At 62.2% G+C, this 112215-nt stretch carries 109 protein-coding genes and 1 tRNA gene (2 of these 110 only partly in view); 49 read left to right on the forward strand and 61 right to left on the reverse strand.

Annotated features, from left to right (window positions below):
• The 3 genes from BHD07_RS15885 to glpK form a co-directional block, all read right to left on the reverse strand.
• Nucleotides 1-74 carry the beginning of an SRPBCC family protein gene (locus tag BHD07_RS15885; protein ID WP_338281528.1) on the reverse strand. 358 nt of this gene lie to the left of the window's left edge, so the window shows 74 of its 432 coding nt (coding positions 1-74); it begins with the start codon at nucleotides 72-74; its stop codon lies beyond the left edge, outside the window.
• Entirely contained in the window at nucleotides 71-394 is a 324-nt protein-coding gene (locus tag BHD07_RS15890) for an ArsR/SmtB family transcription factor (protein WP_003528544.1), read from the reverse strand. Before BHD07_RS15890 ends, BHD07_RS15885 begins: the two co-directional genes overlap by 4 nt.
• Before the next feature lie 217 nt (nucleotides 395-611).
• A complete protein-coding gene (gene glpK / locus BHD07_RS15895) occupies nucleotides 612-2105 on the reverse strand; it encodes a glycerol kinase GlpK (protein WP_338281538.1) in 1494 nt (497 codons plus the stop codon).
• Between the two features lie 297 nt (nucleotides 2106-2402).
• Between glpK and BHD07_RS15900 the strand changes: the two genes are divergently transcribed.
• From BHD07_RS15900 to BHD07_RS15945, 10 genes are all read left to right on the forward strand, one after another.
• Nucleotides 2403-3179 carry a 3-hydroxybutyrate dehydrogenase gene (locus BHD07_RS15900; RefSeq protein WP_338281540.1) on the forward strand — a complete coding sequence of 259 codons (777 nt, stop codon included), beginning with the start codon at nucleotides 2403-2405 and terminating at the stop codon, nucleotides 3177-3179.
• A gap of 27 nt (nucleotides 3180-3206) precedes the next feature.
• Nucleotides 3207-4694, forward strand: a complete 1488-nt coding sequence (gene xdhA / locus BHD07_RS15905; protein ID WP_338281542.1) for a xanthine dehydrogenase small subunit — start codon at nucleotides 3207-3209, stop codon at nucleotides 4692-4694.
• 195 nt (nucleotides 4695-4889) lie between these two features.
• On the forward strand, nucleotides 4890-7223 hold the full coding sequence (gene xdhB / locus BHD07_RS15910; protein ID WP_338281544.1) for a xanthine dehydrogenase molybdopterin binding subunit: 2334 nt from the start codon (nucleotides 4890-4892) through the stop codon (nucleotides 7221-7223).
• A gap of 324 nt (nucleotides 7224-7547) precedes the next feature.
• Nucleotides 7548-8447, forward strand: a complete 900-nt coding sequence (locus BHD07_RS15915; RefSeq protein ID WP_338281546.1) for a LysR substrate-binding domain-containing protein — start codon at nucleotides 7548-7550, stop codon at nucleotides 8445-8447.
• A gap of 87 nt (nucleotides 8448-8534) precedes the next feature.
• Nucleotides 8535-9767 carry a urate hydroxylase PuuD gene (locus tag BHD07_RS15920; protein ID WP_338281548.1) on the forward strand — a complete coding sequence of 411 codons (1233 nt, stop codon included), beginning with the start codon at nucleotides 8535-8537 and terminating at the stop codon, nucleotides 9765-9767.
• Nucleotides 9764-11080, forward strand: coding sequence for a guanine deaminase (guaD, locus tag BHD07_RS15925; protein ID WP_338281550.1), 1317 nt, complete (start codon nucleotides 9764-9766; stop codon nucleotides 11078-11080). Before BHD07_RS15920 ends, guaD begins: the two co-directional genes overlap by 4 nt.
• 114 nt (nucleotides 11081-11194) lie before the next feature.
• Nucleotides 11195-12331 carry an alpha-hydroxy acid oxidase gene (locus BHD07_RS15930; RefSeq protein ID WP_100670100.1) on the forward strand — a complete coding sequence of 379 codons (1137 nt, stop codon included), beginning with the start codon at nucleotides 11195-11197 and terminating at the stop codon, nucleotides 12329-12331.
• A gap of 568 nt (nucleotides 12332-12899) precedes the next feature.
• Nucleotides 12900-13856 (forward strand): helix-turn-helix domain-containing protein, encoded by a 957-nt coding sequence (locus BHD07_RS15935; RefSeq protein WP_338281552.1) that lies wholly within the window; start codon nucleotides 12900-12902, stop codon nucleotides 13854-13856.
• Nucleotides 13857-14257: 401 nt separating this feature from the next.
• Nucleotides 14258-15088 carry an alpha/beta fold hydrolase gene (locus BHD07_RS15940; RefSeq protein ID WP_275599265.1) on the forward strand — a complete coding sequence of 277 codons (831 nt, stop codon included), beginning with the start codon at nucleotides 14258-14260 and terminating at the stop codon, nucleotides 15086-15088.
• 93 nt (nucleotides 15089-15181) lie between these two features.
• Entirely contained in the window at nucleotides 15182-16387 is a 1206-nt protein-coding gene (locus BHD07_RS15945) for an NAD(P)/FAD-dependent oxidoreductase (RefSeq protein ID WP_275599266.1), read from the forward strand.
• 424 nt (nucleotides 16388-16811) lie between these two features.
• Here BHD07_RS15945 and BHD07_RS15950 read toward each other — a convergent pair whose 3' ends face one another.
• The 4 genes from BHD07_RS15950 to BHD07_RS15965 form a co-directional block, all read right to left on the reverse strand.
• Nucleotides 16812-17828, reverse strand: coding sequence for a mechanosensitive ion channel family protein (locus BHD07_RS15950; protein WP_338281556.1), 1017 nt, complete (start codon nucleotides 17826-17828; stop codon nucleotides 16812-16814).
• A gap of 72 nt (nucleotides 17829-17900) precedes the next feature.
• The gene (locus BHD07_RS15955; protein ID WP_100670095.1) at nucleotides 17901-18326 is read right to left on the reverse strand and encodes a cupin domain-containing protein; all 426 of its coding nucleotides are present in this window, start codon (nucleotides 18324-18326) and stop codon (nucleotides 17901-17903) included.
• 62 nt (nucleotides 18327-18388) lie between these two features.
• Nucleotides 18389-19141, reverse strand: coding sequence for an SDR family oxidoreductase (locus BHD07_RS15960; protein WP_100670094.1), 753 nt, complete (start codon nucleotides 19139-19141; stop codon nucleotides 18389-18391).
• A gap of 145 nt (nucleotides 19142-19286) precedes the next feature.
• Nucleotides 19287-20240, reverse strand: a complete 954-nt coding sequence (locus BHD07_RS15965) for an MBL fold metallo-hydrolase (protein ID WP_100670093.1) — start codon at nucleotides 20238-20240, stop codon at nucleotides 19287-19289.
• A gap of 533 nt (nucleotides 20241-20773) precedes the next feature.
• On the opposite strand from BHD07_RS15965, the gene BHD07_RS15970 reads away from it, so the two are divergent.
• The 3 genes from BHD07_RS15970 (at nucleotide 20774) to BHD07_RS15980 (ending at nucleotide 25638) form a co-directional block, all read left to right on the forward strand.
• On the forward strand, nucleotides 20774-24463 hold the full coding sequence (locus tag BHD07_RS15970; RefSeq protein ID WP_338281561.1) for an MASE1 domain-containing protein: 3690 nt from the start codon (nucleotides 20774-20776) through the stop codon (nucleotides 24461-24463).
• A gap of 94 nt (nucleotides 24464-24557) precedes the next feature.
• Nucleotides 24558-24935, forward strand: a complete 378-nt coding sequence (locus BHD07_RS15975; protein WP_338281563.1) for a response regulator — start codon at nucleotides 24558-24560, stop codon at nucleotides 24933-24935.
• A gap of 1 nt (nucleotide 24936) precedes the next feature.
• Nucleotides 24937-25638, forward strand: coding sequence for a response regulator transcription factor (locus BHD07_RS15980; RefSeq protein ID WP_338281565.1), 702 nt, complete (start codon nucleotides 24937-24939; stop codon nucleotides 25636-25638).
• Between the two features lie 17 nt (nucleotides 25639-25655).
• On the opposite strand, the gene BHD07_RS15985 is transcribed toward BHD07_RS15980, so the two are convergent.
• Nucleotides 25656-26588, reverse strand: coding sequence for a LysR family transcriptional regulator (locus BHD07_RS15985; RefSeq protein WP_338281567.1), 933 nt, complete (start codon nucleotides 26586-26588; stop codon nucleotides 25656-25658).
• A 58-nt stretch (nucleotides 26589-26646) separates the two neighbouring features.
• On the opposite strand from BHD07_RS15985, the gene BHD07_RS15990 reads away from it, so the two are divergent.
• The gene (locus BHD07_RS15990; protein WP_324763563.1) at nucleotides 26647-27396 is read left to right on the forward strand and encodes an SDR family NAD(P)-dependent oxidoreductase; all 750 of its coding nucleotides are present in this window, start codon (nucleotides 26647-26649) and stop codon (nucleotides 27394-27396) included.
• 164 nt (nucleotides 27397-27560) lie between these two features.
• Here BHD07_RS15990 and uraH read toward each other — a convergent pair whose 3' ends face one another.
• The 6 genes from uraH to BHD07_RS16020 form a co-directional block, all read right to left on the reverse strand.
• A complete protein-coding gene (uraH, locus tag BHD07_RS15995) occupies nucleotides 27561-27923 on the reverse strand; it encodes a hydroxyisourate hydrolase (protein WP_338281570.1) in 363 nt (120 codons plus the stop codon).
• Between the two features lie 5 nt (nucleotides 27924-27928).
• The gene (locus BHD07_RS16000) at nucleotides 27929-28432 is read right to left on the reverse strand and encodes an ureidoglycolate lyase (RefSeq protein WP_338281572.1); all 504 of its coding nucleotides are present in this window, start codon (nucleotides 28430-28432) and stop codon (nucleotides 27929-27931) included.
• A gap of 96 nt (nucleotides 28433-28528) precedes the next feature.
• Nucleotides 28529-29032 (reverse strand): 2-oxo-4-hydroxy-4-carboxy-5-ureidoimidazoline decarboxylase, encoded by a 504-nt coding sequence (gene uraD, locus BHD07_RS16005; protein ID WP_100670086.1) that lies wholly within the window; start codon nucleotides 29030-29032, stop codon nucleotides 28529-28531.
• On the reverse strand, nucleotides 29032-29961 hold the full coding sequence (puuE, locus tag BHD07_RS16010; RefSeq protein ID WP_100670085.1) for an allantoinase PuuE: 930 nt from the start codon (nucleotides 29959-29961) through the stop codon (nucleotides 29032-29034). The genes uraD and puuE overlap by 1 nt, the downstream gene beginning before the upstream one ends.
• Before the next feature lie 78 nt (nucleotides 29962-30039).
• On the reverse strand, nucleotides 30040-30837 hold the full coding sequence (locus BHD07_RS16015) for a DUF1045 domain-containing protein (RefSeq protein ID WP_338281576.1): 798 nt from the start codon (nucleotides 30835-30837) through the stop codon (nucleotides 30040-30042).
• Nucleotides 30838-30972: 135 nt separating this feature from the next.
• Nucleotides 30973-32103, reverse strand: a complete 1131-nt coding sequence (locus BHD07_RS16020) for an NAD(P)/FAD-dependent oxidoreductase (RefSeq protein ID WP_338281578.1) — start codon at nucleotides 32101-32103, stop codon at nucleotides 30973-30975.
• 39 nt (nucleotides 32104-32142) lie between these two features.
• Between BHD07_RS16020 and mnmD the strand changes: the two genes are divergently transcribed.
• The gene (mnmD, locus tag BHD07_RS16025; RefSeq protein ID WP_324763559.1) at nucleotides 32143-32862 is read left to right on the forward strand and encodes a tRNA (5-methylaminomethyl-2-thiouridine)(34)-methyltransferase MnmD; all 720 of its coding nucleotides are present in this window, start codon (nucleotides 32143-32145) and stop codon (nucleotides 32860-32862) included.
• 20 nt (nucleotides 32863-32882) lie between these two features.
• On the opposite strand, the gene BHD07_RS16030 is transcribed toward mnmD, so the two are convergent.
• Entirely contained in the window at nucleotides 32883-33335 is a 453-nt protein-coding gene (locus tag BHD07_RS16030; protein ID WP_018098317.1) for a host attachment protein, read from the reverse strand.
• Nucleotides 33336-33933: 598 nt separating this feature from the next.
• Between BHD07_RS16030 and BHD07_RS16035 the strand changes: the two genes are divergently transcribed.
• A complete protein-coding gene (locus BHD07_RS16035; RefSeq protein ID WP_100670081.1) occupies nucleotides 33934-35448 on the forward strand; it encodes a DEAD/DEAH box helicase in 1515 nt (504 codons plus the stop codon).
• A 140-nt stretch (nucleotides 35449-35588) separates the two neighbouring features.
• On the opposite strand, the gene BHD07_RS16040 is transcribed toward BHD07_RS16035, so the two are convergent.
• The gene (locus tag BHD07_RS16040; protein ID WP_100670080.1) at nucleotides 35589-36044 is read right to left on the reverse strand and encodes a DUF411 domain-containing protein; all 456 of its coding nucleotides are present in this window, start codon (nucleotides 36042-36044) and stop codon (nucleotides 35589-35591) included.
• A 270-nt stretch (nucleotides 36045-36314) separates the two neighbouring features.
• Complete coding sequence (locus BHD07_RS16045) at nucleotides 36315-37235, reverse strand: DMT family transporter (protein ID WP_338281582.1); 921 nt, start codon at nucleotides 37233-37235, stop codon at nucleotides 36315-36317.
• 380 nt (nucleotides 37236-37615) lie between these two features.
• Here BHD07_RS16045 and BHD07_RS16050 point away from each other — a divergent pair, with 380 nt between their 5' ends.
• From BHD07_RS16050 to BHD07_RS16060, 3 genes are read left to right on the forward strand one after another with little or no spacing between them, the layout of a single operon-like run.
• A complete protein-coding gene (locus BHD07_RS16050) occupies nucleotides 37616-39010 on the forward strand; it encodes a circularly permuted type 2 ATP-grasp protein (RefSeq protein ID WP_018098310.1) in 1395 nt (464 codons plus the stop codon).
• Between the two features lie 4 nt (nucleotides 39011-39014).
• Nucleotides 39015-39956 (forward strand): alpha-E domain-containing protein, encoded by a 942-nt coding sequence (locus tag BHD07_RS16055; RefSeq protein WP_338281584.1) that lies wholly within the window; start codon nucleotides 39015-39017, stop codon nucleotides 39954-39956.
• A gap of 16 nt (nucleotides 39957-39972) precedes the next feature.
• Nucleotides 39973-40791 carry a transglutaminase family protein gene (locus BHD07_RS16060; RefSeq protein ID WP_102762470.1) on the forward strand — a complete coding sequence of 273 codons (819 nt, stop codon included), beginning with the start codon at nucleotides 39973-39975 and terminating at the stop codon, nucleotides 40789-40791.
• Between the two features lie 180 nt (nucleotides 40792-40971).
• On the opposite strand, the gene BHD07_RS16065 is transcribed toward BHD07_RS16060, so the two are convergent.
• The 7 genes from BHD07_RS16065 to chvE form a co-directional block, all read right to left on the reverse strand.
• Complete coding sequence (locus BHD07_RS16065) at nucleotides 40972-41682, reverse strand: hypothetical protein (protein WP_324763555.1); 711 nt, start codon at nucleotides 41680-41682, stop codon at nucleotides 40972-40974.
• Nucleotides 41683-41866: 184 nt separating this feature from the next.
• Entirely contained in the window at nucleotides 41867-43606 is a 1740-nt protein-coding gene (gene araD, locus BHD07_RS16070) for an L-arabinonate dehydratase (protein WP_338281587.1), read from the reverse strand.
• 57 nt (nucleotides 43607-43663) lie between these two features.
• Nucleotides 43664-45097 (reverse strand): aldehyde dehydrogenase family protein, encoded by a 1434-nt coding sequence (locus tag BHD07_RS16075; RefSeq protein ID WP_338281589.1) that lies wholly within the window; start codon nucleotides 45095-45097, stop codon nucleotides 43664-43666.
• A 72-nt stretch (nucleotides 45098-45169) separates the two neighbouring features.
• Nucleotides 45170-46165 (reverse strand): AraD1 family protein, encoded by a 996-nt coding sequence (gene araD1, locus BHD07_RS16080; RefSeq protein WP_338281591.1) that lies wholly within the window; start codon nucleotides 46163-46165, stop codon nucleotides 45170-45172.
• A 146-nt stretch (nucleotides 46166-46311) separates the two neighbouring features.
• A complete protein-coding gene (gene mmsB, locus BHD07_RS16085) occupies nucleotides 46312-47526 on the reverse strand; it encodes a multiple monosaccharide ABC transporter permease (RefSeq protein WP_100670074.1) in 1215 nt (404 codons plus the stop codon).
• Nucleotides 47526-49061 (reverse strand): multiple monosaccharide ABC transporter ATP-binding protein, encoded by a 1536-nt coding sequence (gene mmsA, locus BHD07_RS16090; RefSeq protein ID WP_338281593.1) that lies wholly within the window; start codon nucleotides 49059-49061, stop codon nucleotides 47526-47528. The genes mmsB and mmsA overlap by 1 nt, the downstream gene beginning before the upstream one ends.
• A 191-nt stretch (nucleotides 49062-49252) precedes the next feature.
• Nucleotides 49253-50320, reverse strand: coding sequence for a multiple monosaccharide ABC transporter substrate-binding protein (gene chvE / locus BHD07_RS16095; RefSeq protein WP_100670072.1), 1068 nt, complete (start codon nucleotides 50318-50320; stop codon nucleotides 49253-49255).
• Between the two features lie 272 nt (nucleotides 50321-50592).
• Between chvE and BHD07_RS16100 the strand changes: the two genes are divergently transcribed.
• The gene (locus BHD07_RS16100; RefSeq protein WP_100670719.1) at nucleotides 50593-51573 is read left to right on the forward strand and encodes a LysR family transcriptional regulator; all 981 of its coding nucleotides are present in this window, start codon (nucleotides 50593-50595) and stop codon (nucleotides 51571-51573) included.
• 64 nt (nucleotides 51574-51637) lie between these two features.
• Nucleotides 51638-52090 (forward strand): hypothetical protein, encoded by a 453-nt coding sequence (locus tag BHD07_RS16105; protein WP_338281595.1) that lies wholly within the window; start codon nucleotides 51638-51640, stop codon nucleotides 52088-52090.
• Nucleotides 52091-52093: 3 nt separating this feature from the next.
• Here BHD07_RS16105 and BHD07_RS16110 read toward each other — a convergent pair whose 3' ends face one another.
• Nucleotides 52094-52336, reverse strand: coding sequence for a hypothetical protein (locus tag BHD07_RS16110; RefSeq protein WP_338281597.1), 243 nt, complete (start codon nucleotides 52334-52336; stop codon nucleotides 52094-52096).
• Nucleotides 52337-52549: 213 nt separating this feature from the next.
• Between BHD07_RS16110 and BHD07_RS16115 the strand changes: the two genes are divergently transcribed.
• The 3 genes from BHD07_RS16115 to iolG all read left to right on the forward strand — a co-directional run bounded on the left by BHD07_RS16115 (nucleotide 52550) and on the right by iolG (nucleotide 54481).
• Nucleotides 52550-52804 (forward strand): type II toxin-antitoxin system Phd/YefM family antitoxin, encoded by a 255-nt coding sequence (locus BHD07_RS16115; RefSeq protein ID WP_018098297.1) that lies wholly within the window; start codon nucleotides 52550-52552, stop codon nucleotides 52802-52804.
• On the forward strand, nucleotides 52804-53211 hold the full coding sequence (locus tag BHD07_RS16120; RefSeq protein WP_338281600.1) for a type II toxin-antitoxin system VapC family toxin: 408 nt from the start codon (nucleotides 52804-52806) through the stop codon (nucleotides 53209-53211). Before BHD07_RS16115 ends, BHD07_RS16120 begins: the two co-directional genes overlap by 1 nt.
• Nucleotides 53212-53488: 277 nt before the next feature.
• A complete protein-coding gene (iolG, locus tag BHD07_RS16125; protein WP_338281602.1) occupies nucleotides 53489-54481 on the forward strand; it encodes an inositol 2-dehydrogenase in 993 nt (330 codons plus the stop codon).
• A 65-nt stretch (nucleotides 54482-54546) separates the two neighbouring features.
• On the opposite strand, the gene BHD07_RS16130 is transcribed toward iolG, so the two are convergent.
• Both BHD07_RS16130 and BHD07_RS16135 read right to left on the reverse strand, forming a co-directional pair.
• A complete protein-coding gene (locus BHD07_RS16130) occupies nucleotides 54547-56910 on the reverse strand; it encodes a bifunctional diguanylate cyclase/phosphodiesterase (RefSeq protein ID WP_338281603.1) in 2364 nt (787 codons plus the stop codon).
• Between the two features lie 119 nt (nucleotides 56911-57029).
• On the reverse strand, nucleotides 57030-58241 hold the full coding sequence (locus tag BHD07_RS16135; RefSeq protein ID WP_338281605.1) for an ROK family transcriptional regulator: 1212 nt from the start codon (nucleotides 58239-58241) through the stop codon (nucleotides 57030-57032).
• Nucleotides 58242-58626: 385 nt separating this feature from the next.
• Between BHD07_RS16135 and xylF the strand changes: the two genes are divergently transcribed.
• The 7 genes from xylF to BHD07_RS16170 all read left to right on the forward strand — a co-directional run bounded on the left by xylF (nucleotide 58627) and on the right by BHD07_RS16170 (nucleotide 63819).
• Nucleotides 58627-59664: a D-xylose ABC transporter substrate-binding protein gene (xylF, locus tag BHD07_RS16140; protein ID WP_100670065.1), complete on the forward strand. Its 1038-nt coding sequence runs from the start codon at nucleotides 58627-58629 to the stop codon at nucleotides 59662-59664.
• 115 nt (nucleotides 59665-59779) lie between these two features.
• Nucleotides 59780-61141 carry a sugar ABC transporter permease gene (locus BHD07_RS16145; protein ID WP_080636707.1) on the forward strand — a complete coding sequence of 454 codons (1362 nt, stop codon included), beginning with the start codon at nucleotides 59780-59782 and terminating at the stop codon, nucleotides 61139-61141.
• A gap of 14 nt (nucleotides 61142-61155) precedes the next feature.
• Nucleotides 61156-61941 (forward strand): ATP-binding cassette domain-containing protein, encoded by a 786-nt coding sequence (locus tag BHD07_RS16150; protein ID WP_338281608.1) that lies wholly within the window; start codon nucleotides 61156-61158, stop codon nucleotides 61939-61941.
• A 181-nt stretch (nucleotides 61942-62122) separates the two neighbouring features.
• Nucleotides 62123-62199, forward strand: a tRNA-Arg gene (locus BHD07_RS16155).
• 347 nt (nucleotides 62200-62546) lie between these two features.
• Nucleotides 62547-63065 (forward strand): hypothetical protein, encoded by a 519-nt coding sequence (locus tag BHD07_RS16160; protein ID WP_275599284.1) that lies wholly within the window; start codon nucleotides 62547-62549, stop codon nucleotides 63063-63065.
• 10 nt (nucleotides 63066-63075) lie between these two features.
• Nucleotides 63076-63297, forward strand: a complete 222-nt coding sequence (locus tag BHD07_RS16165) for a hypothetical protein (RefSeq protein ID WP_275599285.1) — start codon at nucleotides 63076-63078, stop codon at nucleotides 63295-63297.
• A 294-nt stretch (nucleotides 63298-63591) separates the two neighbouring features.
• Complete coding sequence (locus tag BHD07_RS16170) at nucleotides 63592-63819, forward strand: hypothetical protein (RefSeq protein ID WP_275599286.1); 228 nt, start codon at nucleotides 63592-63594, stop codon at nucleotides 63817-63819.
• Between the two features lie 90 nt (nucleotides 63820-63909).
• Here BHD07_RS16170 and BHD07_RS16175 read toward each other — a convergent pair whose 3' ends face one another.
• Both BHD07_RS16175 and BHD07_RS16180 read right to left on the reverse strand, forming a co-directional pair.
• On the reverse strand, nucleotides 63910-64191 hold the full coding sequence (locus tag BHD07_RS16175; protein ID WP_275599287.1) for a hypothetical protein: 282 nt from the start codon (nucleotides 64189-64191) through the stop codon (nucleotides 63910-63912).
• Nucleotides 64192-64778: 587 nt separating this feature from the next.
• Nucleotides 64779-65672, reverse strand: a complete 894-nt coding sequence (locus BHD07_RS16180; protein ID WP_275600145.1) for a LysR family transcriptional regulator — start codon at nucleotides 65670-65672, stop codon at nucleotides 64779-64781.
• Nucleotides 65673-65827: 155 nt separating this feature from the next.
• Between BHD07_RS16180 and BHD07_RS16185 the strand changes: the two genes are divergently transcribed.
• The 4 genes from BHD07_RS16185 to BHD07_RS16200 all read left to right on the forward strand — a co-directional run bounded on the left by BHD07_RS16185 (nucleotide 65828) and on the right by BHD07_RS16200 (nucleotide 69581).
• Nucleotides 65828-66481, forward strand: coding sequence for a hydrolase (locus tag BHD07_RS16185; RefSeq protein ID WP_100671585.1), 654 nt, complete (start codon nucleotides 65828-65830; stop codon nucleotides 66479-66481).
• A 170-nt stretch (nucleotides 66482-66651) separates the two neighbouring features.
• Nucleotides 66652-67536: a non-homologous end joining protein Ku gene (gene ku, locus BHD07_RS16190; RefSeq protein WP_338281614.1), complete on the forward strand. Its 885-nt coding sequence runs from the start codon at nucleotides 66652-66654 to the stop codon at nucleotides 67534-67536.
• 120 nt (nucleotides 67537-67656) lie between these two features.
• Entirely contained in the window at nucleotides 67657-68475 is an 819-nt protein-coding gene (ku, locus tag BHD07_RS16195) for a non-homologous end joining protein Ku (protein WP_275599289.1), read from the forward strand.
• A 176-nt stretch (nucleotides 68476-68651) separates the two neighbouring features.
• Nucleotides 68652-69581, forward strand: coding sequence for a LysR family transcriptional regulator (locus BHD07_RS16200; protein WP_275599290.1), 930 nt, complete (start codon nucleotides 68652-68654; stop codon nucleotides 69579-69581).
• Between the two features lie 48 nt (nucleotides 69582-69629).
• Here BHD07_RS16200 and BHD07_RS16205 read toward each other — a convergent pair whose 3' ends face one another.
• The 4 genes from BHD07_RS16205 to BHD07_RS16220 form a co-directional block, all read right to left on the reverse strand.
• Nucleotides 69630-71219, reverse strand: coding sequence for an MFS transporter (locus tag BHD07_RS16205; RefSeq protein WP_338281617.1), 1590 nt, complete (start codon nucleotides 71217-71219; stop codon nucleotides 69630-69632).
• Between the two features lie 89 nt (nucleotides 71220-71308).
• The gene (locus tag BHD07_RS16210; protein ID WP_338281619.1) at nucleotides 71309-73246 is read right to left on the reverse strand and encodes an amidohydrolase; all 1938 of its coding nucleotides are present in this window, start codon (nucleotides 73244-73246) and stop codon (nucleotides 71309-71311) included.
• Nucleotides 73243-73491, reverse strand: coding sequence for a XapX domain-containing protein (locus BHD07_RS16215; protein WP_324763538.1), 249 nt, complete (start codon nucleotides 73489-73491; stop codon nucleotides 73243-73245). The genes BHD07_RS16210 and BHD07_RS16215 overlap by 4 nt, the downstream gene beginning before the upstream one ends.
• Before the next feature lie 138 nt (nucleotides 73492-73629).
• Nucleotides 73630-74286, reverse strand: a complete 657-nt coding sequence (locus tag BHD07_RS16220) for a hydrolase (protein WP_338282302.1) — start codon at nucleotides 74284-74286, stop codon at nucleotides 73630-73632.
• Between the two features lie 256 nt (nucleotides 74287-74542).
• Here BHD07_RS16220 and BHD07_RS16225 point away from each other — a divergent pair, with 256 nt between their 5' ends.
• Both BHD07_RS16225 and BHD07_RS16230 read left to right on the forward strand, forming a co-directional pair.
• Entirely contained in the window at nucleotides 74543-76444 is a 1902-nt protein-coding gene (locus tag BHD07_RS16225) for a potassium transporter Kup (protein WP_338281621.1), read from the forward strand.
• A 129-nt stretch (nucleotides 76445-76573) separates the two neighbouring features.
• Nucleotides 76574-77374: a class I SAM-dependent methyltransferase gene (locus BHD07_RS16230; protein WP_338281622.1), complete on the forward strand. Its 801-nt coding sequence runs from the start codon at nucleotides 76574-76576 to the stop codon at nucleotides 77372-77374.
• A gap of 332 nt (nucleotides 77375-77706) precedes the next feature.
• Here the strand turns inward: BHD07_RS16230 and BHD07_RS16235 are convergent, their stop codons facing one another.
• From BHD07_RS16235 to BHD07_RS16255, 5 genes are all read right to left on the reverse strand, one after another.
• Entirely contained in the window at nucleotides 77707-77982 is a 276-nt protein-coding gene (locus BHD07_RS16235; protein ID WP_018098276.1) for a hypothetical protein, read from the reverse strand.
• 334 nt (nucleotides 77983-78316) lie between these two features.
• A complete protein-coding gene (locus tag BHD07_RS16240) occupies nucleotides 78317-78682 on the reverse strand; it encodes a DUF488 domain-containing protein (protein WP_338281624.1) in 366 nt (121 codons plus the stop codon).
• Nucleotides 78683-78762: 80 nt separating this feature from the next.
• Complete coding sequence (locus BHD07_RS16245) at nucleotides 78763-79230, reverse strand: EF-hand domain-containing protein (RefSeq protein ID WP_275599296.1); 468 nt, start codon at nucleotides 79228-79230, stop codon at nucleotides 78763-78765.
• Between the two features lie 172 nt (nucleotides 79231-79402).
• Nucleotides 79403-80824, reverse strand: a complete 1422-nt coding sequence (locus BHD07_RS16250; protein WP_338281626.1) for a pyridoxal phosphate-dependent decarboxylase family protein — start codon at nucleotides 80822-80824, stop codon at nucleotides 79403-79405.
• A 41-nt stretch (nucleotides 80825-80865) separates the two neighbouring features.
• Nucleotides 80866-82305 (reverse strand): FAD-binding oxidoreductase, encoded by a 1440-nt coding sequence (locus BHD07_RS16255; protein ID WP_338281628.1) that lies wholly within the window; start codon nucleotides 82303-82305, stop codon nucleotides 80866-80868.
• 242 nt (nucleotides 82306-82547) lie between these two features.
• Between BHD07_RS16255 and rfbF the strand changes: the two genes are divergently transcribed.
• The 3 genes from rfbF to BHD07_RS16270 are packed head-to-tail and all read left to right on the forward strand — an operon-like array spanning nucleotide 82548 to nucleotide 85621.
• Nucleotides 82548-83315: a glucose-1-phosphate cytidylyltransferase gene (gene rfbF, locus BHD07_RS16260; protein WP_100671623.1), complete on the forward strand. Its 768-nt coding sequence runs from the start codon at nucleotides 82548-82550 to the stop codon at nucleotides 83313-83315.
• Nucleotides 83312-84382 (forward strand): CDP-glucose 4,6-dehydratase, encoded by a 1071-nt coding sequence (gene rfbG, locus BHD07_RS16265; RefSeq protein ID WP_275599299.1) that lies wholly within the window; start codon nucleotides 83312-83314, stop codon nucleotides 84380-84382. Before rfbF ends, rfbG begins: the two co-directional genes overlap by 4 nt.
• A gap of 6 nt (nucleotides 84383-84388) precedes the next feature.
• Nucleotides 84389-85621, forward strand: a complete 1233-nt coding sequence (locus tag BHD07_RS16270; protein WP_338281630.1) for a class I SAM-dependent methyltransferase — start codon at nucleotides 84389-84391, stop codon at nucleotides 85619-85621.
• 518 nt (nucleotides 85622-86139) lie between these two features.
• Here the strand turns inward: BHD07_RS16270 and BHD07_RS16275 are convergent.
• The 3 genes from BHD07_RS16275 to BHD07_RS16285 are packed head-to-tail and all read right to left on the reverse strand — an operon-like array spanning nucleotide 86140 to nucleotide 88248.
• Entirely contained in the window at nucleotides 86140-86916 is a 777-nt protein-coding gene (locus BHD07_RS16275) for a cephalosporin hydroxylase family protein (protein WP_338281631.1), read from the reverse strand.
• A gap of 1 nt (nucleotide 86917) precedes the next feature.
• A complete protein-coding gene (locus tag BHD07_RS16280; protein ID WP_338281633.1) occupies nucleotides 86918-87760 on the reverse strand; it encodes an NAD-dependent epimerase/dehydratase family protein in 843 nt (280 codons plus the stop codon).
• Nucleotides 87760-88248: an acyltransferase gene (locus tag BHD07_RS16285; protein ID WP_338281635.1), complete on the reverse strand. Its 489-nt coding sequence runs from the start codon at nucleotides 88246-88248 to the stop codon at nucleotides 87760-87762. The genes BHD07_RS16280 and BHD07_RS16285 overlap by 1 nt, the downstream gene beginning before the upstream one ends.
• Before the next feature lie 201 nt (nucleotides 88249-88449).
• Here BHD07_RS16285 and rfbC point away from each other — a divergent pair, with 201 nt between their 5' ends.
• Entirely contained in the window at nucleotides 88450-88989 is a 540-nt protein-coding gene (gene rfbC, locus BHD07_RS16290; RefSeq protein ID WP_338281636.1) for a dTDP-4-dehydrorhamnose 3,5-epimerase, read from the forward strand.
• A 9-nt stretch (nucleotides 88990-88998) separates the two neighbouring features.
• Here rfbC and BHD07_RS16295 read toward each other — a convergent pair whose 3' ends face one another.
• The 4 genes from BHD07_RS16295 to BHD07_RS16310 are packed head-to-tail and all read right to left on the reverse strand — an operon-like array spanning nucleotide 88999 to nucleotide 93135.
• Complete coding sequence (locus tag BHD07_RS16295; RefSeq protein ID WP_338281638.1) at nucleotides 88999-89760, reverse strand: ABC transporter ATP-binding protein; 762 nt, start codon at nucleotides 89758-89760, stop codon at nucleotides 88999-89001.
• Entirely contained in the window at nucleotides 89754-90824 is a 1071-nt protein-coding gene (locus tag BHD07_RS16300) for a FecCD family ABC transporter permease (protein WP_033047834.1), read from the reverse strand. The genes BHD07_RS16295 and BHD07_RS16300 overlap by 7 nt, the downstream gene beginning before the upstream one ends.
• Nucleotides 90821-91957, reverse strand: a complete 1137-nt coding sequence (locus BHD07_RS16305) for an ABC transporter substrate-binding protein (RefSeq protein ID WP_338281642.1) — start codon at nucleotides 91955-91957, stop codon at nucleotides 90821-90823. The genes BHD07_RS16300 and BHD07_RS16305 overlap by 4 nt, the downstream gene beginning before the upstream one ends.
• A 53-nt stretch (nucleotides 91958-92010) precedes the next feature.
• Nucleotides 92011-93135, reverse strand: coding sequence for an ABC transporter substrate-binding protein (locus tag BHD07_RS16310; RefSeq protein ID WP_338281643.1), 1125 nt, complete (start codon nucleotides 93133-93135; stop codon nucleotides 92011-92013).
• Nucleotides 93136-93240: 105 nt separating this feature from the next.
• Here BHD07_RS16310 and BHD07_RS16315 point away from each other — a divergent pair, with 105 nt between their 5' ends.
• Together BHD07_RS16315 and BHD07_RS16320 are read left to right on the forward strand one after the other, a co-directional pair.
• On the forward strand, nucleotides 93241-94050 hold the full coding sequence (locus BHD07_RS16315) for a class I SAM-dependent methyltransferase (protein WP_338281645.1): 810 nt from the start codon (nucleotides 93241-93243) through the stop codon (nucleotides 94048-94050).
• A gap of 162 nt (nucleotides 94051-94212) precedes the next feature.
• A complete protein-coding gene (locus tag BHD07_RS16320) occupies nucleotides 94213-95133 on the forward strand; it encodes a LysR family transcriptional regulator (RefSeq protein ID WP_338281647.1) in 921 nt (306 codons plus the stop codon).
• A gap of 53 nt (nucleotides 95134-95186) precedes the next feature.
• Here the strand turns inward: BHD07_RS16320 and BHD07_RS16325 are convergent, their stop codons facing one another.
• The 5 genes from BHD07_RS16325 to BHD07_RS16345 form a co-directional block, all read right to left on the reverse strand.
• Nucleotides 95187-96431 carry a Zn-dependent hydrolase gene (locus tag BHD07_RS16325; protein WP_338281649.1) on the reverse strand — a complete coding sequence of 415 codons (1245 nt, stop codon included), beginning with the start codon at nucleotides 96429-96431 and terminating at the stop codon, nucleotides 95187-95189.
• 36 nt (nucleotides 96432-96467) lie between these two features.
• Entirely contained in the window at nucleotides 96468-97748 is a 1281-nt protein-coding gene (locus BHD07_RS16330) for a TRAP transporter large permease (protein ID WP_338281651.1), read from the reverse strand.
• Entirely contained in the window at nucleotides 97745-98221 is a 477-nt protein-coding gene (locus BHD07_RS16335; protein WP_338281653.1) for a TRAP transporter small permease, read from the reverse strand. Before BHD07_RS16335 ends, BHD07_RS16330 begins: the two co-directional genes overlap by 4 nt.
• A gap of 83 nt (nucleotides 98222-98304) precedes the next feature.
• Nucleotides 98305-99303, reverse strand: coding sequence for a TRAP transporter substrate-binding protein (locus BHD07_RS16340; protein ID WP_338281655.1), 999 nt, complete (start codon nucleotides 99301-99303; stop codon nucleotides 98305-98307).
• A 135-nt stretch (nucleotides 99304-99438) separates the two neighbouring features.
• The gene (locus tag BHD07_RS16345) at nucleotides 99439-99831 is read right to left on the reverse strand and encodes a RidA family protein (RefSeq protein WP_018098999.1); all 393 of its coding nucleotides are present in this window, start codon (nucleotides 99829-99831) and stop codon (nucleotides 99439-99441) included.
• A 306-nt stretch (nucleotides 99832-100137) separates the two neighbouring features.
• Here BHD07_RS16345 and BHD07_RS16350 point away from each other — a divergent pair, with 306 nt between their 5' ends.
• Entirely contained in the window at nucleotides 100138-100572 is a 435-nt protein-coding gene (locus BHD07_RS16350) for a DUF4168 domain-containing protein (RefSeq protein ID WP_100671545.1), read from the forward strand.
• A gap of 116 nt (nucleotides 100573-100688) precedes the next feature.
• Here BHD07_RS16350 and BHD07_RS16355 read toward each other — a convergent pair whose 3' ends face one another.
• The 4 genes from BHD07_RS16355 to BHD07_RS16370 form a co-directional block, all read right to left on the reverse strand.
• Nucleotides 100689-101057 (reverse strand): hypothetical protein, encoded by a 369-nt coding sequence (locus tag BHD07_RS16355; protein ID WP_338281658.1) that lies wholly within the window; start codon nucleotides 101055-101057, stop codon nucleotides 100689-100691.
• Nucleotides 101058-101130: 73 nt separating this feature from the next.
• Complete coding sequence (locus BHD07_RS16360; RefSeq protein WP_010976090.1) at nucleotides 101131-101571, reverse strand: CBS domain-containing protein; 441 nt, start codon at nucleotides 101569-101571, stop codon at nucleotides 101131-101133.
• A 75-nt stretch (nucleotides 101572-101646) separates the two neighbouring features.
• On the reverse strand, nucleotides 101647-101946 hold the full coding sequence (locus tag BHD07_RS16365) for a DUF2934 domain-containing protein (protein ID WP_338281666.1): 300 nt from the start codon (nucleotides 101944-101946) through the stop codon (nucleotides 101647-101649).
• A gap of 94 nt (nucleotides 101947-102040) precedes the next feature.
• On the reverse strand, nucleotides 102041-102205 hold the full coding sequence (locus BHD07_RS16370) for a hypothetical protein (RefSeq protein ID WP_018099003.1): 165 nt from the start codon (nucleotides 102203-102205) through the stop codon (nucleotides 102041-102043).
• Nucleotides 102206-102372: 167 nt separating this feature from the next.
• On the opposite strand from BHD07_RS16370, the gene BHD07_RS16375 reads away from it, so the two are divergent.
• Nucleotides 102373-103110, forward strand: coding sequence for a BON domain-containing protein (locus BHD07_RS16375; protein WP_102761718.1), 738 nt, complete (start codon nucleotides 102373-102375; stop codon nucleotides 103108-103110).
• 194 nt (nucleotides 103111-103304) lie between these two features.
• Here BHD07_RS16375 and BHD07_RS16380 read toward each other — a convergent pair whose 3' ends face one another.
• Together BHD07_RS16380 and glgX are read right to left on the reverse strand one after the other, a co-directional pair.
• Nucleotides 103305-104447 (reverse strand): DNA topoisomerase IB, encoded by a 1143-nt coding sequence (locus BHD07_RS16380; RefSeq protein WP_338281669.1) that lies wholly within the window; start codon nucleotides 104445-104447, stop codon nucleotides 103305-103307.
• Entirely contained in the window at nucleotides 104440-106536 is a 2097-nt protein-coding gene (gene glgX, locus BHD07_RS16385; RefSeq protein WP_338281671.1) for a glycogen debranching protein GlgX, read from the reverse strand. Before glgX ends, BHD07_RS16380 begins: the two co-directional genes overlap by 8 nt.
• Nucleotides 106537-106678: 142 nt before the next feature.
• On the opposite strand from glgX, the gene treZ reads away from it, so the two are divergent.
• Both treZ and BHD07_RS16395 read left to right on the forward strand, forming a co-directional pair.
• A complete protein-coding gene (gene treZ, locus BHD07_RS16390) occupies nucleotides 106679-108484 on the forward strand; it encodes a malto-oligosyltrehalose trehalohydrolase (RefSeq protein WP_338281673.1) in 1806 nt (601 codons plus the stop codon).
• A gap of 86 nt (nucleotides 108485-108570) precedes the next feature.
• Complete coding sequence (locus tag BHD07_RS16395; protein WP_338281674.1) at nucleotides 108571-109212, forward strand: UdgX family uracil-DNA binding protein; 642 nt, start codon at nucleotides 108571-108573, stop codon at nucleotides 109210-109212.
• 3 nt (nucleotides 109213-109215) lie between these two features.
• On the opposite strand, the gene BHD07_RS16400 is transcribed toward BHD07_RS16395, so the two are convergent.
• Nucleotides 109216-109938 (reverse strand): glutathione S-transferase, encoded by a 723-nt coding sequence (locus BHD07_RS16400; protein ID WP_324763511.1) that lies wholly within the window; start codon nucleotides 109936-109938, stop codon nucleotides 109216-109218.
• 139 nt (nucleotides 109939-110077) lie between these two features.
• On the opposite strand from BHD07_RS16400, the gene BHD07_RS16405 reads away from it, so the two are divergent.
• Nucleotides 110078-110617 carry a cupin domain-containing protein gene (locus BHD07_RS16405; protein ID WP_338281678.1) on the forward strand — a complete coding sequence of 180 codons (540 nt, stop codon included), beginning with the start codon at nucleotides 110078-110080 and terminating at the stop codon, nucleotides 110615-110617.
• Between the two features lie 16 nt (nucleotides 110618-110633).
• On the opposite strand, the gene BHD07_RS16410 is transcribed toward BHD07_RS16405, so the two are convergent.
• Nucleotides 110634-110849 carry a hypothetical protein gene (locus BHD07_RS16410; RefSeq protein ID WP_026169042.1) on the reverse strand — a complete coding sequence of 72 codons (216 nt, stop codon included), beginning with the start codon at nucleotides 110847-110849 and terminating at the stop codon, nucleotides 110634-110636.
• A 141-nt stretch (nucleotides 110850-110990) separates the two neighbouring features.
• Here BHD07_RS16410 and BHD07_RS16415 point away from each other — a divergent pair, with 141 nt between their 5' ends.
• A complete protein-coding gene (locus BHD07_RS16415) occupies nucleotides 110991-111323 on the forward strand; it encodes a hypothetical protein (RefSeq protein WP_338281681.1) in 333 nt (110 codons plus the stop codon).
• Between the two features lie 10 nt (nucleotides 111324-111333).
• Here the strand turns inward: BHD07_RS16415 and BHD07_RS16420 are convergent, their stop codons facing one another.
• The 3 genes from BHD07_RS16420 to BHD07_RS16430 form a co-directional block, all read right to left on the reverse strand.
• Nucleotides 111334-111510: a hypothetical protein gene (locus BHD07_RS16420; RefSeq protein ID WP_164866835.1), complete on the reverse strand. Its 177-nt coding sequence runs from the start codon at nucleotides 111508-111510 to the stop codon at nucleotides 111334-111336.
• Between the two features lie 76 nt (nucleotides 111511-111586).
• A complete protein-coding gene (locus BHD07_RS16425; RefSeq protein ID WP_086017526.1) occupies nucleotides 111587-111856 on the reverse strand; it encodes a hypothetical protein in 270 nt (89 codons plus the stop codon).
• A 129-nt stretch (nucleotides 111857-111985) separates the two neighbouring features.
• Nucleotides 111986-112215 carry the final stretch of a DUF763 domain-containing protein gene (locus tag BHD07_RS16430; RefSeq protein ID WP_338281685.1) on the reverse strand. Its footprint extends 1048 nt past the window's final position, so 230 of the gene's 1278 nt are visible here — the last part of the coding sequence; the start codon falls outside the window, past its right edge; the stop codon is at nucleotides 111986-111988.

Below are 112215 nucleotides of genomic sequence, written 5' to 3' on the forward strand. Positions count from 1 at the left end.
CAGATCTTCTCCGGCGGATGAGCGATCTCCCGCTCGACGACGACGGAACGTGTTTCGCTCGGCGTTTCGTTCATTGGTCCATCCTTTTCAGTAGGTCTTCGAGATCGTCGAAGCGGCTCTGCCAGAAACCGGCCATCTCACGCGTCCAGTCGACCAGCGGAGCAAGAGCACCGAGTTGCGCGCTATAATAGGTGTGGCGGCCTTCGTGGCGGTCGCGCACCAATCCAGCCTGCTTCAGGACGCCGAGGTGTTTGGAGACGACCGGCTGCGAGACACCCGCGCGAGCCGTCAGAGCCCCGACCGTCCTCTCCCCTTCGCGGCACAGCCGCTCGAAGAGAGCCCGCCGCGTGGGATCGGCAAGCGTTCTGAAGAGCATGTCGTGCGCGTCGGACATCTGGGATATATACCCGATTGACTATGGGTTAATCTATAGCCAATGAGCTATGGATGAGTCAAGGGCGTTCGTTCGAGACTTTACCTAGCTTGTCGCGGAGCACTGGAAGCAATACCCTGATAGCGATGCGTTGAATTGTTATCGATATCCTACCCCCCTCTGCCCTGCCGGGCAGAGGGGGGTGCCGCCTTCGCATCGTAGACAGACAGCGGCCTATTCAAGCCGCAATCAACGTCCGCTTGACCGCGCTGCGCCAGCCCTTGAGCTTCACCTTGCGCGTGGCCTCGTCCATATCCGGTTCGAAACGGCGGTCGCGGGCCCAGGACTTGGCGAACGCTTCCTGGTTCGGCCAGACGCCGGCGCGGCTGCCCGCAAGCCAGGCGACGCCAAGCGCCGTTGTTTCGAGAATGACCGGGCGGTCGACCGGAGCGTCGAGCAGATCCGAAAGGCGCTGCATCGTCCAGTCGGAGGCGACCATGCCGCCATCGACGCGCAGGACCGTATCATTGCCGTTGCGGCGCCAATCCTTGTGCATGGCCTCCAGCAGGTCGCGAGTCTGGTAGCAGACCGCCTCGAGGGCCGCCCGCGCGAACTCTGCCGGGCCGGTATTGCGCGTCATGCCGAAGATCGCGCCTCGCGCATCCGGATCCCAATGGGGCGCTCCGAGGCCGGTGAAGGCCGGCACGAGATAGACCTCCTGCGAGGGATCGGCGCTCTCGGCAAGCGAGCCCGTATCGGGGGCCGCCTTGATCACCTTGAGCCCGTCGCGCAGCCACTGTACCGCAGCACCGGCCACGAAGATCGAGCCTTCGAGCGCGTAGGTCGTTTCGCCGTCGAGGCGGTAGGCAATGGTGGTCAGGAGACGGTTCTTCGAGCGGACCATGTCCTTGCCGGTGTTGAGCAAGGCGAAGCAGCCCGTACCATAGGTCGATTTCAGCATGCCCGGCTTGAAGCAGGCCTGGCCGATCGTTGCCGCTTGCTGGTCGCCGGCAACGCCGAGGATCGGCATCGCGGCGCCGAAGAGGGAGGGCTCCGTGACGCCGAAATCGGCCGCGCAGTCCTTCACTTCGGGCAGCATCTCCTTCGGCACGCGCAGAATGTCGGTGAGCTCCTCGTCCCAGGCATTCTCGGCGATATTGTATAAGAGGGTACGCGAGGCATTCGTCGCGTCGGTGCAGAAGCACTTGCCGCCCGTCAGCCGCCAGATCAGGAAGGTGTCGATGGTGCCGAAGCAGAGTTCACCCCTGGCGGCGCGCGCCTGCGCGCCCTTGACATTGGAAAGCAGCCAGTTGAGCTTCGTTCCCGAAAAATAGGGATCGAGCAGCAGGCCGGTCTTCTTGACGAAGGTCTTTTCCAGTCCCTTCTTCTTGAGCTTGTCGCAGAAGGCGGCAGTACGGCGATCCTGCCACACGATGGCATTGTGTATCGGCTTGCCGGTCTCGCGATCCCAGACGACCACAGTCTCCCGCTGATTGGTGATGCCGATCGCGGCAATATCGTTCGCGGTGATGCCGGCCTTCTGGATCGCTTCCTTGACCGTGCTGACGACCGTCTGCCAGATCTCCTCCGGGTCGTGCTCCACCCAGCCCGATTTCGGAAAGTGCTGCTTGAACTCTTTCTGCCCGACGGCTGCGATTTTCTGGTTGCCGTCGAAAACGATCGCGCGCGTCGACGTCGTGCCCTGATCGATCGCGAGAATAAATCCGCCCATATGCCCCTCCTCGGCACGCGATTGAAAAGGCCGACCGGAATGCGAGCGGAAGCCCGCATACGCTTTCCTTATACCGCCCCCTCGCCCTTCCTCGAGGGCGACATTCGAAAGACTTCAATACGATAGAAAAACGAATGTCAAACGAAAACAAAACGCAACTTTTGCCAAGTGCTCCCGCGGACAGGGACTCTGCTTTGCGGGGCGGAAAAACACAATTGTCACTGCCGCGCATTTGCGCGTAGGCTGATGCTGTTGCGTCGCAATAACCTGTGCGGCATCAGGACGGAGAGAGCGGGAATGACCAGAACTGCGGTGATAACGGGTTCCACGAGCGGCATCGGATTGGCGATCGCCCGGACCCTGGCAAAGACCGGCGCCAATATCGTCCTGAACGGCTTCGGTGCGCCGGACGAGATCAGGGCCGTCACGGACGAAGTCGCAGGCCTGAGCTCCGGTACGGTGCTTCATCACCCGGCCGATATGACCAAGCCCTCCGAAATTGCCGACATGATGGCGACGGTTGCCGATCGCTTCGGCGGCGCCGATATCCTCGTCAACAATGCCGGCGTGCAGTTCGTCGAAAAGATCGAGGATTTTCCAGTCGAGCAATGGGACCGGATCATCGCCGTCAACCTCTCCTCCTCCTTTCACACTATTCGCGCCGCCATTCCGCCGATGAAGAAGAAAGGCTGGGGCCGGATCATCAATATCGCGTCCGCACACGGCCTCGTGGCCTCCCCCTTCAAGTCCGCCTATGTCGCCGCCAAGCATGGTATCATGGGATTGACGAAGACCGTGGCGCTGGAGGTGGCGGAGAACGGCATCAGTGTGAACTCGATCTGCCCCGGCTACGTTCTGACGCCGCTCGTCGAAAAGCAGATACCGGATCAGGCGAGAACGCGCGGCATCACCGAGGAGCAGGTGATCAACGAGGTGATGCTCAAGGGACAGCCGACGAAAAAGTTCATTACCGTCGAACAGGTTGCCTCCCTGGCGCTTTATCTTGCAAGCGACGATGCCGCCCAGATCACCGGCACGCATGTCTCGATGGATGGCGGCTGGACGGCGCAGTAATCGACGGCTGAGGGACAAGGAAGTGGCATGGCACAGGCATCCGACAGCATCCGCTTCATCCTGAACGACACCGAGATCGCCCTTTCCGACGTGGCGCCGACAGCGACGCTGCTCGATTTTCTGAGGCTGGAGCGGCGCCTCACCGGCACCAAGGAAGGCTGCGCGGAGGGCGATTGCGGCGCCTGTACGGTGCTCATCGGCCGGCTTTCGAGCGACGGCAGCGGAGCCGAAAACCTCGTCTATGAAAGCGTCAACGCCTGCATCCGCTTCACAGGATCGCTGAATGCCACCCATGTGGTGACGGTCGAGCACCTGGCTGCCGCAGACGGCGCGCTTCATCCGGTGCAGCAGGCACTGGTGGATTTTCACGGCTCCCAATGCGGCTTCTGCACTCCGGGGATCGTGATGTCGCTTTACGGGCTCTGGCTTACCACTGAAAAACCAAGCCGCGGGGCGATAGAAAAGGCGCTGCAGGGCAATCTCTGTCGCTGTACCGGCTACGAACCGATCGTGCGCGCGGCGGAAGCCGCGGCGGCGGAGCGCCCGGCCGCTCTCTTCGACCCGATCACCCGCGCGCGGGATGCGGTTACGGCGCGCCTCCAGGCGCTGGGGCAAACGGAGAGGATCGTCGTCCGCAGCGGCGCGGACTGTCTGATCGTACCCGTGGATGCTGCGGATCTTGCAGGCGTTCTCTCGGATCATCCCAGCGCGACGATCGTCGCCGGCTGCACCGATGTCGGGCTCTGGGTGACGAAGCAGATGCGCACGCTCAATCCGGTGGTCTTCATCAACGGCATCGCCGAACTGCAGCGGGTCGAAAGCTCGAAAGCAGGCCTGACGATCGGTGCAGGCGTAAGCTATACGGCGGCGCACGAGGCCCTTTCCTCAGCCTATCCGTCCTTCGGCCGGCTGCTCGACCGCATCGGCGGCGACCAGGTGCGCAACATGGGCACGATCGGCGGCAATATCGCCAACGGCTCGCCGATCGGCGACAGCCCGCCGCCCCTGATCGTTCTCGGCGCGACGGTTACCCTGCGCTCGAAGGACGGTCGGCGCACGCTTCCGCTCGAGGATTTCTTCATCGCCTATGGCAAGCAGGATCGCAGGCCCGGAGAATTCGTCGAGAGCCTCTTCGTCCCGGCTCTGCCCGCGGACGAGTGTTTTGCCGCCTACAAGATCTCGAAGCGTCGCGACGAAGATATTTCCGCCCTGCTCGGCGCCTTCCGCATTGCGTTCGACGGCGACCGGGTGAAAGCCGCACGAATAGCCTTCGGTGGCATGGCGGCAACGCCGAAGCGGGCGAAGACCGTCGAAGCCGCCCTTGTCGGTCAGCCATGGAACGAGGAGACGATCCGCAAGGCACAAGCCGCCTTCGAGACCGATTACCAGCCGATCACCGACTGGCGCGCCACCGGCGCCTATCGCATGCTGGCGGCGAAAAACCTGCTGATGCGCTTTTTCCTCGAGAGCATGGGGGAAACGGTGCAGCTTCAGCGGTTCGAGGAGGTGGCATGAGTACCCGTCGCAATATCGGCGAGTCGAAATTGCCCCTCACCGGTTGGCGGGAATGGCTGCCCACCCTAATTCTCTCCCCACTGGCGGGGAGAGCGGACGAGGGCGGCGCGGCAACGTCCCTTCTCCCCGTCAAAACGGTGAGAAGGTGGCCGGCAGGCCGGATGAGGGGCCTCTCCATGCATGGGAGCTCGCGGCATGGATAAGTCCACCCTCGAAGTCCGCACCATCACCGGCCCGATGCACTCACCGCTCCGTCACGACAGCGCCCACAAGCATGTGGCGGGCACCGCCGATTATATCGACGACATGCCGGAACCCGCCGGCACGCTGCATGGCGCGCTCGGCCTCACGGACCGGGCGCATGCGGAAATCCTGGAGATGGACCTCTCCGACGTCGCGGCAGTGCCCGGCGTCGTTTGCGTGATCACCGCCAGGGACATGCCGCATTCCAACGACATCAGCCCCACCCATCTGCACGACGAGCCGGTGCTTGCCGACGGGCGGGTGGAGTTCCATGGCCAGCCGGCCTTCGCGGTCATCGCCGAAACGCGCGACATCGCCCGCCGCGCCGCGCGGCTCGCCAGGATCACCTATCGTGACTTCCTGCCGGCGATCGATGTCATCGATGCCGTGGCAACCGGCGGCGAGCTGGTGACCCCCCCGCTGACACTCGAGCGCGGCGACGCCGAAGGGGAGCTGGAGCGGGCGCCCCGCCGCATCCAGGGGCACATGCGAATCGGTGGCCAGGAGCACTTCTATCTGGAAGGCCATATCGCGCTCGCTATTCCCGGCGAGGATGACGAAATGACAGTCTGGGTGTCGACGCAGCATCCGAGCGAAGTCCAGCGTATGGTCGCGCAAGTGCTTGGCGTTCCATCCAACGCCGTCACGGTGAATGTCCGCCGCATGGGCGGCGGCTTCGGCGGCAAGGAGACGCAGGGCAACCAGTTTGCGGCACTCGCCGCCGTCGCCGCGCGCAAGCTTCGCCGCGCCGTCAAGTTCCGCCCGGACCGGGACGACGACATGACCGCCACCGGCAAGCGGCACGATTTCCTGGTCGATTACGATGTCGGCTTCGACGCGGAGGGACGTATCCAGGCGGTCCAGGCGAATTATGCCGCGCGATGCGGCTTCTCCGCCGATCTCTCCGGCCCGGTCACCGACCGCGCCCTTTTCCATGCGGACAACGCCTACTTCTACCCGCATGTGAAGCTCACCTCGCAACCGCTTAAGACCAATACGGTCTCCAACACTGCCTTTCGCGGCTTCGGCGGGCCGCAGGGCATGCTCGGCGGCGAGCGGATAATCGAGGAGATCGCTTACGCCCTCGGCAAGGACCCGCTCGAAATCCGCAAGCTGAACTTCTATGGCGACGCGCATTCCGGCCGCAACGTCACGCCGTATCACCAGAAGATCGAAGACAACATCATCGGCCGGATCGTCGATGAGCTGGAAGCGAGCGCCGACTATCAGGCGCGCCGGGCGGCGATTATCGAGTTCAACAGATCGAGCCGCGTGATCCGCAAGGGGATTGCATTGACGCCGGTGAAATTCGGCATCTCCTTCACCCTTACCCATCTGAACCAGGCCGGCGCCCTCGTCCACATCTACACGGACGGTTCGGTCCACCTCAACCACGGCGGCACCGAAATGGGCCAGGGCGTCTATACGAAAGTGGCGCAGGTCCTTGCAGACAGTTTCCAGATAGACATCGACAGGGTGAAAATAACCGCGACGACGACCGGCAAGGTGCCGAATACCTCTGCGACCGCTGCCTCCTCCGGCTCCGACCTCAACGGCATGGCTGCCTTCGATGCTGCGCGTCAGATCAAGGAGCGGCTCGTCGCCTTTGCGGCCGAGCGCTGGCAGACGACGGCCGAAAACGTCAGCTTCATCGCCAATCATGTCAGGATCGGTGACGAGCTCGTGCCGTTTGCACAGTTCGTGCAGGAGGCCTACGGTGCACGTGTCCAGCTCTCCGCCGCCGGCTTCTATGCGACGCCTGGCATCCACTGGGACAGGGCCGCCGGCCGCGGCACACCCTTCTACTACTTTGCCTATGGCGCGGCCGTTTCCGAGGTCTCAATCGATACGCTGACAGGCGAATACATGGTCGATCGCGTCGACGTGCTGCATGACGTGGGCCGTTCACTCAATCCGGCGATCGATCTCGGCCAGATCGAAGGCGGCTTCGTCCAGGGGATGGGCTGGCTCACGACGGAAGAGCTCTGGTGGGACGAGAAGGGACGGCTGAGGACGCATGCGCCCTCGACCTACAAGATACCCCTTGCCTCGGATCGGCCGAAGATCTTCAACGTGCGCCTCGCCGAATGGTCGCAAAACGCGGAAAAGACGATCGGCAGGTCGAAGGCCGTGGGAGAGCCGCCCCTCATGCTGCCGATCTCGGTAGTCGAGGCCCTGTCGATGGCCGTCGCCAGCGTCGCCGACTATCGCGAGTGCCCCCGGCTCGATACGCCGGCAACGCCCGAGCGTGTCCTGATGGCGGTGGAGCGGCTTAGAGGGACCTGAACCGCCTCGAGGATATCCCTATCGCAGGATTTCATCGTCCGGCCGCGGTTCGCGACCATCCATGAAGCCCAAATCTCTCTTCATGTAATCGGATGTCGATTCCAGATCGAGCCGCGCGCTGCGCCCTCGCACCCGCCGCAGGGCGGATGCGGCAAGCCGCATCGCCCCGTTCAACGAGAGGAGCGGTTTTCTTTCAGTATATTCCAATGTATCGCAAGACATCTGAGCACCCTTTGCAAGCGGTGAAGTTGACTTGCAGGATGCCGGGAAAGATGCTCGAATTCCAATCGAACATCCGTCTGTATGCATCAAGAGACCTTATCCATGAAGATGTCGAAGCAGTTCCCGCTGAATGCGCTGAGGGTCTTCGAAGCCGCCGCCCGGCTCGGCAGCTTCACCAAGGCCGGCAACGAGCTCGGCATGACCCAGACGGCCGTCAGCTACCAGATCAAACTCATCGAAGAGAGCGTCGGCGAGCCGCTGTTCCTGAGGCGTCCCCGCCAGATCGCACTGACCGAAGTCGGCCAACGCCTGGCGCCGAAGGTGACGGAAGCCTTCGAACTGATGCAGGAGGCGGTCGCCTCCGCGCGCGGCGATGCAGCGTCGGCCCTGCTCATCAGTTCGACTGCGACCTTCGCCTCGCAATGGCTCGCCCGCCATATCGGCACCTTCCAGCTCGCCCAGCCGAACATGGCCGTTCGGCTGTCGGCGAATGATGCGATGATCGACTTCAGCAAGGAGGCAGTGGACGTCGCAATCCGGTCCGGGTTGGGCGTTTGGCCAGGTCTCGTCAGCCATCGGCTGATGAAAGTGGAATTTACGCCGATGCTCAGTCCCGCGCTCGCCGCGACGATCGGCGGCGTGAATGAACCGCGCGACCTCCTGAAGCTGCGCATCATCGACCCTCAGGACCGCTGGTGGCCGCAGTGGTTTCGCGCTGCCGGCGTCCACGACGCGGACCTCGACGGTCGGGTTCCGACACGGCTCGGCGCCCAGTCCTTCGAAGCAGGCGCCGCGATCGCCGGGCAAGGCGTTGCGATCCTCACTCCTCAATTCTATACCGATGACGTCGCGCTCGGTCGGCTTTATCAACCCTTCGATTTGCGCGGCAGCGATGGCCACGACTATTGGCTGGTCTATCCGCATGCCCGACGCAACGTCCCGAAGATCCGCAATTTTTGCGACTGGATTCTTTCAGAGTTCAACCAGGATTGCGGCGCCTGAACCTGCAGCGTGGATTGCCGAGAACGCCCCTTTCCCGTTTCGGCTTTTTCTCGCAAGCTGCGTCAACGGAGAGAAAAGGGACCCCGAATGTATGAATTCGCCATTGCCTGGGAATGGCTGGCCTTCGCCGTCCGCTGGCTGCATGTCGTCACCGCCATCGCCTGGATCGGCTCGTCCTTCTATTTCATCGCGCTCGATCTCGGTCTCGTAAAACGCGATCATCTGCCTCCGGGCGCCTATGGCGAGGAGTGGCAGGTCCATGGCGGGGGCTTCTATCACATCCAGAAATATCTCGTGGCGCCGGCCGCCATGCCGGAGCACCTCACCTGGTTCAAGTGGGAGTCCTACGCGACCTGGCTCTCGGGCTTCGCCATGCTCTGCATCGTCTATTACGGCGGCGCCGACCTCTTCCTCATAGACCGGCATGTCCTGGACATTTCGGCCACCACCGCGATCCTGATCTCGCTCGCCTCGCTCGGTCTCGGCTGGGTCCTCTATGACCTTCTCTGCAAATCGCCGATCGGGAAGAGCACCTGGGGACTGATGGCGCTGCTCTATCTGGTCCTGGTCGCCATGGCCTGGGGCTACACCCAGGTCTTCACCGGCCGCGCCGCTTTCCTGCATCTCGGCGCCTTCACCGCCACCATCATGTCGGCCAACGTCTTCCTGATCATCATCCCCAACCAGAAGATCGTGGTCGCCGACCTGATCGCCGGCCGCATGCCGGATCCGCGGCTCGGCGCGCAGGCGAAGCAGCGTTCGCTGCACAACAACTACCTGACGCTGCCCGTCATCTTCTTCATGCTCTCGAACCATTATCCGCTCGCCTTCGCGACGGCCTTCAACTGGATCATCGCGGCGCTCGTCTTCCTGATGGGCGTGACGATCCGTCATTGGTTCAACACCACGCATGCGCGCAAGGGCAAGCCTAGCTGGACCTGGCTCGTCACCACACTCCTGTTCATCCTGATCATGTGGCTCTCGACGGCGCCGAAAATACTGACGGGAGAAGAGCGAGCCGAGACGGCACCGGCCTTCAGGCGCTTTGCGGAAAACGCGCATTTCCCCGCAGTCCGGGAAACGATCTCGACCCGCTGCAGCATGTGCCACGCGGCCGATCCGGTCTATGAAGGAATCGTTCGGGCTCCCAACGGCGTCATGCTCGAAAGCGACGCCGAAATTGCTGCCCGTGCGCGGGAAATCTATATCCAGGCGGGGCGCAGCCATGCCATGCCGCCCGGCAACATAAGCGACATGACGGTGGAAGAGCGCAGGTTGGTGACGGCCTGGTTCGAAAGCGCCGTCGGGGAGACACGATGACATCCACCCTCATTCGCGGCCGCCTGCTGAGCTTCCATCGCGAACCTCAAGGCATCGAAGACAGTGCTGCCTATGCTTACGAAAGCGACGGCGCCCTTCTCGTCGAGAACGGCGTGATCATGGCATCCGGCGCCTATGCAGCGGTCAAGGCGGCAGCGCCCGAAGATGTCCCCGAGCTCGATCACCGCCCGCATCTGATCGTACCGGGGCTCATCGACACGCATCTGCATTTTCCGCAGATGCAGGTAATGGCTTCTTACGCGGCCGATCTGCTCGAATGGCTGAACACCTACACCTTTCCCGAGGAATGCCGCTTCGTCGAAACGGCGCATGCGGAGCGGATCGCCCGCCATTTCTTCGACGAGATGATCCGCCACGGCACGACGACGGCGACGGCCTACTGTTCGGTGCACAAGACCTCCGCCGACGCCTTCTTCGCCGAGAGCCTGAAGCGCGGCATGTGCATGGTTGCCGGCAAGGTGATGATGGACCGCAATGCGCCTCAGGGCCTGCTCGACACGCCGGAAATGAGTTATGACGAGACCCGCGCCGTCATTGCCGACTGGCATGGCAAGGGCCGCAACCATGTGGCGATCACCCCCCGTTTCGCCATCACTTCGACGCCGGAGCAGATGGAGGTCGCGAAATCGCTCGTCGGCGAGTTTCCCGACCTGCATGTCCAGACGCATCTCTCGGAGAACCGCGACGAAATCGCCTATACCTCGCAACTCTATCCGGAGGCGACCGACTATACCGACGTCTACGCCCGCTATGGTCTGCTGGGACCGAAAAGCCTGTTCGGTCATTGCATCCACCTCTCCGAGCGCGAGGCGGATGCGATGAGCGAGACCGGCTCGGTGGCCGTCTTCTGCCCGACCTCCAATCTCTTCCTCGGTTCCGGCCTGTTTCCGCTGCGGGCGCTGAAGCGCCGCCAAAAACCGGTGCGCGTTTCCGTCGCCTCGGACATCGGCGGCGGCACCAGCTACTCGATGCTGAAGACGCTCGACGAGGCCTACAAGATCCTGCAGTTGCAGGGCGAAAGGCTGAACCCCTTCGACAGCTTCTACATGATGACCCGCGGCAATGCCGAGGCGCTGTCTCTCGCCGACCGCATCGGCACGCTCGAGCCCGGATCCGATGCGGACCTTACGGTGCTCGACGTGGCGGCGACGCCCGCAATGGCGCTCAGGGCCGAAGTGGTCAATTCGCTGGCCGACGAACTCTTTCTGCTGCAGACGATGGGCGACGACCGCGCCGTGGTCGAGACCTACGTCGCCGGAAAGCCTTGCAAATCGACCCTTGGCGCCGATTGAGCAGCCCTGAAAACAAGAGGTAAGATTTTTTGACCTCTTGTTTTCTGCGTCTATTACAAGTCCTCCGAAATCATGATAAGGGCTCGCCTGTCATTCACTCGATTAGGCCGATCCATGACGCAGATTCTCGAAATACGGGACCTCAAGGCCCTGGCCCGACGGCGCGTGCCGAAGCTTTTCTTCGATTATGCGGACAGCGGCGCATGGACGGAGGGAACCTACCGCGCCAACGAGGAGGATTTCGCCGGGATCAAGCTGCGTCAGCGGGTGCTGGTCGACATGTCCGACCGGTCGCTCGAAACGACGATGATCGGGCAGAAGGTCTCGATGCCGGTCGCGCTCGCCCCCACCGGCCTGACGGGCATGCAGCATGCCGACGGCGAGATGCTGGCGGCCCAGGCGGCCGAGGCTTTCGGCGTCCCGTTCACGCTGTCGACAATGAGCATCTGCTCGATCGAGGACGTCGCCTCGGTGACGACGAAGCCGTTCTGGTTCCAGCTCTATGTCATGCGCGAGCGCGAATTCGTGCTCAATCTGATCGACCGGGCCAAGGCCGCGAAGTGTTCCGCGCTGGTCTTGACGCTCGACCTGCAGATCCTCGGCCAGCGCCACAAGGACCTTCGCAACGGCCTGTCCGCGCCGCCGCGACTGACGCCGAAACACCTCTGGATGATGGCGACGCGGCCCGGCTGGTGCATGAAGATGCTCGGCACCAACCGCCGTACCTTCCGCAACATTCTGGGCCACGCCAAGAGCGTGACCGACCTCTCCTCGCTTCAGGCCTGGACGAACGAGCAGTTCGACCCGCAGCTTTCCTGGAAGGACGTCGAGTGGATCAAGGAGCGCTGGGGCGGTCCGCTGATCCTCAAGGGCATTCTCGATCCGGAAGACGCGAAAATGGCGGCTAAGACCGGCGCCGACGCGATCATTGTCTCGAACCATGGCGGCCGTCAGCTCGACGGCGCGCATTCCTCGATCAGCATGTTGCCGCGCATCGTCGACGCCGTCGGCGACCAGATCGAGGTACACCTCGACGGCGGTATTCGTTCCGGCCAGGACGTCCTGAAGGCGATCGCGCTCGGTGCGAAAGGCACCTATATCGGCCGCCCGTTCCTCTACGGCCTCGGCGCGCTCGGCAAGGAAGGCGTCACGCTCGCGCTCGACATCATCCGCAAGGAGATGGATACGACCATGGCGCTCTGCGGCAAACGCCGCATCACGGAGGTCGGCCGCGACATCATCGCCGAGTAGCAGGTGCAGGAAGCGTGTGGCGGTTTCCGTCGGGAGTGCGTAGCTTCAAAGACTTAGAGCAGAACTGCACGATCAGCAATTGGCCGAGGCAAGCATTTCGCTGATCTGAACGAGCTCCCCTATCGGCTGGGCCAAAGTCCCTCGGGAGGCGCCTGACGTCTCCACCCCTGCCGCAATACGCTCACTTATCGCGTCAAGGCCGCGCCATCGTGATGGAGCAAACGATCGTCAGCGGTGGCTCCCGGCGTGAAACCGCCTAATGCCTTTACATCCGCCCCTCAGGCTGGCGGCGCATCGCGGGACGCTGAAGCCCGCGTGATCGAGAACGAGGTCCGATCGCGAAGGCAACCTATCCTGGAGGATAGATTTCCCCCCTCCGAGAGTTCTTATATTTTCCCCTGCATCACACAACGCGCGAACAACCAAAGCACCGCGACATTGCTCGCGACATTGGGGATATCATGGGCAGTAGGACTGGCAGTGTCGGCCATCACATGCGGATGCCCATCGATCCTGCAATTGTTGGCGGGGTCATATGTGAGCACCGTCAGTCGACGAGCGCGCAGTCATGAGCGCGCCTTACTCCCGCAATTCCCGCGAGAGCGAAGCGAATGCTCCAACCCGGGCGACCGCGGACGGCATGCGGGTTGCCGATCACGCACCTGCAACTGAGATGTCGCGCGTTCTGCGGACAGCCCCTATTCATCTTGCGGCGGATTCCTCCGGCGGTGCAATTGCCCATTGGAATCATGGCCCCTTGCATGACGTCGTCGAGCCCATGACCGACCACGTCATCATGGCTTACAACGGCACGGTGCAGCGCATGGAACGACGGTCAGGAAGATCGGTCGAGAGTGGCACGTTTCGTCGTGGGGTTGTGATAATCATCCCGGCCGGGTCGAGCTCCCGCTGGGATATTCCAAAGCCGGTCGATGTCGTTCAGCTCTATCTCCCTCACACGACACTGACACGCATTGCCGAGGCAGCCGATACTTTCACGCCGACCGATCTTCTGGAGCGAACGGCGCATCCGGACCCCATTACGTCTCGGTTGCTCCTGAGCGCAGCCGATGTCCTGGAAGGCAATAGGGCACTGGATACACTTTTCAGGCAACAGCTAACTGATCTTCTGGCCACACGCCTGCTGGCTGCGCATACCGGCAAGGCGCCGAGCTACCAACCAGCGCTCGGCGGCCTGGCGCCGAATGTGCTGCGCCGGGCCATCGAACGATTGCGGTCCGATGCCGATGCGGACGTCTCCCTCGCAGCCCTCGCAGCTGATTCCGGGCTGTCACGTTTTCATTTCTGTCGCGCGTTCAAGGAAAGCACCGGGCTCTCCCCGCACAGCTGGCTGCGTCAATATCGGCTTGAGCAGGCCATAAACATGCTGCGCAATCCAGCAAATTCGGTGGCTTCGATCGCGGCCTCCCTCGGTTACGCCTCGCAAACTGCATTCGCGGCTGCGTTCCGTAAATTGACCGGCGAAACACCGACCGATTGGCGGCGCAGCCACGCTGACGGTTAAGTTCCTCTCGTCTTCGTTTCCGAAACAGTTCGTTATTCTTCGATGCACTCGGCTCGACCGCGTGATTACTATGTCCGCACGCCCCCGTTTTTCCTGCGCGCCCAGTTTCGGCCACTCTTTCGAAAGCTGACCGATAAGGGACCGGGCGATGTGCGTCGGCGCAATCGCTAAACCGCAATTGCGCTTTAACGGCGCCAATCCCTCTGGCGCAGCCGCAGTCCTGCTTCGCTAAATCATCATTGCGCCCAAGCCAAATAATCCTGGCGACACGGGATGGTCTGGGCTCGGACTGCGGGTCGATCGCGTGCGGCGACCTGTAGCGGCCAGCATGGCCGATTTTAGCCACTGCCCCTTCACTTCGATGGGCGGCGTAAAACAAATATGTGCAAAGGATCAATACAATGGCCTCCATTACAACCAGCGACGGCGTTCAGATTTTCTACAAGGATTGGGGACCGAAGTCCGCGCAACCCATCGTCTTTCACCATGGCTGGCCCCTCAGCTCTGACGATTGGGATAATCAAATGCTCTTCTTCCTCGGTAAGGGCTTTCGCGTGATCGCTCACGATCGCCGCGGTCATGGCCGATCGAGCCAGGCGAGCGAGGGCCACGACATGGATCACTACGTCTCCGACGTCGCCGCACTGATCGACCACCTCGATCTTCGTAACGCGGTCCATGTCGGTCACTCGACCGGCGGTGGTGAAGCCGCGCGGTATGTCGCGCGCTATGGCAAGAACCGCGTTGCCAAACTCGTTATGATTGCGGCAGTGCCGCCCCTGATGCTGAAGACCGCCGCCAATCCCGGCGGTTTACCGCTCGAAGTATTCGACGGACTACGCAGCCAACTGGCCGCCAATCGTTCACAGTTCTATCGAGATTTTCCGAGTGGCCCATTCTACGGCTACAACCGCCCGGGTGCCGAGCCTTCGCAGGCGGTCATCGCAAATTGGTGGCGTCAGGGCATGATGGGCGGCGCCAAAGCGCATTACGAAGGTATCAAGGCATTCTCGGAGACGGATTTCACCGAAGACCTGAAGAGCATCTCCGTACCGACATTGGTGTTGCATGGCGATGACGACCAGATCGTTCCGATCGGCACCTCCTCTCTATTGTCGGCGAAGCTGATCAAGGCCGCGACACTGAAGATTTACGAGAAGCTGCCGCATGGGGTGTGCACGACCCATGCAGATATCGTCAACGCCGACATACTGGCCTTCGTCACGGCCTGAGCAACGTCACTTCAACAACCCGCGCGGCGTCAACCGTCTCCCATTCGGAGCGGCAACGGTGGCGCGCAAACCCCAGGACACGGAGTAGACATTATGAGACTTGTGATTGTAGGCGCCGGTTTCGCCGGCATGTACGCTGCACTTTCCGCAGCCCGTCTGCGCGATATCGAAGGCGTCTCGGCCGAAGAGCTTGAAATCGCGCTGGTATCCCCGGAACCGACGCTTGTCATCCGCCCACGGCTTTACGAGCCGAATCCCGAGACCCTGACGGCGCCTTTGCAGAATGTATTTGACGCCGTCGATATCGCCTACGTGCAGGGTAGTGTCGAAGCGGTTGATACGAAGGCCTGCACCGTAGAGGTCGTCAACGCCGCGGGAGAACGAAAGTCCCTTCAGTATCATCGCCTTGTGCTCGCAACCGGCAGCCGGCTGTTCCGCCCGAATATTCCGGGCCTCGCCGAATACGCCTTCAGCATCGACAATGTCGATGACGCCATTGCCCTCGATCGCCATCTCCACGAGCTTGCTAAGCTGCCGGCCTCGGCCGCGCGTGACACCATCGTCGTTGCCGGCGCCGGGTTCACAGGTATCGAGGCGGCGACCGAGATGCCTTCGCGGCTGCGGACCCTATTCGACAAAACCGCCAATCCGCGCGTCATCATCATCGACCGCAGCAGCGCGGTCGCTCCCGACATGGGTGAAGGGCCTCGCCCGATCATTGAGGAAGCGCTGCGCAGCCTCGGCGTGGAGACGCGGCTCAACGCTGGAGTTTCGTCGCTCGACAAGTCCGGCGTGACGCTGAGTACTGGCGAGCATATCGAAACCATGACCGTGATCTGGGCGGCAGGCATGCGGGCCAATCCGATTACCACTAAAATTCCCGGCGAACGTGACAAGTTCGACCGGCTACTGGTCGACGGCTGCTTGCGTGTACCGTCCGTGCCAGGCGTCTTCGCCACCGGGGATGCCGCGCGCGCTGCTTGCGACGACTGCGGCAACTACGCACTGATGTCGTGCCAGCACGCCACACGCATGGGCGCCTTCGCGGGCAACAATGCCGCTGCCGAACTGTTAGGCGTACCGGCACGGCAATACCATCAGAAAGCCTATGTCACCTGCCTTGACCTCGGCGATGCCGGGGCCCTCTTTACCCGGGGTTGGGATCGAAAGGTGGAGATGGTCGGCGAGAAAGCGAAGGCGACAAAGCAGGAGATCAACACCGTCTGGATCTATCCGCCGAAGCCCGAGCGTGCCGCTGCACTGGCTTCTGCCGATCCGGAGCGTGTGACGAACCTTTGATTGCGAGCTGCGCTCTGAGCAAGAGCGCAGCTTTCCACATTTGGGCCTGCTCGTGAGGCACCCCGTCGGTTCATGGATAAGCTTCTGTGGCGCGATGCGGAGCCGATCGGGGAGCATCTCGTGGATGCGATTCCAGCTTTGCGTGCATCACCGGCATCTCTATCCGTGGCTGCACCTACAACCATCGACATCGCAGGCAGGCCAGGGTTCGCGGCGAGACCGTCACTCCGCTCAAACTGGCCATATTGACGCGTTTGACAGCCCACAATCCCCCGACCGCTTTTTGCAGGTCGCACCGATGCTCACCAAACGGGCCATCCGCAGGGCGCATTTGCCGCGACGGCCTCCGAACATCAGTGAACCGCGTAATTCGGTTAGACTTCCTGTACCAGGGCAAGCGAGATCGCTACAACTGGCTACGATCTTATGAGCCGGTGACCCGGACCGGCCGGGATGATTGATCGTCGATCGGTGAAGGCATGAAAGCAAGGCTTTCAGCCGGTATAGCGAGCGAAAGCCCGTTCGCTCCGCATCGGTCATGAAGGAGGTCGATGATCTCATTCTTGGCAGGAGTTCGGATTGCCACGTTGTCCACGCGGAATTGAAGTTCTATTTCGATGGCGATGGCATCGATTGCTTTCAGGGCAGCGACCGGCGGCGGGCTCTTGTTGACGAGGACACTGGATTGCAGCACAGACCGCATGATTTCCTCGACGACACGCGGTCTTTGCGTTGCAGCGACGCGCACACGGAGCGTGATCAGGTGGGTCTCGTCGGGGCGGCTGAGATTTGTCATGCCCTGCTTTGCCAAGACGCTGTTCGGTAGCACGACGACATTGTGGGTAGCGGTCAACAGGTTGGTGGAGCGCCAGTTGGTTTCGATGACGCGTCCTTCGGTTCCGTCGGTCAACTCAATCCAGTCCCCTATCGCATAGGCTCTGCCGAGTGTCAGCGCGATGCCGGAGAAGACATCGCTGAGCGTATTTTGTAACGCAAGGCCGAAGATAACGGCGATGACGCCGGAGGTCGTGACCAAGGTGCCGACCGGCATGCCGAAGACGAAGCCTACAACGGAAAGCGCCACACCAAGATAGATGGTGGCAATGGCCATATCCTGGATGAGGTGTGCTTCCCGCGGCCTGCGGTTCAATCTGACGTAGATCTGGATGAAACCGATGACGGCCCAGGCGAGATGGGTCCACCACAGGATTCTGGCCGATTTTGAAAGCAGCGCTTCAATGCCCTGCAAATAGACGCCATCAGGCCGATACGGAGCGATACCCCCAAGGTAAAGCACCGCGCTCATGGCGCTGAAGAATAGAATCTGGACGATCAGACGGTCCGTCGGTCTGGTGACGCCCTGGATGTGCCAGACGACAATCCCGGCAACTCCCAGAAAGTTGACCAGGACAAGCGGTACGGCGTTGTCATCACCAAACATGGCACAGATCACCGATTGTGGTTGAATCAAAGATCAGGCCGGGCGCCAACAGTGGAGGCCCGGCCTGATGGTCTATTCCTTGATCGGGAAGGTCAGTTCCGTTTCAGCGGTATCGACCACAAAGACGGCGAGCAGCTTTGCCGGCTTGGTCTTGCTGACGTTTTCGCTGATTCCGTGGCGATCGCCTGGCAATTCCGAAAAACTTTCACCCGCACTATAGACAGTGACGGGACCGTCATTGACCTGACTGCGGATCGCGCCCTCGAGAACGGTAGCGTAAATGAAGGCGGATACTGGATGCGTATGGCCCTCCGAAAAGCCGCCCGGATCGTATTCGACGAGAACGCCCTTCACGCTCTTGCCAGGAACGTTCGGCAATTCATGCTCATAGACGAGCGTAACCTTCGCGCCCTCATCGCCACCTGGCGAATCATGTGCGAGCGCCGCACCTGAGAGAAGAGCCGCCAAGGCGACGGCAAAATGCAATGTCTTGATCATGTCTTCCATCCTTTCGTGACTGGGGCACCGGGCTGCTCAATAGACCGCCGGTGCGCCGATCGTTACTTGCTGCGCGTCGTCGCAAACCACTCATCGAAACCGATGCGGCCGACGCGAGGGTGCTTGTCGGAGACGAGTGAACCCTCTTCCAGCTTTGCCCCAAAATACCGGGCATCCGGATCTGCGATGACGGTGCGGGAATCTCCGATCGCCTTGAGATAGCGCGCGGCAAAATCGCAAAGACGAGCGTGCTCGGGCCCGCAGATTTCGATGATGCCGTTCGCCGGCGCGGCAACGGCCGCCTCCGTCACGAAATCGGCGACGTCTTCGGACGCTATCGGCTGCAACGAACCCGTCGACAGGCGAGCAGTGCCGTTGACCGTGCCCGCCTCGGCGATACCGCCGAGAAACTCCATGAACTGTGTGGACCGCACGATCGTATAGGGTATGCCGGCTGCCCGAATGATCTTTTCCTGAGCAATCTTGGCTCGAAGATAGCCACTTTCCGGCAACCGATCTGCGCCGACGATGGAGAGCGCGACATGGTGCTTTACGCCGGCTGCCAATTCCGCCGCCATCAGGTTCTTGCCCGCTTTCTGAAAGAATTCGAGCACGGCGTTGTCCTCGAAGGATGGGGAGTTCGCGAGGTCGATAACCACCTCTGTATGCTTCAGTGCCTCCGCCAAGCCCTCGCCGGTCAGGGTATTGACGCCGGTTTTCGGGGCAGCGGCAATGACCTCATGCCCTTTCTTGCGCAGGCGCTCTGCAGTCTTCGAACCGATCAGGCCGGTTCCGCCGATGATAACGATTTTCATAAGAGGCTCCATTTGCGAGCGCCTATACGGTGCGCGTCGTTCGACAGGGGAATTTGAGAAAGCCCGATGCGTCAGGGATTTGAAGGCCGCGCTGAACACGGCCTTCAAAGTTGCACGTCTGGTTCGACCTCAATTCCACAAGCGGTCAGTAGTCCCAGAAGACCGGCACCCAACGAAAGGCCTCGCCATCGACCGCGACATGGCCAACGGAAGGAAACGGCATATGTGTTGCCACCAGCAGTTCGCCGGTGGCCGCCAGCTCCTGCAAAAGCCGGACGCGAACGCGAGCCGCCTCCTCGGGGTCGTGTTCGAAACCGTTGTGCCAGTCGGGGTGGTCGAATCCGACCGCGAACACGGCGTCGCCGGCAAACATGAGACGGTCCTTGCCCGATGCCACGCGGACCACGCTGTGTCCGGGGGTATGCCCGCCGGTGCGAGACACGACCACGCCCGGCGCCACCTCATGCTCATCCTCGAACAGCCGCAGGTGACTCTGATAATCTTTGACGAACCGCTTGGCGGCCGCCCGAAGCGCGTCCGGGAACCCCTCCGGCATCACCGCGTGTGTGAAATCGGGCGACTCCCAGAACTTAACCTCGGCAGCGGCAACGTGGATCCGCAGATCCGGATTCAGCTGCTCCTTCACCCCGTCGACCAGCAGTCCGCCAACATGATCCATGTGCATGTGGGTCAGTACCACGTCGGTTACGGATGCGAGGTCGATGCCGGCGGCCGCCAGCCGCTTCATCAACTGCCCAGCACGCGGCAAGTTCAAATCGGGGTCGAGTCCCAGGCCAGCATCGATGAGAATGGTCTGCTCGCCGCTACGGACTACGACGACGTTCAGCGCCCAGTCGAACGCGTCCTGCGGCAGAAACATGTCGCCCAACCAGGCGGCACGGGCGGCCGGCTCGGCGTTATGGCCCAGCATCGCGGTTGGAAGAGGTAGCACACCATCGCTGATCACCAGGACTTCAATCTCGCCGATTTGTACGGCGTAGCGTGACGGCACCAGTTCCTCGGATGCGGACCTACCGATATGTGAGGCGCTCTCCAGTTTCACGCTTGCCTCCTGAGTATTGCTGCTCATCTGGTTCATCTTTGAACGCTCCTCTGTTCTATGTCGTGGATGGCTTCCGCTTCGTGGGTGGGAAGCGGAGTGAAAGTCGATCGCGACACACTCAATGCCGGCGTGTCCTCTTTGATCTATCGAAAGCGATCTACGGCTGCGCCAGAACGATTGCTGCCGCTGTAGAGCTATTGCTGCTGACGCATCCGCATGCGGCGATCGCCCGGTGTCGCGCTCGGTCGAATTCCTGTGCGCGACAAATGTCCGGCGATGATCATTGGGATCGTCATTCGCGTAGCGCTCGGCTGCTTTGCCGGCAGATGACAAGGCATCACTCGTCTGGCGACCTGGTGCTTGGGCCTTTCCCATAGCCTTCGTGATCAACGTCGCGGAGCGCGTTGAGGCTCGGCGCTATTTCTCAAGGAACGCCCAACCATGGATTTCCGCAAGTTGCGGCCGCACGGCTGCCAGACTAGGGTGCGCGCAACCGCCAGCACCAAACTCGAAGCTGACTCGCCCTGACGCTGGTGATCTTATGTTTCATCTGTTTGTCGGAGCAGCCGATGATGCTCATCTGGCCGTATCGTCCCCACCCCTGGCATCTGGGTCTCTTTGTCGTAGCCTACGTCCTAGGCTGCGGCTTTGCGCACGCCCTGGCAATCGTCCCTGGAACCGGGATCTCCTTTTGGGCTCCTAGCGGGCTCTTCATTGCCACGCTCGCTCTTGTCCAACGGCAGAGCTGGCCGTGGTGGCTTCTAGCGGGATGTTTCGCCGAGATGCTAAGCAATGTCCTGTGGTTCCACAGCCCGTTCCCTGCCGCCACGCTGATATATGTCGGCAATGCCCTGGAGGCAGTCATCGGTGCCTCGCTGGTCAATTGGGCCTTAAAGAAATCGATGCGGTTGGAAACCTTGCGGGAGGTTCTCGCTTTCATCGTGCCGTGTGCTGGAATTGCACCGGTGGTGAGCGCCACCGTCGGAAGTGCGACACTCGCCTGGTTCGGCATATTGTCGCAAACCTTCACCGGCGCTTGGCCGCTCTGGTGGATTGGAGACGCCACCGGCGTCTTGATCGTTGCACCGCTGACATTCATCGTAATCCAGAACCGGCGCGACAAGACCGAGCTTTCGGCCGCGCGTTTGGCGGAAGCCTGCGTTCTTGCGCTGATTTTTCTTGGAGTCGCCGCCCTCTCGCTCGGTGGCTACTTACCCTTTGCATACATCATCATGCCGCCGCTTCTTTGGGCCGCGGTGCGCTTCGAACTCGAGGGTGCGGTCGTCGCCCTGGTCCTCCTCACACTGATCACGGCGATATTCACGATATCCGGAACCAGTCCGTTTGCCGGCGACGACGAGACCCAGCGCCACAAGCAGTTCATGCTACAGCTTTTCTTGGCAGTTTCGGCCGTTTCAGCGCTTATCGTCGCCGCCATATCCCGCCAGCATCAACTGGCATTGTCGAATCTGCAACAAAGCGTGGCTGCTTTGCGGGAGAGAGAGCGGGAACTCTCTCAGATCGTGAACATGGTCCCAGTTCATATCCGGCGGCTGACCCCCGAAGGCGAGCCAACGTTCTTCAATAAGCGTCTTACCGATTTTTTCGGCCTTGACCTGCAACAGTTGCAAAAGCCGAATGCAAGCGGGCTGGTGACGGCCGTGCAAACCCTCGTCCATCCCGATGATGCCGATAGGTTGCTGCAAGCCGTTCGCCGGTCCATGGCTACGGGCGAACCGTACTCCATAAAATATCGCATGCGGCGCGCGGATGGCGCCTATCGGTGGGTCGATGGCAGGGCCGAACCTTTGCGGGATGAAAGCGGAACCGTCTTGCAATGGTTTGCAATCTCTATCGACATCGATGATGAGGTCCGAATGCAAGAGGCGCTCAAGCAGAGCGAGCGTCGCTACCGCGAACTCTTCCACTATATGCCCATCGGTCTTGCCCAGATAGATGCAGGCAAGCTTATCCCGATGTTCAAGGAATTGCGGGCACAGGGCGTCGTCAGTCTCGAAACTTACATCGACGAGAACCCCGAATTCCTCAGCCACGCGCTGGAAGCGCTGGAGGTCGAAGAGGCCAACCAGCATGTCGTCGACATGTTCCGCGCAAAAAGCGCGGAAGAAATGGGCGGCTCGATCACTCGCTATTGGCAGCCGTCCCTCGCCACCATCCGCCGCTCCATCGAAGCACGCTATCGCGGCGAAGAGGTCTTCCAGGAAGAAACCAGAGTGGCGCGAATGGACGGCAGCGTCATGGACGTCGTTTTCGCCACCGCTCGGCCCGGCGCCATTGCCGACAAGAGCCTCGTCGGCTTTATCGACATCACAGAGCGCAAGAGGGCCGAAGAGGCTCTGCGCACGCGCGAGCGGGAATTCTCGCTGCTTGTGAACATGGTTCCCAGCTATCTCTGGCGGTTGACGCCCGACGGTGTCCCGAACTTTCTAAACCAGCGACTGATCGACTTCCTGGGCCCGGACGTCGTTAACGCGAATGTTGAAGGCGTTCATCCTCTGGCTGCCATCATTGGGGCTGTCGTGCATCCAGACGACGAAACGCACATGAGAAACGCGCTGTTTCACAGCGTTGCGACCGGCGAACGATTCTCCATGAAGTATCGACTGCGACGCGCCGATGGCGTCTATCGTTGGGTGGAGGGGAGCGCTGAGCCGATGCGCGATGAGGAGGGACGTATCCTCCAGTGGTACGGCCTCTCGCACGATATAGACGATATTATGCAGGTAGAAGAAGCGCTGCGGAACAGCAAGCAGCAGCTGGAGCAGATGATCGAGGCCATGCCCTTCAGCACCTTGAGCTTCGCGCCAACGGGCGAACTGACCTATGTCAGCAAGCGATATCAGGATCAGGCTGGCGCGCCGGGGGCGCAGATCAAGGACTTCGATGCACTGGCCCGGGAAGTGGCTCACCCCGACGACTTTCCAACAATGTTTGCACGCGCAAGGAACGGCTTTGCGACCGGCCAACCCTTCGTCAATCGGTTTCGTCGGCGCCTGAAGGACGGCAACTATCGCTGGATTGAGGCGCGCGCTCAGCCTTTGCGCAATGCGCACGGCGCAATCGTACAGTGGTACTTTGCTTCAATCGACATCGAAGAGGAGATGCGCGCACAGGAGGCATTGCGCGAGAGGGAACGTTTCCTCTGGCAACTGGTGGAAACCCTGCCGGCCATGATCGATTGCGCTGCGCCAAACGGCGAGCCGGTCTATCGAAACCAGCAACTCCGTGATTTCCTTGGTTACGAGCTTGAAGAACTCGACGGAAGGGCGAAATCCCGACTGGATGCAACGTTCGATGCCGGCGTTCATCCGGATGACCTTGCGGGCGTCAAGGAGCAGTATGCGCTTTCGTTGGAAAGCGGAGAACCTTATCGCAGAAAACATCGTCTGCGGCGTTTCGATGGCGAATATCGCTGGATCGAGATGCGCGCGGCGCCGATGCGCGACGATAAAGGCGCCATCGTGCAATGGAATGTTATTTGTCTGGATGTCGAGCGAGAGGTTCGGATGCAGGAAGAATTGCGACTGGCAGAAGAACGGCTTGCGCGCGCCGGCCAGGCAGCGAGCCTTGCCGAGCTGTCGGCTTCCATCGCACATGAAGTAAACCAACCGTTGGCGGCGATCGTCGCCAATTCGCACGCATGCTACCGATGGCTTTCGGCAGACCCCGTCAACATCGAACGCGCCAAGATCACGACCGAACGTGTGATCCGCGACGCCAAGTCAGCGGCGGACGTCGTCAGCCGGATTCGAGCCCTCTTCAAGCAGTCGGTGGAGAATAGAAGCATTCTGGTTCTTTCGGACGTTATCTCGGAAGCGTCTAGTCTGGTCGCCGCCGAAGCCTTGCGCCGTCGCATCCGGCTCAACATCGACGTGGAACCCAACCTTTCGCCGGTTACAGTCGACCGGATCCAGGTACAGCAGGTGCTCGTCAATCTCATTCGCAACGGCATGGAAGCAATGGATCCCATTGAGGACAACAAAACTGTTTATGTGCGCATGCATGAAATGGACGACGAGGTACGGATCGAAATAGGCGACAACGGAAACGGGATCGCGTTTCCCGAGCGCATTTTCGAGCCATTCTTCACGACGAAGGAAAATGGAATGGGCATGGGTCTCGCCATCAGTCGCTCGATCGTCGAAGCACACGGCGGACGTCTATGGACGGAAAAAAACGAGCCGCGCGGCGCAAGGTTCGTTTTCACCTTACCAGTTGTAGCGAAGGGGGCGACATGACGAGGGAGTATGTGCTTTCCTTGTCTACGACGCGGCAGCATCAATGGGCGCTCGGCGAGCTCCTGGAGCGTACGATGCGGAAGGCATTCTAAACATGCACAAAACAAGACCGATGATCGCGGTTGTCGACGACGATCCAAGGCTGCTTGACTCACTGGAGGAGCTTCTGGAATCCGCTGGATATACCGCCCGTTGCTTTGATTCGGCGAGCGGCCTGCTCGATCACGGACTTTCGAGTCTGGACCTGCTCATAACCGACATCGGGATGCCCCGCATGAATGGCTTCGAACTTCGTGACCGGGTGAAGAGTGCCTATCCGGAGTTGCCGGTATTCCTGACTACAGGTCGCCACGAAATCGCTGACCAGGATCGCGCCCAGGGCGTTAACGGCTTTTTCCGTAAGCCCTTCGACGCTCCTGACCTGCTGGTCGCTGTCAGCAAAGCGTTGCAAAAATCGAGAGATAGAGGGTGACATGAGACTTGGCCAGTCGGCTGGAACATCAGCCCTCCTGTTGCCACAAGGCAAAGAAAGTTCAGCCGAATCAATTGTCGTCGTCGTCGATGACGATGCAGCCGTGCGAGAGGGTTTGTCCGAGTTGATCCTCTCGGCGGGCTTTCAGCCCGCCAGTTTCGCCTCGACTCAGGAACTGCTGAACGCCGTCGACATATTGGATGGCCCGGGCTGCCTGATTCTCGACGTCCACATGCCAGGAGAAAGCGGGCTCGATCTCCAGCACCACCTGGCCGAGCGCGGCATTGCCAAGCCCATCATTTTCCTGACCGGTCGCGGCGACATTCCGACGACGGTTCGAGCGATGAAGGATGGCGCAGTGGATTTCCTCACCAAGCCCGTGTCGGACCGGACGTTGCTCGATGCGGTCATAGCCGCTATCGCGTTGGATCAAAGCCAGCGAGCGGTAGCGGTCGTGGTCAAGCGCAATGTTGAACGTTTGAACACACTGACGCGACGCGAGCGGGAAGTCCTACGCGAGGTGGTGACGCGCGGACGCCTCAACAAGCAAATTGCCTTCGACCTTGGCATCAGCGAGGCCACGGTCAAGCTGCATCGTGCCAACGTAATGCGTAAGATGGAGGTCCGTTCCATTGCCGAACTGATCAGGGTATGGGAAACCTTGCCCCCGACGGTGCGCGAGAGGGCGGAAGCAGGGGCTTGACCACCCGACACCGCTGCTCAGATGACGGCGATGGCTTTTGCCTCCCGGGCGATAAAATCGCAGACTAGTCTTACCCGCGACGGCACCGTGCCTCCAAAGGCGTGCAGGGCACTAAACGGAGCGCTGGGGAACGAAAAACCTGTCGCGAGTGCAACAAGCCTGCCTCCTTCCAGGTCTTTCGCTACGAGACACCGCAAAAGATAGGCCGCTCCGAGCCCACTAAGCGCAGCCTGAATGAGTGCGGTTCCTGAGTCGCAATCGACGCGCCCCGAGGGTATGAAGCTCGTCCCATCCGGCAGACGCATTGGCTGAGTGATACCGCCCAGAACATAGCGGGCGAAGGGCAGAGCTGCCAGCGCTTCGGCGGTCGCAGGATTTCCCCAGGTTTCAAGGAAGGTCGGAGACCCGACAATCGTCATCGGCAGGTCAGCCAGGTGACGAACCATATAATCCCCCGGAGCGGAATTCCCGACGCGCAACGCAACATCGTAGTCCTCCCTGATCAGATCGACAAACCGGTCTGTCAGGCCGACTTCGATATGCAGGTTCGGATAGTCGGCTGCGAAACTTCCGAAGAGACGAGGCAGCAGTAGAGGGGCCATTTCGTTCGGCATGCTGATGCGCAAGCGGCCGGAGGGTACGATGTCTGATCTGATCGCCTCTTCACTTGCCCCCAAATCCCGCAACAGCGGCGCAACGCGCTCGAACAACAACTGACCATCCTGGGTAAGCATCAGGGCGCGCGTGGAGCGCAGGAAGAGCCGGGTACCGATTTTCTTTTCCAGGCGTGCAACCCCTTTCGACACCGCCGACGGTGTTGTTCGCAGGTCGCGGGCCGCAGCGCTGAACGATCCGGCCTCTACCGTCCGCACAAAAGCCATCAGCCCGGAAATTTCGTTGAGAAGGTTCGGCAATTGCGCCTCCGCGGCACATTTCATGTGCCCGCCCATGATCTAATTATCTCGGGCGGCACCGTTTATCTGGTTTCTCGTCGAAAGGAGATAAACAATGCACCACCTCAAAGACAAGGTCGCCGTGATCACCGGCGGTAACAGCGGGATCGGCAAGGCAACTGCTCAGCTGTTCGCGAAAGAAGGGGCGAAGGTCATCATTACCGGACGGCGCCAGGATGTTGTAGATCGGGCCGTACAGGAAATCGGTCCGTCGGCCATCGGCTTCGTGGGCGACGCGGCCGACCGTGCCGATCATCGCAGGCTCGCGGACACCGTGAAGAGCCGCTTCGGCGGACTGGACATCTACATGGCCAATGCTGCGGTCATCAATCTCACTCCCTCCGCGGACGTGACTCCGGAAGACTATGACCGGCATTTCGCAATCAATACGCGCGGCGTGTTTTTCGGCGTGCAGACGATGGCCCCTTTGATTCGCGACGGCGGAAGCATCATCGTCACAAGCTCGCTCGCGGCCACGAAAATTCTTCCGGATCACACCGTCTATGCCGGTTCAAAGGCAGCAACCGCCGCCTTTGCTAAGAACTGGGCGCTCGAATTCAGGTCGCGCAGGATTCGCGTAAACATCCTGAGCCCGGGACCGGTCGAAACCGAAATCCTCGCCAAACTGGGCGTATCGGAGGCCGAGCGGCCGGCTTTCGAAGAAAGCATGGCTTCCTTGATCCCCGCCGGCCGGCTTGGTCGACCGGAGGAGTTGGCGCGCGCCGCTCTTTTCCTAGCCTCCGATGCGGGAAGCTTTGTCAATGGGGTCGAGCTTCATGTCGATGGCGGCATGGCCCTGACTTGAGATGCGGCCCACGAGGGGTTGGCCACTCCATCGGCCAGCCGCATTTCTCGTAGTGGCTGTGCCACTCAGCAGCCCATCGTGGGCTGCTTTGCGGCTTGCAAAGGCATGGGCGTCGTAGTCTTCATCCGTCATGTCCTGCCGGCGACCTTTCCGCCGACGCGTTATCAACTGCCGCGATAGGTGGAATAGCCGTAAGGCGAGAGCAGCAGCGGCACGTGGTAATGGCTGTCGGCATCTGCAATGCCGAAGCGAAGGGGAACGAGCTCGAGAAAGGCGGGATCCGGAAGCGTCACGCCGGTTGACCTTAAATAGTTACCGGCATGGAAGACCAGTTCGTAGGTGCCGGTCGCAAACCCGTCCCCCGTCATGAGCGGCTCGTCGACGCGGCCGTCACTATTGGTATGGACCGTACGGACCAGGTGCCGCGCATCGCCTTCGAGCCGGTAGAGATCGATCTTCAGCCCGTGGGCGGGTCTGCCGAGCGCGGTGTCGAGAACATGGGTCGTCAGGCGGCCTGACTTGCTCATCGCGTTCACCCTTTGGATGGATCGGGAATGACGAAAGCCTCGTCGTAATGGAACTCTTCCAGGTTGTTGCCCGGCCCCTCGCGGTCGACAACGATGAACTCGCTGACGGCGCCCACTGACATCAACGGATGATGCCAGACATTGCGGCCGTAATTGACACCCTGCTTGCCATTCGCGAGGAAGACTCTCGGCCGGCCGGGACGGTCGCCTTCATCCTCGGCGACCACAACCAGCCACGGCCGGTCCCGGAGCGGCGAAAAGCTCTGGCTGCCGAGCGGGTGGCGCTCCATCATCGTCACGGTATAGGGAAATGCCCGGGGCTGCCCGCGAAAGATGTTGATGATGACACCGGCGCCCTCGCCCGCCGCATCGACACGTGCGAGCGCGTGAAACCGCTCGGTATTGCCGCCGTTGATGAAGCGCATCGAGGCCGGTTCGGCCTCGATGATGCTGCCGAACGGCGCGAAAGCCTCCCTGGTCAGCGGCTCGATCGAAAGCATATGCGACATCAGCCTGCCGTTCCGGCTCTCTGTGCGCTGGCGCCCGAAGGCTCGGACGCTGAACGCGTCATCCCCGTCGCGCGGTCGGACAGATCAGGAATGGTGTCAGGCATTGTCGTCTCCCGGAAGCATGGATCGGAGCCGCAGGCGGGCGATCCGCTCCACCTCGGCACAGGCCGTTTCAAATTCCTCTTCCTTGGAATTGTCAATGCGCCTCTCGAAAGCGGCGAGGATGTCTTCCTTGGTCAGCCCCTTCACCGCGATGATGAAAGGAAAGCCGAATTTCCTGGTGTAGGTCGTGTTCAGCCCGGTGAAGCGCGCATGCTCTTCGGCGGAGAGCCGGTCGAGACCGGCAGACGCCTGCTCGGCTTTCGAATCGGCCGTGAGCTCGCCGGCCACCGCAAGCTTGCCTGCGAGATCGGGATGTGCCCGCAATACCCGGAGTCGTTCGGCCGGGGAAGCCGCGCGGAATGCGTTGCAGAGCGCCGAATGGACATTGCCTGCGGTCAAGCCGGAGGAAGCCGCACGATCATAGGCGCGTTCCGCCACCCAGGGCGAGTGCTCGAAGATGCCGCCGAAGCGTTTGATGAAATCATCGCGCCCCGACATCAGCGCGTACCGTTGGGTTTGTGATGTTCGTACCAGTGGCGCGCGATGTCGATGCGGCGCGGCACCCAGACCTTGTCGTGGGACATCACATAGTCGATGAACCGCGCGAGCGCCGCAGCGCGACCGGGACGCCCGACCAGGCGGCAGTGCAGGCCGATATTCATCATTTTGGGGCTGCCTTCCTTGCCCTCCGCATAGAGCACGTCGAACGTGTCCTTGAGATAGGTGAAGAACTGGTCGCCGGAGTTGAAACCCTGATTGGTCGCGAAACGCATGTCGTTGGCGTCGAGCGTATAGGGAATGATGAGATGCGGATTGCCCGGCGTCAGTCCGGGGACCCAATAGGGAAGCTCGTCGGCATAGGAGTCGCAGGAATAGAGGAAGCCGCCCTCCTCCAGTACGAGCTTGAGCGTGTTTGCCGAGGGCTTGCCCTGATAGATGCCGAGCGGACGCTCGCCGGTCAGTTCGGTGTGCAGCCGCACGACCTCGCGGATGTGCTGGCGCTCGATGTCTTCGGGAACGTCCTTGTATTCGAGCCAGCGGAGGCCGTGGCTGGCGATCTCCCAGCCGGCCTCCTTCATGGCGGCGACGGCTTCCGGATTGCGTGCCATGGCAAGCGTCACGCCATAGACCGTCAGCGTCACGCCCCGGCTCGTGAACATCCGCCACAACCGCCAGAAGCCGGCGCGGGCGCCATATTCGTAGATCGACTCCATATTGAGGTTTCGCTGTCCAGCCCATGGCTGAGCGCCGACGATCTCCGACAGCAGACATTCGGACGCCGGATCACCGTCGAGAATGCAGCTTTCGCCGCCCTCCTCATAGTTCAGCACGAACTGCACGGCGATATTGGCGTCGCCCGGCCAACGCACCTCAGGCGGCCTGCGTCCATAGCCGACGAGGTCGCGCGGATAGGAATTCTCGGACATGATTTCACCCTTCGACTTTTCCGGAACGGTAGCATCCCGCACCGGATTGTCGAGATGGGAAAAATGGCGATTCCGAAGTTACGGCCCGCCGGGAAGCGAGGCGGTCAGCGCGACCGGCGGCGTGGCCCGAGTGTCGAGGCCGGGGCGCTGCCCGATCGACAGTCCTGCCTTGGCGCGCGGGCGCGCGGAAATCTTTCCAAGCGGATGCTGCGAATGCACGCGCATCGGCGCTCCGGGCTCGTGCTCGATGAACAGAGCGAGGCTGCCGATCAGGAGCGGTTCGGTCAGCAGCGGTTCGAACAATCCGCGCAAGGGTGCCTCAACCCGCCGCCCCACATCGGCGTTGAGGGGGCCGGTCAGCGGCATGTGGAAACGATACTCGTCCATCACATGGGGATCGCCCCAGCGATGCAGATTGGTGAATTGCGGAGCCGTGAGCCTGTCCGGGTCCGCCCGCTCGATATCGTCTTCACTCAGCGGAGCGCGGAACCGGTCCAGCGCCTGCAGGACGCGAGCGGCGAGCAGATGCATCGACTGGCTGGGCACCTCCGGCATCAACCCCCAGCACTGGCTGAGGCGTGCAACCTCCAGCCGCTCGATTTGAAACGGCGTCTCCCCGCTCGTGAAGAGCATCATCGCCTTGAGCAATTGCGCTTCGTCCATATCCGGCTTCAGGCGGAAGGGCGCCATGATCATCGCATGAAAGCCGAAGCGGCGTGGAACGGCCGTGTAGAAGGCCATCTCCGAAACGGCGAGGCCGGCAATCGACGGCAGTTCCACGGCCTCCCCGGAATAGACGCTGCGGCCGAGCCAGCTGGCAGCCGCCGCAGAAAGCGGGTCTCCCATCGGCGGGGTGAAACAGATCGCATAGCGCATGGCGCAAGCTCCGGAAGTCCGTGAAAGCGGAATGGCCCGCATCCCGTTCGAGATCCAATGGCGGCGTGTTAAGTGATTTGCGTGACAGATTGACGAATTGCACAGGCCATAACGGGGTCGTGAAGCCTGCCTCGCCTATCGCAATGCCGCGATATGGTGCGCACAGTGGAACGTTCCCGGAAGCGCGACGGCTGGACGGCCGGCAATCTCGTCGACCACGGATCGCGCCAGAGCATGCGCCAATCCGAAGCTCACCTTGAAGCCGCCCGTCAGCACGAAGACCCTTTCGTGATCGGGGTGACGGCCGACCATGGGTTCGCGCCCCGTAGATCTGGGGCGCAGGCCCGCCCAGCGCTCGACCACCGGGGCGCCGCGCAATGCGGGCGCAAGAGCGGTTGCGCGGGCAAGCAGTGCATCGAGCTGGCCATCGGTGGAAAAGGGTTCCTCGAACCGGTTCTCGCTCGTGCTGCCGACCGCCACGTGGCCGCTTTCATGCGGGACGACATAGAGACCGTCGGCAAAGATGATGGGCAAGGCCGGATCGATGTCGGTGCGAAGCAGCGCGGCCTGTCCTTTGACCGCACCGCCGCTCGGCGCCCGCCGCGGCTGGGTCAAACGGTCGATGAAGGAGAAGCTTTCGACGCCCGCGGCGAGGATCAGGCGCTCAAAGGTCAAATCGCGCCCGTCGGCTAGCGCAAGCCGGCCGACCGCCGGGTCGAGCGAGACGACTTCCGCCCCTTCCTCGCATCGGACATGCGGAAACTGGTCCAAGGCAGCCCGCAGCATCGCAAGCAGGCTGCGCGGCGCCAACCGGGCTGCCAGCGTGTCATTGACGACACCGAAGGGCGCCGCATCGGCGGCCGGCCAACCGACTGCATCGGCATCGCGGACTTGCCAATGGAACGGGCGTGCCGGAGTATGCCAATTCTGCGCCGCATCCTGCTCGCGACCAAGGGCGATCTCCCGCAGATGCGGGTTACCGAGGGGCATGACACGGCCACAGCGACGATAGCCTGCCGAGAGGCCCGTGGCTGTTTCAAGCTCGGCAATCTCGCCTTCGAGCGACACCAGGGCATCGAACTGGAACTGCTTCTTCTCGTTCCACCGGTCGGGCATATGCGGCATGAGCGCGCCGAGGAGACCGCCGCTCGCGCCGGAACCTATCAGCCTGCGCTCGAGGAGCCGCGTCGCGAACCCGGCGCGGGCGGCCATCACGGCGGCCCAGAGCCCCATGACGCCGCCGCCCACGATCAAAACTTCGCACATCGATTGACCTTCCCGGGCCGGAGAATTATCGGGTTCACCATGACAGGAACCGATCCCGGCCAGAGCCCTTCACCCTCGCGGCAAAACCTCGAATGGCACGAGGGCGATATGCCCTATTCGAAGGAATTTGGCGATCACTTTTATTGCCGCACCGACGGGCGGCTCGAATGCGGCCACGTCTTTCTTGCCGGCAACCGGCTGCCGGAACGCTGGCAGGCGGGCGGCCCGTTCACGATCGGCGAACTCGGCTTCGGCACGGGGCTCAATTTCTGCGAAACCTGGCGCCGCTGGAAACAATCGCCGGCCGCGGCCAGGAGCCTCCATTTCGTTTCCTTCGAGCGCTTTCCCATGCAAGCCGTGGATATCGGCCGGGCGCTGGCGCATTGGCCGGAAATCGACGAAGAGCGGCAGGCGCTCGTTGCCAATTGGCCCACGAACCCGGCCGGCCAGGTCGACATCGCATTCAGCGAAGAGGTTCGGCTCACGGTGGTGATCGGCACGGCGTTCGACGGCGTGTCAGCCTCCCCTCCGGACTTCGACGCCTGGTATCTCGACGGTTTCGCACCCTCTCGCAATCCGGACATGTGGTCGGAAGAGCTCATGCGGCTGGTGTTCGACAGGACCGTCTCAGGCGGCAGCTTCGCGACCTATGCCGCAGCCGGCTTTGTCCGCCGCAACCTGGCGGCGGCGGGTTTCACCGTCGAACGTCGTCCCGGCTTTGCCGGCAAGCGGGAGATGCTGCGCGGCGACAAAGCCTGATTGCCCGAATCCGGACGTGCTTATCCGGGGAAGACTACGGACTTGACCGTCGCGATCAACTGATCGGTCGGAACCGCGACGCAATTGCGGTCGATCTCGGCAAGGGTCTTTTCCTTGACCTGGTGCGAGAGCAGCTTCCTCAGGTCGCCGAGCGTCCTGGGTGCCGCGCAAATCACGAGATTTTCGAAGGCCTGGTCGTGGGCATAGTGTTCGAGCTTCCCGGCGATCTCCACGGCGAAGCGATGTTGCTCCTCACGTACGGGGTCGCTGCTATATTCCATCGCCGAACGGCCGTGACCGACGGACGAATGGCTGCGTCCGGGTTTGTCGGCCATGATGTCCTGGCGACGCTTGGTCTCGATTTGAAATGTCTCCTCCTCCGGCTGCTGCCTGCCATCCTTCAGCAGGTTGACGTCCTTCACGATGCGTGCCGTGTTTCCATCGGCTGTCAAAATCCAGATCCGGTTCCGCACTATTGTCTCCCCGTGTAGATGGCAGATAGGTTGGCGAGGTACACGGACAGAACGGCTGAGGCCGCGTCAGGTTCCTTGCCGCCGAACATCTGCGCATTCCGTGTCGCGCGGCCCGCTCGCATCACCAGCCCGTCAGCAGCCGACAATCGGCGAGGTCAAGCGGCTAGATTGTACGCTCAGGCCCTTCTTCTGCAAGGGGAACATAGGTGACGCGCTGCTTCTTTGCCGGCTATGGCGCGGATGCAGGCGTGTGGTCATGCCCTTTCGCCCGGGGGCGCCGTTTCGCGCCTGCCGGCGCGACGAGACGGCATGCTTTCGCAGCTGCGAAAAGATGCAGCTTGACTTTCCCGCGCAAAACAACGATCTAAGGCCTGCGTCACCTTCCGGCCGCCGCGTGAGCGCGCCCTCGGCATCACTTCGAAGCCGTGAAGAAGGAAAAGCGCGAAACATCGCCGCCCTCCGCGGCAGCACAGGCGCCTGACGATTTTCTATTAACCCACAAGTTCCCAATTCACGCGGGGTTCTTGACGCCAGATGACACCGGAACCGCATCCTGCTGTTCCGGCGAGAGCGTTTGGCGCCCCGAAAGGTATATGCATTGACCACTTTCAAAGAGCTTGGCCTCTCCGAGCACATTGTGGCGACACTCTCCGCCAATGGTTTCGAAAAGCCGACGCCCATTCAGGCTCAAGCCATTCCGCTGGTCCTGAAAGACCATGACCTGATCGGCCTTGCGCAGACGGGCACCGGCAAGACCGCTGCATTCGGCCTGCCGATGATCGAAAAGCTCGTCGCCGATGGCAGACGTCCCGATCCGCGCAACATCCGCGCGCTCGTGCTTGCCCCCACGCGCGAACTGGTGAATCAGATCGCGACCAACCTGAAGCTTTTCGTGAAGAAGAGCCCGCTCAAGATCGGCCTCGTCGTCGGTGGCGTTTCGATCAACAAGCAGACCGAACAGCTCGCCCGTGGCGTCGACATTCTCGTCGCGACCCCTGGCCGCCTGCTCGACCTCGTTTCGCGCAAGGCGGTGACGCTGACCCAGGCTCGCTATCTCGTTCTCGACGAGGCCGACCAGATGCTTGACCTCGGCTTCATCCATGACCTGCGCAAGATTTCCAAGCTGGTGCCGAAGAACCGTCAGACGCTGCTCTTCTCCGCAACCATGCCCAAGCTGATTGCCGAGCTTGCCGGCGAATACCTGACCGACCCGGTCAAGGTCGAAGTCTCGCCTCCGGGCAAAGCCGCCGACAAGGTCGAACAATATGTGCATTTCGTCCCCGGCAAGGACCTGAAGACGACGATCCTGAAGCAGACTCTGACTGCCAATCCCGATGGGCTGTCGCTGATTTTCAGCCGTACCAAGCATGGCGCCGAGAAGCTGATGAAGCATCTCGACCATGTCGGCTTCAAGGCCGCCTCGATCCATGGCAACAAGAGCCAGGGTCAGCGGGAGCGTGCGCTGAAGGCATTCCGCGACGGTGAGATCCGCGTGCTCGTGGCGACGGACGTGGCCGCCCGCGGGATCGACATTCCGGGCGTCACCCACGTCTACAACTACGACCTGCCGGAAGTGCCCGACGCCTATGTGCACCGTATCGGCCGTACCGCCCGCAACGGCCGCGACGGCATCGCGATCGCCTTCTGCGCGCCGGACGAAATCCGCCTGCTCCGCGACATCGAAAAGCTGATGGGCATTCAGATCGCTGTCGCCAGCGGCGAAGCGCCGGCCGACCAGGCCCGCCCCTCCAAGGGCCGTGGCGGCCGCGGCAACGGTCAGCCTCGCGGTAACGGCCAGCCTCGCGGCAATGGCGCAGGACAGCGCCAGGGCGGACCTCGCCGCGATCGGCCGCAGCGCCAGGCGGCAGCGGGCGGATTCGCCGGCGACGACCTGCTGCGCGACGAGCGCTCGCACGAGCGCCGCGACCAGCGCGCTGCCGGGCATGGACCGGCGGACGGAAGGCCGGAAGGCCACCGCAATCACAAGGCGCAGAAGCACCATGGGCGGCCCGGACCACAGCAGGCCGGCCGCCGCGGAAGCGAGCAGTCCGGCGAACGCAATGGCGGCGGCAATCGACCGCAGCGTGCCGACGGTCGCGGCCATCAGCGCTAGAGCACTTCGAGGATAAGTGCGTAGCGACAGAGACTTAGAGTGTTTGATGTTTCAATGCATTGAACGCTCTTAGGCGCCAAGCGTCGTGGAAACGGCGGGTAGATCCCCGCCGTTTCGACACCCTGCATCACCTGCGCCGGTCAGCCCTTGGGCCTGACAGACTGATAGATCGCGCTGGTGCCGTCCCTGTTCACCGCGAACACGTCATAGGATGCGCGAGGGTCGTCTCCCATGCCCAGCGATCCGACGGGCATGCCCGGGACCGCGATGCCGGCAATGTCCGGACGCTCGGCGAGAAGCCTTTCGACGGCATCGAGCGGCACGTGGCCCTCCACGTAATAACCGCCGACCACGGCGGTATGGCAACCCTGCATCTCATCCGGGATCGCATGGCGCTGCTTGATCGCAGACAGGTCGTCGACGTTCTCGATCTTTACCTGGAAGCCGGCTCCCTTCATCGCCGCGGCCCACTCATGGCAGCAGCCGCAATTGGGGTCCTTGTAGACGACCATTTCGCGCCCGGCTGCCAAGGCCGGCCCGATCATCCAAACCGACGCGGTCGCGGCCGCGGAAATCAGAAACGCTCTTCTTCTCATCGCTGCTCTCCATTGTACGCTGGTTGTGCGGCATTGGCCGGCTTTCGTCGACACACCCGGTGAGGGCAGCCGCCAGCCCTTCACGAGGCCATACACAGCCGGAATGACCACCAAGGTGAGGATCGTCGAGGATAGCATTCCGCCGATCATCGGGACAGCGACCCGCTGGACCCGGTCGGACCCGTTCGACCGCCCACACCATGAGTTGCGACCGACGATACCGGGCAGTGCGATCGACAGGGCTTCGAGTGCACCCCGTCATCCAGTTCGTCAAACCGCCTGCGCTTCCTTTGCGCTGTCGCTCGCGGCTGTTCCGTTGGCCGGCTTGCGGTTGGTGAGATAGACCCCTGTGACGGCAATTACCGTGCCGATGATCATCGGCCAGGTCAGCGCTTCTCCGAAGAACAGAGCCGCCTCGCCGGCGGCAAGCGGCGGCACCAGATAAATCAGCGATGCCGCTCGCGATACCTGCCCGCGCCGAATGAGATAGAGCAGGAGTGCGATCGCTCCCATCGAGAGGCCCAGCACCGACCAGGCGAGCGCCGCCACAAGTTCGATATTCCAGGTGACCCGCAGGTCCTCGAGCATGAGCGCCAGAGGAATGGTCACGAGGAGCGCTCCCACGTATTGCAACGCTGCAATCGACCGGATGTCGCCAGTCTGCAGATACCGTTTCTGATAAAGCGTCCCGTAGGTGACGGCGGCCATGCCGAGAACGTTGACGGCCAGCGGCAGCAGGTGGATCGGCGTTGCGGCCGAGTCAATCGCCAGCATTTTCGGCGCAACCGCAAGCGCGATGCCGCAAAAGCCGAGGATAAGGCCCAGCCTCTGCTGGCCCGCCAGCTTCTCGCCGATCAGCCAAGGCGCGACCGCAGCCGTCATCAGGGGCTGCAGGCCGGCAATGATGCCGGAGATCGCCGCGGGCACACCCTGCCCGATCGCCCACCATACGGCACCGAGATAGAGGCCGTGGAGGAAGATGCCGGACACGACGGCATGGCCGATCGCCGTCGCCGAGCGCGGCCAGCGCGCGCCGCTCAGGAGACAGAAGCCGATGAAGAGCAGAATGGCGAAGCTGTAGCGCAGCGCCAGGAAGGTCAGCGGTTCGGCGAAGATGGCCGCATATTTTGCAACGACCCAGCCTGTCGACCAGAGCAGCACGAAGATGGCCGGGGCCAGGCGGGCGAGCATGAAATCTTTCCTGAGCAAATGGATACGGGACGATCCGGCAGGATCGCCGCTGCCGCGATAGAGCGGCGACAGCGCCCGGTCAAAGGAATTTTTCTGATCGATAGTATCAGCGAATCGGAACGGCCGCTCCACAACCTGCTGAACGCGTTTTCGCGAATCCTATGGGCCTAAAATCCGGGCATCAGCCTGTTTTTTCTGCGCAGCCCGAAGTCCAGGCTGTGCGTGCCGCTGCCCCGGTTCTCGCCAGGAAACGCGGAAAACGGCCGCGCCGCCGCCCGCCAAAATTCTTCGATCGCAAATGTGCACGCTTCTTGCATTACACTCTGCGTTGTATTCAAATGGTCGAAAATAAGGGGATCACGCCTTTGGTATTTGACGAAATGATCAATGCGGACAGCAGTCCGCGCCAGCCATATTCGACCTATCATCAATGGTATGCCAGTCAGGACAGAAACCGGCTCATCGCGAAATCGAAGGAAGCCGAAAAGATTTTTCGTAAGACGGGCATCACCTTCGCAGTCTACGGACACGCGGACTCCTCCGAGAAACTGATCCCCTTCGATCTCATACCCCGCATCATCTCCGGGCGCGAATGGCGCCGGCTCGCCCAAGGCATCGAACAGCGCGTCATCGCGCTCAACGCCTTTCTCGACGACATCTATCACAAGCAGGAGATCATCCGCGCCGGGCGCATCCCGCGCGAACTGATCGAGAAGAACGACACCTTCCTTCCGCAGATGATCGGCTTCCGGCCGCCGGGCGGCGTCTACACCCACATCGTCGGTACCGACATCGTACGCACCGGCGAAGACCAGTACTATGTTCTGGAGGACAATGCCCGCACGCCCTCCGGCGTCAGCTACATGCTGGAAAACCGCGAAACCATGATGCAGATGTTTCCGGAGCTGTTTCACCAGAACCGCGTGCGGCCGGTGGAGAACTATCCCAATCTGCTTCGCCAGAGCCTTTCCTCGCTCGCCCCGGCCGGCTGCGAGGGCAAGCCGCGCGTTGCCGTCCTCACGCCCGGCATCTACAACTCGGCCTTCTACGAGCACGCGTTCCTGGCGGATATGATGGGCGTCGAACTGGTGGAGGGCTCGGACCTGCGCGTCATCGACGGCAGGGTAAAGATGCGCACGACGCGCGGCTACGAGGCGATCGACGTACTTTACCGGCGCGTCGACGACGATTTCCTCGACCCCCTCACCTTCCGCCCGGATTCCGCCCTCGGGATACCGGGGATCATGGATGTCTATCGCGCCGGCAACATCACCATCGCCAATGCCCCCGGCACCGGCATTTCCGACGACAAGGCGATCTATTCCTACATGCCGGAAATCGTCGAGTTCTATACCGGCCGCAAACCCCTGCTCGAGAACGTGCCCACCTGGCGCTGCTCGGAACCGGAGAGCCTCAAATACGTGCTCGAGCATCTCGCCGAACTCGTCGTCAAGGAGGTTCACGGCTCCGGCGGCTACGGCATGCTCGTCGGCCCGACCGCGACAAAAAAGGAATGTGCAGCCTTTGCCGAGAAGCTCAAATCCCGCCCCGGCAACTACATCGCCCAGCCGACATTGTCGCTCTCGACGGTGCCCATCATGGTCAAAAAGGGCATTGCGCCGCGCCACGTCGATCTGCGTCCCTATGTGCTCGTCTCCGACAAGGTTCAGATCATTCCGGGCGGCCTGACCCGCGTGGCCCTGAAAGAAGGCTCCCTGGTGGTGAATTCCAGCCAGGGCGGCGGGACCAAGGATACCTGGGTGCTGGAGGACTGAGGCCATGCTGGGAAGAACTGCGAACGGCCTCTACTGGATGTTCCGCTATATCGAGCGCGCGGAGAACAGCGCCCGCCTCATCGATGCCGGATTGCGCATGTCGCTCACGCGCAGCGAAGCGGCCGAGGACGACTGGGACGGGGTGCTGCAAAGCGCGGACGTGCGAGAGCTCTATGACCAGGTCCACGAAGGATTGACCAGCGGCGACGCGATCGACTTCCTCCTGCGTGACCGTGCCAACCCGTCAAGCGTGATGTCGTGCATCGAGGCCGGGCGCAACAACGCCCGCATGGTCCGAACGGCGCTCACGCGCGAGACATGGGAAGCGATCAACGAATGCTGGATCGAAATGAAGGGAATCCTCGCCAGGAGGGCGAAGACCACCGACATGCCGGAGATCATCGACACGATCAAGCGGCGGGCCGGGCTTATCCGGGGCGCCTTCCACGGCACGATGCTCAGGAACGAGATCTTCAACTTCTCTCGCATCGGCACCTTCATCGAGAGGGCCGACAACACCGCACGCATCCTCGACGTCAAATATTACGTGCTACTGCCGGCCGTCTCCGCGGTCGGATCGTCCATGGACAACGTCCAGTGGGAATCGATCCTGCGCTCGGTCTCCGCACACCGCTCCTATGGCTGGGTCTATGATGCCGAACTCAGGCCCGCAAATATTGCCGACTTCCTGATCGCAAACGGCCGCATGCCGCGCTCGCTGGCCTATTGCTACGACAAGCTCGTCTCCAATCTCGGTTATCTCGCGCGCGAATACGGCGAGCGGCACGCGGCCCACGAGACCGCCGAGCAGACGCTCGGCTTGCTGCGCAGCCAGTCGATCGCGGAAATCATGGATCAGGGGCTACACCAATATCTCAAGGAGTTCATCAGCCAGAACAATCGCCTCGGCCGGGAAATCTCAGATGGTTACCGGTTCTATCAATGAGCTCCAGGGGGCGTAGATGTATCTGAAAATCAGCCACACGACCGAGTATCATTACGACCAACCGGTACAATATGCATTGCAGCGACTGCGCCTCACGCCGGTAAATCTGCCGGGCCAGACGGTGCGGAACTGGAAGACGCTGGTGGACGGGGCAGCCATCGAAGTGAGCTATGACGACCAGTTCGGCAACCGCACGCATCTCGTCAGCGTCGACGCCGATCGAACGACCCTTTGCGTAGAGGCGAGAGGCGAAGTCGAAACGGAAGACCGGGCCGGCGTATTCGGCGCTCACCAGTCCTATGTACCGCTGTGGCTCTACGCCCGCGAAACCCCGCTGACCAAGCCGGGCAAGCGGATCCGCGAGCTCGCGAAAGCCGCCGGAGGCGCCACTGAACTCGAGCGCATGCACGCGCTTATGGCGATCATTCACGAGACCGTACGCTACGAACCGGGCGAGACCCAGGTCGGGACCTCCGCCGAGGAGGCGCTGGAGCGCGGCAAGGGCGTATGCCAGGATCATGCCCATATCCTGATCTCCGCCGCGCGCACCCTTGGCCTGCCGGCACGCTACGTCTCCGGCTATCTCATGATGGAGGATCATCCGCAGCAGACCGCAAGCCACGCCTGGGCCGACGTGCACATTGCCGGCCTTGGCTGGGTCGGGTTCGATCCCGCCAACAAGGTCTGCCCGGACGACCGCTATGTCCGTATCGCCTCGGGACTATGTTACCGCGATGCTTCGCCGGTGTCGGGACTGGTGCACGGTACAGGCACCGAGACCCTGAAGGTGGCCGTGACGGTCGAGCAGCAAGGACAGAGCCAAGCTCAGAATTGAAGCGGCCCTTAGAGCACTTCCGGGAGAAGTGTGTAACGGGTTTTCCGTCCGCAAGTGCGTCGATTAAAATGGGTAGAGCATTTCAGTGTTTCCATTGAAATGCTCTGTTGTGGAAGTACCTGGATCATTTCCCGTTTCATTGAAAGCGTGAAAGGATCCCAGGTAGCCCTTCAGCTCCACTTACCGCGATGCAGTCGACTGCAGGATCCGGCAAAGAGCGACCAGTCCCCGGTCATAGCCGCCACTGACGACATCACGGCAGCGCTTCAGTACCGTGCGCCGCTCGTTGGGGGACATGGCGTTGAAAGCTGCGATCGGGGTCTGGCCGGGGGTGCCTATACCGCCCGCGCCCCCACCGGCACCCGGTCCGCCACCGCTGCCACCGCTGCCGCCGTTGCCGGGACCACCTCCGCCGCCCGCGCTGCCGCCGCCAAGACCGAGGCCAACATCCAATCCGGCTCCGCTTCCGCCGCCGGCATTCGCACTCACATTGGCGTTGAGACCGCGGCTGCCTCCGAGCGAAACGTCCGCATCGGCGTCGATGCCGTTGCCGCCGCCGACATTTGCGCTGACAGTGCTGTTGAGGCCGCGGCTGCCGCCCGCATTTGCATTGGCATTGGCGCTGATGCCGCGGCTGCCGCCGACGGATGCCGTGGCCGAAGTGTTGACCCCGCGCGATCCTCCGACGGACGCATCGACGTCGGCGCTGACACCTCTGGATCCGCCAAGCGATGCGCCGACATTGGCGTTGACGCCCCGCGAACCTCCGAGAGACACTCCGACGTTCAGGCCACCATTGCCTCCGACGCTTTGGGCAAAGCCGGGAGTACTGGGAATAAAGGTCAGACTCGTCATGAGACCGACAGAGAGAACGAAGGCTTTCTTCCGCATGTTCACTTCCTCTTGCAACGGAAAGCGATTGCCCGATTGAGGATAATTCCGAACACGCGAATAAGTTTCACGAACAGGCGGAAGGCGCACAACTTGTCGAGGCGGCGCAGTGTGCAACCGCCCCGTCCGGTGATGAGGTCGCGGCGGAGATTCGTACCCGAACGCTCCGCCGCGGTTCATCGCATCAGTGGCTGTCGCGCTCGACCACCGATCCACGCGCGCCGACAAGGAAGTCCAGATCGGCGCCGGAATCCGCCTGCATCACGGTCTTGAGATAGAGGCCGCCATAGCCGCCCGTGAGCGGTTTTACCGGCGATACCCAGGCCGCACGGCGTCGTGCAAGTTCCTCGTCGGAAACATGGAGATGCAGCGTGCGGTTCGGGATGTCGACCTCGATCATGTCGCCATTCTCGACGAGCGCCAGGGGTCCGCCTTCCGCAGCCTCCGGCGCGGTATGAAGGATGACGGTGCCGTAGGCCGTACCCGACATGCGCGCATCCGAAATGCGGATCATGTCGGTGATCCCCTTCTTCAATACCTTCGGCGGCAGGCCCATATTGCCGACCTCGGCCATGCCCGGATAGCCCTTGGGACCGCAATATTTCAGCACCATGATGCAGGTCTCGTCGATGTCGAGATCCTCACGGTTGATGCGTGCGTGATAGTCCTCGATGCTTTCGAATACGACCGCACGGCCCTTGTGCTGCATAAGGTGCGGCGAGGCGGCCGAAGGTTTCAGAACAGCACCGCGCGGCGCCAGATTGCCGCGCAGCACGGCGATGCCGCCCGATTTCGTCAGCGCCTTTTCCCGCGGCAGGATCACGTCCTCGTTGTAGTTCACGACGGCCTTGACGTCGTTCCAGATCGTGTCGCCGCTGACGGTGATGGCGTCGTTGTGCAGGAGGCCCATCTCCGCGACCGACTTGATCACGACCGGCAGACCGCCGGCATAATAGAACTCCTCCATCAGATATTTGCCGGAGGGCTGGAGGTTAACGATGGTCGGCACATCGCGGCCGAGCCTGTCCCAATCGTCCAGCGAAAGATCGACGCCGACACGGCCCGCAAGCGCGAGCAGATGCAGCACCGCATTGGTCGAGCCGCCGACGGCGCCGTTGACGCGGATGGCGTTCTCGAAGGCCTCCTTGGTCAGGATGTCGGAGGGCTTCAGATCCTCCTTGACCATCTCGACGATTCGGCGGCCGGTAAGCTGCGAAATCACCCGGCGGCGCGCATCGACCGCGGGAATGGCCGCATTGCCCGAAAGCGTCATGCCGAGCGCTTCGGCCATCGACGCCATGGTCGAGGCCGTGCCCATGGTCATACAGCTTCCCGCGGAACGGGCCATGCCCTGCTCGGCGTCCATGAACTCCTCCAGCGACATCTCGCCGGACTTCACCATTTCGGAAAACTGCCAGATCGCCGTGCCGGACCCGACGTCCTTGCCGCGCCACTTTCCATTGAGCATGGGACCGCCGGATACGACGATCGCCGGTATGTCGACGCTGGCCGCACCCATCAACAGGCTGGGCGTGGTCTTGTCGCAGCCGCCGAGCAGGACGACGCCATCGACCGGATTGCCGCGGATCGATTCCTCGACGTCCATCGCCGCCAGGTTGCGGAACATCATCGCCGTCGGTCGCAACGTGCTTTCACCGGTCGAGAAGACCGGGAATTCCACCGGGAAGCCCCCGGCCTCGTAAACCCCGCGCTTCACACGCTCGGCGAGGTCGCGCAGATGCGCATTGCACGGCGTAAGCTCGGACCAGGTGTTGCAGATGCCGATGATCGGCCGCCCGTCGAAGGTGTCGGCGGGAAGCCCCTGGTTCTTCATCCAGGAGCGATGCATGATGGCATTCTTGCCAGTACCGCCGAACCACTCCTGCGAACGGAGCTTGCGCGGCCACTCAGCTTTCTTCTTCATTTCTTCCTTCCTTTGGCCCTGCGCGGGCTGGACAAGCCGGCTTTGCGCCCTGTTTCTTCAGGCAAGCGTGTAGGCTGTCTTGACGTTAGTGTAGAACTCTGCGGCGTATTTGCCCTGCTCGCGCGGGCCGTAGGAGGAAGCCTTGCGGCCGCCGAACGGCACGTGGAAATCGACCCCCGCCGTCGGCAGGTTGACCATCACCATGCCGGCCTCGGCATTGCGCTTGAAGTGCGTCGCATGCTTAAGGCTGGTGGTGGCGATGCCCGAAGACAGGCCGAACGGCGTGTCGTTAGCAACAGTGAGCGCCTCGTCGTAATCCTTGACGCGGATGACGGCCGCGACCGGCCCGAAGATTTCCTCGCGCGAGATGCGCATCTGGTTGGTCGCCTCGGTGAACAGCGCCGGCTGCAGATAGAAGCCGGGCGTGTCGCGCGAGATCACCTCGCCGCCGAAGGCGAGCTTGGCGCCCTCCTGCTTGCCGATGGCGATATAGTCGGTGTCCTGGTTGAGCTGGCTCTGATCGACCACGGGACCGATATGGGTGCCGGCCTTCAGCGCGTCGTCGACGACGAGACCCTTGATCCGCTCGCCCATGGCGGCGACGAACCGGTCGTGGATCCCCTCGGTGACGATGATCCGCGAGGAGGCGGTGCAGCGCTGGCCGGTCGAGAAGAAGGCGGAGTTGACCGCCGCTTCGACGGCGACGGACAGATCGGCATCGTCGAGTACGACGAACGGGTTCTTGCCGCCCATCTCCAGCTGGTACTTGCGGTTATGTTCGACCGAGGCGACGGCCACCCGCTTCCCGGTGGCGGTCGAGCCGGTGAAGGTGATGGCGTTGACGTCGGGGCTGTCGAGCATTGCCTGGCCGACGACGGAGCCCTGGCCCATGACGAGGTTCAGGACGCCCTTCGGCAGACCCGCGCGATGGAGGATATCGACGATCGCCCACGAACAGCCCGGTACCAGCTCTGCCGGCTTGAAGACGACGGTGTTGCCGTAAGCCAAAGCCGGGGCGATCTTCCAGGCGGGAATGGCGATCGGGAAGTTCCAAGGCGTGATGATGCCGACGACGCCGACCGGGTCGCGGGTGATCTCGACGCCGATCCCCGGCCGGACCGACGGGACGACCTCGCCCGCAAGACGCAGGGTTTCCCCGGCGAAGAACTCGAAGATCTGGCCGGCGCGCACGGTCTCTCCGATACCTTCGGCGAGCGTCTTGCCCTCTTCTCGCGAGAGGAGGCGCCCGAGCTCGTCCTTGCGCGCCAGGATTTCGTCGGCGGTCTTTTTCAGGATCGCATGGCGGTCGAGAATGCCGGAGCGCGACCAGGCGGGAAAGGCGGCCTTGGCCGCGGCGATCGCGGCTTTCGCGTCTTCGGCGCTGGCGCGTGCATATTCGCCGACGACATCATCGGTGTTCGACGGATTGATGTTCGCAACACCGTCTCCGCCGACCCATTCGCCGGCGATCAGGTTCTGGTGAAGTGTCATGGGCTTCAGCCTCCTTGTCTTCTTGCCGCAAGCGGCCGCGATCACTGCCTCGCGCTTGCCATTGGAGATATGTCAGAGCTGGTGGACAGTGACCTCTTCCTCCGCCGCGATCGCCAGGGGATTGCGCAGTGGCAGGCCGAATTCCTTGGCTTCGATCTCGAATACGTCTCCCTCCTCCGTGCGGATGCCGTCGCCGAAAGAGAGCGTCGCCGTGCCGAACATGTGGACGTGGATGTCTCCCGGTGCGCGGAAGAGGCCGTACTTGAAATGGTGATATTCGAGATTGGCGAAGCTGTGCGACATGTTCGCCTCACCGGAAAGGAAAGGCTTCTCCCACAGCACCTTGCCGCCCCGGAGAATGCGCGATGCCCCGCGGACATCCTCTGGGGCCGCGCCGACGCGGATTTCCGGCCCGAAGCTCGCCTGCCTGAGCTTCGAATGTGCGAGCCACAGATAATTGACCCGCTCGGTCTTGTGATCTGAGAACTCGTTGGCAACCGCAAAGCCGAGCCGGAAGGGGACGCCCTTGTCGGAGATCACATAGATGCCGGCCATTTCGGGCTCTTCGCCGCCATCCTCCGCAAAGGACGGAGACACGAGCGGCTCGCCGGGGGCCACAGCCGTGGTCCCGTTGCCCTTGTAGAACCATTCCGGCTGCACGCCCTTCTCACCGGACTTCGGCTTGCCGCCTTCCAGCCCCATGCGGAACATCTTCATCGAGTCGGTCAGCGTTTCCTCGGCGGCTTCGGTCGCCTTCTTGTGCATCGCGTCGCGGGTTGCAGCGGAGCCAAGATGCGTGAGCCCGGTCCCCGTCAGATGCAGATGGGCGGGATCGGGATGCGTGATCGGGGAAAGCAGCCGCCCCTGGGAATAGGCTTCCTCGAGATCGATCGTTTCGCTAAGGCCCTTGGCGTCGACGACGTCCCTGAGGCTCCTGCCGCTATTGGCCGCTTCCATCGCCAGAGCATAGACGCTCTCCGCTCCCCTGACGGCACGCGCCGTCTCGCCCGGGGCCCGCACGGCGACGATAACCGAACCGTCTTCTTTCCTGACCTGAGAAATCAGCACGTTCTGTCCTTCCTGATGAATTGGCTCCCACGATGCCTTCCCTTGCGGAAAAGCAACGCTTCGCCCGAGAGTGGCTTACGCCACCCGATTACGGCAAACATGCCGCGTTTTTCTGTTGCGATCATCGGGGGCCGAGCGGAGGCCGGTCAGCCCTTGCCCTTGTTCTTGTTGTAAACGTCGAAGAACACAGCTGCGAGCAGCACGAGGCCCTTGATCAATTGCTGGTAGTCGATGCCGATGCCCATGATGGACATGCCGTTGTTCATGACGCCCATGATGAAAGCGCCGATCACCGCACCGGTGATCTTGCCGACGCCACCCGAGGCGGACGCCCCGCCGATGAAGCAGGCCGCGATCACGTCGAGTTCGAAGCCGACGCCGGCCTTCGGGGTCGCCGAATTCAGACGCGCGGTGATGATCATGCCGGCAAGCGCGGCGAGCGCGCCCATGTTCACGAAGGCGTAGAAGGTTAGCCGCTCGGTATTGATGCCGGAGAGCTTGGTCGCCTTCTCGTTGCCACCCATCGCGTATATCCGCCGGCCGATCGTCGAGCGCGTGGTGACGAAGGTGTAGACGGCGATCAGCACGCCCATGACGACCAGGACGTTGGGCAGGCCCCGATAGGTCGAAAGCTGGAAGCCGAGGAACAGGGCCACCAGGCTGATGACCGCCATCTGGATCGCGAAGAAGGCGAACGGCTCGTTCTCCGTGCCGTGCTGGTCGTTGATCCGGCGGTTGCGAATCCCGGCAAAGACCGCATAGCCGACGAGCAACAGCACGGCGACCAGCGCGACCATGTTCTTGATCGTCTCCGGGCTCGGGTTGAGGAAATAAAGGAAGTCGGGAACGAATCCGGTCGAGAGAATCTGGAAATCCTTCGGAAACGGTCCGATCGGGCGGCCGCCGAGGACCACATAGGTCATTCCCCGGAACACCAGCATGCCGGCGAGCGTGACGATGAAGGACGGGATCTTCTGATAGGCGACCCAGTAGCCCTGCGCCGCGCCCATGATGCCGCCGACGATCAGGCAGGCGGGAATGACCACGAAGGCAGGCAAGCCCCATTTGACGAGCATGATCGCGGAAATCGCGCCGATGAAGGCCACTATGGAGCCGACCGACAGATCGATGTGCCCGGCAACGATGATCAACAGCATGCCCAGCGCCATGATGACGATGAACGAGTTCTGCAGCACCAGGTTCGTGATGTTGACGGGCCTGAAGAGGACGCCGTTGGTGACGAACTGGAAGAACAGCATGATTATGACGAGCGCGACCAGCAGGCCGTATTCGCGAATGTTGTTCCTGAGGTAGTCACCGATCGACGGTTTGGTGGTTTCGGTGCTCGTATCGGCGACCATTAGTGTTTCTCCCCTGAACGCATGATGGCGCGCATGATCGATTCCTGGCTTGCTTCCTCCTTGGAAAGCTCGGCCACAATGCGCCCCTCGTTCATGACATAGATGCGATCGCAGGTCCCGAGCAGCTCCGGCATCTCCGACGAGATCATCAGGATGCCTTTGCCCTCGGCCGCGAGCTGGTTGATGATGGTGTAGATCTCATACTTCGCGCCGATATCGATACCGCGCGTCGGCTCATCGAGTATGAGGACTTCGGGGTTGGTGAACAGCCACTTGGACAGGACGACCTTCTGCTGGTTCCCGCCGGAGAGGTTGACCGTCTCCTGATAGATCGAATGGGAACGGATGCGGAGCTTCGAGCGATACTCGGCGGCGACCTTGCGTTCCTTGCGCTCGTCGATGACGCCGTTCGATGCGACCGCGTGCAGGTTGGCGAGCGTGGTGTTGTGCATGATGTTGTTGATCAGCACGAGGCCGAGCTGCTTGCGGTCCTCCGTTACATAGGCAAGACCGGCCTTGATGGCCTTGGGAATCGTGCTCACGTCCACCGGCCGGCCATGCATCGTCACCTCGCCGGTGATCTTGTGGCCCCAGGACTTGCCGAAGAGGCTCATCGCCGTTTCGGTGCGTCCGGCACCCATCAGTCCGGCGATGCCGACGACCTCGCCGGCGCGGACCTTGAAGCTGACGTCGTGCAGAAACTGCCGGTCGCGGTGATGCTGATGATAGACGTTCCAGTTCTTCACCTCGAGCAGCGTGTCGCCGATCTTCGGTTCGCGCGGCGGATAGCGGTCTTCCATGGCCCGGCCGACCATGCCGTTGATGATCCGGTCCTCGCTGATGTCTTCCTTATGACAGTCGAGCGTCTCTACCGTTCCGCCGTCGCGCAGGATGGTGATCTGATCGGCAACCTTCTTAATCTCGTTGAGCTTGTGAGAGATGATGATCGACGTCATGCCCTGGCTGCGGAACTCCATGAGCAGCTTCAAAAGCGCGTCGGAGTCGTTTTCGTTGAGGGATGCGGTCGGCTCGTCGAGGATCAGCAGGCGGACTTTCTTCGAAAGCGCCTTGGCAATCTCCACCAGCTGCTGCTTGCCGACGCCGATGTCGGTGATCAGCGTTGCGGGAGACTCGTTCAGGCCCACTTTCTTCAAGAGTTCCTGGGTGCGGGCAAAGGTCTGCGGCCAGTGAATGACGCCCTTTTCGGCCACCTCGTTGCCGAGAAAGATGTTCTCGGCGATCGAAAGCAGCGGAACGAGCGCCAGTTCCTGATGGATGATGATGATGCCGAGCTCTTCGCTGTCCGAGATCGTGCTGAACCGGCGAAGCTCGCCGTCGTAATGGATCTCGCCCTCATAGGTACCGGCCGGATAGACGCCGCTCAGCACCTTCATCAAGGTCGACTTGCCGGCGCCGTTTTCCCCGACAAGCGCGTGGATCTCGCCTTCGCGGACCTTGAACGAGACATTGTCCAGGGCCTTGACGCCCGGAAACGTCTTCGTGATGCCCCGCATTTCAAGAATGATATTGTCCATACTCAGCCATTCCAGCTGCAGTCGGAGAGACTGCAGGCGCTCTCCCGTGCTGCGCGGTTCTTTCGACCGGCTCCGATACGAAATAAAACCACGCGGCGGGCCAAAGTGCTACAGCGACATTGCGACGAGACGCATGCCGCCTGGATTAAGAGGGTGCGCGAGCGTGTCGCGCACCCTCCCGGTTCGCCGCATCAGTTGTTGAGCTGATCTTCCGTGTAGTAGCCGGAACCGACGAGAACCTCCTTGGCATTGGACTTGTCGACGGAAACGGGCTTCAGGAGGTAGGACGGAACGACCTTGACGCCGTTTTCGTAGGTCTTCGTGTCGTTGACCTCCGGCTCCTTGCCATCCATGATCGCGTTGACCATGTTGACGGTGACCTTGGCGAGTTCTCGGGTGTCCTTGAAGACCGTGGAATACTGTTCGCCGGCGAGGATCGACTTGACCGACGGCAGTTCGGCGTCCTGACCGGTGACGATCGGCATCGGCATGTCGCCGGAGCCGTAACCGACGCCCTTCAGAGCCGAAATGATGCCGATCGACAGACCGTCATAGGGCGACAGAACGCCATCGACCTTCGCGTCCGTATAGGCGGACGACAGAAGATTTTCCATGCGGGCCTGGGCCACGGCGCCATCCCAGCGCAGCGTGCCGACCTGGTCCATGCCCATCTGGCCGGACTTGACGACGATCTTGCCGCTGTCGATCAGAGGCTGCAGAACGGACATCGCGCCGTCGTAGAAGAAGAAGGCGTTGTTGTCGTCCGGCGAGCCGCCGAAAAGTTCGATGTTCTTCGGCTCGGTGGCACTGTCGAGTTTCAGGCCTTCGACGAGCGAGGTCGCCTGCAGCACGCCGACCTGGAAGTTGTCGAAGGTGGCGTAATAGTCGACATTGCCGGAATCGCGGATCAGGCGGTCATAGGCGATGACCTTGACGCCGGCATCGGCCGCCTTCTGCAGAATGTCGGAAAGCGTCGTGCCGTCGATGGCGCCGATGACGAGAACCTTCGCGCCCTTGGTCACCATGTTCTCGATTTGCGCCAACTGGTTCGGAATGTCATCGTCGGCGAACTGCAGGTCCGGCGTATAGCCGGCTTCCTTGAACAGCTTCTCCATGGTCTCGCCGTCGGAGATCCAGCGCGTCGACGTCTTGGTCGGCATGGAGATGCCGACCATGCCCTTTTCCTGGGCGACTGCCGGCGCGGCAAAGCCGGCGACCGTGATCGCCGCAGCCGCGAGAAGCGAAGTAAAGAATTTCATCAGATCTCTCCCTGAGTGTTGAACCGGCAGGCACGGGGCCTCCGTCTATGCGCAGCGACCACCGTCGCGAGCGTGACCCCCGGCGGTGGTTCAAGATAAAGGAAGCCCTCCCCGTCTTATCATACTCCCGCATGCGCTGGCGCATATGCTGGGAAACTGGAATCAATTGCCATAACTGTCAAATACAATATCGCTTTGCATGCATACCAAAATTGATATATCGCTTTAAAAGAGTGTGATTTTTGAAACTCTTGAAAACGGAACCCAATGCGATGCTCGATGGCAGGCAGAATGCAGCCGGGCTTACCGGAGAACTGCTGGAGACGGGGCTTTTCCGCTCCGGCTTGAAGATCAACCACTTGCGGCTCATCCTGGCGATCGACGACCATCGGCGCATCAGCGCCGCGGCCGACTCGCTTGGGATTTCGCAGCCGGCAGCCTCACGCATGCTCGCGGAGATCGAAGCGATCGTGAAGGCGCCGATATGCGAGCGCGTGGCGCGCGGCGTCGAACTGACCCGCTACGGCGAGGCCCTGGCACGCCGGGCCCGCACCATCTTCCTCGAGTTGCGCGAGGCTGCGCGCGAGATCAACGAGCTGAAGACCGGCAGCGGCGGGTCGGTTTCGCTCGGATCGGTCACCGGCCCGGGGCTCAATCTCGCAGTGCCGGCGATCCGCCAGGTGTCGACCGCCTATCCGGGCATCGAGATCAACGTTCAGATCGACAACAGCAACGTGCTGACGCGGGAGCTTCTGGCGGCGCGGCACGATTTCATCGTCGGGCGGATCCCCGACGACCTCAATCCGCGGCTGTTCAACCTGGTCGAAATCGGTTTCGAGGAGGTCTGCCTCATCGTCCGGGAGGGCCACCCGCTGTTGGACAAGGCGTCAGCCAGCGCCCACGACCTCCCGGGCTACGACTGGGTGTTCCAGCCGCCCGGTACACTGCTTCGACGCGCGGTCGAAGACAGTTTCGCTTCCGCCGGCGTCCGGCTTCCGGCTACGGTCATCAATACTTCATCGACCATCCTGACGCTGTCGATCGTGCGGAACACCAATGCGATCGCTCCCGTTGCGCTCGACGTCGCCAGGCTGGTCGCGGGCAACGGCACGGAAGCCGGCGAGATCCGGATTTTGCCGACCGAATTTGCGATCCGCATCAAACCCTATGGGCTGATCACCGCCGAAGGCCGGGCCCTCCCCCCGAGCGCAAAGCTGCTTTACGATCTGATCCTGAAGCAGAGCAGGGCGTGATCAGGTCCGCATAATCTTGATATCGCAAGCTCCGGCCAACTCAGTGCCTGCCCGGAGAGACTTGATGTTCGGCATGTCGGTATTCCACTCGGTGCTCGAGCGCCTCAAGGCCGAGCAGGACGACGGGCTGTCGGACGAGGCCAGCGACGGATGGCGGGGCACCGCCATCGGCGCGGCGCTGGGCTTCGTTGCCGAAAACGCGACCCACACCTGGGCATCCCGCAGCGCGGTGGAGCAGGCCTATCGCGCAGTGGCGGCGGAGGAACGATCCGAACCGTTCTCCATGCCCGATCATCTGAAGCGCACAGGCCTTGCGGAGGTCGCCTCCGAGCTCTCGCTGGGCGAAACGGAAACGGCGCTGACGCTCGCCGCCAAGCGGAGGCGTTTCGCCGCGGCGAATCATCCCGACAGGCTGCCGGTGGAAGCGCGGCTCAATGCGACCTTGCGCATGAAGCTTGCTAACATGCTCATCGACGAGGCTTTGAGGCGGATCGAAGGGCGGAAGGTGACTGGATAAGCGTCAGTTCGTTCCGTCGGTGGTGTCGCCGGCGGCTTCGCCTTTGCTCTGGCTCTCCTCCTTCGGCCGGTAAAAGAGGAGAAGGGACGCGCCCGCATAGGCGGTCACGACCATAAAGATCGTCCCCCACATCACCTGCCCGCCGTAGAATTCCACCGCCGTCCACACGGCGCAGAACATGATGATCAGCAGCCGGATCCACAAGGGACGATAGAAGGGGTGATCCGGATCGATGAATTTGATCATCCTGGTTCCTCTGGGAGACTTTATATCGAATTCATCTACTGCACATTTCCGCAATGAGAGCAAATGCAGCAAAAGCGCGCAGAGGTCTGCCGTTCGCGGCGCAGAACGAAGCGGACGGTTTCCGCATTTCCGCTGCTCGCAACAGAGCGGCACTTCAAATCGTTGGCAAACAGGCTTATAAGCTAGACAGGCTAGCTAGGTTGGAGCAAAATAATGGATTGGCAGCTGCAGGACGCGAAGAACCACTTCTCGAAAGTGGTGCAGAAGGCGCGCAACGAAGGGCCGCAGATCGTCACGCTGCGTGGCGAGCGCACGGCCGTGGTGCTGTCCGCCCGCGACTATGACGCTCTGCGCGCCGGCCGGCCGACCCTGGTCGACGATCTGCTTGGCGGTCCCCCTTGGGACGATGAGCTCGCCGATGCCATCGAAGCGCGCGCCAAAACGCCGAGTCGCGGCGTGGCCTTCTGATGTATCTGGTTGACACCAACATCGTTTCGGAGGCGCGACGCGGCACGCCGCAGGCGCTGTCCTGGTTGCGTTCCGTCGATCCGCTCAGCATCCATCTGAGTGCACTGACCCTTGGCGAGATCATGCGCGGCATCGCACTGAAACAAAAGTCGGATCCGAAGGCTGCCGCTCACCTCACCGAATGGCTGCGCAAGCTGCGCCACGACCATGGCGACCGCATCCTTCCGGTGACCGACCAGATCGCCGTCGAATGGGGCCGCATCGCCACGATTCGGTCGCGTGGCGATATTGACGGGCTCCTCGCCGCGACCGCGATCGTCCACGATCTGATCCTCGTCACGCGCAACGTCAGGGATTTTGAAGACACGGGCGCGTCAGTGATCAATCCTTGGGAGACACCGGCGTGAGCGGCTCGGGGCCGCCCGCAACCGTCAGAAGCCGGTTTCTCCCGGCCGCGCCTCTTTCGCTCGATCAGGCCCGGGGTGAGGACTTGGGGCCGGACCGGTGAACCGACCGCGGTTGACACTTGACGACGCCAAGCCGATTGGAATAAATATTCCGCATAGGCAATAATTGGCCGTTTCATTCCAGTTCCTCCGCGGATGGCCCGCGACGCCTTTGCGCGATGAGCGTCAATCATCGTGTGCCAACCCGGTCGCGCACCGGAATTCAAGGACGACAGTGATGACAGTGAGATTTGGTCTTCTGGGCGCCGGGCGTATCGGCAAGGTTCATGCGAAAGCCGTCAGCGGCAATGCCGATGCCCGCCTCGTCGCGGTGGCGGATGCCTTTCCGGCCGCCGCGGAAGCGATCGCCGGCGCCTATGGCTGCGAAGTCCGGACGATCGATGCGATCGAAGCCGCCGGCGACATCGACGCCGTGGTGATCTGCACGCCGACGGATACCCATGCCGATCTGATCGAGCGCTTCGCCCGTGCCGGCAAGGCAATCTTCTGCGAGAAGCCGATCGATCTCGACGTCGAGCGCGTCAGGGGCTGCCTGAAGGTCGTATCCGAGACCAAGGCCAAGCTGATGGTCGGCTTCAACCGTCGTTTCGACCCGCATTTCATGGCCGTACGCAGGGCGATCGACGACGGGCGCATCGGCGAGGTCGAGATGGTGACGATCACCTCGCGCGATCCCGGTGCGCCGCCGGTCGACTACATCAAGCGTTCGGGCGGGATCTTCCGGGACATGACGATCCATGATTTCGACATGGCGCGTTTCCTGCTGGGCGAGGAGCCCGTTTCCGTCACCGCGACTGCGGCCGTGCTCGTCGACAAGGCGATCGGCGAAGCCGGCGACTATGACAGCGTCTCGGTCATCCTGCAGACGGCATCCGGCAAGCAGGCGATCATCTCGAACTCGCGCCGCGCCACCTATGGTTACGACCAGCGTATCGAGGTTCACGGCTCCAAGGGCGCCGTCGCTGCTGAAAACCAGCGCCCCGTTTCGATCGAGATCGCGACCGGCGAAGGCTACACGCGCCCGCCGCTGCACGATTTCTTCATGACGCGCTACACGGAAGCCTACGCCAACGAGATCGAAAGCTTCATCGCCGCAATAGAAGAAGGCGCCGAGATCGCCCCGTCGGGCAAGGACGGCCTTGCCGCGCTGGCGCTCGCCGATGCGGCGGTCCGCTCCGTTGAGGAAAAGCGCCAGATCAGCATAGCCTGACGACCTGCCGCCCTATTGAAAAGACAGGCCGGGCAGTGCCCGGCCTTTTTTCGTCTCATCGCGCTTCAGGCTCCCATCCGATGCGGCACCGTGGAGGATGATGAGGCCGCGTCCACACTCGGTGCCAGCCCGGGTCGGCCGGTCAGAAAACCCTGGATATGCGGGCAACCCTCGTCGACGATGATCTGTCTCTGCCGCTCCGTTTCGACGCCTTCGGTGACGACCGGAAGGTTGAGGCTGTGGCCGAGCGCGATGATCGCGCGGATTATGGCATGGGCCGCCGGGTCCTTGTCGAGCGAGGCGGTGAAGCTGCAGTCGATCTTGAGCTTGTCGAATGGAAACGTCTGGAGATTGCTGAGCGAGGAGTGCCCGGTGCCGAAGTCGTCCATCACGATCCTGACGCCAAGGAGGCGCAGCCGGACGAGAGTTGCGAGGACGTCGTCGCGGTTATGCATCAGCGCGGCTTCGGTGATTTCCAGTTCGAGCCGCCTCGGCTCCAGCCCCGTCCGCAGCAGAATGGATTCGATCCGGTCGAAAAGGTTCGGGAGGAGGAATTGCACCGGTGAGACATTGACCGAGACCGGCAGCCGCTGGTGCCAGCGCACCGCCTCCATGCAGGCCTCTTCCAGCACCCATTCGCCGATCTGAATGATCGAGCCGCTCTCTTCGGCAATCGGAATGAACACATTCGGGCCGACGAGACCGCGATCGGGATGGCGCCAGCGCAACAGCGCCTCGTAACCGACGATCCGGTCATCCCGCACATCGACAAGCGGCTGATATTCGAGGAAGAGCTGCCGCCTGACGACCGCATGCCTCAAATCGTTCTCGATTTGCCGGCGCGTGCGCACGGCTTCGTCCATTTCGGCGTCGAAGAAGCAGGCGATGCCCTTGCCGGTCTGCTTCGCCCGATAAAGCGCTGTATCGGCATTGCCGTAGAGCCGCTCCGCGGTGGTGCCGTCGCCCGGACAGATCGCTACGCCGATGCTGACCCCCACCGCCATCGGATCGCGCCGCGTATCCATCTCTTCCGAAAAGAGCTTGAGGATACGGTCCGCCAAGAGTCGCGCGGCTTCCGGCTGCGCCGCTCCGCTCTGGACGATGGCGAACTCGTCGCCGCCCAGTCGCGCGATCGTGTCGGCCTCTCCTGCCGCCGCCCGGAGGATATCGGCCACCTTCCTGAGGATACGGTCGCCTTCCCCGTGGCCGAAAATGTCGTTCACGGCCTTGAAGCGATTGAGGTCGAGACACAGGACCGCCAGCGCTTCCTTGTGGTGGACGGCGGCGGCCAGGGCCTGTTTCAGGCGGTGGTCAAAGGAGCTTCGATTGGAAAGATCCGTCAACGCATCGTGGTGAGCGAGGTGTTCGATCGTCCGTTCGGCATCCTTGCGCGCCGTCAGATCCCGCACGAAGATCACGTCGCTTTGCCGGCCCTTGTATTCGATCGTTCGGCAGACCCTTTCGACGGGCACGTATCCGCCGTCCGCGTGAAGGAGCTCTCCCTCGCTTGCCCCCTCTCCGGCGCCAAGGTCGTGCGGGCTGCGTCTTCCGGGCGCTTCGGCGAACAGCTCCCGCCGTTGCCTGCCGATGAGCTCGGCGGGCTTTCGACCACAGAGAGTGACGAATCGTTCGTTAACTTCGATGACCTCGCCGCCGCGAAGGATCACCATGCCCTCCAGCGAGGCATTGGCGAGCCCCTTGAGGTCCGTCAGGTGCCTGTCGACGAAGAGAGCGCCGAAGGCCATGAGAATGAGCGTGGTTGATGCGGCGATGACACCCCCCGCGAGCCAGAACGGATCGAAGACGTCCGTTGCCGCGACGCTCGGGTCGGGGATCAGGACGACGCCGCTCATCGACGTGAAGTGCAGGACGCATATCGCCACCACCAGAAGCAGGATGGATGCGGCGAGCCCGCGCACGCCGCGCAGCGCCTGGAACGAATGCAAGGCGAGCGCGGCGATCGACGTGCCGAGAAGAACGGCGGCGAAACTCGTTTCCGGATCGAAGGCGACCCGTCCCTGCACCTCTATGGCACGCATGCCGGTCACGTGCATGGCGGCGATTCCGAGCCCGAGCAGCAAACCGCCCACGGCCGGAGCATGGCGCGAGCCTCCGGCCAGGCCGACCGAGAAGGCAACCCAGGACGCCGCGATCGCGACCGCGATGGAAAAGCTCGTGCCTTTGGCCCCATAGGCGATGGGGATCCCCCCGTCATAGGCGAGCATCGCGATGAAATGCGTCGACCATACGCCGATGCCGCAGGCAAAGGCGCAGACTGCAATCCAGAGGCGCCGCTGACTGCCTGCGCTGCGCCGGGCGCGCTCGAGAAGCAGCATCGTCGCGATGTTGCCGGCCAGACAGACGACCGTCGCCACCACGATCAGGCGCCAGTCATGATCATCGCGTATGCATGCAATCACTGAAAACATCGCCGTCCCCCACGCCGAAGACAGCTTGGCAACGAGACTCTAAATAACCGTAAATTGAAGACTGCACAGCACTCGCGTCTGCCGGAACTCTGCGGTGTCGACCCGGCAGACCCGCCGCCTCACGGATGTCCTGCTGCTGCAATGTCGCCGTCGATCGCGCCGAGCGCCCGATCGATATGACCGTCGAAAACGAGCCGCTGCTCGTCCGGGACCACCCTTATCTGCGGCATGCCCTGCAGGCGGACCTGCAGTGATTGCGCGAGGCCCTCCTCCAGTCCCTTCTCCAGAAGATCGAAATAGCGCGTGCCCGGCCCCGTCACGAAGATCGGCATCGGCTCATAGAGACTGAGCATCCGTGAAATGCCGTTGCCGAGCGCCAAGCCGGCCTGGCGGAAGGCATAGCCGGCCATCCGGTTCCCCTGGCGCGCGCTCGCGGCGATCTTGTCCATCTCCGAAGGCGGAACGAACTTCGCCGGTATGGTGTCGGAGGGCACCTCGAAAGCCGTGCGCAGTATCCCGTAGAAGCCCGCTGCCGCCTCGATGCAGCCATAGCTGCCGCAGCGGCAAAGCCCCGCGGACGGCAGATGCAGCATATGACCGAAATTCGGCGCCGAGACATCGAGCTCGCCGGACCTGCCCCTTCTGGCAAGCCCGAGGCCGATGCTGTGGCCGAGCGAAACGGCCGCAAGCGCATGGAAGCCGCTCTCGCTTTCCTCTTCCCTTACCGCGAGGGCGTGCGCCACCAGCAACGACTCGTTGCTGAGCATGATCCGCGCGCGCCAGGCGGGCCGGAGCAGTTCCACGAAGTCGAGTTGCTCGCTGCCGAAAACCGGCGACCAGATGAGCCGCGCGCCGTCGACGGCCACGAGCCCCTTGCTGCTGATCGAAATGGCAAGCACCTCGTCCTTCGAGATATTCGAGCGGACGAGCAGGCGTTCGAGCGCTGCTGTCAGAACCTCCCCGAAAACGGCGGTGCCGCGGAGGTCGTGGCTGCGCGGATCCTCGAAACGGTCGAGCAGGATGCCGCCATAGTCCGCAAGCGAATATTGCACGACGTCGGAGGAAATGCGCACGACGATCACGTAGCCGCAGCCGCGTCTCGGCTCGAAGAGAACCCGCGGGCGGCCGCGGCCGATCTGGACGTGCTGCTCGGTCTTGGCGATGATCCCGGACCGCTCCAACTCAGCGGTGATGACGGAGATCGTCGCCGAGGCAAGACCCGTCTGTGCCGCAATCTCCGTGTGGGAGAGTGATCCTTTACGGCGGAGCGCCGAGAGAACGAGGGCGCTGTTCTGCTGACGCACAAGCTCGGTGCTGGATTTGGTCAGCATCGTTTACCCTTGCAGCGCCGCGCGCCGGACGAGGCGCTCAAAGGGCGCTGTCGCTCTTCAGGGTGCCGCATGTTCAATCCCTGAACCTGTGCGATCAATCGGAACATGCATCAGCGGTAGCGGGTCCCTCGAAGACATGCCCTTCCCAAAGCATTTGGCGGCCTACAGGACAAGGCGCATTTGTCATTTACGCAGTGATTTCAAGCTGCTGCGGCAATGATTCACACGCTGCGGCGGCCTTGTTGACAGCTTGCGGAAACTCTGACATTTATTTTCTCGACTGTCGAGAAAAAACGCGGCGACGCGATAGCGACAGCATCTGGAGGCTCGTCGGGGATGCGTGCGGGAGGTTCGTGCGCGCAGCCGGGCCATTTGGGAGGATAGGATGAAATCCATTTTGAAGCTGTTGGCAGGGGCTGCCATCATAACGTCCATGCATTCCGCGGCGATCGCCAAGGATCTGGTCATCGGCGTTTCCTGGTCCAATTTCCAGGAAGAGCGCTGGAAGACCGACGAGGCAGCCATCAAGGCCGCGCTCGAAGCTTCCGGCGACAAATATATCTCGGCCGACGCGCAGTCTTCCGCCGCCAAGCAGCTCACCGACATCGAGTCGCTGATCGCCCAGGGCGCCAACGCGCTCATCGTGCTTGCGCAGGACTCCGACGCAATCGGCCCGGCGATCGAGAAGGCAGCCGCCGAGGGAATTCCGGTCGTCGGCTATGATCGCCTGATCGAAAATCCCGACGCCTTCTACATCACCTTCGACAACAAGGAAGTCGGCCGCCTGCAGGCGCGTGAGGTATTCAAGCAGAAGCCGGAAGGCAACTTCGTCTTCATCAAAGGCTCCTCCGCCGACCCGAATGCCGATTTCCTCTTCTCCGGGCAGCTGGAAGTCCTGAAGGAGGCGATCGACGCGGGCAAGATCAAAAATGTCGGCGAAGCCTATACCGACGGCTGGAAGCCGGAGAACGCCCAGAAGAACATGGAGCAGTTCCTGACCGCCAACGACAACAAGGTCGACGCGGTCGTGGCCTCCAACGACGGCACTGCCGGCGGCGCGATCGCGGCACTCGACGCCCAAGGCCTTGCCGGCTCGGTTCCGGTTTCCGGCCAGGATGCCGACAAGGCTGCGCTGAACCGCGTAGCGCTCGGCACACAGACGGTTTCGGTCTGGAAGGACTCCCGTGAGCTCGGCAAGAAGGCAGCCGAAATCGCCGTGGCGCTTGCCGGCGGCAAAACCATGGACGAAGTCGAAGGCGTACAGACCTTCAACGGCGGGCCGAAGGGCGTCGCCATGAAGTCCGTCTTTCTCGCGCCGCTGGCGATCACCAAGGACAATCTGAACGTCGTCATCGACGCCGGCTGGATTTCCAAGGAAGAAGCCTGCCAGGGCGCCAAGAGCGACGTTGCTGCCTGCAAATAACCGCAACGACATGGCCGATCTCTGGTCTTCAAGAGCGCCGCAACGCACACCGTTGCGGCGCTCTTGCAAGGTGCGAAGCGGACCGAACGACATCGACAGATAAGTGGGGGATGGCATGGCCATGGCCGACATCACAAAAGCCAACCAGACAGGGGCCGATCAGATACCGGGCACGCAGGCCGGCCGCGCCCGCACGACGGACGAAAACCCGGTGAAACGCTTCTTCCGTGCCACCGAAATCGATACCCGGCTGCTCGGCATGGTCGGCGCGTTGGTCATCATATGGCTCGGTTTCCAGGTGATGACCGGCGGACTGTTCGACGGCCTGTTCCTCAAGCCGCGCAACCTGTGGAACCTGACCGTCCAGACCTCGTCCGTCGCCGTCATGGCGACCGGCATGGTGCTGGTCATCGTCACCCGCAACATCGACCTCTCGGTCGGCTCCGTGCTCGGCTTCTGCGGCATGATCATGGGCGTCCTGCAGGCGCAGGTCCTGCCGCAATATCTCGGGCTCGGCCATCCCGCCATCTGGGCGATCACCCTTGCCTGCGGCATCGCGGTCGGCGGCGCCATCGGCGCGCTTCACGGATCGATCGTCGCCTTCCTCAACGTTCCCGCCTTCATCGTGACGCTCGGCGGCCTGCTGGTCTGGCGCGGCGCCACCTGGTTCGTGACAAGCGGCCAGACGGTTGCCCCGATGGACGCCACCTTCCGTCTCATGGGTGGCGGCACCGAGGGCTCCATTGGCGCGACGGCCAGCTGGATCGTCGGCTTTCTCGCCTGTATCGCCATCGTCGGCGCCATTTTGAATTCGCGCAAGCAGCGCAAGCGCTTCGGCTTCCCGCTGCGCCCCGTCTGGGCCGAGTATTTCCTGGCAATCCTCGGCTGCGCTCTGGTGCTTGGCGCCGTTGCCGTGGCCAACCATTATTACTGGCCGGTGAATATCGCCCGCAGATATGCCGATGCGAACGGCATCGCCTGGCCGGACGGCGGCCTGCAGATCTCGCACGGCATCGCCATTCCCGTTTTGGTGGCGATCGTCGTCGGTATCGTCATGACCTTCATCGCCACCCGCCTGCGTTTCGGCCGCTACGTCTTCGCGCTCGGCGGCAACCCCGAAGCGGCCGAGCTCGCCGGCATCAAGACGCGCTGGGTCACCGTCAAGATCTTCACGCTGATGGGCGTGCTCTGCGCCATTGCGGCGGCCATCTCGACGGCGCGCCTCAACGCCGCGACCAATGCCCAGGGCGAACTCGACGAGCTCTACACGATCGCTGCCGCCGTCATCGGCGGGACCTCGCTCGCCGGCGGCGTCGGCACCATCGCCGGCGCGATGATCGGCGCGCTCGTCATGCAATCCCTGCAGTCGGGCATGGTCCTTCTGGGAATCGATACGCCCTTCCAGCGCATCGTCGTCGGCGTCGTGCTCGTCACCGCCGTCTGGCTCGACACCGTCTACCGCGCCCGCGCAAAATAATCAGGAGTTCGAACATGACTGAACAACGCACTCCGCTCGTGGAAATGAAGAACATTTCCATCTCCTTCGGCGGCATCCATGCGGTGGACGATGCCTCCGTCGACCTCTATCCGGGCGAGGTGGTCGCCCTCCTCGGCCATAACGGCGCCGGCAAGTCGACGCTCATCAAGATTCTCTCCGGCGCCTACAAGCGCGATGCCGGCGAGATCCTGATCAACGGCGAACCGGCCGAGATCAACAATCCGCGCGACGCCAAGAAATACGGCATCGAGACGATCTACCAGACGCTCGCCGTCGCCGACAACGTCGACGCTGCCGCCAATCTCTATCTCGGCCGCGAACTGCGCACCCCCTGGGGCACGCTCGACGACGTGGCGATGGAAGCCAAGGCCCGCGAAGTGATGGGCCGGCTCAACCCCAACTTCCAGCGCTTCAAGGAACCGGTGAAGGCGCTCTCCGGCGGCCAGCGGCAATCGGTGGCGATCGCCCGCGCCATCCTCTTCGACGCCCGCATCCTGATCATGGACGAGCCGACCGCGGCACTCGGGCCGCAGGAAACCGCGCAGGTCGGCGAGCTCATCAAGCAATTGAAGCGCGAGGGCATCGGCATCTTCCTGATCAGCCACGACATCCACGACGTCTTCGACCTCGCCGATCGCGTCTCCGTCATGAAGAACGGCCAGGTCGTCGGCCACGCCCGCACCGAGGACGTGACCAAGGACGAGGTGCTCGGCATGATCATCATGGGCAAGGTACCCCCCAAGGCCACCCCCGGCCCCGGCGCCATGCAGATGGCGTGAGGCGGTACAAACCCGCCAATGCCGCGTCGACGGGCGCGGCATTTTCTTCGCAAAAGCCGCCTCCCCCAGGCACCAAACGCAAATTTCCGCTGCAAACCCCGTCAATCACCATTGAAGCGGCGCGCAAGCTAGGCTAAGAACCGCTCACAGCCTGCTTCGGCGGCCCTGCCGCCAAACGGATGCACCCGTAGCTCAGCTGGATAGAGTGTTGGATTCCGATTCCAAAGGTCACAGGTTCGAATCCTGTCGGGTGCGCCATTTCCATAGGAAAAATCCAATAAAATCAATGCGTTTCGCCCTTTAACTGGCATTTTGCTACCTTTTCCGCCTGTCGTTTGCTACGTTTTTGCCCCTTCAAAAGCGGCGAAACGGCAGCGCCTTGGAAAAACATTCCACCATTGCGTTTCTGCAAGAATAGAGAATTTGATTTCAGTTTCAAATTCCAAGTATATCTCCGCTTTTCAAAATACCTCACTCCGCGGGTGCGTAGTCGGCATACGCATCTCATTTCATCAGCATCACTATCGAAGCGGCATCGGTGCGGGATTACCCTGCAATGATGAGCCGGGGCATTGAGATCTTGGAGACGATCAAGAAACCCGACATTGCCGAAATTGCAGCTATCGGCGGTGCCATCGAACCGCCCCGCGCTCGACATGCTCCAACTGTTTGACATCTACGTTGATCTGTCCGGGGACAAGTTCCTTGGCTTGGACAAGCGGGCACGCGACAAGAGAGTGAACCGATACAAGGCAGCGGCTACCGATTTCGTCGCCATCATGGGTGAAATCGATGTCGTCCAGATGGTTCCCAAGCAAGCATTCGAGTTCGCCGCAAATCTCACAAACCGCGTTGCAAACGAAGAAATCGAGCTTGAGACGGCACAGAAGAAGCTTCAGTTCATCAACATGTTCGTCCGCAAGGTTTTTCGCTCGCACTACCCCACCAAAACCAATCCGTCGAAGATGCGAAGATTGAAAGCAATGGTGCTGTCGAGACCGGTAAGCGCCGCTCGTTCACCGAAGCTGAAGTCCTCGCGTTCAATGACAAGCTGGCAGAGTCGGACGCCAATGACCAGTTGGTCGCGATCCTTGCGATTTCCGAATGCACCGGGGCAAGCATGAAGAAATTTGCTTGCTCACGGAATCCGACTTCCACATAGATGGTGTGGACCATCCGTTCATCACTATCGGACCAAACAAACACCGTAAATTTGTGAAGACCGGAAAATCCAGACACCGAGATTTGCCGTTGCTCGGAAAGGCGCTTGAAGCCGCCAAGAAATACGCCAAGGCTTTCCCCGGTATGCCCGTCCCGGTGGTGCTGAAGCTCTTTCAGCGGCGGCAAACAAGCTAATCAAGCCTGTGGCACCGGGGGCAACCACCTACTCATTCCGCCACCGCATGGCGGACCTTCTGCGCAACTCCGGATGCGTGGACACGATGAAGAATTCTCTGCTGGGCCACCATTCACCGGGAAGAGCATGCGATACGGCGACGGATTCGACATGCCTAACAAGCACAAGGCATTGAAGAAGGCGCTTGCCCTTGCAGAGAAGAAACAGAAGCACGTGAAGAATCAAACCCCTAACCGACAACCAAATATGCCCGAAGCGAAATAAAGCGGCTTAATGTCGCCCTACCCTACAGCATGAAAGAACGGCATATTCCCATTGAGGAATATGCAGAATTGCAAGGATACAACTACAAAACATTACCCACGAATAAGAAGGCGCGAACCGAATTTCTGGCGCAGCAGAAGCGGCTTATTAAGCTACTCAAAAGCAAGGGATTCGTCGAAGCAGCGTTGATCCACGGGAGAAAGCGAAAGCAGCTGCAAGACCAGCTAAACGATGATTTGGCACTGTTGGCTGATTGAAGTCCCTTGGCGAAGCTCTTGAAGGGCAGCCATGAGGCGCTTGAACCCGCTTAAGACGAAACCCCGGCACCCGACGACCGGGGTTTTTGTCTAGTCCGTGACTAGCGCGACCAGCTTCCGTTCCACGACGCAAGCTTCGACGAGAGTGGTTTCGTCATTAAGAACACGAAGTAGCGTTTGCTGATCGGGCATTTTCATCTCGCACCGATATACTGCCATCGCAGCAAGTTCGCCTTCGTCGGGATCATTCTCAATGAAGTCGCGACGTTGCTCCAAAGCGGCAGCTTGGCATTGTTCAAGCGTCTCTGTGAAATAGAGTAAATCGTCATTGCCCGGAGAAATCTGGTACGCGTACAGAGTGGCTGTTTCCATCTTTGGGATACTCCCTTTCAAGAATCACCCGCGCAGGTATAGTCCAATCCTCGAGGTTTGAAATTGTCGAATCCTACAAACCGGGTTGGGGAAAGAATGAACCGTCTCGTGGTTTGGCTATGGATTGCGCTCGCTACCGCGGCGAATGCACAAGCAAAAGTCGGTGCGGACTATTCCGGCAGTTACCTATGCAAGACCACAGCGAGCGGCGGTCCTTGTTCGTGGCAACGATGGCGTTTGGCAAGCGACGACGTCCAACGTTGTGGATGATGCCTATGTGATCTCTTGTCTCGTCGACGATCGGACTGGCGCCAGACGGTTTGGAGAACTGGGATAGTGACCTCTAAACTTGCTCTGGGCACGCCCCGAAAATGAGCGGCAGCCTTCCGCGCTACCCGCTCCGACAAATCGACGAAGCAGACCGTCCGCCGACTCAGCCTTGAACCATCCGTGATCGCGGCACGATGGGGGGCGGTTGTACTTGGAAGAAACGCGGTGGATCTCGCCACTAAGGGCAGTCAGCTGAGGTCTATCGACGCCAGAAATAACTGGGAACCATGCACGGAGGGCCTCGCCCCGTTCGTGTTCTAACGGTCGAGGCCCCAAACGTCCGGATTTCGTGCGAAGTACTCGATCAGCATTTCTACGAGGACACGGACTTTCCGGGCGGGGTGCTGACCCGGGGGCCGGACGACATACGCGCCTGCCGAAGGTGGGGGGTAGCGCCTCATGACCGGGACGAGCGCGCCGGAGGCCACATACTGGTGTGTGATGCAATCGGGGAGCCAGGCGATGCCGAGTCCTGCCGCCGCGGCAGCGGCAAGCGCCGTAGCGTTGTCGGCCTTGAACCTGCCCTGCGGCTGAACCGTGACAACCCTGCTGCCATCCATGAACTGCCAGGTTTCCGTTCCCTGCATGAGGGCCTGATGGTTGACCAGTTGCTCAGGCGTCTCAGGTGAACCGTGCGCTTCGATATAGGCCGGGCTTGCGACAAGCTTTCCATAGATCGGTCCGACGCGCTTCGCGATGAGGTTGGAGTCCTGAAGGTAACCAACCCGGATCGCGCAATCGAAACCTTCGGAGATGAGATCGACGAAGCGATCGCTGTAGGAGGTATGGATGTGCAGCTGCGGGTGTTGTTGCGCCATTTCCGCAAGCACGGGGGCGAAGTGGGTCGGGCCGAAAGAAAGCGGCATGGCAACCCTCAGGCGGCCACGCAACTCACCGGTAGGGAGGATCGTTTCCCTGGCCGCATCGATCTCGGCGCTGGCTCGGGCCGCATGGTCTCTGAACGTCACTCCCGCTTCTGTAAGCGCGGCGCCGCGGGTCGTTCGTGCAAGAAGCTGGACCCCAAGCTCCGCTTCAATCCGAATGAGCCGCCGACTGACGATCGATTTGGAGACGCCGAGCCGGCGCGCGGCAGCCGATACGCCCCCGGCATCGGCCACTGCGACGAATGTCTGCAGATCCTCGATATCCAATCCGGCGTTCCTCGTTTCGCGACACAGCTTGTCTGACTATGGCACTATCGCACCACCAAAAGGAACAGCAAATTGAGTCCAGGCAACGTCGCCCGCTGGCGCATGTCTCCCGTGAAACCCGTTGCCGTCCATAGCGGCAGAGAAAGGAAGTCTTGATGACCCCTCGTAACGGCCTTGATTCGCTTCTTCGTCCCGAAGACTCGGTCCTCGTTCTGATCGACCACCAGCCCTATCAGCTCACAAACGTGAACAGCCACGAACCGCAGATGGTGGTCAACAATGCGGCGGCTCTGGCGAAGGCCGCCAAGGCCTTCGCCGTGCCCACGATTCTGACGAGCGTGATCGCTGATCGGGGCGGCCGCATCTTCCCCCAGATCACTGACGTGTTTCCCGGCCAAGAAGTGATCGATCGGACGTTCATCAACACCTGGGAGGATGAGAAGGTCGTGGACGCGGTCAAGGCCACCGGACGCAAGCAGCTCATCATCGCGGGCCTGTGGACCGAAATATGCGTTGCGATGCCGACGATCCAGGCGCTCGGCGAAGGTTGGGACGTGACGGTCGTCACCGATGCGTCCGGCGGCACTTCGGTCGAGGCCCATGAGGTCGCCATCCAGCGCATGATCATGGCTGGCGCGAACATGATGACGTGGCTGTCGGTGGCTGCGGAATGGCAGCGCGACTGGGCCCGCACGGAGCATGCCGCCGAGCTTTCGGAGGTGCTCGTGCAGCATGCCGCCGGCAGCGGCATCGCCTTCCTGTGGGAGCAGCAACTGCTCAACACGCCGGTACCACGGGACGCGGGCTGATCCGAGCGGGGATGACGAGAATCTTGACCGGCGCCTTGTGAGCCGATCGTTTGTCGAGCCTCGTCATCCCCATTCTGCTGGGCTGCGTAAATCTTCAGAGAGATTTGCCCCGTACCGGAACAAAGCGGAATGCGATTCGGTTGACTCCCCGGATATACAGGGAGTTAGCCATGGCAGTCTCGGCACGAGCCCAATGGAAGGGCTATCTCCGATTTGGTGAAGTCACTGCGCCGGTGGCGCTGTACACCGCCACGTCGACCTCCGACCGGATCGCCTTCCACACGGTCAACCGCGAAACCGGAAACCGGGTACGGCGCGAGTTCGTCGACAGTGTCTCCGGCAAGCCGGTGGAAAAGGAAGATCAGGTCAAGGGCTACGAGATCGGCGACGAGCGATATGTGGTGCTCGAGCCGGAGGAAGTCGCCTCCGCCGTTCCGGAGAGCGACAAGACGTTGCGGGTCCAGGCATTCATTACCTGCGACGACGTCGACAAGGTCTATTTCGACAAGCCCTATTATCTGACACCCGACAAGATGGGCACCGACGCATTCGCCTTGCTTCGGGAAGGCATGCGCAAGAAGAAGGTCGCCGCGATCGCCCAAACGGTCCTTTTCCGCCGCATGCGCACCGTTCTGCTTCGACCGCATGACAAGGGACTGATCGCGACGACCCTGAACTTCGACTACGAGGTTCGGAGCGCCAAGGAGGCCTTCAAGGAGATTCCGGACATCAAGATCGAGGGCGAGATGCTCGACCTTGCAAAGCACATCATCGGCATGAAGAAGGGCACCTTTTCGACCGAAGAATTTGACGATCGCTACGAGGCTGCGCTCGCCGAACTGATCAAGGCCAAGCTCGAAGGCAAGTCGCTGCCGAAACGCGCGCCGCCGAAGGTCTCGAAAGCCAATGATCTGCTTGAGGCGCTCCGCCAGAGCGCCGGGATGAAAAAGCCGCCGGCGGCATCGAAGAAGCGCGCGAGCAAGGAAAGCGCGGCAAAGACCAAGGCGAAAACGGCTGCAAAGAGCGCGCCCGCCCAGCGCCGCCGCGCAAGCTAGAGCGGGATGAGGAAAGTATTGCGATTTTTTGCCCGCATCCCGCTCTACTGTTGGAACCGGTCACGTACATGTTTTCAGGTCGAACCGACCTAAAAACATCATGATCCAGGGAGGTGAACGATGGCGCCCCCGCGTCCATATTGGAAAGGCTACCTGAAACTCTCGCTCGTCACCTGCCCCGTTTCGATGATGCCGGCGACCAGCGAGTCCGAAAAGGTCCGCTTCCACACGCTCAACCGCAAGTCCAACAACCGTGTCGTCTCCCGGTACGTCGATGCGGTGACCGGCAAAGAGGTCGACGAAGACGACGAGGTGAAAGGTTACGAGCGCGGCGAAAACGACTTCCTAGTGATCGAGGACGAAGAACTTGAGAGCGTCGCGCTCGAAAGCGCCAGGACGATCGACATCGAGAAGTTCGTTCCGCGCGAGGCGATAGAATGGATCTGGCTGGAGAAGCCTCACTACCTTACGCCCTCGGACGAGGTCGGCCACGAAGCTTTCAGCGTCATCCGCGACGCCATGGTAGCCGAGAAGGTCGCCGGCATTTCACGGCTCGTGATCGGCCGCCGCGAACGCGCCGTGATGCTGGAACCGTGCGGCAAAGGCATCGTCGTGTGGACCCTTCGCTATGGCGACGAGGTGCGCAAGCCGGAGACTTATTTCGCCGATATTGGCGATGGGGATGACGATCCGAAGCTGATGAGCCTCGTCACCTCGCTGATCGAAGAACGCAGCAAGCCATGGAACCCGGATATGGTCAGCGATCCCGTTCAGGAAAAGCTGCTCGAAATCATAGAAAGCAAGCGGAAGTCGGCCAAGAAGGTAGCCAAGCCGAAAGGCAAGGAGGGAGAGCCGGTCCATGCCGGGAACGTCATCGACCTCATGGCGGCGCTCAAGGGAAGCCTCGAGAAAAAGAAACCCGGTGGCAAGAAGTCTTGAGGCGAGCGGCATGCGTTTCCGGAGCGATCCGGGTACCCCGAGGGTGGCAACATCGGTTCATCCAATATCGCCGGGTCGGTCGCGGCATCCGTGCGGCGGCTATCGCAAGTGTAGCCTTGCCGATATGGTGGGTATAATTGAATGGTTTTCTTCGTATTGTTCCAGAAAGTTGGAAAGTGTCGAATCCAGGAACTCCGACCTTCGAGCAGCTCCGCGTCTTTCTGGCGGTAGTCGATAGCGGAAGCTTTGCTGGGGCCGCGCGCAAGCTCAACCGTGCAGTCTCGGTCATAACCTACGGGGTGGCCAATCTCGAAGCGCAGCTTGGCCTTGAGCTGTTCGAGCGCAAGGGCACGCGCAAACCGCAACTCACGGCCGCGGGGCGCGCAGTGCTCGCCGAAGCGCGCGGCCTCGCCGAGGGCATCGAGGGCCTGCGCGCCAAGGTCAAGGCGCTGCATGACGGCCTGGAAGCAGAAGTGGATATGGCCGTCGACGTGATGCTGCCGACGGAGCGGCTGGGAAAGGTGCTGCGAGCCTTCGCCGAAGCCTTTCCGACGGTATCGCTCCGACTGCATGTCGAGGCGCTGGGAGGGGTGACTGCGGCAGTACTGGACCACAAGGCGATGATCGGCATTTCCGGTCCCTTGGCGACCGGCGTTCGAGGCGTGGAGTGCATCGCGGCAGGCTCCGTATCAATGGTCCCGGTGGCGGCACCCCATCACCCGCTCGGGCGCATGGAGCGGATAGCACCGGGCGATGCCCGCGATCATGTCCAACTTGTGCTGACGGACCGTTCCCCCTTTACCGCAGGCCGGGACTTTTTCGTGCACAGCCCGCGTACATGGCGGCTGGCGGATCTTGGCGTGAAGCATGCGCTGCTGCGCGAGGGAATCGGCTGGGGAAACATGCCTCTTCCACTCATACGACCCGATCTGGCAAGCGGCGCGTTGCTCCGGCTTTCCATGCCGGATCACAGGGGTGGCATCTACCGGTTCGGCGGCATCTGGCGCCGGGATACCCCGCCGGGACCGGCCGCGGCGTGGCTGCTGAACCAGTTCGTGATACTCGGAGCCGCTGACATCGAGGAAGCCGGACTTTCCGACATTTAGAGCACTTCTGGAAGAAGTGTTCCCGTCCGGAGTGGACTCGGGTGAAGATTACAACGGTCTCAGCAGATGACGCACGATCGGCGGGTGATCACCGATATGAAAGGCGTTGAGCGTCTGCTGGTCGATCTGGTCGGCATGGGTGACGCGGGCGTGCTGGCGCTGATGCTCCAGCCAGCTTTCGACCACGAAGCTCTCGGCAACCCGCCCGGGCTCGGCAACGTCTTCCCACACATCCCAGCGGATCGCTCCGTCGCGTTGCCGTACCGATCGGAAGCGACGCAGGGCCGCGACGAATTCGGCCGTCCTGTCGGGTGCAATCCGATACTCGATCTCGACCAGAACTGGTCCGCGATCGCCGGCGGGCTGAACCGAGACCACGGGTTCAGCCCAGTGGTGCGAGGGCGCCAAGTCGGCGCCCGCATCCCTGGGAAGACGCCAGATCGCCGCGAGAACAAGTGCCGCCGCCTGGCCGATGGCCGCGATGGTGAGCGCCGTCGTGACATCGGTCCGTGCGGCGACCGAGCCCCACAGGACACTGCCGCCCGTCATGGCTCCCTGGAAGACGAGAAGATAGACCGCAAGCGCGCGCGCCTTCACCCAGCCGGGCGAGGCCATCTGCGCGGCGACGTTGAGCGAAGTCAGCATGGCGATCCATGCAAGGCCGGCAATCGCCATGACGGCGCCCGCCGCCCAGGCGTTCGACGTGATGGCCAGCAACAGGGTGGCCAGAGCGAAGAGCAGCGTCGCGCCGATGGAGAGCGTGTTGGCAGGAACATGCCGGCGCAGCTTCTTGAGCAGCAACGCCCCGACAACCGCTCCGGCACCCATGCAGCCGAGCAGGGCGCCATATCCGGCTGCGTCGAGCCCCAGACCGCGCCGCGCGACCAGCGGCAGCATGGCCCACAGCGCGCTGCTGAAGACGAAGAAGCCGACGGCGCGGACGAGCACCAGACGAAGTGCCGGCGCATGCCGGGCATAGCGATATCCGGCCTTCAGCGCGCCGACGAAGTGCTCCGGCGGCAGGGAGCGCGAGTCGGCCGGACGCTTCCATCTGACGAGCACGACGAGCACCGCAATGACCGATAGGGCATTGAGCGCAAAGACAGCGGCGGTTCCGGCCACGGCAACGATCACACCACCGAGCGCCGGGCCGATCGCGCGGGCGATATTGATCCCAAGGCTGTTGAGTGCGACGGCATCCGGCAGCGTGGGCTGATCGACCAGTTCCGGTACAATCGCTTGGAAGACAGGCGCGGTAAGGGCGGCGGATATCCCTAGCACCAATGTGGCGGCCAGCAACATATAGGGCGTCGTCAGGTCCTGCCAGGTCAGCCCGGCCAGGACTGCCGCGGCAACCAGACCGAGCGTCTGGCTCGCCAGCAGCATGCGACGTCGGTCGACAGTATCGGCCAGCGCGCCCGCCGGCAGCGCGAGCAGGAACATCGGCAAGGTGGTCGCTGCCTGCACGAGCGCAACCAGCAGAGGACTCGGCGACAGCGAGGTCATCAGCCAGCCGGCGCCGACATCGTGCATCCAGGTGCCGATGTTGGAAACGATGGTTGCGATCCACAGCGCCCGGAAAACCGGAAAGCTCAGCGGGCCGGCCTTACTTGCCGCGGCAGATTGGTGTGCAGTCAATGTCAGCTCCGTCCGATGGCTGGAAATGGCAATCGATATGAGTTCCCCGATCAACCGAGATGCTCGAGGAGCGTATTGACCTGTCACCGTCACACTGCCCAACAGCCGCAGCCCAATGCACCCCAGAACGTTCTGGAATCGGCCGTGGGAACACTGGCGCCGAGCGCGGCGGCGTGGTCGTGGCCATGCACGGCGCAGCCGTTCGCGCATCCGCAGCGCAGCGACAACTTGGCGCGCGCCTCCGGCGTCTTATGGTAGCCGCCGAAGGTGCTGACCGGCGACCAGTCGGGCATCGGTTTAGGAAGCTCCGGCGCAAGCGGGGTGTATTCGCCGTCCCCATGCACAACCTTACCGCCGAGAAGAGTGAGCACTGACCGGAGATGCACGATGTCGTCATCCGGCACAGCGAAATAGTCGTCGGAGAGCACAGCCAGATCGGCAAGTTGCCCTACCTTTATCTGACCTTTCTTGCCTTGCTCGCCGGAGAACCAGGTGTTGCCCTCGGTCCAGAGCCGAAGCGCGGTCTCGCGGTCGAGGCGATTGGCTTGCGGATAAAGACGCAGACCGCCGACGGTCTTTGACGTCACCAGCCAGGAGAGCGACGCCCAGGGATTGTAGCTCGCAACCCGCGTCGCGTCGGTTCCGGCGCCGACGGGAACCCCTGCCTGCATCATTCTCCGGATCGGCGGCGTGCGTTCGGCCGCCTTCGCGCCATAGCGCTCGACGAAATACTCGCCCTGATAGGCCATGCGATGCTGCACGGCGATGCCACCGCCAAGCGCGGCGATGCGGTCGATATTGCGATCGCTGATCGTCTCGGCGTGATCGAAGAACCAGTTGATGCCGGTGAACGGGATGTCCCGATTCACCTTCTCGAAGACATCGAGCGCGCGGCCGATCGTCTCGTCATAGGTGGCATGGAGCCTCCACGGCCAGCGGTTCTCCGCCAGCAGGCGAATGACCGGCTCGAGGTCAGCCTCCATATTCGGTGGCATCTCCGGCCGCTCGACGCGGAAATCCTCGAAGTCGGCCGCTGAGTAAACCAGCATCTCGCCGGCACCGTTATGCCGGTAACTGTCATCTCCCTTACCCGGTGAGACCTGCTTCACCCAGGAGGAGAAATCGGCGAGTTCCTGCTTGGGCTTCTGCGTGAAGAGATTGTAGCTGATGCGGACAGTAAGCTGGCCGTCGCGGTGCAGCCTTTCAACGATCTCATAGTCATCGGGGTAGTTCTGGAAGCCCCCGCCGGCGTCGATTACGCTGGTGACGCCAAGCGCATTGATCTCGCGCATGAAGTGGCGGGTCGAGTTGAGCTGGTATTCGGGCGGCAGTTTCGGCCCTTTGGCGAGCGTCGAATAGAGGATCGTCGCGTTCGGCTGAGCGAGCAGAAGGCCGGTCGGATTGCCGGCCGTATCGCGCAGGATCTCGCCGCCGGGTGGATTGGGCGTATCCTTCGTGTAGCCGACAACGCGCAGCGCTGCCGCATTCAACAGCGCCCGGTCGTAGAGGTGGAGGATGAAAACCGGCGTATCCGGCGCGGCTGCGTTCAATTCGCCGATGGTCGGCAGACGCTTCTCCGCGAATTGGTGTTCGGTAAAACCTCCCACGACACGCACCCATTGCGGTGCAGGCGTCCGGTCGACCTGCTCCTTGAGCATCGCCATCGCCTCAGCGAGGCTGGGCACGCCATCCCAGCGCAGCTCCATATTGTAGTTCAACCCACCACGGATGACGTGCGTGTGGCTGTCGATCAACCCCGGAATGACGCGGCGCCCTTTCACGTCGATGATGATTGCATCGGGTGCCGCAGCCCGCGCCGCGGCTTCGGAACCGACCGCCAGGAAACGCCCGTTGCGGATCGCTATGGCCATTGCGGACGGGTTTTGACGATCGAGCGTGGTCACCTTGGCGTTGACGAGGACCAGGTCATTATTGGGCATGGGAGTCTCCTTGGCATAGGCTCGGAATGGCGAGGACAGCGCCGCCGCGGCGACGCCGGCGATGGTCTGGCGACGGGTGAAGCTCATGAGTCCTTCTCCCGATTGTGAGGCATCGGCCCGAGCACGTGCTCGGCGCACCCGGTCTTGACGAAGGAAGTCACGTCCTGTCCGGCGAAGGCACGCTTGGCGATCGGTAGCATCTGCTCGCCGAGCAGCATGCCGAACAAACCGACGAGGGCGACGACGGGCGGCGCCGGCGAGCGGACGCCGAGCAGACTATAGACTACGCCCACCAGCAGGCCGGCGCCGAGCGAGAGCAGGTAGATCTTCATGCGGTCTCTCCTTCCCTGCGTTTGGATCGATTCCGGGATGGCTCCGCCCGCCCCCGGAAGGCGGCGCGCGCTTTCCGAGGACCACGGTCGGCCTGCCGCCGGATTGCGGCGCCGAGGATCGCCTTTCCTCGTTCCGCTCTAGCCGTGACCGCCCTCGGAGGCACCGAACATGGCCGTGGCATAGGTGATCCCGATGCCATAGGCGCCGCCCCACTTCTTCGCGATGCCGGTCGTGAGCTCGTAGGTGTCGGCCCGGGCCCAGTCGCGCTGCAATTCGAGAAGGTATTGCACCGAGGTCACCGGGCGGGCACCGGCCTGGACCATGCGCTCCACCGCACGCTCGTGGGCTTCGGCCGAAACATCGCCGCAGGCATCGGTGATCACATAGACTTCAAAGCCTTGGTCGAGCGCCGATAGCGTCGGACCGACGATGCAAACAGACGTCCACAGGCCGGCGAACACGATCCGATCCTTGCCGATACGGTTCACCTCCTCGATGACGGCCGCATCCTCCCAGGTGTTCATCGAGGTACGGTCAAGAAGCCGCTGGCCGGGAAAGGCGTCCGTGACTTCCGCAAACATCGGTCCCGAGAAGCTCTTTTCGGCGACGGTCGTGAGGATGGTGGGCACCTCGAAGCCGGCTGCCGCGCGGGATATGAGCGCCGCATTGTTGCGGAGCAGTTCCGGCGCGATGGACTTGGTCGCAAACGCCATCTGCGACTGGAAGTCGATAAGGACGAGCGCATGATCGGTCGGGGACAGCAACGTCTTGCCGGGCGTCGTGGTGGCGGTGATGCTCATCGTAGATCTCCTGCTGTTAACTCGTTTCGGCCGACCCGAATTCTTCAGGGGCGGGACCGTGATCCATGCTTTACAAAGGGACGGAGCGCGCATGTAGTTGTATAATTTCTCTGCATTCGTTCTAGAAAATTGAAAAGCAGCATCAGCAGGAACAAATCGGAAAGCGTCTCAGTTAGTTCGATTGCTGGACTCTCGGCGGCTTTGAGCTTCTTCAGATGTATCAGCACGTCGACCCAGCAAGGGAGACCATATGGCCGACTCCCTCGACCACGCACCGGCTCGAGCGAACAATCTGCCGCAGTTTCTGGCGCTGACCATTGGAGCAATCGGCGTCGTCTACGGCGATATCGGGACCAGTCCTCTTTACGCCTTCCGCGAGGCGCTGCGCCCTTTTGGGGCGGGTGGCGTCGGGCGAGAAGAGGTTATCGGTCTCGTGTCGTTGGTGATCTGGACGCTTACAGCCATCGTCACCATCAAATACGTGCTCTTCCTGCTTCGTGCCGATAACGATGGTGAGGGCGGCACTCTGTCCTTGCTTGCCCTGTTGCTGAAGAAGGGAAGCGGGTATCCGGTCATGATGTTTTTTGCCGGCGTTCTCGGTGCCGCTTTATTCATCGGCGACGCGATGATCACGCCTGCGCTGTCGGTGCTCTCGGCCGTCGAAGGCTTGAAGCTCGTGACGCCGGCACTCGACGACTACGTGCTGCCGATCGCCATTGTGATAATCCTGCTGCTTTTTGCCGTCCAGTCACGCGGAACCGGGGCTGTCTCGATATTTTTCGGTCCAATCACCCTGATTTGGTTTCTCGTCATGGCGGCCGCAGGGATTGCGCATATAGGCGACGATCTGGCGATCCTTTCAGCCTTCAACCCCCTCAACGCGGTCGGTTTCTTATGGGATGCCGGTCTCGTGGGCTTTATCGTGCTCGGCGCCATCTTCCTTACCGTAACAGGCGCTGAGGCGCTTTATGCCGATCTGGGCCACTTCGGGCGGCGGCCCATCCAGTCGGCCTGGTTTACGGTCGTGTTCCCCGCCCTTGCGTTGAACTATCTCGGACAAGGCGCGCTGGTGTTGTCCCATCCGGATGCCATCTCGAACCCGTTTTTCCTGATGTTCCCGAACTGGGCTTTGTTGCCGATGGTGGTTCTTGCAACTGCCGCAACGATCATCGCCAGCCAGTCCGTGATCACCGGAGCCTTTTCTCTCATACGGCAAGCAATCCACCTCGGCTTCCTCCCGCGGTTCGAGATCTGCTATACCTCGGAAACCCAGACCGGTCAGATATATCTACCTCTGGTCAACACCACCCTCCTCATCGGCGTGCTCGCCCTCATGCTGGTGTTCGGCAGTTCCGAGGCTCTTGCTCCGGCCTACGGCGTATCCATTACCGGCGCGATGGTGATTGACACGATTCTTGCCTTCGAGTTCGTGCGGCGCCAATGGGGCTGGTCCGCCTCGACAGCTACAGCGGTTCTGCTTCCCTTGTTCAGCCTTGAACTGATCTTTCTTGGCGCCAACCTGTTCAAGGTTCATCACGGCGGATACGTGCCTATCCTCATTGCCGGCGCCTTGATCACGATGATGTGGACCTGGCGAAAGGGTATCGGCCTGCTGCGCGAGAAGACTGCTCGTCAGGACATTCCGCTCAACCAGTTCATAACCATGGTTGAACGAAAGTCCGAGCATGCTCCTGTCGACGTGCCCGGAACTGCGATCTTCCTGACAGCCACACCGGAGACGACACCGGCTGTTTTGCTGCACAACATCAAGCACAATCACGTGCTGCACAGGCATAACGTCATCCTGACCATCAGGACTGCCAAAGTCCCCTACGTACCGGAGAAAGAGCGCTACACAATTACAAAGCTGTCTGACCGGTTCAGCCTATTGGAGCTGAGATTCGGCTTCATGGACGATCAGAATGTCTCAAAAGCCCTGGCGCGCTGTCGAAAGGAAGGATTCAAGTTCGACATAATGTCGACGTCCATTTATCTCGGCCGGCGTAAACTTATAGCGGATTCTCAATCAGGATTGCCGCAGTGGCAGGACAGGCTCTTCATCGCCATGGCCGACTCGGCGATTGATCCAACCGAGTACTTCCATCTGCCCGCAAATCGCGTGGTCGAGTTGGGAGAGCAAGTCATCATTTAAGGCCTCGAGAGAATCTGAAGTTTATGACGGCTGCACTGCGCAGGTCTGTCGACGCGCGCGTGATGTGTGCCGCCTTGGCAACCCCTTCTCACAGGTCTAGATTGGGTCCCCGCGGCGAGGGAGGCCCTGATGACATCAAGCTTCAACGTGCATGATGCAGCCGGTTATGAGCAGCTCATGGGCCGCTGGAGCCGGAAGCTTGCGCCGAAATTCATAGATTTTGCCGGCGTCGCCGATGGAGAGAAGGTTCTGGATGTCGGCTGCGGAACCGGCAGTCTCACCTTCGCGCTCGCCGACGCCGCCAGGCTCGAAGAGATCGCCGCGATCGACTATTCGCCCGTCTTCGTGGAGGAGGCGATCCGGCGCAACACCGATCCGCGCATAAAGATAAGAGAAGCGGATGCCTGCGCCCTGCCGTTCGAAGACCGGACCTTCGACCGCGCCTTCGCCCTTCTCGTGCTCCACTTCGTACCCGAAGCGGGCAAGGCCGTGGCCGAGATGCGCCGCGTGGTGCGTCCCGGCGGCGTCGTCGCGGCGGCGGTGTGGGACCATTTCGGCGGAATGCCCGGCATGCGCATGATGGTCGACACGGTGGCGGCGCTCGGCGAAGGCGGGCGCGCACTTCGCGCCCGCTACTGCTCCCAGCCGATGATGCAGCCGGGAGAAATGAAGCGGACATTTGTCGAGCAGGGTCTCGCAAACGTCATGGAAACCGAGCTGATGATCCGCATGGATTACCGGAACTTCGACGATTACTGGGCGCCGATCGGCGCGGGCGAAGGGCCGCTCGGAAAATATGTGGCAACGCTCGATGCGGAAGAGCGGGCACGCACCCGTGCCGCCGTGCGCGACGCCTACGAAGCCGGCCGGCCCGACGGTCCGCGCTCATTTGCGAACGTCGCCTGGGCCTGCCGGGGCACAGTTCCGTGATCGAGCCGCTCGCGATCGCGTGCACCGACATTCTCAGCCGGTCCGCCTGGCCAGCATAGGCACATGAACTAAGGCCTGTTGAGATTCGGGCCACCCGCGGCGGCTTGTTTGAGTTCCTCATTCCTGTGCTTGTCACAGGAATCCAGCCAGACCAAGTCCTTGGGCTGAAAGAAAGCTTCCCGCGCCGCAGACGCGGCGCTGCTCGATCCCTGTGACGAGCACAGAGATTAGGGTGAGGGGAGATTGCAGTCCTCCGATACGTTACCCACAGCGCCGCGCGTCTTGTGAGACGCGCAAAGGTCGCTGTAGCACTTTGAGCTGCTCAACAGGCCTTAATGCAGAACTGGCGGCGCTTGACGCCGGAACAGTGCGATCAGTGAGATACCGTGCTGCAAAAGAAGTTCCGCGGCCGGCAAATCCATTGTCGCGACGTCTTCGGCGCAACCGCTGATAATTCTGGCGAGACTGATCGAGTTTGCTGCAAACCGATCATCGCCGATTTCCTGTGCCTCGTCCGCGGTGGCTTCAAGTGCGTCCGCGACAAGGGTCATCAGGTTTGCGCGCTCGCGAGGCGTCATCTCATTCAGGGTCTTGGCAGAATCCCGCATTGCTGGCTCCTTTGGTCGTTAAGGCGGCCTCCGCAGGCGCGGCCGGTCGGCCGGGCGGACGTATGCCACGTTTATTGTTGGAGTACGGGTCGAAGCTTTCATTGCATAAATCGGTATCAGGCACGGCGAATGCAAGGAATGGCTACTATGCGGCTACCGCATGCCCGGGTTGATACCGGCAACCGCGGACGTAATGTCGCGTGAACAAGGGCGGTCATTGTCCACGTCTTCGGAGCGGGACGAGGCGAACCGTGTGCGGTTTTCCGCCCGTATGCCGCCCTGCTTACCAGAATCGATCACGATTTTAGGCCGATCCGACCTGCAATCATAGGGACTAAGAGGCCCCTCCCCGCTCCAGCCACGCCTTCAGCGCAACCGCATTGTTGTGCGCCTCGTCACGCGCGGCATAAAGCAGCGTCAGCGGCCCCTCTTTCCATCGTTCGCGCAACTCCGCTACCGCCGCCTGCGCGGCCCCGCTCTCGAGCTCCTCCGCATAGGCGACGCAGAACGCATCCCAATCCTGCGGCTTCCCATGAAACCGCTTGCGCAGCGCGTCGCTCGGCGCGATGTCCTTGAGCCAGAAGTCGATGCCGGCCTTTTCCTTGGCGACGCCGCGCGGCCAGAGCCGGTCGACGAGGATGCGCGTACCGTCGGACGCGCCCGGCGCCTGGTAGACACGCTTCAACTGGAGTGATGCCATAGGGTCCCCACGATGCGTGCCGGGGCGGCCGCAACCGTCCCGGGGAGGAAAACTGCTTCATCCAGCGTAGCGGAGCCTTGCTAATCGTGGAAGAAGCCCTGTATCTCTTCCGGCGTGACCTTGCCGTCGCGGTTGATATCGACCTTGTCGAAAACCCGCTTGTGGATGGTGCTGATCTCCTCGAAGGAAAGGGCGCCGTCATTGTCCGCATCGGTGATGGCGAACATGATTTTCATCATCTGACGGTGCATCGTCTGCCGGTGCATCATCATGCCCCGCATCCGGTCGCGGTGCCGCATCCGGTCGCCGCGCTTCCCGTCGCCACGTATCATGTCCTCGCGCATCATGTCTGGTTGATCGCCTTGGGTGACGCTTCCGCCGCCCCCCTGATCGCCGGGTTGCATGTCGGGTTCAATGCCCTGGTCCTGGGCCGGCATTTCTCCTGCGGGCGGAATTGGAGCGGGTGCCTGGGCGGCAGTGGCCGTTGCGGCGCTGATGGCCATGATGGCGGCAAGGGCCGTCACGGTCGGAAATTTCATCAGTGACATGTGAGCTCCTCCTCGAGTTGCACGTCGGTGTGCGGTAGCGGCTGCATTGTCCTCAGACGGCGCGGCGGCTTCGCCGCGGTCATAAAACAGCCGCCCCATCGCCTGCTAACCGCAAGGGCGTGGAGAGGTTCCGATACCGGCCGCCCTTCTTTCGGTGCCGGGCAAAAACGCCTTACACCTCAGTGCCATCACGAACGGCGCGCCAGGCAGCGATGATCGCCCCGGCGGTCCTCTCGCCGGCTCGGTCGTCCGTCAGCCAGGAGATGACCGAGAGCCGCATCACCTTGCGGCCGCGCCAGACCGCGCCGCCGGCGAACAGGATGCCGTCGGCCTGCAGCCTGGCGATCGTCGCCTGGGTCATCCGGTCGCCTTCATCGCCCGGCATCGCCGCTTCGAAACGTACCAGGACCTGATTGAGGACCACCTCGTTCAGGACGTTTATGCCGTCTTCGCCGCTCAGCCGCTCGGCGATGGCGCGGGCGACGCGGCAATGCCGGTCGACCATGGCGGCGATGCCTTCGCGTCCCAGATGCTTGATCATCGCCCAGGTGGCAAAACCGCGGGCTCGGCGCGACAGTTCGGGCACGAAATGGCTCGGGTCCCGCTCGCCCTCGGTGGTCGGCGGCAGGTAGCTCGCGGCGATCGTCATCGCCCGGCGATGGGCTTCCTGATCGCGGATGATGGCATATCCGCAGTCATAGGGCGTCTGCAGCCATTTGTGGCCATCGGTCGCCCAGGAATGTGCTTCTTCGATCCCGTCGGTGAGCCCGCGCTTTCCGGGAGTGGCGCGCGCCCAGAGGCCGAAGGCGCCGTCGACATGAACCCAGGCGCCCAGGCCGCGGGCAATCGGCATGATGCCGGCGAAGTCGTCGAAGGCACCGGTATTGATCTGTCCTGCCTGCAGTATCGCAATGCAGGGACCGGAGACCTGCGCCGCGGCCTCGGCGAAAGCCGAGCCGGTGATGCGACCCATGTCGTCGGTCTGGACGCGCAGCACGCGGTCGTGCCCGAAGCCCAGGAACTGCAGCGCCGAAAAGACCGTCGCATGCGCGTCGTCGCCGATCAGTACCGCGACCGGCGGCGCGCCGAAGAGGCCCTGCGCCTCGACATCCCATCCGGCCTGCCGCAGCACCTCTCCGCGCGCTGCGGCGACGCAGATGAAATTGGCAAGCGTCGCCCCGGTCGCAAAGCCGACGGAACTCTCCCGCGGGAGATCGAGAAGATCGAGCAGCCAGTTGGCCGCGATTGCCTCGGCGGCGGCTGCGGCCGGCGCCGCGTGATGGTTGCCGGCATTCTGTCCCCAGGCGCTCGTCATCCAGTCGGCAGCAACCCCGACCGGATGGGAACCACCGATGACCCAGCCGAAGAAGCGTGGCCCCGTCATCGCGTGAAGCCCCGGCTCCGCTTTCGCGGCAAGCTCGTCGATCACTACGGTACCGGCGCTTCCCCGTTCCGGCAGAGCTTCCCGAAACATCTTCAATGCGGCCGGATACGATTGCTCCGGCCGCTGCGGCAGCTCCGTAATTTTCTCGCGGAAACGCGCGGCGTGCTCCGCCGCGCGTTGAAGAATTTCGCCGGTCGTTTGCTCCTTCATGAACTGCCTCCAGACGTTACCTACGAACGAGGCCACCCGCTTCAGGCCGCCCCGCGTTCCTCTATCGGCCGGACGTTCTGGTTCATCCGGAAGAGATTGAGCGGGTCGTAATGCCGCTTGACCTCGACGAGCCGGCCATAGTTCGCGCCGTAGGCCGCCTCGACCCGGTCCATCTCGTCTTCAGGCATGAAATTGACGTAGGCCGTGCCGGCGGCATAGGGCTTTGCTGCCTCGAAGAGATGCCGCGCCCAGTCGATGCAGGCCTGGTCCATCGCCGCGTCGCGCCATCGGCCGTGCACGTTCATGACGAAGTGCGAGTTGCGCTGCGGGAAAGCGGTTTCCTCTGCCGCAACGCGGCCGGCGGCGCCGCCGACATGGGCGATGAATACCTCGCATTCCGGGCCCGGCAACTGCCGGATCGATTCGGTGAGAATGCCGATCGCCTGATCGGAAAGCTCCATGAAGTCGTGGCTCTTCCAGTAGTTGCGGGCACCCGGAGCGAGTAAGGGGTCGAAAGCCTGCTGCCAGCCGACGAAGGGATGCGGCGATACCACGTCGGCGATCGGATTGCCGATCGCCCGCAGCTCCGCCACCGCCTTCTCGCCCGCTTCGAGATCGCCGCAATAGCACATGGCGAGCACGACGACCTCCTTGCCGTGCCATTCGGCCGGTATGAAGGGCAGCGGTGGCGCCTGGCGCATCACCACCCAGCAGGTGAGTTCGTCCGGCGCATTTTCGAGCGCCTGCCTGTATTGCTGCAGCACGCTTTCGGCTTCGGCAAAGGGATGGACGACGAGCCCGGAGAGCACGTCGGGGCCGAGTTCGTGCAGGCGGAATTCGAAGGCCGTCACGACCCCGAAATTGCCGCCGCCGCCCCTGATGGCCCAGAATAGGTCGCGGTGCTCGGTGGGGCTCGCGCGCACCAGTTCGCCGTTGGCCGTAACCACATCGGCCGATAGCAGGTTGTCGATCGTCAATCCGAATTTGCGCGTGATCCAGCCGAACCCGCCGCCGAGCGTCAGGCCGGCAATGCCGGTCGTCGAGTTGATGCCGGTCGGCAATGCAAGACGGAAGGCCTGCGTCTCCACGTCGAGATCGGCAAGCGTCGCCCCCGGCTCGACCCAGGCCGTCTTCGTTGTCGCATCGACCCGCACCGATTTCATCGGCGTGAGGTCGATCACCATGCCGCCGTCGCAGACCGCGTTGCCGGCGATGTTGTGACCGCCGCCGCGCACCGCGACGAGCAACCGGTTCTCCGCCGCGAAGCGCACCGCATTGACGACGTCGGCCGCTCCGGCGCATTGCACGATCAGCCCGGGCCTTCGGTCGATCATGCCGTTCCAGATCGTGCGCGCCCCGTCATAAGCGGCGTCGGTCGCAATCAGGACGCGCCCGCGAAGGCGCGCAGCAAAGGCCTCGATTGCCGCGGCGCTGATCATTGTTATTCCGTTTTGCAGATTGATGAGGCTCATGTCGTTCATGATTCGCTCCTCCCGCGGTGAACCATTGCCCCCAGCGGCGGGCATTCTGCGCCTTTGCCCTACACCCGGCAAGCAGACCCGCGGTCGCCGCACCTAGTCCTTTGGGGTTAGCTTGCAGGGCGCCAACACGGCTTCCCGCCAGCGCGATTCTTGCAATCGTGGCTAAAATGCTCCAATGAACCGCCGGCGCGGCAATCCGCGAAATGGCGGTCGAAGGCAGTATGGAGAGGGAAGTCGTGGGCATGAAGGTGGTCATTCTCGCCGGCGGATACGGCACCCGCATTTCGGAGGAGAGCCACCTCAGGCCGAAGCCTATGATCGAGATCGGCGGGCGCCCGATCCTCTGGCACATCATGAAGATCTACAGCCATTACGGCTTTTCGGATTTCGTGATCTGCCTCGGCTATCGCGGCTACATGATCAAGGAGTACTTCTCCAACTATATCCTGCATTCCTCCGACGTCACCTTCGACATGACGACGGGCGAGACAGCCTATCACACGAAGAGTGCCGAACCCTGGCGGGTGACGCTGGTCGATACGGGACCGGACTCAATGACCGGCGGCCGCTTGAAGCGTGTCGCCGGCTATCTCGGCGAGACCTTCTGCCTGACCTATGGCGACGGCGTCGCCGATGTCGATATCCGCGCGCTCACCGAATTCCATTTGCGTCACGGCCGCGAAGCGACGGTGACGAGCGTCGTGCCGCCGGGGCGCTATGGTGCGCTCGCCACCGAAGCCGGGCAGGTCATGAGCTTTACCGAGAAACCGGCTGGCGACAACGGCCGTATCAATGGCGGCTTTTTCGTTCTCAATCGCTCCGTGCTCGACCGCATCGCGGGAGATCACGTCCCCTTCGAAAGCGCGCCGCTCGAGGGCCTGGCGCGCGACGGGCAGCTGATGGCTTTCCCGCATGAAGGTTTCTGGCGCCCGATGGACACGCTGCGCGACAAGACCCAGCTCGAAGAGCTCTGGCAGCAGAACCGCGCGCCCTGGAAAGTCTGGGCATGAGCCGTCTCCCTGATCCGGGATTCTGGGCGGGAAAGCGCGTCCTGCTGACCGGCCATACGGGCTTCAAGGGAAGCTGGGCGGGTGTGTGGCTCCAGGAGATGGGCGCGCATGTGACCGGCTATGCACTTCCGCCCGCCTCTCGGCCGTCGCTCCACGACCTGTTGCATCCGAACGGAGCACCGGGCGGTCAATTCGGCGACATTCGCGACGGTGAAGCGCTCGCGACGATCGCACGCAAGAGCGAGCCGGAGATCGTCCTGCACATGGCGGCGCAGCCGCTGGTCCGCGAAAGCTATGCGGAGCCTGCTGAGACTTTCGACGTCAATGTCATGGGCACGGTCCGGCTGCTCGAAGCGGTCCGTGCGGCGCCTTCCGTGAAGGCCGTCCTCGTCGTGACGACCGACAAGGTCTATCGCAACGACGAGAGCGGGCGGCATTTCCGGGAGAGCGATACGCTTGGCGGGCATGACCCCTATTCGGGCTCCAAGGCAGCCTGCGAGCTTGCCGTCGCAACCTGGCGCAGCGCCTACCTTAAGGAGCGCCGCATTCGTGTCGCCACGGCACGAGGCGGCAATGTGATCGGCGGCGGCGACTTTTCCGACGACCGGCTCGTGCCGGACGTCGTGCGCGCCGCCCTTTCCGGCTCGCGGCTCAATATTCGCAGCCCGCTCGCGACGCGTCCCTGGCAGCACGTGCTTGATTGTCTCAACGGCTATTTTCTCTTTGCCGAGGCACTCTACAAGGGCGAAAGCGATGTCGATGCGCTGAATTTCGGCCCCTCGCCATCCGAGCCGGCGATCCCCGTGCGCGACGTGGCGAACGCCGTGCAGGCCGCGATGGGGCTCGACCCCGAATGGGACGACGTCTCGGCGCTCGAGCAACCGCGCGAGATGCAGACGCTCGGCCTCGATCCGGCCCTCGCCGGCGAGAGCCTCGCATGGCGCCCGCGCCTCGCCCAGAAGCAGGCGATCGAGTGGACCGCGCGCTGGTACGACGGCTGGCGCCGCGGCGAAGCTGCGCGTCAACTCACGCTCGACCAGATAGAAGCATTCACGAAAGGCCTTTGATCCACGATGTCCCACTCCTGCCGCTTCTGCTCGACCCCGCTCGAAACCGTCGTGGCCGACCTCGGGGCGACACCCTGGTCCAACTCGTTTCTCGAGCCTACCGAGGAGGCGATCGCCCGGGAGAAGGCTTTTCCGCTGAAGGTGATGGTCTGTTCCGAATGCCTGCTCGTCCAGACGACCGAGACGGTCCCGGCCGACGAAATCTTCAACGCCGACTACCACTATCTCTCGTCATTCTCGACGAGCTGGCTCGACCATGCGCGCCGTTATTCAGAGGCGATGACCGAACGCTTCGCTCTCGACGGCAGCTCGCAGGTGGTGGAAGTCGCGTCGAACGACGGCTACCTGCTGCAATATTTCGCGGCCAAGCAAATTCCCGTGCTCGGCGTCGAGCCGGCGGCCAATGCTGCGAGGATCGCCGAAGGCCGCAATGTGCCGACCCTTGTCGCCTTCTTCGGCCGCGACACGGCCAACGCGCTCGTCGCCCGCGGCATCCGCGCCGATCTCACCGCCGCCAACAATGTTCTCGCCCATGTGCCGGATATCGCGGATTTCGTCAGCGGCTTTGCGATCCTCCTGAAGCCGGACGGCGTCGCTACCTTCGAGTTTCCGCACCTCCTGCGGTTGATCGAAGGCATCCAATTCGACACGATCTATCACGAGCACTATTCCTACCTCTCGCTCGCGGCCGTCGAACGTATCTTCGCCGCTTGCGGGCTGAAGGTCTTCGATGTCGAGGAACTGCCGACCCATGGAGGCTCGCTGCGCGTCTACGCCCAGGCGGTGTCCGGAAACAGACCGGCGACCGCGAAGCTCGCCGAAGTGCGGGCCGAGGAGGAAAGCGCCGGACTCACGCAGATGCCCACCTACGCCGCCTTGGGGAGGCGCATCGCCGCGGTCTGCGATGGATTCCGCGCGTTTCTCGCGCAGGCCAGAAGCGAAAACAAGCGCGTAGCGGCCTACGGCGCTGCAGCAAAGGGCAACACCTTCCTGAACGTCTGCGGGGTCACCGCGTCGGATATCGACTTCATCGTCGACCGCAACGATCTGAAGCAGGGCAAGCTCTCGCCCGGCAGCCACATTCCGATCTACGATCCCGCCAGGATCGAGGCCGAAAAACCCGACTATATCGTCATCCTGCCCTGGAACCTGACCGACGAGATCGTCGCCGCCCACGCCTATATCCGCTCCTGGGGCGGCCGCTTCGTCGTCGCCATTCCGGAAGTGCGGGTGATCTAGTCTAAGGCCTGTCGAGATTCATTTTGAGTTTATGACGGCTGCCGCGAGATGGATAGTGGCGTTGATGCTCTGGTCGGTTTTGTCGGCGCGCATGGCGATGCGCTTGAATTCATTGAGTACCGATCGTGCGCCACTGCATGTGTCCATTGATCGTAGCCGATCAATGGACACATGCAGCAGCTCAAAGTGCTACAGCGACCTTTGCGCGTCTCATAAGACGCGCGGCGCTGTAGGAAACGTATCGGAGGACTGCAACCTCTCCTCCCCTCATCCCTGTGCTCGTCACAGGGATGAGAGCAGCGCCGCGTCTGCGCGCGGGAAGCGTTCTTTCAGCCCAAGGACTTGGTCTGGCTGGATTCCTGTGACGAGCACAGGAATGAGGAAATCAAACAAACCGCCGCGGGTATTCGATCTCAACGGACTTAGGAAAGTGAGTGCGGTTTTCCGCCCGCATCCCGCTCTAACCTCTTGAATCGATCACGATGACTTAGGTCGATCCTAGATCAGAAGCGGACCTGTCAAAGCCTCTTCAGGAAGCCATCCGGCGCAACGGTCACCATCAACTTGTTCTGAACCGACCGGTCGATCTCGAACTCAGGATGCGATTTCAGATACTCATGCACTGCGGTCTTCGGATTGTCGCCCACGTCCCAGGGGCGGTCGTCGAAGAATCCCGCGGGCATGTCTTCGACCAGAGTGTCGAAGACCACGCAATAGCAGCCGGCCGTCACCATCGGCGCATAGGCTTCGAGTTCGGCGAGCACATGCGCATGGGTATGCATGGAATCGAGGCATACCATGACGCGGCTGTAGCCGACCGACGCCTGACGCACCTGCGCGACGATGTCCGGATCGATGGACGATCCCTCGAACATCTGGATGCGGCTCGCCATCGGATGGCTCTCGATCGCCGCGCGGTTGTGGGCGCGAATGTCGATGTCGATGCCGATGACCTTGCGCTTGGACCGGCCGGGGTCGAATGAAACGCCCGCCTCGATCGCATGGCACATGTCGAGCATGGCGAGCAGCGAGGCGCTCATGATCACCGAGCCTCCATGCGCGATCCCGGTCTCGATCACCAGATCGGGCCGCGTCGCCCAGATCAGTTCCTGCATGGCCAGGATATCCTGCGGATACTGAATGATCGGGCGCCCCAGCCAATCGAAATTATAGACGTAACGCTTCGCCATAGAAGCTTCGCGCCACTGGTTCGACAGCGCCTGGAAATCGCCGTCACGGCCGTAGCCGTCGATCGCGGCCGCCCGCTCGGTGCGGAATTGTTCGATAGGGTCCATGTCAGATCCTGCTTCTTCTGAAGGGCCGCGGGTGGCAACCGGTATCCGGCTCTCCCTCGCCCAGGATTTCTGCGATGCGCTCTAGCACAGGTGCTGCAGCAAAAGCGAACTCGTCCTTCGACCTGTCGACGGAGATCGATGCGAATGAACCTGTCGGCGCACCGTCGTCCACAGCTACGGAGCATTTCGTCCGGGATTGGATGGCTGCGCACCACTCGGCGTGGCTCGTCTGACGGCCGCTTGCGACGTTGTAGACGGAATTGCGGCCCTCCTGCGCGATCCGCAAGAGGAGGCCCACGGCATCATCGATCCAGATATAGTCCTTGCTCGAATCGAGCGCGGTTTGGAGCTGGATATGGCCGCTGCCCGCCTCGCGGCACAGCGCGCCGAGGAACGTGTCCGACTTCGCCTCGTCAGGCCCGACGACGTTCGACAAGCGCGCGATCCGCACCTTCTCGCGGCCGGAGGCGAGGCAGATCGCTTCCCCCGTCAACTTGGAGAGATTGTAGAGATCCGAAGGATCGAGAGGCGAGACCGACAGCCGAGCTTCCTCGCGCGTATCCTCGCTGCCGGCATAGACTCGAGTGGACGAGAGATAGAGAAATGACGAAAACGCATTCTCACGCAGGAGCTTCGCTGCGAGCGAGACATGCGCTTCGATCGTGTCGAATGGCCGAGTGCGGAAATCGGCCGTAAGGCCGATGGCATAGATGACATGGCCGAGGTCCTCGCCGGAGGCCGGCATGTCGGCGCGGGAGGAAACACGCACCTCGGCACCCCGTTCGCGCAATCGGCGGACGAGATTGCGCCCAATGAAACCGGAACCGCCGAAAACCGTGAACATCACGATCGCACCCCCAGGCGCCTCAGCGGATTGCCGCCGCAGACGGTGTAGGCTTCGACCTCGCCGCGCACGATGGATCCGGCGGCGATGACACAGCCTTTGCGCAACAGGGCGCCGTCGAGGATCACCGAATTCGCCCCTATCCAGACATCCTCCTCGACGACGATGCCGCCGCGGCTCGGCAGGAAGCCCTGTTCCCGGATCAGGCGATCCCGGTCGCCATAGGCGTGATTGACCGGAGCGAAGGTACAATTGGCCGCGATCAAGACATTGTCGGCGATGCTTATGCCGTTGCCGGTATAGAAGACGCAGCCGCTGTTGACATAACAGAAGCGGCCGATCGTGAGGTCGCCGGTGCCGCCCGCCGGTTTGATCTTGACGAAGCTGTCGATGACCGATGCTTCTCCGACGACGATCCGTGTGCCCCGCACGGAACCCTCGATATCGCAGAGGGGGCTGATCTTAGCCGAGGGATGCACCTCGATCATGATGACTCCGATATTTCGAGAGCGGGATGAGGAAAGTGTGTGCGGTTTTCCGCCCGCATCCCGCTCCAGCCTTTGCGCATCTGATGAGACGCTCGGCGCGATAGAGGGCTGTCTCGGTTTCCTCTTTTCCAGTTAGCGCTTGCCGCGTCAACGCCGGATCGTGCAAGAAGCAACGGTCGGGAACGCTGTATCGAGGAATTCATGTCGCGCTTCAATCGTCTCTCCACGTCTCTCGCCGGCCTCACGGTCTTCGAGCGCAAGCAAACCGGCGACGAACGCGGCTTTTTCTCACGCTTCTTCTGCCGGGACGAATTGCGCGATTTCGGCGCTGACGGAACGATCGCGCAGATCAACCACACCCTGACGCGAGCGAAGGGCACGATCCGTGGCATGCACTTCCAGCGGCAGCCCCATGACGAGGCGAAGTTCGTCTCGTGCCTGGCCGGCACCGTATTCGATGTCGCCGTCGACATCAGGCCGGATTCGCCCACTTATCTGCAATGGCACGGTGAAATCCTGAGCGCGGAGAATGCCCGCTCGATGATGATCCCCGGCGGGTTTGCCCATGGCTTTCAGACGCTGAGCGAGAATTGCGAACTCGTCTACCTGCATGACAAGCCCTATGCGCCCGAAGCGGAAGGCGGGCTCAATCCGCTCGACCCGCACCTCGCCATTTCCTGGCCGCTCGAAGTGGCGCAGATGTCGGAGCGCGACCGTGCCTTTGCCTTCATCTCCGCTTGAGGCGGCACTTCACCCGAAGGCGAGGGAGTCGTCGACGATGATGACCGGCCGCCCGCGAGAACAGGCTTCGACGCGCGCCTCGACGCGATAGACCGTTTTCAGCATGTCGGCGGTGACGACGGCATGGGTCGGGCCGCTGGCCACGACCGATCCCCCGCTGATCACGATCGTATCCTCGCAATAGCGCAGCGCGTGGTTCAGGTCGTGCAGGGCGATCAGCACCGCCATGCCGGATTGAGCGGCGAGCTGCTTCATGAAGCCGAGCACCTCGATCTGGCGGAAGAGATCGAGCGCCGAGGTCGGTTCGTCCATCAGCAGGACCTCGGGCTTGCGCACCAGCGCCTGCGCGATGGAGACGAGCTGGCGCTGTCCTCCGGAAAGTTCACCAAGGCCGCGAAAGGCGAGATCCTCGATCTTGAGCGCCGCAAGCACGCGGTCGATTTCCGCCAGTTCGCCGTCCTTGACCTTCCAGCCCGAACCCTGTTTGGCGGAAAGCAGCACCGACTCGTAGACCGTCAGGACGGCATTGGCGCCGGTATCCTGCGGCATGTAGCAGATTGCTTCCGCGCCATTGGCCGTATCGGAAAGATGGACGAGGCCCGGACCGGCGGCAAGGCCGGCGATCCGCTTGAACAGCGTCGACTTCCCGGCCGCGTTCGGACCGATGACGGCGGTGAGTTGCCCGCCCCTCAATGTGCCTGTGTTGATGTCGGAAAGGACCACACGCCGGCCATAGGTGGCGCCGACATCCTTGAGGGCGAGGCTTACCATGCGCGCTTCCTGTTGGTGAAAATCAGCACGAAGAAGAAGGGTACGCCGACGAGCGCGGTGATGATGCCGATCGGCAGCACCGCTCCGGGAATGATCATCTTGCTGACCACCGACGTTACGGAGAGCAGCAGCGCGCCGCAAAGGACGGAGGCCGGCAGGAAGAACCGCTGGTCTTCGCCGACGAGCATGCGGGCGATATGCGGTCCGACGAGACCGACGAAACCGATCGTTCCGACGAAGGACACCGGGATGGCCGCGAGCAGGCTGACCGTCAGCATCGTTTCGAGCCTGAGGCGGCGGACATTGATGCCGAAGCTCGCCGCCTTGTCGTCGCCGAGCCGGAGCGCCGTCAGCGCCCAGGCGCGGCGTGCGAAGACCGGCACCGCGACGAGCAGTACGGCGGCCGTGACCCAGACCTTCGGCCATGTCGCTTTGGTGAGACTGCCCATCGTCCAGAACACGACCGCCGCAAGCGCCTGTTCTGAAGCAAGATATTCGAGCAGCGACAGCGCCGCGTTGAAGGTGAAGACGAGTGCGATGCCCAGAAGGACGATCGTTTCGACGGTGACCCCGCGCATGGTGGAGGCGAAATGGATGAAGAGCGCCGCTATCATAGCCATCAGGAAGGCATTGAGCGGCACCATGTACTGAACGGCGACCGGGAAGACGGCAACGCCCGCGACGAGGCCGAGCGCCGCGCCAAAGCCGGCCGCGGCCGAGATGCCCAGCGTGAACGGACTTGCCAGCGGATTGGCCAGGATCGTCTGCATCTGCGCGCCGGCGAGAGAGAGCGAGGCGCCGACCGTCACGGCCATCAGCGCGATGGGCATGCGTATGTCCCAGATCACGACGCGAAGCTGATCGGTTACCGTTTCGGCATGAAACAGGGCCGTCAGAACGTCCGAAAGGGAATAATTGGCCGGCCCGAGCGCCATGTCGACGGCGACGGAGATGAACAGGGCGGCGACGAGTCCCGACAGCATGAAGAGCCGGCGAAAGACGAGAGCGCGGTACCGACCACGCCCTTCGATGCCTGCGGTCTCCTCGGCGATAGCGGCCATCATTTCTCTCCGTCGGTGAGCGACACGAAATAGCCCGGCCGATAGGCAACCGGAAGGAATTTCTCGTGGAATTCGCGGAAGGTCCGGTCCGGATCGATATCCGCAAAAAGGTCCGGATGGAACCATTTGGCGAATTGCTGGATCGGCACGAACTCATAGGGCGCGCCATAGAACTGGTGCCAGGCGGCATAGACCCTGCCAACCCTCACCGCTTCGAGGTTCGCAAAAGCCGGCCGCTGCATCAGGCCCTTCAGCCGCTCCCGTGCCGCCGCTGGATCGGCGCCGCGTCCGACGCTCACGAACTGGTTCAGGTCCGACTCGGCCGACCAGTTGCTGCCGGTGACGATCACATGCTCGGGATTCGCGACGACGAGCTGCTCGGGATTGAGATCGCCGAACGTGGTCGTGAATACGTCGGATCCGATATTGTGACCGCCGGCCTTTTCGACCATCTCGCCGAAATTCGCCGGGCCGAAGGTCCGACAGCATGCCGTCTCGCCCGTTATTCCGGGCGAGCGCTCGATGAAGACCGTGGGGCGGTCGACCGCTCCGGCTTTGGCCAGCCGCTCGCTCACGACAGCGATCTGGGCGCGCCGGTACTCGATGAACTCGTCCGCCCGTGTCTCCGCGCCGAAGAGCTGGCCAAGAATCCGGATGGATTTCTCACTGTTCTTCGACGGGTCCACCCGGAAGTCGAGATAGACCACGGCTATGCCCGCGGCTGCCGCCTTTTCGATGAAGCCCGACTCTTCGACTGCTTCTTCGGCTTCGAGATTGAGCGTCAGCACATCGGGCTTCAGCGCGATTGCCGCCTCCAGGCTGAAATCACCGCTCGGGATGTAACCGAAACGCGGCAGCTTTTCGATCTCCGGAAAGCGCTCGAGGTAACCCGCATACGAGTCCGGATCCTTCTTGATCAGGTCGTCGCGCCAGCCGACGATCGTATCGAAGACGGATTCGCGCTTCAGTGCCGCCGCGATGTGAATCTGGCGCGCCTCTCCCAGCAATATCCGTTTTGCCGGGAGATCGAGTTCGATCTTTCGTCCGGTAACGTCGGTGATTTCCGCCGCGGTCACCGGCGCCGCGGCAATTGCGACGGCGGCAAGCGCAAGAAGAGCCTTCCTCAGTATCGGCATCGGAACCTCGCGAACGGGAAATCGGAAGGCTGACGTCTTCCGAACTTGGAGCCTTACTTCAGGGAGACGAAGTAGCCGCTCTTGTAGGGCAATGGCAGGAAGCGCTCGTGCAGTTCCTTGAACGTCGCCTCCGGATCGAGATCCTTGAACAGATCCGGATGCAGCCACTTCGCTATCTGCTGTATGGCCACGAACTGGTAGGGGTTGTTGTAGAACTGATGCCAGATGGCATGGACATTGCCGTCCTTGACCGCCTTCACACCGGTGAAGGCAGGACGCGTGGTGAGGGCTTCGAGCTTGCGCTGCGCCTCCTTCTCGTCAGCGCCGTAGCCGACACCGACCCAGGCACCGCCAGGAACGTAACCCTCCCAGTTGCCGCCCGTGATGATGATCTGGTCGGGGTTGGACGCGATGACCTGCTCCGGATTGACGGTGCCGAAGGTGCCGGGAATGATGTCCTTCGCCATGTTCACGCCGCCTGCGAGCTCGACCATCTTGCCGAAGTTCTCGTTGCCGAACGACATGCAGCAGTCATCCGAATAGCCCCCGGCGCGCTCCATGAACACGAGCGGCTTCTTCGGATCGGCCTTTGCGAGGGTATCGGTCACCTTGGCGATGCTGTCGGCACGGAATTTGATGAATTCCTCGGCCTTTGCCTCCTCGCCGAACAGCTTGCCGATAAGGCGCATGCTCGGTTCGGTGTTCTCCATCGGCTTTTCGCGGAAATCGACATAGACGAGCGGAATGCCGACTTTTTGGAGCTTCTCGATGTAGCCCGCTTCCTCCGTCGCCGTCTTGGCATCGATATTCATCAGCATGACGTCCGGCTTCAGCGCCACCGCCTGCTCAACGTCGAAGGTGCCGTCCTTCATGCCGCCGAAGGTCGGCAGCTTGGCAATCTCGGGATACTTCTCGAGAAAGGCGGCGTATGTCTCGGGGTCCGCCTTGGTGAGGTCGTCGCGCCAGCCGACGACCCGCTTGAACGGCTCGTCCTTGTCGAGAGCGCCGACAAAGTAGATCTGGCGCCCCTCTCCGAGGATCACATGCTCGACCGGCACATTGACTTCGACCTCGCGACCGGTGACATCGGTTACCTTGATGGCGTCGGCGAACGCGGCGCTCGAAACAAGCGTGCAGAAACCCGCGGCGGCAGCGGCCACCATGTTGAAAACCTTCATCGTTCCCTGCTCCTTCGAAATTCGGTGCCTTCTAATATTTCCTGACTTTACCAGTCAACATATATCTTTTAGAACGCTTCCAAACAGACGACACCGGGACTGAAAATGAGCGACGTTGCAACGCGGCCCAATTATGATCTTCGCGATGAAATCAAAGCCTATTGGTCGCAACGTGCGGCCACTTTCGATCTCTCTCCCGGCCACGAGATTTTTTCCGAGGAGGAACGCGCCGCCTGGCATCGGCTCGTCCTGCGCCATGTCGGCGAGGGAGCCGGTCGCTCGGCGCTCGATCTTGCGAGCGGGACCGGAGTGGTCTCGCACCTTCTCGACGATCTCGGCTTCCGGGTGGCGGGTATAGACTGGGCCGAGCCGATGCTGGAACGCGCGCGGCAAAAAGCGAAGAGCCGCGGTCGCGATATTTCCTTCCGCATTGGCGACGCGGAAAATACCATGGAGCCGGACGACCACTATGACGTCGTCGTGAACCGGCATCTCGTTTGGACGCTGGTGGACCCGGCCGCAGCCTTCAGGGAATGGCTTCGCGTCCTCAAGCCCGGCGGCAGGCTTCTCGTCGTCGACGGCGATTTCGTCAACTCGACCCGGCTCGAGCGGTTCTTTTCGTCGCTGAACGCCTGGGGGCAGCGTGTCGGCCTACTCGGGCCCGAGGCTCCATCACAGCCGCGCGAGATGCTGGAAACGCATCGAAGCATTCTTGCCCGCGTCCACTTCTCGCAAGGAGCGCGCGCCGAGGCCGTCGTCGAATTGTTGCGGGCGGCCGGTTTCGCCGACATCACGGTCGATACCGATCTCGGAGAGATACACCGGATGCAGGCAAAGAACTGGAATCTGTTCAAGGGCCTTGCGCGCAGAAGCCAGCATCGCTTTGCGATCCGCGCAAGCAAACCCCTGGCCTGATGCCGGCCTACTGAAAGGCTGCGCGCGGCGGCGGGCCAATTCAGCACTCTTGAGCTTCGACGTGTCGGTGCTCTATCTCTCCGGGAAGCTGCACTGCCATCGTGGTTCAGCAGCTGGTGCCGACCCCACGTGAGTGGAGTTGCAATTGGATAGGCCCGTACGATGTCGACAGATCTCAATCTCAATCTCCTGCGATCGTTTTTCATGATCGCCGAAGAGCGAAGCCTCACGCGGGCAGCGGCCCGGCTGAACATGAGCCAGCCATCGGTCAGTCAGGCGCTGCAACGACTGGAGGAGCAGTTGGCCTGTCAGCTCGTCCTCCGCGGCAGCCGGAAGTTCGAGCTGACGGCCCGAGGGCAGAAAATCTACGAGGAATGCGGTGAGATCTTCCGTGCCGTCGAGCGGATTGGCCAGCTCACGCAGGAAAGAACCGCCGAGGAGTTCGGCGAGGTGCGCATCCAGATCATCTCGAACCTCGAGTCCCCGCTCATAAACGAAGCGTTGCGTCTCTACCATCAGCGCTATCCCTCCGTAACCTGGGTGATGGAGGTCCAGAACAGCCAGGACACGGTCAAGCGGATCCAGATGGAGAAATGCGGAATAGGATTATGTCTCCTGTCGCGCCCCGTCTTCAGCCTGAATTGTCAGTTGCTGTTTCGCGAAGAATTCAGCGTCTATTGCGGCGCTGAGCATCCCCTCTTCGGCCGTAAGGAGGTGGAGAAGAGGGAATTGCGGCAGGAATCCTTTGTTTCCTTTACCTGCGCCACCGAAGGCATGGGTCTCGAGCCGATGGCGGTCCTCAGCCAAAGCCTCGGTCTCGGCGAACGGATCAGCGGGCAAAGCCCAAATCTCGAGGAGGTGAGACGCATGATCGTCGCCGGCCTCGGGATCGGAATTCTCCCGTTGACGGCCGTTCACGACGAAGTCGCGAGCGGACTTCTGTGGCCGCTCGAAATCAAGGGTTATCCGCTCGGCGCGGACGTGTTTTTGGTGACGCACCCGGAAGGTGACTATTCCCGCGCCGAGCAACATTTCATCGACCTGATGCAGGAGCTACGTTCGCTCTACCCGGAAATGCACTGAGAACGTCCCGGCGGAAAGCCGGTACGCAATCTTCCTGGAAGTGCTCCGATCGATCAGCGGTCGGCGCGCGCCACGACGGCGTGCAACAGGACATTGAGGCCCGGCGCAAGATCGTCGCGGTCGCAGTCTTCCTCGTTGTTGTGGGTGATGCCGCCCTTGCAGGGCGTGAAGATCATTGCCGTCGGGCAATGTCGCGCGAGGAAATAGGCATCGTGGCCGGCCTGGGACTGGATGTCACGCCAGTCGTAGCCCATCCGGACCGCTTCCGCCCGGATACCATCCACCATCGCGTGATCGAAGATGTCCCCGCCCCAAAACCACTCGTCCTCTATCACCGCGTCGCAGCCGGCGCGGGCGGCGCTTTCGAAGACGGCACGGCGCATCTTTTCACCCATGACGCGCGCGGTCGCCGCATCGGGATGGCGAACGTCGCAGATCGCTTGGGCCGTGTCGGAGAGGATGCCCGGTTTGTTCGGCCACGCCGCCAGCCGGGCGCCTGTCGCCTTGCCGTCGCCGACGGCAAAGTCCCAGCCGATGTCGTCCACGGCAGTGAGCCAGCGTGCGCCCGCGATCAGCGCATTGCGGCGCAGGTCCATCGGAGTCGGGCCGGTATGCGCCGTCTTTCCCGTAAAGCGCACCCTCATCCCGTAGCTCGGATATCCGCCCGTCACCACTCCGATATCGCGTTGCTCGAGGTCGAGGATCGGCCCCTGCTCGATATGCAACTCGTAATAGGCATCGATCTCACCGGCACGACAGGGCTTGTTTCCGTTGTAACCGATGCGCTCGAGCTCGGCGCCAAAACGCGCTCCGTCGTCGGAGACGAGCTCTTTGACCCAGTCCCCGTCATAGGCCCCGACGAAGCAGCCGGATGCGACCATGGGCGGCGAGAAGCGCGCTCCCTCCTCATTCGTCCAGTTGACGATGACGATCGGACGGCGGGTGACGTGACCGACGTCGTTCAGCGTACGGATCACCTCTAGTCCGGAAAGAACGCCGGCAATCCCATCGAAGCGACCACCGTTGATCTGGGTATCGAGATGGCTGCCGATCAGCACCGGCGGCAGCGACGGGTCGCTTCCTTCGCGCCGCCCGAAGATGTTGCCGAGTTCATCGATCTCGACGCTCAGCCCCGCATCACGACACCAGTTGACGAACAGGTCGCGCATTCTGCGATCATCGTCCGTCAGCGTGAGGCGGGCGAGACCGCCCGGCCGCCCCTGGCCGATTTCGGCGGAAGTCTCGATGGTCGACCAGAAGCGATCGATGTTGGCACGGGTGTTCGATGCGAACGACATGGTTCACCTTTCAAATGCAATTGCGGACGAAGCGGCTCACATTCCGAGCGACATCAGTGTCATCAGCCCCGGGAAGAGAATGAGGAGGAACATGATGAGCGCCATGACGCCGATGAACGGCAGCAGGTAGCGGAAGGACGCCGACATCGGAATGCCACCGGTGCGGCACGCGGCCATCAGGTCGATGCCGAGTGGCGGTGTGTTGGCGCCGATCGCCAAGTTGATGGTCAGCAGTACGCCGAAATAGACCGGATCGATCTCGAAGACCCGCAGCACCGGCAGGAAAACGGGCGCAAGGATGAGAATGATGGCGATCGATTCCATGAAAGTGCCAAGGACCAGGACCGCGACCATCATCAGTATGAGAGCGACCGTGCCGCTCTCGGTCGCGCCGGTGATGGCATTGACGACGAGCTGCGGAACCTGCTCGACCGTCAGGATCCAGCCGAAGACTGAGGCGGCCGCGATGACGATGAGGATGGAACCGGTCATTTCCGTCGTTTCGCGCAAGAGGTTGAAGACCTTGGCGAGCGTCAGCTGGCGATAGACGAAAGCCCCGACGAGCAGCGCATAGGCGACGCCGATGCCCGCCGCCTCCGTCGGCGTAAAGATGCCGAAGCGGATGCCGCCGACGATGATGACCGGCGCGAGCAGGGCAAGCACGGATTCGCGCAGAGCGGTTCCCAGCCGAGTCCAGCTGAACGGTTCCCCGCCCTTCCAACCGTTTTTGCGGGAAATCCACCACGCGACGACCATCAGCCCGAGACCGAGCAGAATACCTGGACCGATCGAGTGGATGAAAAGCTGCCCGATCGACGTTCCGGTCGCCGTTCCGTAGACGATCAGGACAATAGACGGCGGAATGACCGTGCCAAGCGAACCGGCGCAGCCGAGACCTGCGGCGGAGAAGCCCGGATCGTAGCCGCGCTCCTTCATGGCCGGCAGCAGCATGGAACCGATCGCCACCACGTCAGCGACACCCGATCCCGAGAGCGAGCCGAACATCATGCAGGCGGCAATCATCACGATGGCGAGACCACCCGTCCGCTGTCCCACGACAGCCGCGCAGAGATTGACGATCCTCGGGGCGAGCCCCCCATGCACCATCAGCAAACCGGCAAGCAGGAAAAGCGGGATTGCAAGCAGCGTGAAGCTGTCGATCCCCGCGACCATGCGCTGCGCGACCACCATCAGCGGCAAGACATCGCCGACCAGCAGATAAGCGACCGAGGAAAGCGCAAGCGCAATCGCGATCGGTGCATCGATCAGGAGCAAAAGAATGAAGACGGCAAAGAGGACGAGAAGGGCAAGGCTCATTTGCGCAGTTCCGCGGCAACGAGGGCAACGAACGCGGTGGCGCCGGTGACCGGCAGCGCGAGATAGACGAGCCCGGCGGGCCAGCTCAGGACCGTGGTTTCATGCGACCATGTCAGCACCGTTATCTTCCATCCGGACCAGATGACGACGACCAGGGACAGGAGGGATGCCAGACGCGCGAGTACGGCCAGGAAGGAACGGAACCGGCCGGGCGCAACGAGCAGGTCCGTCAGGCCGGCGCAAAGATGCGTGTTGCGGACGAAGGCGGAAACCGCACCGATGAACGTCACCCAAACCAAGAGAAGACGCGGGATCTCCTCCGACCAGCGTGGTGTGAAGGAAAGGGCATAACGGCAAATGACGACGTAGACGATGATGGCGGTGAAGGTGGCGATGGCCAGGCCGCCCGCCGCGCGGGCTACGTTGTCTATGGCATTGGAAATCCGCGGGCGCGGTGTCGATGCGTCTTGCATGGAAGCCTCGCTGGTGTGGACGGACGGACATGGCCCGGCGATGGGAAACGTCCTGCCCGCAACCGGCGGGCAGGACGACCGCATCACTTGCGGTAGCTGTCCATGACTTCAAGCAGCTCGGGACCGAAGACGTCCTTCTCGCTCTCCCAGATCGGCTTCAGGGCGTCGACGAAGGCAGCCTTGTCCACCTCGTTGAACTGCATGCCTTTCGATTTCAGCTTCTCGATCAGCGCGACCTCGTTATCGGCAACCATCTGGCGCTGAGCGTTGCCCCACTTGACGGCCGCTTCCTTCACGATGGCCTGGTCCTCGGGGGAAACCTGCGCCCAGGTCATGCTCGACACCGTCAAGCATGCGGCGCCCCAGATGTGGCCGGTCATCGAAACGTATTTCTGTACTTCGTAGAACGACGAGGCATCGATGATCGAGAGCGGATTTTCCTGGGCGTCGAACACGCCCTGCTGCAGGGCCGAGTATAGCTCGCCGAAGGCCAGCGGCGCAGGCTGCGCGCCGAGACGTTCGAACGTCGCCAGCCGAACCTTGTCCGGGGTTACGCGGATCTTGATGCCGGCGAGATCGGCCGGCTTGACGATCGGATGCTTGTTGTTGGTGATGTTGCGGAAGCCGTTTTCCCACCAGGCGAGAACCTCGATGCCTTTCGGCCGAAGCAGATCGGCAAGCGCTGTGCCGAGCTTGCCGTCGAGCGCGGCAAAAGCCTGTTCGCGACTGGTCCAGGCATAGGGCATTTCGATGATGCCGAACTTCGGTTCGACGAACTGGAAGGAGCCGCTGCCGATCAGGCCGCCCTGGATGGTGCCGATCTGCATGCCCTCGATGACTTCCTTCTCCGTGCCGAGTTGGCCGGAGGGGAAGATCTCGATCTTGACGCGGCCTTCCGTCTTCTCCGAGACCTCCTTGGTGAAGTCCGTCGAGGCCTTGTGCCAGCTATGGGTGTCGGCAAGCACGTGGCCGAGACGGATCGTTGTTTCGGCCATGGCAGCCGTATGAGCGGAAAGTCCGACGATGCCAGCGATCACGGTGGCGGCAAGACCGCGGGAAATTTTCGAAATGCCCAGTTTCATAGCGCCCTCATTTGTTGCGTTTATTCTGGGCATATTAGGCGGGCATGATGCCCGCAACGCAAATAGCCGGACCCAATGACAAACATTGAGTCCGCTTATGGGAGTGGCTGCGATTTCCTGTGAGAAAAGATCGTATCACTCCACGGTGGCGATACATTCGATCTCGATATCGAAATGCGTCCAAGGCTTGATCGCCACACAACTGCGGGCCGGAAAGCCGCCCGGAAAATACGCGCGATAGACCGCATTCATCTCCGCCGCCAAATCGTTATCGGTGATAAAGACGAGCGATTTGAAGACATTGTCGAGCGAGGAGCCAGCATGGCGGAGGGTGAACGAGAGCGCGTCCATGCAGGCGCGCGTCTGGATGGTCATGTCTCCCCTGACGATCTCGCCTGTGTTCAGGTCGATCGGCGGCATCCCGCACGTATAGAGAAGACCGCCGACGCGGGTCAACGCGGAGGTCGGCGCGCCCAGTCTTCGGATTGCTTCGGAAATCACAGGGATTTCAATAATTTCGTGCTTCATGTCGCATGACCCTTTTGTCGGAGCAGATCGTGCCCGGTTGTGTGGGAGATACCGTTTGCGCCACGTTTCGAGCAAAGTATAGCCGTCGCGTATATTGCGTTCCAAGCCCCTGCATCTTGTTCCGCATGCCCCGGAGGGAGCCACAAAGCTGCCGCCTAATGGTCAGCAAATTGCCCCGTCGTCGCCGCACCGAGCACTTCCGGGGCGTACATGCTCCCCGAGTCGCTTGCGTCGTTTCGACGGCGGAGCGAACGAGCAAGGCGGTATTGCTGCCGATCAAGTCATGCACGTCATGGAGGACAGAACATGATTACTCGCTATACACTCGTTGCATCGCTGACCGTTGCAGCCTCCAGTTTAATGCTTCTCAGCCCGGCTTCGGCGCTGGAAATCGCGCAGGCGCAACAGGCGCAGCCGACACAGACCCAACCCGACGCCGGCGGCACAGGCGCCCCGATCAGCGATCAGAAGATCGAGGCCTTTGCAGTGGCCTATCTTCAGGTCGACAAGGTAAGGCAGGAGTACTCCACGAAAATCGGGGCTACCACCGACGAGGCCGCGAAGGCGAAGCTGCAGAACGAAGCCAGTCAGGAAATGGTCAAAGCCGTAGAGACCGCGCCGAACATGTCGGTGGAGGAATATACGACGATCCTCAAGGCTGCGCAGAGTGATCCAGCGCTTGCCCAGAAGGTTCAGGAAAAGCTCCAGACGTCCACGCCGCAGCAGCCGCAGCAGCAGTAAGCACGGCTTCGACACTTTGAGCAGCTCCGAGAAGATCGCGTGGCGATTTTCTGTCCGGAGTTGCGCATTTCAAAGACTTAGATCGTTTCACCATTGCGTGAAACGATCCGAGCTCTTCAGCTGACGAGCCAGAACAGTGCCGCGGCTATCAGAACGAACAGTCCAAGAGCGGCTAGGAAACGCAGCGTGCCGGCGTTCGTATTGTCGCCGAGCACCCGATTCCAGTATTCGCCGCCAGTGGCGTCGTTCGCTTCGGCGCCCGCTTCGGTCGGCGTATTCGTAAGCGTCATCGCGACCTTTCCGTCGCCTGCACTAAGATTGCGCGGATGCGGCTGTGGCGGGTCGGGGCGCGCCCGATCCACCTCGCCGAGATACGGCGCACCGCTTCCTGAATCGCCCGCATCGGCGACGTGATCGTCGGGCTCCGCGGCACCGCCGGGAGCGAGACCAGTCCGGATCGGCATGCTTTCCTGTTTCCCCGCCATAGTTGGCCTCCCTTGTGCAAAATGAGAAAGGGGGCGCCATCGCGCCCCCATCCGTGCCCAACCGCCGGACCGTTCAGCCGCTTCGGTTGGACTGGTTGTGGGATCCACCGGGTTCGGTCACGCCCTTCAGGCCGGTGCCGGCCATTTGCGGCTGTTCACGGGCCGCGTCGGCAAGCGAAACGATCCCGACCAGCTGCTTGTCATGGTTCACCACGGGCAGCCGTCGAACCTGGATGTCGCCCATGTTGCGCGCGACATCGTCCACCTCATCGTCGTCGAAGCAATATTTCACGTCCGTGGTCATGATGTCGGCCACCCGTGCCTGCGGGTCCATACCATCGGCAACGCCGCGCACGACGATGTCTCTGTCCGTTATCATGCCGATCAGGCGGTCATCGTCTCCGACCGGCATGAAGCCGATATCGTTTTCCGCCATCTGCCGCGCAACAGCCGTTATGGTGTCGTTGGGGCTTGCAAGATGAACGTCTCTTGTCATGATCTCCGATACACGCATTTGTTTTCTCCTTCACGTTTCATCGGCACGGTTTCATCGGCAGCCCGGGAAGGCTCGAGCCGCCGTTACGGCCGCTCAGCGCCCGCCGTCCGGGCGGGCCGCCGGATTTCCCTCGGGCGAAGCGGGCGCCCCAGCCCCCGCCGCGGTCTGCTTTTCGCGCCGCCTGCTGCCGTTGCCCTGGCTCCCGCTCTCCGGCGCGGAGCCGTCTCCCTTCGTTTCCGGTCCTTGCGTTTCCGGTCCCTGCATTTCTCTGGCGGCCTGCTCCCAGTGGCGCTGATGCTGCCCGTCCGGCCGACCCTCCTGCTCCCAGATCGCATAGGCTCTGCGCCTGATAAGCTCTTCGCGTTCGTTGTCTATGTCCCTTCGCTCGTCCATGTCCCTTACCTCGCCGCTGGACTTCGTTGATGGCGAGTTTCAAACGGCGCGACCGTCCATTTGTTCCGCCCGCGGCGACATCCGCGGGGGACCTTCAAATGTGCTTTGGCGGCTCCGGATTTTCGTCCGGATTAGGGACCGGAATTTCATCCGGAAGGCGGTCCGGATCGGGCTCCTCGATCGGCGGCTCGGGATACCAGGGCGGCAAGTCCGGCGGCGGCGGCTCCGGTACTGGCTCCGGCTGACGCGGGTTCGGCATTTTCATCTCCCTTGGGATGCGGGGGCGACACCCCTCTTTCGGGGACAATCCCGACCGTGCGGGATTGTTCCGCCGGCGGCGCAGGGAACGGGGAGAAGCGCGGAACCCTTTGGGCCGATCGCGGGTTTGACCCAACATCAGCAAGAGCAAAAGCCAGGAGAGAGCCCATGCCCAGACACCCGGACTATGGCAGATACGATCCCTACGGCCGTCGCGATTGGGCCCGCCGCGACTGGGAGAACGAGCGCCAGCGCGACCCTTACAACTATGGGTCCGAGCGCCGCGGTCGGGCGCGCAGCCGCTTCGACGAAGATGTGGAGCCGCGTGGCGCCGACTACGAGAGCTCGATGAACTGGCCGACCGGGAGCTACCGCGGCGGCGAACGCGAACGCTGGAGCGACGACGACTACGATCGTAGGGGCCGCGAGCGCTATTTCAGGGATTATCACGGCCCCGGTTATGGCTATCGCGGCGAGGGCCGTTACCGCGGCTACGGAGGTTACGGCGAAACGCGCGATTATCGCCACGACCGCGATTTTCTCGACCGCGCCAGCGACGAGGTCGCTTCCTGGTTCGGTGACGAAGATGCCGAACGCAGGCGGGAGATGGACCGGCACCGCGGCAAGGGCCCGAAAGGCTACAGGCGCACCGACGGCCGCATCCAGGAAGATGTCAGCGACCGCCTGAGTGACGACGGCGCTCTCGACGCCTCCAACATCGAAGTGAGCGTGTCGAACGGCGAAGTACAGCTCAATGGTTCGGTGAGCTCCAAATGGGCGAAGCGCCGCGCCGAGGACTGTGCAGAGAATGTATCTGGAGTCACGAATGTGCAAAACAACCTGCGCATCGAGACGGCGGATACCGGCACTATTCAGCAGAACCCGAACCTCACCGATCTTAGTTGAGGCGATTGCGGGCGTGCGAGCCGAGGGTCGTTTGATCACCTCATCCCCTGTGCTCGTCACAGGGATGAGGCGGAGAGATTTCAGTCCTCGGAAAAGTTTCCTGCAGCGCCGCGCGTCTTAGCTGGTGCATGTTTTTGTCCATTGATCGGCTACGATCAATGGCGCACGGTCGGCACCAAAAATCTCAACAGGCCTTAGTTGGAAGCGCGTCGCTGCTCCGCGGCAGATCTTGCCTGCCGCGCCCTCCAGTGCGCCGAGCGCCGAAGAAAACTCAGCAAGCGTTGTTCCTCCACCCGCAGTTCGTTGTCCGAGCGCCCGCGCGCCTGAAGCTGTCGCGCGGAGATCGAGGCCGACTTGTCGGCGAGAGCGAGCACATCCGGATGAATGTAGCTGCTCCGGCTGATGGCGGGCGTGTTGTGAAGAACGGAAGCAGCCGCTTCGCTCATCTGTTTGATCGTCGGCCACTCACCCTGTTCGATCGCGGTGCGAGCGGCCGTGAAAGCCGCGAGAGTGCCGCCCCAGGTCCGGAATGTCTTTGCCGAAACCGCTGTTCCGGCCACCTCTGAAAGGTACCGGTTGAGCCGGCCGGAATCGACCGGCCGCAGGGCGTCGTTTTCATCCTTCCAGACGAAAAGCTGTCTGCCCGGCAGATCCGCGATCTCTTCGAGCAACCGCTGCAATTTGGGGCGGCGCAGCAGCCGCTGGACGCGCTTGCCGCCCTTGCCGATGAATTTCAGCTCGATGAAGCCGTCGCCCAGCCTGAGATGGCGCTTCAAAAGCGTCGTGGCACCATAGCTCCCATTGGCCTGCACGTAAGCCTGGTTGCCGGTGCGCAGATGGGCTTCGTCCAGCAGGGCCACCAGCGCGGCGAGCACGGTTTGCATGTTTTCCACGTCACCCTGCATGTGGCGCCGTATGGTGCGCCGTATCCTGGGCAACGCCTTGCCGAATTCCACCAGTTGCGCGAATTTGTCGGCGCTCCTGAGAGCCTGCCACGCGCTGTGATAGCGGTACTGTTTTCGTCCGCGTGCATCGTAGCCCGTGGCCTGCAGATGCCCCCGTTCTTCGAGGCAGATCCAGACGTCTTCATAGGCAGGCGGCAGGCCCAGCGCCGCTATGCGGCTTTTGATCGACGGATCGGTAACGATCGAGCCGTCCGGCATTCGGTAGACAAACCCCTTGCCACGCCTTTGCCGCCGGATGCCCGGCTCGCTGTCGCTGACATAGACGAGCCCGGTTTCCTCGGGCACGAGACCGGCCGCCGCCAGGTTCCGCGGACCATCCACGATCACGCAAGGCGGAGGTTCGAGCACGTCGACCATCGTTGCTCTAGCCATTGCCTCCCTCCTGCGGGACGAAGGCGACGACGCTCTGCGCCGGGATAGTGTCGCGATCCGCGCTGGCGAACGTGCCGAACGGTTCTTCGGCTGCCGTGTCGAGCACGCGTTGCCAGCGCCTGCTTCCGTTTCCGCGGGGAAGGGCTATCTCGCAATCACCGCCTGCATTGAGCACGAGGACGATCTCGCCGGCCGGCGAAGCTTCGCCCTGCCCGACGCGGCATATATAGGCGCAAATCAGGCGGAGCTCGGCGTCGTGCCAGGCATCCTCGTCCATGGGACTGCCATCCGCCTTGTACCAGGCGATTTCGACCCGTCCATTCTCGTCGGGCTCTCCGTCGAGGAATCGCTCCTGCCGCAAGACAGGATGGTCCTTGCGGAAGGCGAGGAGCTTGCGGCAGAAATCCACGAAGCTATCCTCCGCTCCGCTCCAATCGAGCCAGCCGATCTCGTTATCCTGGCAATAGGCGTTGTTGTTGCCCTGCTGGCTGTTTCCCAGCTCGTCGCCGCCGAGCACCATCGGCACGCCCTGGCTGATCATCAGGGTGGCGAGCATGGCCGCCCGCCGCCGTTTGCGCGCCTCGATGATCTCCCCGTTGTCGGTCGGGCCCTCGGCGCCCATGTTGTCGGAATGATTGTCGGAGTGACCGTCCCGGTTCTCCTCGCCGTTCGCCTCGTTGTGCTTTTCGCCGTAGGAGACCGTGTCCATCAGGGTGAAGCCGTCATGGGCGCTCACCAGGTTGATCGACGAGGTCGCGGCACGGTCCGAGTGCCTGAACTGCACGGGCGAACCGAGAATGCGCTCGGCAAGCACCGGAACCATGCCGCCGTCTCCCTTCCAGAAGCGCCGGACGTCGTCGCGGAACCGGTCGTTCCATTCGCGGAACGGCGGTGGGAAGCCGCCGAGCTGATAGCCGCCCTCGCCGACGTCCCAGGGTTCGGCGATCAGCTTCACACCCGCCAGGATAGGATCCTGCCGGATCGCGTCGAAGAAGCCGCCTTCGCGATCGAACTCCATGTATTCGCGGCCGAGCGTGCTTGCGAGATCGAAGCGGAAGCCGTCGATATGCATCACGCCCACCCAATAACGCAGGCTGTCGAGGACCATGCGCAGCACCAGGGGATGGGCAACGTTGAGCGTGTTGCCGGTACCGGTCGTGTCGTAGGTGTGGCGCGGCTCGTCGGGCGACTGGCGGTAATAGCTGAAATTGTCGAGCCCGCGGAAGCTCAAGGTCGGGCCCCGTTCCGAGCCCTCGGCCGTATGGTTGTAGACGACATCCATCAAAACCTCGATGCCGACGGAATGAAACCGCTTCACCATCGTCTTGAATTCGGTAAAGCGGTCGCCCTTGAGATAACGCTCGTGCGGCGCGAAGAATCCGAGCGTCTGATATCCCCAATAGTTTCTGAGATTCCGCTCCACCAGGTAACGGTCGTCGAGGAAATATTGCACCGGCATCAATTCGATCGCCGAAACGCCGAGCTTCGTCAGGTGCTCGATGATCGGATCGCTCGCCATGCCGAGAAACGTGCCACGCAGCTCGTCCGGCACGCCGGGATGCGTCATGGTCATGCCGCGGACATGCGTCTCGTAGATGATCGTTTCCGTCCAGGGACGGCGGATCGCTTCTTCGCCCGCCCAGTCGAAAGTCGGGTCCTGAACGACGCCCTTCACCATGAAGGGGGCGCTGTCGCGCTCGTCGAAGGAAAGATCGCCCTCGGGGCTGCCGATCGTGTATCCGAAGAGCGCATCGTCCCAGATGAGCTCACCCGCGACCAGCTTGGCGTAGGGATCGAGCAGCAGCTTGTTCGGATTGAAGCGGTGACCATTGTGCGGATCGTAAGGTCCGTGGGCGCGGTAGCCGTAGAGGGTGCCGGGACCGATACCCTCGATGTAACCGGACCAGATGTCGCCCTCGCGCTTCGGCAGCGGCATGCGCGCCGTTTCCTCGCGCCCGTCCTCGGAAAACAGGCAGAGTTCGATCTTCTCCGCATGCGCCGAGAAGACCGCAAAATGGGTCCCCTGCCCGGTGTATTCTGCACCGAGTTCAGGTTTCATGAAATCGAGTTCGGAAAAAGTCAGGTTCATTCAGTCGCGCCCTCTACCGCCTTGCCCGGCAGCTTTGATGCAACGCAACGGGCAGGCATTTGTTCCTCCTCCCGGACGAGTGCCGGGGGAACTTTCCCCGCGCTTGGCCAGTTCCTCGCCTTTCATCTCGAGGGACATATCGATGCCGGCGAGTTCGACACGTGGACATTTCAGAAACAGCTGGGGCGCGAATTTCATCGACGGGGACACATGCCGGTTTCGGTTGTGGGCTCCCGACGAGCGGGACCTCGATCTGGTTCTCGGCGGGGCCGCGCATAAGATGCAGTCACTCGATGGCGGCTGGTTCGAAATCACGCTCGAGGCGAAGGCGGGGGAGCGCTATAGCTTCCGCCTTGCCGACGGCACCGAGGTCGCCGATCCCGCCTCCTCGGCACAGGAGCGGGAAGCTTCAGGCAAGTCGATCGTCGTCGATCACGCCGCCTATGAATGGCAGGCTTCCTCCTGGCGCGGCAGGCCCTGGGAGGAGACGGTCATTTCGGAGTTGCATGTCGGCTGCTTCACGCCGGAGGGCACCTTCCGCGCTGCAATCGAGCGCTTGCCGCATCTGGCCGGGGCCGGAATCACCGCGATCGAGATCATGCCCGTCGCGCAATTGCCCGGGATGCGGGGCTGGGGCTACGACGGCGTGCTGCACTATGCTCCGCATAATGCCTACGGCAAGCCGGATGATCTGAAGGCGCTCGTGGATGCGGCCCATTCGCTTGGTCTGACGGTCCTGCTCGATGTCGTTTACAACCACTTCGGGCCGGAGGGAAATTACCTTTCCCGCTATGCGAGCCGCTTCTTCAACAAGGATCGCCCGACACCGTGGGGCGCGTCGATCGCCTTCGAGGAGGAAGCGGTCCGGCGCTACTTCATCGAGAACGCGCTCTACTGGCTCGGCGAATTCCGTTTCGACGGATTGCGTCTCGATGCGACCGAACAGATCCGCGATACGACCAGGCCGCATTTTCTCCTCGCGCTGGAGCACGAGGTTCGGGAAACGTTCGCCGAGCGCCAGATCCACCTGGTGCTGGAAGACGCTCACCGCCGAAGGAGCCTTCTGCGGCGCGACGCGAGCGGCACACGCATGCTCTTCGATGCGGGATGGAACGATGATCTTCACAATGCTCTCCACGTCGTGGCGACCGGCGAAACCAAGGGCCACTATCGCCCTTTCGCCGACGAGCCCTGGGGCAAGATCCGCAGCGCGTTGGCCGATGGCTTCGCCGTGCCGGCAAAGGAAGACAATTTCTCTCCTGAGGGGAGCCGAGCCCGCGTGCCGCCGCAAGGCCGCGTGAATTTCCTGCAGAACCACGACCAGATCGGCAACCGCGCCTTCGGTGAACGTCTCGCCTCGCTGCTCCAGGAGGACAGGCTGCGCGTTTTGGCGGCTATGCACATGCTGACGCCGCAAATCCCTCTCCTGTTCATGGGTGAAGAATACGGCGAGACGCAGCCCTTCTGTTTCTTCGCCGACTACCAGGGGGAAATAGCCGAGGCTATCCGGCTGGGACGCCGGGACGAAGCCGAAAACTTCGGCGGCCTTCCAGAGGGCAAGACGATGGACGAGCTGCCCGATCCGCTCGACCCGGACGTCTTTGCCGGCTCCAAGCTGCGTTGGAGCCGCGCGACAAGCCCTGCCGGCGAGCGGCATCTTGCCTATATGCGCGACCTCACCGGGATAAGGCAGCGGCACATCGTGCCGCTGATCGCCGGCACCGCCGTACCGGATTGCCGTGCATACGAGAGCAAGGACGGCATCATCGCCGTCGACTGGCAGTTCGGCGAGGATTGCCTGGAACTGCGCGTCAATCTTTTTCAGGAGAGACAGGCCGTTCCCGCAATTCGCGGTCAGCCGATCTTCACGAGCGAAACGTCCGGGGGCGAGACCGTCGACGGCAGCGAGTTGGCCGGTCCAGGCATCGCCGTCGCCATTGCGCGGTGACACGCCATCGGCAGACAGGGGAACATGCCTTGAGCCTCACGGTTAGACGCCGCGGCGAGAATAAAGGGAGAGCGCCTCGAGGAACGATGCCGAAACAGCCTGCGAAACTTGGACCGGCCCTTGCCGGCGAACACGCCGAGGCAACCACGATTGCCTCTCTGCGGCGGCAGGCGGAGAGTTGCGAGCGCTGCGACCTCTACAAGAACGCCACCCAACTGGTCTTCGGCGAGGGTCCGGTCGACGCCCGTGTCGTGCTCGTCGGCGAACAGCCCGGCGACCGCGAGGACCTTGCCGGGCGCCCGTTCGTCGGACCCGCCGGGCGCATCCTGGACGAATGCCTGCACGAAGCCGGCATCGATCGTTCGGAGTGCTATCTCACCAATGCCGTCAAACACTTCAAATTCGAACAGCGCGGCAAGCGCCGGCTGCATTCGCGGCCGAATGCCGGTGAGATTCAGGCCTGCGCCTGGTGGCTCGGCGCCGAACTCGATGAGCTCCGCCCCGAAATCGTCGTCGCGCTCGGGGCCACGGCGCTGATGTCCCTGCTCGGGCGAAGCGTGGGTGTCACCAGAAACCGCGGCGAGCTTCTGACGGCGCCCGGGGGCTTCTCCGTTCTCGTGACCATCCACCCCTCCTATCTTCTGAGAATCCGAGGCAGATCCGACCCCGAAGCGGAACGCGCCCGGTTTGTCGACGATCTCGCCAAGGTCAAGGCTCGCATCGGTTGACGGTCAGGACTGCCGGTCGAGTTCCGGATAGTGGCGGAAGACGCAGGATTCGTTGAAGGCGAGCCGCCGCTCCGAGGCCAGATAGCTCAGAATTCTCGGGCGTGCACGAACGGCATCATGCAAGGCGACCAGTCCGGGGATGTTTGCCTCATAGGCATCCATCGCCTTGGGAAAGGCATAGCGGAGGCCTTCGATCACCTGGAAAAGCGAAAGATCGACGTAGCTCAACCGGTCCGAGACCATATGGCTCGGCCCTTTGGGGTTCTGTGTGAGCACGCGTTCGAAATAGCCGAGAAACTTCGGCAGACGCTCGGAGAGGAAATCGGCCGACCGCCTCAGCGCTTCAGGCTTCTGGTCCTCGAAATAGAGGGACACGGCGATCGGATGATGCGTGTCGTGAATCTCCGCGACGAAATCGGTGATCGTCAGCTGCAGACCATTGGTGAGGGTTCGAAGTCCCTCGTCCTCGGCAACAAGGCCGAGCCTCGGCCCGAGATAAAAAAGAATGTTGGCGACGTGGCTTATGACGAGGTCGCCATCGACGAGGAACGGGGGAGCGAAGGGAGCGGCGGCTTCACCGGGCTCCTTCATAAGCTTCAGCATTTCATTCGTGCCGCCCGGCTGGCGGGCAATGTCGACGTAATCCGCGCCGGCCTCCTCCAGCGCGAGGCGCACGAATTCACCGCGGCCGGGAATACCATCCCAGTAATAGAGCTTGTATGGCATGAAAGGTCCCCTTCTTTGCCAGCATTCATCTTTGTTCGCGGCCGGAGTCTATTCTGAGCACGATTGAAGGAAACATACAGCCGCGCAATTCGTTCCGGTTCGGCAGGGAACGGAACATACTGCGCCGAGGAGAAAACCAATGAAAATCGAAGAGCTCATGTTCGCCGAAAGCGGCGGCGTACCGAACAACCCGCGCCTGCCGGTCCTGGTCTATCGTCAAGCGGTCGACGTTACGGAAAATGGAGCCACACAGATAGAGGAACGCTTCCGGGCCAATGGTTGGCGCGGCCTGTGGCGCAACGGCGTCTTTGCCCATCACCATTACCATTGCGGTGCGCACGAGGTTCTCGGAATCGCGGAAGGCCGGGCACGGCTGCTGATCGGAGGGCCGGAAGGACAGGAGGTCGAGGTCGCAGCCGGCGACGTCATCCTCCTCCCGGCAGGTACGGGCCACCGCCGGAACGAGGCGAGCATGGATTTCCTGGTCGTCGGCGGCTATCCGCCAGGTCAGGATGCCGAGATCCAGAGGGGCGCCGCGACCGCGGATGACCGTAAGGCAATCGCCTTGGTGCCGCTGCCGAGCCTGGACCCCATTCTCGGCGCAGAAGGACCTGCGGTCACCGTGTGGCAGTCCGCCATGCATGCGGGGGACGGTCTCGGCGAAGCACACGGCCACTGATCACGCGCCGCAGTCGTCAGCGCAGCCAGACCGGGAGGTCGGCGGCGGTGCGGCAGCCCGCTGCCCGCTCTTTCAGTCCCAGTTTTTCCCAGGCGAATTTCTGGGCAGCGATCTGTGCCATTTCCTTGGTCTCGTAGATGTCCGGCAGGACGTATGCCTTACGGCCACACGACAGGAGCGCCCTGTGGCTCAGCAGGTCGTAGTGAAGCTCGAGGTATTCTTCGGAATGCATGGGACCCTCCCAGGTGGCGATAAGGAAAACGGCAGCCGTCGCGGGAAGTTCCATGCTGCCCGCCGATTGCTGCGACGGTCAGCGCTGCCGACGGAACATAGACGTCGCTTTCGAGTTGATGACGCTTACGGGAGTTCAGTCATGAGCACGAACAAACATGGAGAACCGCGCCCGGGGGCTGATGCGCGCCCGCTCGACCCACCGAGCGTCGACGAGCCGATCGACGCATGGGGGCGAGATCGGAAGAGCGCGCCGGGGGTCGGGAACCAACTCGACGAACTACGCGAGCGCATCGCCCGGCTACAATCCGAAATCGACGCCATCGCGACCGAGACCCACACGGCCGTTGGCACGGTGCCCGGAGGCGACAGGCTCGAAACAGCAAAAGACGTGGTTGCCGAAAAGCGCGACGAGATCAAGCGCCTGACGGCGCGGCTCGAAGAGCTCGAGCAGACACTTGGCGGTAACGCCTAGTTTTCCGGACCTAAAACACGGTCATCCACACGCCGCGCCAGAAAAGCGAATCCGGGTCATCGAGGCGTTCGCAATCGTCGGTCGAAGGCTTCCGGATCTTTGCAGGCGCCGGCTCGATGCCGGTAAAAGGAGGCACAGGGCGCCCTTCGCGTTCCGTCGCGGGTTCCGGTTTTTTGATCGTAAGCATCGCGAGATCCTTTCCGCCGTAAAGGCATTCCGGCCTCAGTGCTCCTTCCGCTTCTCCTCCGAGGTCCGTCTTCGGGTCAGTCCCGATTAATGAATTTACAGAAGCGGCTGGGTTGCCCGTCGTCAGTCATGTCCTGATGGAGGAAGGCCAGATTCTCGTCGTCGAAGATCTTGAAGAATTCGTCCCAGGAAATTTTCTCCAGCGTGTCTTCCGGTTTGCCGAAATCAACGCGAAGCAGACCACCACCGCCTTCGGTTGCGCCCTTAACGCGCGCCGGCTGCCCCTTGCGGGCTTCTATCCAATTGCGGATCGTGTCGTGGTCGATCGTAGTCATCGCAGCGGTCATCGGAAACTCCATCAACTGGCATGCCGGCGGCGCCTCCGTGTCCGAAGCGCCATCCTCAGCGGCAGCGAAGCGGTGTGCGCTCAACGCGCCCCAGCTGTGTAAATCGATCGCTGCGCTTATTGTTCCGCCTCAGCGCCGTGCGCGGTCGCTTGGCTCCGCGGCGGTTGCCTCGTCGTCGTGCGGTTCCCAGCCGAATATGCTGCGCCCGCCGAAACGCGCGGAGTCCCTGAATTCGCCCGCGACGATCTCCTTCAGGTCGGGCCCCGTGACGTAGCGCTCCAGCCGGCGCGATTGCTCGTCGAGCCGCTTCAGAGCCGCAAGCTCATCCTCGCGCCCGAGCCGGCCCTTGCTGACCGCGG

The sequence above is a fragment of the Sinorhizobium sp. KGO-5 genome (assembly GCF_036245905.1).
Lineage (GTDB): Bacteria > Pseudomonadota > Alphaproteobacteria > Rhizobiales > Rhizobiaceae > Sinorhizobium > Sinorhizobium meliloti_A.

Coding starts and splice junctions, on each gene's coding strand:
- BHD07_RS16055 (WP_338281584.1), top strand. CDS start 39,015: ATGCTGGGAAGAACTGCGAACGGCCTCTACTGGATGTTCCGCTATATC.
- BHD07_RS16115 (WP_018098297.1), top strand. CDS start 52,550: ATGGATTGGCAGCTGCAGGACGCGAAGAACCACTTCTCGAAAGTGGTG.
- BHD07_RS16135 (WP_338281605.1), bottom strand. CDS start 58,241: ATGCTGACCAAATCCAGCACCGAGCTTGTGCGTCAGCAGAACAGCGCC.
- BHD07_RS15965 (WP_100670093.1), bottom strand. CDS start 20,240: ATGAACCAGATGAGCAGCAATACTCAGGAGGCAAGCGTGAAACTGGAG.
- BHD07_RS16425 (WP_086017526.1), bottom strand. CDS start 111,856: ATGACCGCTGCGATGACTACGATCGACCACGACACGATCCGCAATTGG.
- BHD07_RS15940 (WP_275599265.1), top strand. CDS start 14,258: ATGGCCTCCATTACAACCAGCGACGGCGTTCAGATTTTCTACAAGGAT.
- BHD07_RS15990 (WP_324763563.1), top strand. CDS start 26,647: ATGCACCACCTCAAAGACAAGGTCGCCGTGATCACCGGCGGTAACAGC.
- BHD07_RS16105 (WP_338281595.1), top strand. CDS start 51,638: ATGTTCGGCATGTCGGTATTCCACTCGGTGCTCGAGCGCCTCAAGGCC.
- BHD07_RS16395 (WP_338281674.1), top strand. CDS start 108,571: ATGCCGAAACAGCCTGCGAAACTTGGACCGGCCCTTGCCGGCGAACAC.
- glgX (WP_338281671.1), bottom strand. CDS start 106,536: ATGAACCTGACTTTTTCCGAACTCGATTTCATGAAACCTGAACTCGGT.
- BHD07_RS15945 (WP_275599266.1), top strand. CDS start 15,182: ATGAGACTTGTGATTGTAGGCGCCGGTTTCGCCGGCATGTACGCTGCA.
- xdhA (WP_338281542.1), top strand. CDS start 3,207: ATGGCACAGGCATCCGACAGCATCCGCTTCATCCTGAACGACACCGAG.
- BHD07_RS15970 (WP_338281561.1), top strand. CDS start 20,774: ATGATGCTCATCTGGCCGTATCGTCCCCACCCCTGGCATCTGGGTCTC.
- rfbG (WP_275599299.1), top strand. CDS start 83,312: ATGAGCCGTCTCCCTGATCCGGGATTCTGGGCGGGAAAGCGCGTCCTG.
- BHD07_RS16150 (WP_338281608.1), top strand. CDS start 61,156: ATGACTGAACAACGCACTCCGCTCGTGGAAATGAAGAACATTTCCATC.
- xylF (WP_100670065.1), top strand. CDS start 58,627: ATGAAATCCATTTTGAAGCTGTTGGCAGGGGCTGCCATCATAACGTCC.
- BHD07_RS16170 (WP_275599286.1), top strand. CDS start 63,592: ATGAAAGAACGGCATATTCCCATTGAGGAATATGCAGAATTGCAAGGA.
- BHD07_RS16305 (WP_338281642.1), bottom strand. CDS start 91,957: ATGCCGATACTGAGGAAGGCTCTTCTTGCGCTTGCCGCCGTCGCAATT.
- chvE (WP_100670072.1), bottom strand. CDS start 50,320: ATGAAATTCTTTACTTCGCTTCTCGCGGCTGCGGCGATCACGGTCGCC.
- BHD07_RS16065 (WP_324763555.1), bottom strand. CDS start 41,682: ATGCGGAAGAAAGCCTTCGTTCTCTCTGTCGGTCTCATGACGAGTCTG.
- BHD07_RS16240 (WP_338281624.1), bottom strand. CDS start 78,682: ATGGCATCACTCCAGTTGAAGCGTGTCTACCAGGCGCCGGGCGCGTCC.
- BHD07_RS16295 (WP_338281638.1), bottom strand. CDS start 89,760: ATGGTAAGCCTCGCCCTCAAGGATGTCGGCGCCACCTATGGCCGGCGT.
- BHD07_RS16345 (WP_018098999.1), bottom strand. CDS start 99,831: ATGAAGCACGAAATTATTGAAATCCCTGTGATTTCCGAAGCAATCCGA.
- BHD07_RS16420 (WP_164866835.1), bottom strand. CDS start 111,510: ATGCTTACGATCAAAAAACCGGAACCCGCGACGGAACGCGAAGGGCGC.
- BHD07_RS15975 (WP_338281563.1), top strand. CDS start 24,558: ATGCACAAAACAAGACCGATGATCGCGGTTGTCGACGACGATCCAAGG.
- mmsB (WP_100670074.1), bottom strand. CDS start 47,526: ATGGTCGCCGATACGAGCACCGAAACCACCAAACCGTCGATCGGTGAC.
- BHD07_RS16415 (WP_338281681.1), top strand. CDS start 110,991: ATGAGCACGAACAAACATGGAGAACCGCGCCCGGGGGCTGATGCGCGC.
- puuE (WP_100670085.1), bottom strand. CDS start 29,961: ATGTCCGAGAATTCCTATCCGCGCGACCTCGTCGGCTATGGACGCAGG.
- BHD07_RS16410 (WP_026169042.1), bottom strand. CDS start 110,849: ATGCATTCCGAAGAATACCTCGAGCTTCACTACGACCTGCTGAGCCAC.
- BHD07_RS16310 (WP_338281643.1), bottom strand. CDS start 93,135: ATGAAGGTTTTCAACATGGTGGCCGCTGCCGCCGCGGGTTTCTGCACG.
- BHD07_RS16350 (WP_100671545.1), top strand. CDS start 100,138: ATGATTACTCGCTATACACTCGTTGCATCGCTGACCGTTGCAGCCTCC.
- BHD07_RS16365 (WP_338281666.1), bottom strand. CDS start 101,946: ATGGACGAGCGAAGGGACATAGACAACGAACGCGAAGAGCTTATCAGG.
- BHD07_RS16400 (WP_324763511.1), bottom strand. CDS start 109,938: ATGCCATACAAGCTCTATTACTGGGATGGTATTCCCGGCCGCGGTGAA.
- BHD07_RS15890 (WP_003528544.1), bottom strand. CDS start 394: ATGTCCGACGCGCACGACATGCTCTTCAGAACGCTTGCCGATCCCACG.
- BHD07_RS15960 (WP_100670094.1), bottom strand. CDS start 19,141: ATGAAAATCGTTATCATCGGCGGAACCGGCCTGATCGGTTCGAAGACT.
- BHD07_RS16275 (WP_338281631.1), bottom strand. CDS start 86,916: ATGGACCCTATCGAACAATTCCGCACCGAGCGGGCGGCCGCGATCGAC.
- BHD07_RS15985 (WP_338281567.1), bottom strand. CDS start 26,588: ATGGGCGGGCACATGAAATGTGCCGCGGAGGCGCAATTGCCGAACCTT.
- ku (WP_275599289.1), top strand. CDS start 67,657: ATGGCGCCCCCGCGTCCATATTGGAAAGGCTACCTGAAACTCTCGCTC.
- mmsA (WP_338281593.1), bottom strand. CDS start 49,061: ATGGACAATATCATTCTTGAAATGCGGGGCATCACGAAGACGTTTCCG.
- BHD07_RS16215 (WP_324763538.1), bottom strand. CDS start 73,491: ATGAAGATCTACCTGCTCTCGCTCGGCGCCGGCCTGCTGGTGGGCGTA.
- BHD07_RS16050 (WP_018098310.1), top strand. CDS start 37,616: ATGATCAATGCGGACAGCAGTCCGCGCCAGCCATATTCGACCTATCAT.
- BHD07_RS16285 (WP_338281635.1), bottom strand. CDS start 88,248: ATGATCGAGGTGCATCCCTCGGCTAAGATCAGCCCCCTCTGCGATATC.
- BHD07_RS16060 (WP_102762470.1), top strand. CDS start 39,973: ATGTATCTGAAAATCAGCCACACGACCGAGTATCATTACGACCAACCG.
- BHD07_RS16130 (WP_338281603.1), bottom strand. CDS start 56,910: ATGTTTTCAGTGATTGCATGCATACGCGATGATCATGACTGGCGCCTG.
- BHD07_RS16210 (WP_338281619.1), bottom strand. CDS start 73,246: ATGAGCTTCACCCGTCGCCAGACCATCGCCGGCGTCGCCGCGGCGGCG.
- BHD07_RS15955 (WP_100670095.1), bottom strand. CDS start 18,326: ATGATCAAGACATTGCATTTTGCCGTCGCCTTGGCGGCTCTTCTCTCA.
- BHD07_RS15920 (WP_338281548.1), top strand. CDS start 8,535: ATGTATGAATTCGCCATTGCCTGGGAATGGCTGGCCTTCGCCGTCCGC.
- BHD07_RS16325 (WP_338281649.1), bottom strand. CDS start 96,431: ATGTCGTTCGCATCGAACACCCGTGCCAACATCGATCGCTTCTGGTCG.
- BHD07_RS16230 (WP_338281622.1), top strand. CDS start 76,574: ATGACATCAAGCTTCAACGTGCATGATGCAGCCGGTTATGAGCAGCTC.
- BHD07_RS16145 (WP_080636707.1), top strand. CDS start 59,780: ATGGCCATGGCCGACATCACAAAAGCCAACCAGACAGGGGCCGATCAG.
- araD (WP_338281587.1), bottom strand. CDS start 43,606: ATGAAGAAGAAAGCTGAGTGGCCGCGCAAGCTCCGTTCGCAGGAGTGG.
- iolG (WP_338281602.1), top strand. CDS start 53,489: ATGACAGTGAGATTTGGTCTTCTGGGCGCCGGGCGTATCGGCAAGGTT.
- BHD07_RS16045 (WP_338281582.1), bottom strand. CDS start 37,235: ATGCTCGCCCGCCTGGCCCCGGCCATCTTCGTGCTGCTCTGGTCGACA.
- uraH (WP_338281570.1), bottom strand. CDS start 27,923: ATGAGCAAGTCAGGCCGCCTGACGACCCATGTTCTCGACACCGCGCTC.
- BHD07_RS15935 (WP_338281552.1), top strand. CDS start 12,900: ATGAGCGCGCCTTACTCCCGCAATTCCCGCGAGAGCGAAGCGAATGCT.
- BHD07_RS16335 (WP_338281653.1), bottom strand. CDS start 98,221: ATGCAAGACGCATCGACACCGCGCCCGCGGATTTCCAATGCCATAGAC.
- BHD07_RS16015 (WP_338281576.1), bottom strand. CDS start 30,837: ATGCGCTATGCGATCTGTTTCACCCCGCCGATGGGAGACCCGCTTTCT.
- BHD07_RS16245 (WP_275599296.1), bottom strand. CDS start 79,230: ATGTCACTGATGAAATTTCCGACCGTGACGGCCCTTGCCGCCATCATG.
- BHD07_RS16225 (WP_338281621.1), top strand. CDS start 74,543: ATGGCCGACTCCCTCGACCACGCACCGGCTCGAGCGAACAATCTGCCG.
- BHD07_RS16370 (WP_018099003.1), bottom strand. CDS start 102,205: ATGCCGAACCCGCGTCAGCCGGAGCCAGTACCGGAGCCGCCGCCGCCG.
- guaD (WP_338281550.1), top strand. CDS start 9,764: ATGACATCCACCCTCATTCGCGGCCGCCTGCTGAGCTTCCATCGCGAA.
- BHD07_RS16250 (WP_338281626.1), bottom strand. CDS start 80,824: ATGAAGGAGCAAACGACCGGCGAAATTCTTCAACGCGCGGCGGAGCAC.
- BHD07_RS16000 (WP_338281572.1), bottom strand. CDS start 28,432: ATGTCGCATATGCTTTCGATCGAGCCGCTGACCAGGGAGGCTTTCGCG.
- BHD07_RS15900 (WP_338281540.1), top strand. CDS start 2,403: ATGACCAGAACTGCGGTGATAACGGGTTCCACGAGCGGCATCGGATTG.
- rfbC (WP_338281636.1), top strand. CDS start 88,450: ATGTCGCGCTTCAATCGTCTCTCCACGTCTCTCGCCGGCCTCACGGTC.
- BHD07_RS16175 (WP_275599287.1), bottom strand. CDS start 64,191: ATGGAAACAGCCACTCTGTACGCGTACCAGATTTCTCCGGGCAATGAC.
- BHD07_RS15950 (WP_338281556.1), bottom strand. CDS start 17,828: ATGTTTGGTGATGACAACGCCGTACCGCTTGTCCTGGTCAACTTTCTG.
- BHD07_RS16300 (WP_033047834.1), bottom strand. CDS start 90,824: ATGATGGCCGCTATCGCCGAGGAGACCGCAGGCATCGAAGGGCGTGGT.
- BHD07_RS15915 (WP_338281546.1), top strand. CDS start 7,548: ATGAAGATGTCGAAGCAGTTCCCGCTGAATGCGCTGAGGGTCTTCGAA.
- BHD07_RS16020 (WP_338281578.1), bottom strand. CDS start 32,103: ATGTGCGAAGTTTTGATCGTGGGCGGCGGCGTCATGGGGCTCTGGGCC.
- BHD07_RS15980 (WP_338281565.1), top strand. CDS start 24,937: ATGAGACTTGGCCAGTCGGCTGGAACATCAGCCCTCCTGTTGCCACAA.
- BHD07_RS16330 (WP_338281651.1), bottom strand. CDS start 97,748: ATGAGCCTTGCCCTTCTCGTCCTCTTTGCCGTCTTCATTCTTTTGCTC.
- BHD07_RS16405 (WP_338281678.1), top strand. CDS start 110,078: ATGAAAATCGAAGAGCTCATGTTCGCCGAAAGCGGCGGCGTACCGAAC.
- uraD (WP_100670086.1), bottom strand. CDS start 29,032: ATGTCGGGGCGCGATGATTTCATCAAACGCTTCGGCGGCATCTTCGAG.
- BHD07_RS16355 (WP_338281658.1), bottom strand. CDS start 101,057: ATGGCGGGGAAACAGGAAAGCATGCCGATCCGGACTGGTCTCGCTCCC.
- BHD07_RS16270 (WP_338281630.1), top strand. CDS start 84,389: ATGTCCCACTCCTGCCGCTTCTGCTCGACCCCGCTCGAAACCGTCGTG.
- BHD07_RS16120 (WP_338281600.1), top strand. CDS start 52,804: ATGTATCTGGTTGACACCAACATCGTTTCGGAGGCGCGACGCGGCACG.
- BHD07_RS16040 (WP_100670080.1), bottom strand. CDS start 36,044: ATGAGAAGAAGAGCGTTTCTGATTTCCGCGGCCGCGACCGCGTCGGTT.
- BHD07_RS16235 (WP_018098276.1), bottom strand. CDS start 77,982: ATGCGGGATTCTGCCAAGACCCTGAATGAGATGACGCCTCGCGAGCGC.
- BHD07_RS16360 (WP_010976090.1), bottom strand. CDS start 101,571: ATGCGTGTATCGGAGATCATGACAAGAGACGTTCATCTTGCAAGCCCC.
- BHD07_RS16110 (WP_338281597.1), bottom strand. CDS start 52,336: ATGATCAAATTCATCGATCCGGATCACCCCTTCTATCGTCCCTTGTGG.
- BHD07_RS15930 (WP_100670100.1), top strand. CDS start 11,195: ATGACGCAGATTCTCGAAATACGGGACCTCAAGGCCCTGGCCCGACGG.
- glpK (WP_338281538.1), bottom strand. CDS start 2,105: ATGGGCGGATTTATTCTCGCGATCGATCAGGGCACGACGTCGACGCGC.
- BHD07_RS16380 (WP_338281669.1), bottom strand. CDS start 104,447: ATGGCTAGAGCAACGATGGTCGACGTGCTCGAACCTCCGCCTTGCGTG.
- BHD07_RS16320 (WP_338281647.1), top strand. CDS start 94,213: ATGTCGACAGATCTCAATCTCAATCTCCTGCGATCGTTTTTCATGATC.
- BHD07_RS16340 (WP_338281655.1), bottom strand. CDS start 99,303: ATGAAACTGGGCATTTCGAAAATTTCCCGCGGTCTTGCCGCCACCGTG.
- BHD07_RS16280 (WP_338281633.1), bottom strand. CDS start 87,760: ATGTTCACGGTTTTCGGCGGTTCCGGTTTCATTGGGCGCAATCTCGTC.
- BHD07_RS16185 (WP_100671585.1), top strand. CDS start 65,828: ATGACCCCTCGTAACGGCCTTGATTCGCTTCTTCGTCCCGAAGACTCG.
- ku (WP_338281614.1), top strand. CDS start 66,652: ATGGCAGTCTCGGCACGAGCCCAATGGAAGGGCTATCTCCGATTTGGT.
- BHD07_RS16100 (WP_100670719.1), top strand. CDS start 50,593: ATGCTCGATGGCAGGCAGAATGCAGCCGGGCTTACCGGAGAACTGCTG.
- BHD07_RS16075 (WP_338281589.1), bottom strand. CDS start 45,097: ATGACACTTCACCAGAACCTGATCGCCGGCGAATGGGTCGGCGGAGAC.
- BHD07_RS16255 (WP_338281628.1), bottom strand. CDS start 82,305: ATGAACGACATGAGCCTCATCAATCTGCAAAACGGAATAACAATGATC.
- BHD07_RS16315 (WP_338281645.1), top strand. CDS start 93,241: ATGAGCGACGTTGCAACGCGGCCCAATTATGATCTTCGCGATGAAATC.
- xdhB (WP_338281544.1), top strand. CDS start 4,890: ATGGATAAGTCCACCCTCGAAGTCCGCACCATCACCGGCCCGATGCAC.
- treZ (WP_338281673.1), top strand. CDS start 106,679: ATGCCGGCGAGTTCGACACGTGGACATTTCAGAAACAGCTGGGGCGCG.
- mnmD (WP_324763559.1), top strand. CDS start 32,143: ATGACAGGAACCGATCCCGGCCAGAGCCCTTCACCCTCGCGGCAAAAC.
- rfbF (WP_100671623.1), top strand. CDS start 82,548: ATGAAGGTGGTCATTCTCGCCGGCGGATACGGCACCCGCATTTCGGAG.
- BHD07_RS16375 (WP_102761718.1), top strand. CDS start 102,373: ATGCCCAGACACCCGGACTATGGCAGATACGATCCCTACGGCCGTCGC.